Origin of the sequence: Ruegeria atlantica, from assembly GCF_001458195.1 — a bacterium.
In the GTDB taxonomy this organism is placed as follows: domain Bacteria; phylum Pseudomonadota; class Alphaproteobacteria; order Rhodobacterales; family Rhodobacteraceae; genus Ruegeria; species Ruegeria atlantica.
This window is the reverse complement of sequence record NZ_CYPU01000039.1, coordinates 1-114,183: the sequence shown is the minus strand read 5'-3', so window position 1 is coordinate 114,183 and position 114,183 is coordinate 1. Positions and strand designations below refer to the sequence as shown.

The following is a 114,183-nucleotide window of genomic DNA, read 5'->3' as shown; positions in this document are numbered from 1 at the left end:
AACAACAGGCCAAATACAGGTGCCCGACGAAAATCAGCCCAGGCACGGCGCAATGCCTCTCCCAGCATACCGGTATCCACAGGTCCCATTTCCGGAACCCCAAAGGGTTTTTCCATGCTCTGTCTCTCCTCCTGTTTCCGGCGCTCTCCTCAAGCCGGTCGGTTTTGTGGCCACCCGGTCGCGTCGTGATACGCGGCCCCGATGGACAATATATCTGCATCCGCGCCGCGCGGGCCAAAGACCTGCATGCCCATCGGCAACCCGCCTGCCCCAAACCCCACCGGCACCGACAGACACGGCAAGCCAATCAAGCTGACTGGAATCATGACCTGCATCCAGCGGTGATAGGTATCCATGCTTTTACCGGCAATCTCGGTGGGATACGGGAGCTCAAGTTCAAACGGCCAGACTTGAGTAGACGGCAGGATCAACGCATCAAATCCTTCGAACAGTTCAGCCGCGCGCCGGAACCAATCCGATCGTACAACACTCGCCTGATGCACCTGCATCGCCGTCAGGGCTTGCCCCTGGTCAAGCTCCCATTGCGCCGTATCCTTCAACTGCGCCCGCTGTTCAGACTGCGGGGCCAGACTTGCCGCCACGCTCCAGGATCGTAAGGTCGACCAGCTTTCGAATATGCGTTCCGCATCAAAGGGCGGCGCAACAGCTTCAACCTGCGCCCCCAGCTGTACGAAAACGGACAGCGCATCCCGGCACAGGTCCAAAATACCATCCTCAAACGGGAACGCCCCGCCCCAGTCGCCCAGCCAGCCAATCCGCATACCGGCCAGATCGGCCGCCTGAACTGGGGACACTGCAGCATTGTGCGGGGTTGCAGGATGCCGTGGGTCCGGCCCTGAAATCACGTCCAACAACACACCCAGATCTTCCGGAGCTCGTGCCATTGGGCCAAGCGTGGACAGTTGGTGAAGGAATACGTCGCCGACAGGTTCCGGCGGCACACGTCCCCAACTTGGGCGAAACCCATAGACATTGTTCCAGGCCGCCGGATTACGCAGACTGCCCATCATGTCAGAGCCATCCGCCAGCGCCACCATCCCGGTGGCCAGCGCAACGGCTGCCCCACCCGATGATCCACCACATGTCTTAGAGCGATCATATGGGTTACGTGTGGCGCCATAAACGGGATTGAACGTGTGCGAGCCCAAGCCGAACTCTGGCGTATTTGTTTTACCGATCAGGATTGCGCCGGCCGCCCGCATCCGTGCGGCTATCAGATCGTCCTGTTCGGGTACATGATCGCGATACAGCGGTGATCCCTGCGACGACACCACCCCGGCGACATTCACCAGATCTTTGACCGCAATTGGCAACCCATGCAACGGGCCCGTCACTGACCCCGCATCCAGCGCACGCGCCTCGGCCATCAGCGCCTCTTCATCGCGCAGCGCAACAATCGCATTCAGAGGCGGGTTGACCGCGGCAATGCGATCCAAGGTTTCACGCATCAGATCAGCGGCTAAGAGACGCCGGGCCGAAAGCGCCGCCAACAAGGCAGTTGCGGTTGTCTGACTTAAATCCATCCGGGACCCATCGCATTCAGTGTTACCAAGTCGCGATCAGCCTAGCGAGGCCGCAACCCCATTTAAACCCGTGTTTTACATATATCTTTTACCACGCACACCGCAGTGCACGGATCAGCTACATCTGGCCAAAAACATCCCGGGGGAGTCTCCGCTTGCGGAGACGGGGGCAGCGCCACCTTGCGGCGTCTTAGCCGTCGCCTTGCGCCTCGGAGCGGCTCTTGCCCGCCACATCCATCGCAAGGGTGGCAGCCATGAACCCATCCAGATCGCCATCCAGAACACCCTTGGTGTCCGAAGTCTCATGGTTGGTGCGCAGATCCTTGACCATCTGATAGGGCTGCAAAACATAGGACCGGATCTGGTTGCCCCAGCCCGCATCACCTTTGGCCTCATGTGCCGCGTTAATGTCCGCGTTGCGACGGTCCAATTCCTGCTGATACAGGCGCGATTTCAGGGCCTTCATGGCAATATCGCGGTTCTGGTGTTGCGACTTTTCAGAACTGGTCACGACGATCCCTGTCGGAATGTGCGTAATTCGAACCGCCGAGTCCGTGGTGTTCACGTGCTGACCACCCGCGCCCGAAGACCGATATGTGTCGATGCGAATTTCGGACGGGTTCACCTCAATCTCGATATTGTCGTCGACCACCGGATAGACCCAGACCGAGCTGAACGAAGTGTGCCGCTTGGCTGCCGAGTCAAATGGCGAAATACGCACCAGACGATGCACGCCGCTTTCGGATTTCAGCCAGCCATAGGCGTTGTGACCCGAAATCTTGTAGGCGGCGGATTTGATGCCCGCCTCTTCGCCCGCAGTCTCGGACTGCAGCTCGACAGTGTACCCCTTCTTCTCAGCCCAGCGGACATACATCCGCGCCAGCATCGAGGCCCAGTCACAGCTTTCGGTGCCACCGGCGCCCGAGTTGATTTCAAGGAAAGTGTCATTGCCGTCGGCCTCGCCATCCAGCAGCGCCTCAAGCTCTTTCTTGGCGGCCTTCGCCCCCAATTTCTGGATGGCGTCTTCGGCGTCGGTGACGACCTCTTCGTCCTCTTCCATCTCACCAAGTTCGATCAGCTCGATGTTGTCACTCAGATCGGTCTTGATCGACTCATAGGTTTCAATGGCATCGACCAGCATCTGACGCTCGCGCATCAGTTTTTGCGCGTTTTCGGGGTTGTCCCACAGGTTGGGATCTTCGACGCGCGCATTGAATTCCTCAAGACGATGAGGGGCGGTCTCATAGTCCATGCGCTGCGCCAGCAGCTCCAGTGACTTTTCGATTTCCGCCACGGTGTTCTGGGTTTCGGCGCGCATGGTCTTGTCCCAACTTGCTCAATCAGGTCTGCGTGATAGCAAGAGGCGCGGGCCACCACAAGACAGGCAAGACGGAATGCAAAACGCACTGAACGAGTTTCTGAGCAGATGGGATTTGGAAGACCCTCAGCTCGTTGCGGATACCGGGCATGCACATGTGTGGAAGGTCCGAACTTTGGACAACACGCTTGCCGCACTCAAGATCTATCGCCGCTCAAACCGTGGCAATGAAACAGCTGGTCCGCACCTGATGCATCTGTGGCGTGACCGGGGTGCTGTGCACATACTGGCCGAGGCGCCCAACGCCGTTTTGACGGAATGGCTTGAAGGGCCATCGCTTGGGGACATCGCGCGGTCTGGCCGCCCGGATGATGCGGTACGCGGTCTGGCGACGGCAGCGGATCAACTGCACCAAAGTCCGACCATCAACACGACCGGGCTGAAACCGCTTCAGGAAGTCTTCGCGCCAATTTTAGATTGCCAATTCTCAGACGATTGTCCGACCCGGCTACGGCACGACATGATGCAAGCGATCAGCATTGGCCGTCACCTTCTGGACACGCAGGATACGGTTGTTCCGCTGCACGGGGATCTGCATCATGACAACGTGATCGCAACACCCGCCGGGCCTAGGGTTTTTGACGCCAAGGGGTACATCGGTGATCCGGCTTTTGAGCTGGCCAACGCCCTACGCCACCCAAAAGGCATGCCAGAGTTGGTTCGGCGCCCTGAACAGATTGAAACTGGCCTGGCGCTATACGCGACCGCCATGCGGGTTAACGAAAGACGACTTGCCCAATGGGCTGCCGCGAAATGTGCTCTGTCGATCTTCTGGTGCGCAGATGGCACCGTCACAAATGACCCGGAAGAAGACCTGTTGAACCTACTCCTGCAGGTAGCGGATCAGTAAAGACCGCCGCCCTGCAGATCACCCTGGCTGGCGTTGGGGCCAACAGTGATTGTGTTGCCAGTCGACGTGGTAACCTGACGGCCCGAGTTGGCCTCTTCGAACAGAGGCAGGTCGGAGCCCATCGCAAAGCCGCCGTCATAGACACGGTCGATAAAGCCGTCGACGCCATCGCGGAAATATTCAGCCACAACATAGTCACCGGAAGCATCGGCAGGCAGGCGCGCGCCACTGAAGCGGTCGATCTTGATGAAGTGACCACCTTCGGGCACATCAAACGGCCCGCCACCGTATTTCTCGACCGCTTTCTCCATGAAGCTTTGGAACACTGGTCCGCACAACGTACCCCCATAGGCCCCTCGCCCCATCGGACGCGGGCGGTCATAACCGATATAGCAACCAGCAACGATGTTTGAGGTGAAGCCAATGAACCACGCATCCTTGGATTCGTTCGTCGTACCCGTTTTACCCGCAGTCGGCACCGGCAGATTGACAACACTGGACGCGGTCCCACGATCCACCACACCTTTCATCATCGACGTCAACTGATATGCGGTGATCGCATCCATGACCTGAGAGCGGTTCGTCTCGATAGTGGGCGACTCGTCCGGCTCAAGCCAGGCCGAGTTACAATCCAGACATTGCCGGTCATCATGGCGGTAGATCGTCTTACCGAACCGATCCTGAATACGGTCAACCAGAGTGGGCTCCACCCGCTCACCGCCGTTGGCGAACATCGCGTAGGCGGCGACCATCTTGTACAGCGTGGTTTCTTCCGACCCCAGCGAGTTCGCCAGGAACGCGCCCATACGGTCATAGACACCAAACCGTTCCGCGTAGCCAGCGACAACCGGCATGGTCACCTCTTGCGCCAGACGAATGGTCATCAGGTTCCGTGACTGTTCGATCCCAGTACGCAGCGGCGTTGGGCCGTAGAATTTGTTCGACGAGTTCTTGGGCCGCCACAGACCTTGGGGGGTGTTCACCTCAATCGGGGCATCCACAACGATGGTTGCGGGGCTATAACCACTGTCCAGTGCGGCGGCATAGACGAAAGGCTTAAAGCTGGAACCCGGTTGGCGCTGCGCCTGCGTGGCGCGGTTGAACACCGAATCCTGATACGAGAACCCACCCTGCATCGCCAGAACACGGCCCGAGTTCACGTCCATCGCAACAAAGCCACCCTGCACTTCAGGCACCTGACGGGCGGACCACTGGCCTTCTTCCCCGGCCATAACCAGAATGACGTCGCCACGTTTGAAGTTCGCTGCGAAATCACCTTGCATCCATTTGATATCGGAACGTGGGATGATGCCGTCGGCCGGGCCGTCCTCGATCCCCACGATCAATTGCTGTTCACCCACGTTCATCACAACTGCCGGATACCACTGCGTCGGAAGCACAACGTCCCGGGGGATTTCTATGATGGCCAGCGCTTCGCGCCACTGAGTTTCGTCGGTCAGTTTTTCTTCCGCAATAACCTCGCCTGTGCCGCGCCATTTCCCGCGCGAGCGGTCGTATTTTTGCAGTGCGGTGCGCAGGGCCTTGGCGGCCTCAAGCTGCATTTCCTCGTCGACCGAGGCGCGGACAGCAAAGCCGCCGGTAAAGAACTCACCCTCGCCGAAATCGTCGCTCAGCTGGCGGCGAATTTCGTCGGTGAAATAGTCGCGCGGCGGCAGCGCGGTGCGGAAACTCTCGAAATCGCCATTCTGGACCGAGCGGAGGGGCATTTCGACTTCGACCTCATAGGTCGCCTGATCGATATACCCGTTCTGGTTCATCTCGCGCAAAACATAGTCCCGACGTGCAAGCAGACGCTCTTTTTGCCGAACCGGATGATAGTCCGACGGCGCCTTCGGCATCGCGGCCAATGTCGCGGCCTCGTGCGGCTCCAGCTCTTGCAGGGTCTTGTTGAAATAAGTCTGTGCGGCGGCGGTCACACCATAAGAGTTCTGACCCAGAAAGATCTCGTTCATGTAAAGTTCGAGGATCTGTTCCTTGTCCAGCGTATCCTCAAGCCGGGTCGCGAGGATGATTTCCTTGATTTTCCGCTCGGCGCGGCGGTCGCCGGACAGCAGGAAATTCTTCATCACCTGCTGTGTAATGGTCGATGCACCGCGAACGGTTTCACCCTTGGACTTCACCGCCTCAACACCAGCGGCAATGATACCGCGCGGATCGTAACCCTGATGGGTGTAGAAATTCTTGTCCTCTGCCGAGATAAACGCCTGCTTCACCAGATCGGGAATCTCTTCGGACGGTGTGAACAGGCGACGTTCCTGCGCGAACTCGTCGATCAACTGGCCTTCGCCCGAATAGATTCGGCTGATCGTGGGCGGTTTGTACTGCGCCAACGATTCATGGCTGGGCAGGTCGCGCCCATACATCCAGAAGATCGCGCCGACGACCAGCGCGGCCATGAAGATACCCAATGTCACGAGGCTGAAGATCGCCCCGAAAATCGAAAGAATGAAACGGATCACGTTACTGCCTTTTACTCGCGGTGACGCCTATATAGTGATGGCCCGGCGCAGGGTCAAAACACGATGGCCAATAATAGCCGGTTTACGTCGCAGGGTCACTGACCAATCAGGGATCTTTTGATCAGGTCGTCCTGCCGCCATTTCTTAAGACCATCGACAATGCCCTGCGCCATTCCAACGCGCCATTCCGGGTTTCTGATATTCTGCAGGTCCCGTGGGCTGGAGAGAAATCCAAGCTCGACCAGAACCGAAGGGATGTCCGCCGCTTTAAGAACCGAGAATGAGGCCGTGCGGATCGGCCTGCTGTTCATCGGGCCGCCCTGTTGTGTCATGCCATCTGCCAACGCACGGGCCAGCGCATCAGTTCGGGGCTTGGTTTCCTGCCGCGCGATATCCAGCAGAATATCGGCCACCTGGTCATCCGCACCGCTTAGATCGATCCCCGAGATCAGGTCACCCCGGTCATGACGTTCGGCCAGCTTGTCACTGGCCACATCTGATGCTTCGTCCGACAAAGTATATACTGCGGCACCATGCGCCCGCCCTTCGGACAGGATATCTGCATGCAGTGAGATAAACACATCGGCACCGGCCCGATGCGCCAGCGCGATGCGCCGTTCGAGCGAGACGAATTGGTCATCAACCCGCGTCATCACCACTTCGAACCCTCCGGTCCGCAATAAATGCTCGCGAAGCTCGCGCGCGAAGGTCAGCATCAGGGTCTTTTCGTCCAACCCGTCGGCCTCGGCCCCCGGGTCAATACCGCCATGGCCGGGGTCAAGCATGACCCGCAACGCGCCTGCCCCGCCCTGGCGCGACTGAGTCGCTGTCACCGCGGGTTCGGGCAAATCCCAACCTTGTTGACGGGGTGCGCCTGCGCCGGCGGCGAATGAATCGAAATCGGTTCCTTGCAGAAGCAGCGACAGTTGCGCGCCTCCAGCCGTTTGATCAATTTTCATTTCGGCGCGGTCGACGGCCAAAGGCGCGCCAAGCTCCAAAACCATCCGAGACCACCCGGGAACATACGCGCCGAACTGAACACCGCTGATACGATCGGTTTGCAGAAGCGCTTCTCGGTCAAGCCCAGTCCAGTCAACCTCTTGAAAATCAAGTACCATGCGATAGGGATCTTGCAATGTGAATACGCGGTAAGGAACGCCCTGGCTGAGGCCCAGATCGACCCTCACCCCTGCGCGACCTTCGTCCACAATGCGACTGTCATCCGGCAAGACGCGCGCAAGCGCGCTGAAGTCATGCGCGACTGCGGCAGTCGACAGCGCCCAAAACAGCGCAATGGCGTAAATGATCCTGCTCATGGCCTCAAGTTTTCCCGAGATCGTTTGTCTGGCACTCTATCGCATCCGGGGCCCGTTGTGAACGGCTCAGGCCTGTTCCGTGATCGCACCGCGATCCGCCATAAAGCGGTGCAGGCGCTGCAGACCCTCTTCGATGTCCGCCGTCGATCGCGCGTATGAAAACCGAAGCGTCGTATGACCGCGCAGCGGGTCGAAATCCAGCCCCGGCGTGACGGCTACCCCGGCCTTTTCTAACACCTCGGCCGCAAAGGCCCGGCTGTCGTCGGTCAGGTCCGAGACGTCGGCGTAGACATAAAACGCCCCATCTGGCGGCGCGATATTGGTGAAACCGGCCTTGGGCAGCACGTCCAGCATCAATTGGCGGTTGCGGCGATAAACATCCAGATTGGTCTGCAAGTCATCGTTGCAATCCATTGCCGCCAGCGCGGCCACTTGGCTGGCGTGCGGCGCACAGATGAACATGTTCTGGGCGATCCGTTCGACCACCCTCACCTGATCTTCGGGAACCACCATCCAGCCAACGCGCCAGCCGGTCATCGAGAAATACTTGGAAAACGAGTTGATCACATAGCAGTCATCAGTCAGTTCCAACGCGGTGACGGCTTTGGCCTCATATTCCAGCCCATGGTAAATCTCATCACTGATGAACGAAGCGCCCTGCCCCTGCGCGGCGTCTATCAGCGCGCCCATCGCTTTGTGATCCAACATCGTGCCGGTGGGGTTCGCAGGCGAGGCAACCATCAGGCCTTGCAGGTCGAGCCCTGCGAAATCGGATGGCACGGGTTGCAGCCGGTTCTCAGGTGCAGTGGGCAGATCGACAGGGACCAGACCTAGCGCTTTCAGAATCTGCCGGTAAGACGGATAGCCCGGCGCGCCGATACCAACGCGGTCGCCGCTATCGAACAGGGCAGTGAATGCCAGCAGAAACCCGCCGGACGATCCCGGTGTAACCACGACGCGGTCGGGGTTGAGATCGACGTTGTACCACTCACCGTACAGGCTTGCGATCCGTTGCCGCAGCGCGGGCAGACCCAAAGCCACGGTATAGCCCAGCGGACCTTGATCCATTTCTTTGGCCAAGGCCTGAACGGCCCCCTTGGGCGCGCCCGTTCCCGGCTGGCCGACCTCCATATGGATGATGTGCCGTCCGGCCTCTTCGGCGCGGCGTGCGGCCTCCATCACGTCCATCACGATGAAGGGATCGACCCCGGATCGGGTTGAGTTTCTCATGCCCATCTCCCATGTTGCAGCCATGGCTTTTGAACGCTTATCCAGGCTGGCGTCAATCCCGGCCCTGTTGCTGATTGCAGTGACATGGATGAGCAGTGCGTTTCAGTCCAGCGCTCAAAGCCTGATCCGCGACCCCGATATCGAGCACGGGTTGCGCGAACTGGCCTTTCCCATTCTGCGGGCCGCCGGGCTAAACACCAATCGGGTGAAAATTCTGGTCGTCAATGACAGCACATTCAACGCATTTGTCATTGATTACAACGCGATATACGTAAATTACGGGCTAATCCTGACCGTCGAAAGCCCTGAGATGCTGCAAGCCGTGATCGCCCATGAAGCGGCTCATATCGCCAACGGCCATCTGGCCAGACGGGTTGAAAATATGCGCGCAGCGCAGCGCAAAGCCCAGCTGGGCACTGCGCTGGCCCTGATCGCCGCAGCCGCAGGTGGTGGCGAGGCCGCAGCGGGAATCGCCGCTGGCACATCCGCGTCTGCCCTGCGCAGTTTCCTGGGGCACACACGGGCAGAAGAGGCATCAGCCGACCGCAGTTCGGCCAGTTACCTGCGCGCGGCGGGGATCTCACCCAACGGGATGGTCGCTCTGCACCAAAAGTTTGCCGGTCAGGAGTTGTTGAACACTGCCAACCAAGACCCCTATATGCGATCCCACCCCACCAGCCGCGAACGGCTGCGCGCCGCTGAGGCGTTTGTGGGCGAGTTCAGCGATCATGCTTCACCAAACCCCAACGCCGACTACTGGTTCGCGCGGGTCAAGGGCAAGCTATCGGCCTTCCTACGCTCGCCGGGCTGGACCTTGCGCCGGTTGAAAGAGGAAAGCGCGCAGGACATCCGCCTGATGCGCGAAGCCGCCGCACATCATCAAAACCGCGATCTGGCCCGCGCAAGGGCAGCGATCGACGGCGCGCTGGAAATCCGGCCCGATGATCCGTTCTTTTATGAGCTAAAAGGGCAAATTCTGCTGGAAAACAGAAAGTTGCCAGACGCAATTAAAGCTTATGGACAGGCAGTTGAGATGTCGCCAAATGATCCATTGCTTCTGGCGGGGTACGGGCGCGCCTTGCTGGCAGATGGGCAGACGACCGACGCCCTGAAGGTGCTTGAAAAGGCCCGCGCGCGGGACTATCGCAATGCACGGCTGATGCAGGATCTTGGAATGGCTTATGCCAAGGTCGGAAATAACGGCATGGCCTCGGCTGTGACCGCAGAACGCTATGCCCTGCAAGGCCGCCTGGTCGATGCAGGCATTCACGCAAAACGCGCCGTCGGGCAATTGCCCGAAGGTTCACCTGGTTGGCAACGGGCACAGGATGTGTTGATTGCCTCGGAACGAGCGAAGAAAAAGAAAAGGAACCGGAAATGATCCTCAGACATGCTGCACCCGCCCTTCTGGGGCTTTCCCTGATCACCGGCCCCGCGCAGGCCCTGGACCTGAGCACCATGAGCGATGCCGAACGCGAACAGTTCGGTGTGCAGGTGCGCGAGTACCTTCTGGAAAACCCCGAAGTGATCATCGAAGCAATCAACATTCTTGAACAGCGTAACGCTGTGGCCGAAGCTTCCGCTGACAAGGAACTGGTCGCCGCCAATGCGGACGAGCTGTTCAACGACGGCTATAGCTGGGTTGGCGGCAACCCGGAAGGCGACATCACTCTGGTCGAATTCATGGATTACCGCTGCGGCTACTGTCGCCGCGCCGTGCCCGAAGTCGCGAGCCTGTTGGCCGAAGATGGCAACATCCGCCTTGTGATCAAGGAATTCCCGATCTTGGGCGACGCCTCGGTCCTGTCTTCGCGCTTTGCGGTCGCAACCAAACATGTGGCTGGCGCTGACGCCTACAAACAGGTCCATGACGCACTGATGGAATTCGGTGGAGAGCCTTCCGAAGTCTCCCTGCGCCGGATTTCGGATGGCCTCGGCCTGGACAGCGATGCGATCATTGCGGCCATGGACAGCGAGCAGGTTACGGATGAAATCGGTCAGACCCGTGCGCTGGCGCAGCGTATGCAGATTTCGGGAACACCTTCATTTGTTCTGGGCACAGAGATGCTGCGTGGGTTCCTGCCAGCGGATCAGATGAAGCAGATTGCGGACGGTGTGCGCGCAGAACAGGGCTGATGAACAAAGAGCACCTCTCGCTGAGGTGCTCTTCACCCAACAGCCTATTGGGGTTTTCACAATGAAGCGTAGGGAAGTTCTGCTGTCCGGTGGGGCGATTGGGTTAATGAGTGTCACACAGCAACCTTTTGCCCAAGCTGGTTTGGGCTATTTTGTTCCCGCGGAAGAAACACGACACCAACGCACTTTCATGCAGTGGCCGGTAAGCAGCAATGTGTATCCAGATGCCCACTTGCGTGATCTGGTGCAGCAAACGATCGCCGATATTGCCAATGCGATATCGCCATTTGAACCGGTGACGATGCTGGCTGCCGCCGAACAGCATTCGGCAGCGCGTGAAAAACTTTCAACGGAAGTTGAATTGTGGGACGTCCCAACCGAAGACCTTTGGTGCCGGGATTCCGGACCGATCTTTTTGATCTCAGACGGCGGTGACATGGCGATCCGCAAAATCCAGTTCAATGGCTGGGGTGAGAAGCAAGCACACAAACAGGACGCTCGTGTCGCTGGTCGCGTTGCTGAACGACTGGGCCTGCCGCTCCTTCCCTCCGGCCTGAACGGTGAAGGTGGAGGTGTTGAGCAAGACGGGCACGGCCTGCTCATTGCGCATGAAAGCTCATGGCTGAATGACAATCGCAACCCTGGCCAGTCTCGTAACGAGATCGAAGCCAAACTTTTGGCCGCCTACGGAGCAAACCGCATGATTTGGTCCGAGGGTGTTTGGGGCGAAGACATTACCGACTACCATATCGACAGTCTGGCACGCCTTACCGGACCGGGTCGTGTTCTGGTCAACCTTCCAGACGAGCCTGATTTTCAGGACCCCTTCCATCTTGCGGCATTGGACACGCATGACCGATTGGTTGCGGAAGGTTTACAAGTAGAGGTTATTCCGGAACCAGTCAGAAGGCGGGTCAAAGATCCAGAGTGCGTGGCGTCCTATGCAAACTACTATGTTTGCAATGGCGCGGTCATCATGGCCCAATTCGGTGACAAAGAAACCGACACCATCGCGCGCGACGCCCTGTCCCGACATTACCCGGGGCGCGAAGTTGTGGCACTGAACGTCGATATTTTAGGCGAATTTGGTGGCGGTATTCACTGCGCAACGCAACAAATGCCCGCCGTCTAACAAGACCCGAGGGTCAGTGATATCAACTATTCAGCCGCCTCAGCCACGGCGTCCAGTTCCGCCGCCTTCTTTTCGACCTCTTCGACGATGTGATCAATCATCTGGTCGTTGGACATCTTGTGGCTGGCCTTGCCCGCCAGATAAACCATGCCCGATCCAGCCCCGCCGCCGGTGAAACCGACATCGGTCATCAGCGCCTCACCCGGCCCGTTCACCACGCAGCCGATGATCGACAGGCTCATCGGCGTTTTGATGTGTTCCAGCCGCTGTTCCAGCGCCTCGACCGTTTTGATCACGTCGAACCCCTGCCGCGCGCAGGAGGGGCACGAGATGATGTTCACGCCGCGATGGCGCAGGCCCAGAGATTTCAGGATCTCAAAGCCCACTTTTACTTCTTCGACCGGGTCAGCGGACAAGCTGACACGGATCGTGTCGCCAATACCCATCCACAGCAAATTGCCCAGCCCGACGGCCGATTTGATGGTGCCAGACACCAACCCGCCAGCTTCGGTGATGCCAAGGTGGATCGGCGCGTCCGTGGCCTCGGCAATGCCCTGATAGGCTGCGGCCGACAGGAAGACGTCGCTGGCCTTCACGCTTATCTTGAACTCGTGAAAGTCGTTGTCCTGTAGGATCCGAATATGCTCCAAACCGCTCTCGACCATCGCCTCGGGGCATGGTTCGCCATATTTCTCAAGCAGGTGCTTTTCCAGACTACCGGCGTTCACCCCGATGCGGATCGAGCAATTATGGTCCTGCGCGGCCTTGATAACCTCCTTCACACGCTTTTCATCGCCGATATTGCCCGGGTTGATGCGCAGGCATGCGGCACCCGCTTCGGCAGCTTCGATACCGCGCCGATAGTGAAAGTGGATGTCGGCCACGATAGGAACCGGGCTTTCGCGCACGATCTCTTTTAGTGCTTTCGATGACGCCTCATCAGGGACGGAAATCCGCACGATATCGGCACCCGCCTCTGCTGCGGCCTGAACCTGCGCAATGGTCCCGGCAACATCCGTTGTCAGGGTGTTTGTCATCGTCTGGACAGCAATGGGTGCGTCGCCTCCGACCGGAACATTTCCAACCATGATCTGGCGGGATTTGCGGCGGTAGATATTGCGCCACGGGCGGACGTGATTAAGGGACATGAGGACGGGTCCAAAGCTGCCTGAGTTGCGTCTTTAAATAGTCCGCCTACCCGGCCACCGCAATGGCCAGATCACTCAGTCGGCGTTTGAGGTACTTCCGCCTGAAGTTCGGCCACCAATTGTTTGAGGGCGCTGTTCTGTTCGGATTCCAGATCGGCGATCTCATAGCGTTCGGCAACCGCGTCCTTAGACAGCAGAACCCCTTTAGTCACTGTGCCCGGCGCGCCAACGGGCCCAAAATGTTCACCATTCATCGAGAAATAAACGGAACCCGAAGCCCCTGCGCGCAGTTGCGGAGGTTCTTCGGTCAGCGGAATCTCGAATGTATTGCCCTGCTCGACCGTGCCCAATGTGCCTTCAAACAGAACGCTTCCATCGGCGGCGCGAATACGCATCCACGATGGGGCAACGGCCACGATCTTCAGTGAGGTATCAACCTGTTCAACAACCTGCGGCAATGCGAGACGTTCAACAGTGTGCACCTCGGCCACTTCGATCCGGGGCGCCTCTGGCGGGCGGAACGTTCCGACAGTGCGAGGGTCCAATGTGGCAATCGGCGCGTCACGTGCCACAAGAACCGGAACATCCAACGCCTGTGGGCGATAAAGACGATCCAGCGCCTCGGGGGTCGGTGCTGTGGATTCTGCTGCTTCGGCAAGTTCTACCGGAGCGCGGGCTGCATCCAACGGGTCGAGATCGGACAGAACCACCGGGGCCTGTTCAACCGGGCTCACCTGAACCTGTTGGATTTTGTTCAATACAGCCCAACCGCCATAGCCAATGCCACCAATCATAGCTAGCAGGACCAGAGACGACCCAATAGCGCGGGGCTCAATCTGGCTGACCAGAGATTCCCTGCCCGGGATGTAAGGTGTATTCGGCGAGATGAACGGATCGCGCCCCATCGGGCCCCGTGCGGGCACCCCCCCGGATGGTTTGCGAACAACCGAAGCCTCGGCTGACATACCATGGGCCACTTCGAACCCGCTTTCGGCGCAGAACGTGGCAAAGGTATCATCCGGGTTCATGCCCAGATAGCGTGCATAAGAACGCACATACCCGGCGATGAAGCCGGGTGTGTCAAACGCATCGGGATCAGCGTCTTCGATTGCAGCTATGTAGTTGGCTTTGATCCGCAGTTCGCGTTGAACATCCAAAAGAGACTTACCCATGGTCGCGCGTTCGCCGCGCATCCTGTCGCCAAGCCGTACCTCATAGTCGTCAAAGCCCTTCGGCCTGACGTCCGTGTTTTCTTCGGAATCGCGCTGTGATTTGCGCCCAATCATCCCTGCTGCCCCATTCTGCCTTGCGCGTGTTACACGCCAACGGCGAATCGCCTACGTAACGATTCGCGCGTCTCTTTTGTTAGCGTAAGCTTAACACGCGACAAACGCATTGCACACTTTGGCGTGAGGTTATCCTGCAAGTTCGGCGCGATTTAGCGCACAATGTGACCAAAGTTCGTCCATCGCATGGATCAGCCGGTTCATTTCACCCGGTCCGTGGATCGGTGACGGGGTAAAGCGCAGGCGTTCCGTACCGCGCGGCACGGTCGGGAAGTTGATCGGCTGGACGTAAATTCCATGGTCATCCAGCAGTCTGTCACTCAGGATTTTGGTGTGCACCGGGTTGCCGACGATCACAGGTACGATGTGGCTGCCATGATCGATTAACGGCAGGCCCATCCCTTTCAGGCGTAGCTTAAGCACCTTGGCCTGTGTCTGATGCTGCTCTCGCAACTCTGACGCACCTTTCAGATAGGCCACCGAAGCGGCAGCACCGGCGGCAACGGCCGGCGGAAGCGATGTCGTGAAGATGAAGCCCGGCGCGTAAGAACGCACAGCGTCACACATTTTTTCACTGGCGGCGATATAGCCCCCCATCACGCCATAGGCCTTGGCAAGTGTTCCGTTGATGATGTCGATGCGATGCGCCAAACGATCGCGTTCGGTCACGCCACCACCGCGCGGACCGTACATGCCAACCGCGTGAACCTCGTCGATGTAGGTCAGCGCGCCAAATTCATCTGCCAGGTCGCAGATCTCTTCGATCGGGCCGAAATCGCCGTCCATCGAATAGACCGACTCGAAAGCGATCAGTTTGGGTGTCGCAGGATCGTCGGCCTCAAGCAGCTCGCGCAGATGCGCGACGTCGTTGTGACGGAAGATTCGCTTGTCGCCTCCATTGCGGCGCACGCCTTCGATCATTGAAGCATGGTTCAGTGCATCGGAATAAATGATCAGACCGGGGAATAGTTTCGGCAAAGTGCTGAGCGTCGCGTCATTCGCGATATAGGCGCTGGTGAACAGCAACGCTGCCTCTTTGCCGTGCAGATCGGCCAGCTCAGCCTCAAGCTGCTTGTGATAGACCGTGGTGCCCGAGATGTTACGCGTTCCGCCCGAACCCGCACCAGCAGCATCAACCGCATCATGCATTGCATTCAGAACAACCGGATTCTGGCCCATACCCAAATAGTCGTTTCCACACCACACGGTGATATTCTGCTGCGAGCCGTCCGGACGCGTCCGTACAGCATGCGGGAAATGACCCTTCTGGCGTTCGATATCAATAAAGGTCCGATAACGGCCTTCGTCATGCAGCCTGGCAATCGCTGAATCGAGCTGAGCAGTATAGTCCACCAGTTTCTCCTTCTGTGCCCGACATAGACGTGCTGTTTGTCGAACCCGTTATTTCCCCGAATGACGGATCAAGCCGTCCCCGCGGTTTGCTTCCCCTTGAGTACCTTGCCTAGTGGCATTACAGGAGTCGCAGCATTGATCTGTATCAATTATCCCTGTTCACGCCCCCCGACAAGTAAAGTTACGGCCATAAGACGCGAGGAAACGACGCAGGCGATAACCCTGCCACACATTCTGTTTCCGACAGTATACTGCAAATCCTGCCGATACGCACTGGACGGCGCCGCCGGTGCTGATAGGTTCCGCAGCAGTTCACGCCATTCAGGAGAAGCTCATGTCGCTAGACGCTGTTCTGAGCAAGATCGATTCCGATTTGACCACTTCCATCGACCGTTTGATGGAGTTTCTGCGCATCCCGTCGATCTCGACCGACCCCGCATACAAAGAGCAGGTCGACCAGGCCGCTGACTGGCTGGTCGCCGACCTGCAAAGCATTGGCATTGCAGCCGAAAAGCGCGAGACCCCGGGTCACCCGATGGTCGTTGGCCATGTGGGCGAAGACGGCGACGGTCCTCATGTTCTTTTTTATGGCCACTACGACGTCCAACCCGTTGACCCGCTGGAACTTTGGAACCGAGACCCCTTTGATCCCGCTCTGGAAGACACCGAAAATGGTCAGGTCATCCGTGGCCGAGGTTCTTCAGATGATAAGGGTCAGTTGATGACCTTCGTCGAGGCTTGCCGCGCATGGAAAGCCATCCACGGCACTCTGCCCTACCGCATCACGTTTTTCTTCGAAGGCGAAGAAGAATCCGGCTCGCCCTCGCTGGTTCCGTTCCTGGAAGCCAACAAGGAAGAGTTGAAAGCCGATCTAGCACTGGTCTGCGACACCTCGATGGTCTCGCGTGGCGTGCCCTCCATCGCCTCGCAATTGCGCGGTATGCTCAAGGATGAATTCACCATCATTGGTCCCCGCATCGATCTGCATTCCGGTCACTACGGCGGCCCGGGCCTGAACCCGCTGCGTGAGTTGTCGAAGATCGTCGCCTCGTTCTACGACGACGAAACCGGTCGCGTGGCCGTTGACGGGTTTTACGAAGGTGTACACGAAGTGCCCGTAGAGCAGCTCCGCCAATGGGAAAATTGCGGTTTTGATGAGGCGGAATACCTGAGTTCTGTCGGTTACTCGCAACCGCATGGAGAAAAGGGCTATTCCACACTGGAACAGCAATGGGCACGTCCAACGCTGGAAGTGAACGGCTTGTGGGGCGGCTATAACGGTGCAGGATCGAAAACCGTGATCCCGTCCGAAGCGCACTGCAAGATCACCTGCCGGCTGGTCGGCGACATGGACCCCGATGCCCTGCGCGACAAAATCCGCAAACATGTCGAAGATCGCCTGTCGCCCGACGCGAAAGTTGTCTGGGACAACGATCTCGAAGGGGCTCCGGCATCGGTGATGAACCTAGATCGCCCCGAATTCGAGGCCGCGCGCGGCGCGTTATCAGATGAGTGGAACCGCGAAGCTGTCTTTACCGGCATGGGCGGTTCGATCCCGGTGGTTGGCTATTTTGATTCGGTTCTCGGACTGGACTCGATGCTCGTCGGCTACGCCAATGACGACGATGCCATCCACTCACCGAACGAAAAGTATGACGTGAAAAGTTTCCACAAGGGCATTCGTTCGTGGGCGCGCACACTGGACGCATTGAATAAATAAGATACTTGCGAGGCTCTGCCTCGTGCTCCGTGATATTTTTAGCCAGATGAAGGAAGGATCCTTCATTCATCTGGCCTTTAAATATCCCGGGGGAGACGCCCGGCACGGGCGGTGGGGGCAAAGCCCCCATTCTTACATGTGGATCACACGCCCGTAGGCATCCAACACGCTTTCGTGCATCATTTCCGACAGAGTCGGGTGTGGGAAGACAGTGTTCATCAGGTCTTCCTCGGTGGTCTCCAATTGCCGTCCCACTACGTAGCCTTGAATCAACTCAGTAACTTCCGCGCCGATCATATGTGCCCCTAGCAATTCACCTGTCTTGGCGTCGAAAATCGTTTTGATCAGGCCCTCGGGTTCACCCAACGCAATGGCTTTGCCGTTGCCGATGAACGGGAACTTGCCGACCTTGATGTCATAGCCAAGCTCTTTCGCCTTGGCTTCGGTGTACCCCACCGATGCGACCTGAGGCTGACAATAGGTGCAGCCGGCGATGCTTTCGGGTTTCACCGGATGAGCGTGTTTACCGGCGATCAATTCTGCAACCATAACACCTTCATGGCTGGCTTTGTGCGCCAGCCAGGGGGCGCCTGCGATATCACCAATTGCGTAAAGTCCGTCGACACCTGTGCGGCAGAATTCATCCGTGACGACATGGGTACGGTCAATCTTGACGCCCAAGGCCTCGAGCCCAAGGTTTTCGACATTGCCGACAATCCCTACTGCCGAGATCACGGTGTCAAAATCGTGCTTTTCGACCTTGCCCTTAACCTCAATATGCGCCGTGACCTTACCCTTGGCGCGGTCCAGTTGCTTGACCATCGCCTTTTCCATGATGGTCATGCCTTGTTTGGTAAAGGCCTTCTTGGCCAGCGCGCTGATTTCTGCGTCCTCGACCGGCAGGACCCGGTCCATAACCTCGACCACGGTCGTGTCTGCGCCCAACGTATTATAGAAGCTGGCGAATTCGATTCCGATTGCGCCAGACCCGATCACCAACAGCTTTTTTGGCATCCGCGGCGGCTGGAGTGCGTGCTTGTAGGTCCAAACCAGATCGCCATCCGCTTCCAATCCGGGCAGTTCCCGCGCCCGCGCACCGGTGGCCAGAACGATGTTCTTGGCGGTCAGTTCCTCGGTACCCTTGTCGGTTTTGACAGTGACCTTGCCTTTTGCAGGGATCGTTGCCGCGCCCATGACCACGGTAACTTTGTTCTTTTTCAACAAATGACCGATGCCGCCCGACAACTGCGCCGCAACGCCGCGTGAACGCTTGACGACCGCATCCAGATCAAAGCCAATCTTGTCAGCGCTCAGGCCGAAATCCTTGGCCCGCTCCATCAGATGGAACACTTCGGACGTTCGCAGCAGCGCCTTGGTCGGGATACAGCCCCAGTTCAGACAGATACCGCCCAAATGCTCGCGTTCGACCACGGCGGTCTTCAAGCCCAGCTGAGCCGCACGGATAGCGGCCACGTAGCCACCGGGACCGGCGCCAATTACGATCAGATCAAAAGATTGTGCTGCCATGTTTCCCTCTCGGCGCAGGTCGATTCAGAAATTAGTTTACCATTAAACTAATCCCCTGAATGCATCAACATATTGCTCCCGCGACAAAACAGACGCAGGATAAACTGGCGCGGTATGCGCTGTTTTCAGCCTATACCGCGCGTGAACCTATGGCTAGAAGATACGCACCGGGCCTGTCCGGACTTTGTGAAACCCAAGTCATTCGAAAGGCTTACCATGGCCAAAACGCTCAAAGATCTGTTGCTCGCCGTGCTGAATGCAACGCTTATCCTGATTGCACTATGCCTGTTTCTGGGGTGGAAGCTGGCTTCTACAGTCGACGACATTACCGTCAAGTTTGCGGAGAAGGTCCAGATCGTAGCGCCCCTGAAGGAAGACGTTCAAGGGATACGCGGTGAACTGACGGCATTGCGCAGCGACCTGTCATCCCTTCAGTTTAGCGGAACAGCAGCCGATAGTGCCACCGCCCAAAAACTGTCTGAAGCTTTGGAAAAGCTGAATGATTTAGAGAATAACCTGCAAGCTGCGCAGGCGAGAATAGCCGAGTTGACCGAAGCCCCGGACCAGTTAATTAACACTGCAATTGAAAATTCGGCCGACATTTTTGCCGACCGGATCATTGCAATCCGAGGCTGCGAGCCGGCGTCCTAGCCGGCTGTCTGCAGCTCGCGCACGGTCGCGCCATATCCGCCCATGTCGACATAGGCGGCCTCGTGCTCGGTCATTGGGCGCGAGAGAGCGTCGTTGCGGTATGGGAACCGACCGAACTTGCGGATCACTTCGCGATGCGCCCTTGCGTGCAACAGGTTGCCGTCGTCGCCATCGGTCATGTTTTGACACATCAGGCGCACACAGCGTTCCTGGTCACACAGGTTTTCCGAATGCATCAATGGAAGATAAAAGAACTGGCGGGCCGGTTCGTCGATCTTCATATCCCACCCTTTGTCCACCGCACATTTCGCTGCTGACAACGCCGCGCGGTCTGAGGCGAAGGCCTCAGCGCTTCCTCGGAACATGTTGCGTGGAAACTGATCCATCAGGATGATGTACGCCAATGCACCGCTGGGATAGGTCAGCCAGAGAGAGAACTTGCCTTCACTCGCAACCTCCCATGTGGTCAGGAACCTTTCGCGGATTTCTGCATCCAATGCGTCATCCTGCAGATACCAACCCTTGGGACCAACCTCATCTAACCAAAAACTCAATACATCTTCAGGACTTGCCATGCCCTTAACTCCGTCGTGTTTCCCCCCCGAGGGACTTAAATTCATTTAAGTGTGTTTTACAGAATTGTAACAGTAAATTATTGCAACACTTGCGACATAAATTCGTGTTCTAGGCAACATCTTGCGTTTCCTGCTCGGCTTCTGCGGCCTCAATGGCCACCTCCTGCGCCAATTCCATCACAACCGGAGACGCCGTTGGATAGAGCGGCGACATGGTGCCTGTTTCGTCGACCGGGATCGCCGCGCGCTGGGTCATACGGTATAGCGCATAGCCAGCCATAACGACCAGCAGTATTGCGATGAAAAGGAAAAAGCCCGGAGGTCCAAAGACCGCATCCCCCATGAGCCAACCGGTGATCAACGGGCCCGCAATGGCCCCCATGCCGTTGATGAACAAAAGACCCCCTGACGCTGCGGCCATGTCTTCGTGTTCCAGAAAGTCATTAGCGTGCGCAATCAGCAGTGAATACAGAGGATTCGACATACCGCCGATCACAAAGGCCGCGCCCAGCAGGATTGGAAACGTCACACCGAACACCAAGCCCACAACTGCTGCGCAGCTGCCAACCCCTGCAACAAGCATAATCAGGAAACGGCGATCCATGCGGTCGGACATCCATCCCAATGGATACTGCAAGACCAGAGCACCGATATAGAATGCGGCAATAAAAGTCGAAATCTCGACCAGCGTCAGACCCGCGCGGGCACCGTATACCGACGCCATCCCGAACTGTGCAGAGAACACGCCACCCAAAAGAAACATGCCAACACAGCCCAAGGGCGAATATCCGAACAATTCGCGCAAAGTCATCGGTTTGGTTGTGTCAAACGCAGGTGTCGGTGAGATCGACAAGAGAATTGGCGCAAAAGAGACCGAAACCAGAATGGAGGCGATTACAAAGGTATCGAACCCGGCCGGATCGCCCAAAAGAACCAAACCTTGTGCGCTGATGATGCCTGTCATCTGGAAGATCATGTAAAGAGACAGCGCCTGCCCACGGTTCTCGTTGCTGGCTGCATTGTTGAGCCAGCTTTCCGCAGTGACGTACACTCCGGAGAAACAGAACCCGATCACGACACGGCCCAGAATCCAGATAACCGGGTCGGTCATCAACGGATACATGATCATCACGGCAGAAATGAACGATGCCAGAGCGGCGAAGACCCGCACATGACCAACCCGACGGATCATTTCAGGCGCAAGGCGTGATCCACCCAGGAAACCGACGAAATAGGCCGACATCACGAATGACATCTGAAGGGTCGAAAACCCCTCGATCTCGCCCCGGACACCCAGAATTGTCCCCTGAAGGCCGTTTCCGACCATCAACAGGCCCATACCAAGCAATAGTGCCCATGCGCTGGAAAGGACCTGAATCATTGGGGCCTCCGAAAAATTCCGACCAAGACTGTGACACCGTTTTGCAATCAAAAACGGCTTTGGTCATGCTTGTCTACGACATTGAAAAGATTCGATCCCGACAACACGTCCCTTACGGGATCAAAAGCGACGCATCCCCGTAAGAGAAGAACCGGTATTTCTGTTCAATCGCATGCGCGTAAACCTTCCGCATTCGCTCCTGCCCCATCAGGGCCGACACCAGCATCAACAAGGTGGATTTCGGCAGGTGGAAATTGGTCATCAAGGCGTCGGTCACATGAAATTCGAAACCGGGATATATGAAGATATCGGTCTCACCTTCCCATGGCTCGATCTGGCCCGACCGGCTGGCGCTTTCGATCAGACGCAGTGCGGTGGTGCCCACCGGGATGACCCTGCCACCTGCGGCTTTGGTCTCGCGGATCTCTTGAGTGGCGGCGGCGCTGACACTGCCCCATTCGGCGTGCATCTTGTGGGTCGTCACGTCCTCAACCTTGACCGGCAGAAACGTTCCCGCGCCCACATGCAGCGTGACATGAGTGACTGCGACGCCGCGCGCGCCCAGCGCCTGCATCAACGCCTCATCAAAATGCAGCGACGCCGTCGGGGCGGCAACTGCACCGGAATTGCGGGCCCAGATTGTCTGGTAATCCGTCTTGTCCTGCTCATCCGCAGGCCGCTTGGCGGCGATGTAGGGCGGCAGAGGCATTGCACCGGCCTGTTCCAGCGCAGCATCAAAATCGTCGCCTGACAGATTGAACCGCAGATAGGCTTGCCCGTCCTCAACCCGCTCCAGCGTGGCGCTCAGCTGATCCGAGAACTGAATGTCTTCGCCCAGCTTCACTTTCTTCAGCGGTTTGATCAGGGCCGCCCATGTGCCATCAGCCTGCGGGTCCAGCAAAGTCGCCTCGATTGCGGCAGACACCGGTCCTTGTGCACTGTTGCGATGGCGCCGTCCGTTCAGACGCGCGGGGATGACGCGCGTGTCGTTTAGCACCAATCTGTCACCCGGCTGCAACCAGTCGGTTAGATCAAAAACATGCGCATCCGAGATCGCGTCACCTTCGGCCACCAACAGGCGCGCGGATGAGCGCGGGCTGGCGGGACGTGTGGCAATCCGGTCTTCGGGCAGATGGAAGTCAAAATCGCTGAGTTTCATAGCCGCGCCATACAATTCTGCATCGGAATCAGCAACAGCCTATCCGGGTCAATTGTCCCGTGGTGGAGAGCCAAAGGTCTTTTTGGGCTCATCCGGCTTTCTCGGCAGCGCATTTGGGCCATCTGATACAGTCGGGGCCGGTGCGCGCAGCAAATTTCGTAGGAACAGGGGCGCAAGGCCAGACAGCGGATTTACGGAAACCTTTGGCTTCGTAAGCGGCCCGGTCAGGCTGTAGTTAAACCCGATGACCCCTTCGCCCTTTTTTGTGAAAACACTTCCGATTGCATTCACCAGATAGATCGGAGAGATCGCGCCACGCAGGTTTAGCATGCCCGCAACCGTATCGATCGTGCCGTCAAAGGACAAGCCGATGGACGGGCCAACGGCACTGCCGCTGAGGACTTTGATTTCGGTCGGGGTGATCCGCATGCGGCTATCGATAGTCGAGAAAAAGATCCCCTGCCCGGTCATCTCGTCCAAAAGTCCAACAAGACTGATCGCGTCCAATAGCGCAGCCATTGCCGGTGCGTCGGTAATGCGTGTGTTTAATATCTTGAGGATCACATCATAATTCCCCGGCGCGCTGACCGGTTCCAACTGCAAGTCCAAACTGCCGCCACGCGCCTGGGTGATCACACCAGCTGACCGCAGGACGGCCCCCGCGTCCTTCGACTTTATGTTCACGGCGCTACCGCTGTCGCGCGGGCTCACCTGACCGCTGACCGCCGTGCCGCCGTTTACATTTGCCGTAAAGGTGCCGTTCACCCCGCCTGTGGTTTGAAACGCGCCCCGGAACCCGGTCAGTGCAATGTCTTCGGTCACCTGCAGGCGGTCCAACAGAACATCGATCCTTGGACCTGGGCCTGACTCTCCTCCGCCACCGCCCTCGCCGAAGGTTGCGCGACCCAGATTCATGACACCGCCCTGAACGATGATATTGGGGACAGGTCCGCCGGTGTTGATCAATTCGGCTGGCACCGCCAGCCAGTTGCCCAGATCAAACGAACTGAACCGTATCCGGTCAAAGGCACCCCCGTCCCGGAAGAAGATCGAGGCTTTAGTGCGCAGCCCCGCGACATCAATCGTCAGATCATCCACTTTGGGCTTTTCACCCAGCGTGGCGTCCAGTGTCATCTTTCCGGTCGCCCCAGTCCCTTTGCGCCAGCCAAGTTCAGGAATCGCCATTCCGACCCCGGCGAGGTCCGAGGTCGCAGAGAGTGTGACCGGTTCATCCGCGCCGATTCCAACGGTGATATCCGCTGTGCCTTTTCCAGTCAGCATGCCCGGCGGCAGCGGCACCTTCAGCTCGTTCATCAGCAACGGCGACAGTTCAATCTGGCCCTTTAGTTCGCTGCGTTGAGGCCCGTCTCCGCCAATGGGCTGACGCCACGCGACCTGCATCGGCACTTGGCCGAATAATCCGTAGCCGTCGATCTTCACCTCGGTCTGATTGCCGGACAGGTTCAAAAGGTCAGCGCTGACGGAATAGTCAGGCACAAGTTTGTCGCTTTGCACATTGTCGATTTCACCGGTGTAGTGGAATTCGGTGTCGTGAAACTTCAGCCCCTTTTTCAGCGGCAATGACAAAGTGCCTGACAAGCTTACGTCACCAGCCGCCAGATCGACCGGCAAGTTGGCTTTAGACATCAGGCTAAGTGGTGGTCGGTCCAGCAGCGACAAGGCGGCCTCGACGCTGCCGCTCGCCTCGATCCGAGCAATCGCCGGTGTTCCGCCCTTGGCAGTTGTATCCGGGATGATGAACGAGGTTCCCGAGGCATCCACCGCGCCACCCTGATCGGCGATGACAACCCCTTTTTCAGCCGTGACGGTAAAGCGATCTTTCAGCAGGCTAAGCCGGCCCCGCCCGTCCTGGATCAGCGGCAAGGTCTTGGCAAACCTGATCTTGGCCTCATCGAACCCAAGGCCCAAATAGAGGTCCGGCTTACTGCCCGGATGCAAGCGTAGTGAAAACTCCACATCCGAAAACTGACCTTCGAACAGGTTTTCCGACACCCATTTCCGCGGGTTCGGCGCCAGTCTTTCGGGCCAGTATCGCAACAGGTTCTCGGACCCCATCTTGTCCAGTTGCGCATCAAACGCGGCATCCCAACCGTCGGGCTGACCGATCAACCTGCCCGTTGCGTGCAATTCGTGCAGCGCATCGGTGATGGTTAACTGCCCCAGCTGCAGCTCGAACGGCGCAAGCTTGAGTTGAAAATCCACATCCGCCCGCGCCGTTTCCAGCGATTCCGGGAACAGACCACCGGGGTAGATATCGATACTGTTCAGGGTCAGCTGTGACGTCAGGCTTTCAAGAACACCGTTTTCGACCCCGTTCAAATAGGCTTTGCCTTCGGCCTGCACGGCCCCCACATCGGACACGACAGAGGCCTCGTTGAATTCCAGAACATGGCGCGCGGGGTCATAGGTGAAATAGGCGCGCGCGGATTCGAACCCGATCGGGCGCGTCTCGGGTCTGGGCTGCAGGACACCCTCGCCCAGATTCAACGTCGCGAAAAGCGGACCCAGCGCGGCCTGCCCATCGACGCTGCCGCGCAACGCGCCGGAAATCGGAGCATTGAGCACCTGCAACCACGCCAGTGCAACGCTTTGGGTGGCGATGTCTTCCGAGGGAAGATCGGTGATCGAAACCCCAAAACTCGCCTGAGGTGTACCAAGCACACTGGTATAGTTCGCCTCGATCGTGCTGGCATAGTCGCGCCCGGTCAGCACCGAAAACCCGGTCGCCAGTCGCATTTCATCCCCGTCCCGGATGATCGAGATATGCCCGCCGTCAAACACCCAGGCCCGCCCCAGTCGCAGATCCTGATAATCCAGCGTCAGCGATTCCAGATCGACCGCCCGCAATCCTGACAGAAACGGGGACAGAAACACATCATCCGATTCCTCGATAAGCTGTGCCAGCGTCGGGGCCTTTTGCACCGGAGCACTACCCGACCCAACTGTCAGCGAAAGCGCACCGTCCTCACCACGGGTCAAAGCAATCTGCGCACCCAGCATAGTGATCCGCCGCGGTCTGATCTTGCCGCGCAGCAATTCACGCATCGACAGGCGTGTCCGCAAATCCGATATCTGAGCGATCTGACGCCCCGCCGCATCGCTGATGGTCACATCCGTCAATCGGATACGCGGGCGCCACTTTTCGTTTACGATAAAGCTGGCGTCCCCAAAGGTGAATTTCAGACCGCCAAGGCTGCGTTCCAGACGCGCTTCTACTTTCTGTGTGACCCATTCCGGCGCGTGCAGCTGTTTTCCGATCAAAAAGAACCAGCCCGCTCCGACCAGCAGGCACATTAAAAACAAGGTTCCGATGCTCCAGCGCGCGGCAATACGACGGCGTGACCGGCGGCGGACAGGCGTCTCGGGCCGGTCGCCACTTGCGTCTTCGTGCTGAGCCAATTTTTTATCCAAGTCTTTCAACCCGCTCGCGTCGCCCTATTATGCCGGGCAGCACTTAAAATCCTTTAGCGGAGTTTCCAATGCCCGACGTAACAGACATCGCCCCTGATTTCACATTACCCCGCGACGGCGGCGGCGAAGTGACCCTATCGGACCTGCGCGGCGGTGCCGTCGTTCTGTTTTTCTACCCCCGCGATGATACGCCGGGCTGCACCAAGGAATCCATCGGTTTCTCGGAACAACTTCAGGCCTTTGGTGATGCGGGGGCTCAAGTTTTTGGCATCTCGCGGGATAGTGTTGCCAAGCACGACAAGTTTGTTGCCAAACACAGCCTGACGACTCCGCTTTTGTCGGATGAAGGATCTTCGGTCTGCGAGGACTATGGCGTCTGGGTTGAAAAGAACATGTACGGCAAGAAATCCATGGGGATTCAACGCTCGACCTTTTTGATCGATGGCGAGGGCAAGATCGCCAGGGTCTGGCGCAAGGTCAAAGTCCCCGGCCATGTGGACGAGGTGCTTGAGGCTGCGCGCGCCCTGTAATCCTCTCGACCATGGCTGCCATCCGGTTTAAGAGCCGTCCACCTCAATCAGCGGAGACAACGCGGTGTCCAAAACACTGACTCAGATGGCGACCGAAGTCCTGACAACAGCGGATGGTCGTGAAAAGACCACCCTGTCCAAGCGCCATGCCGCAGCCTGGTTCGCTTCGCGCAAGGGCGACGCGCCTGAGATTGAGGTGGGAACCGCAACTCCGCCGCTGAGCCCTGCCCGCCCGGAAAAGCCCGAGCTGCTGTCGCCGCGTGAGGTTCCAAAGCGCAAGCCCGGGACCGAGGCTGGGCGTATTGCCCTGCTTCACGCAGTTGCGCATATCGAGTTGAACGCCGTTGACTTGCATTGGGATATCATCGCGCGATTTGGCCACGTGCCGATGCCGATCGGGTTCTACGATGACTGGGTCAAATGTGCCGAGGAAGAATCGCGGCATTTTGAGATGGTCTGTGACTGTCTGGAAAGCATGGGCAGCCACTATGGCGCCATGCCCGCGCATGCTGGAATGTGGCGCGCGGCCGAAGACACCGCCGAAGACCTGATGGGACGGCTGGCGGTTGTCCCCATGGTGCTTGAGGCGCGTGGGTTGGACGTGACACCCGGCATGATCGACATATTCCGCAAGTCCAAAGCCGAACAGGCCATCGCCGCGCTCGAGGTCATCTATGCCGAAGAAGTGGGCCACGTGGCTTATGGTTCAAAATGGTTCCATTTCCTGTGTGGGCGTGAAAACACAGATCCCAAGGATATGTTTCATCAATTGGTGCGCGAGTATTTCCATGGCGTCCTGAAGCCCCCGTTTAACGAAGAAAAACGGGCCGAGGCCGGGCTGCCGCCGGATTTCTATTGGCCTCTGACGGAGGACTTGGCATTGCCGGGACAGACGCAATAACGGGCTTTAGTTGACGATGTCGGCAATTTCTCGCCTAGAATCGGCGGCAAAATCCAGTAACGCAGGGTCGGTAAGTTAACAAACTTGCCCAAAACAAAATGCCGCTTTATGCACTTTGCCCAAGGGACGGCTATCACTCACGACCGATCCCGATCTTGGGGATGGAGAGGTGAGACGCGTGAGAACACGTCTGGCGATAAAATTACATTCATTGTTCGAGCGGCATTTTCCCGAACGCCGTGTCTTTCTGAAATCAGATAGTGATACGCGATTCATTCGGCTAAGCTCGGAAACGCAAGTTGTCGCTGTCGCTGGTGTGGCACTGTTCGTGGGTTGGACAGCCGTTGCGACCGCGATCCTTCTGATGGACAGCATCGGATCGGGTAACTTCCGGGAACAGGCTAAGCGCGATCAGGCAACCTATCAGGAACGTCTGAACATCATGTCCGTAGAGCGGGACATGCGTGCGCACGAAGCTCTGGCAGCACAGGACCGGTTCAACGCCGCGCTCAAGCAGATTTCGGCCATGCAGTCGGAACTGCTGGCGTCGGAAAACCGCCGCCGCGAGCTTGAGACCGGGATTGAGGTTATCCAGACCACGCTGCGCGCCACCATGAAACAGCGCGAAGAAGCACGTACTGAACTGGTCACGCTTCAGCAGGAAGCGGGCGAAGGCGACATGTACATGGCCGCCGTTGCCAACCCCGAACAGATGAATTTTATGACCGAAGCCCTGTCCCGCACCGCCGAGGAACGCGACCAGATTGCCGCCAATGCCAAGGACGCGCTGGAACAGCGTGACGATCTTGAGCTGGAAATCCGGCTGATGCAGGAACGCAGCGACGAGATTTTCCGCCAGTTGGAAGAGGCGATGGTGATCTCGGTCGAACCACTAGACAAGATGTTCCGCCAGGCCGGCATGCCCACCGACCGCATCATCGAAGAAGTCCGCCGCGGCTATAGCGGCATAGGCGGCCCCCTAACCCCTATTTCTTTCAGCACGCGCGGTGAGGAACTGACCCCCGACGAGATCCGCGCAAATACTCTGTTGCGACAGATGGATCAGTTGAACCTGTATCGAATTGCCGCAGCGAAAGCGCCGTTTGCAAGCCCCGTCAATTCCGTCGTGCGGTTCACGAGCGGTTACGGGAAGCGCCGCGACCCCAAGACAGGTGGTCGCCGCATGCATAACGGCGCCGATTTCGCCGGTGCCCATGGCACCGACATTTTTGCTACCGCCGACGGTGTGGTCACCCATGCCGGCTGGCAGTCCGGGTTTGGACGGCTGGTAAAAATCAAGCACGCGTTTGGAATTGAGACACTTTATGCCCATAACACGAAGATACGCGTGAAGGTTGGTCAAAGGGTCTCGCGCGGCGATCATATTGCTGATATGGGTAGCACCGGACGGTCGACCGGCACGCACCTGCACTATGAAGTTCGCGTGAATGGAAAACCTGTTAACCCAATGACTTACATCAAGGCTGCGAGAAATGTTTTCTAAGAGCAAAATCAACGAGCCCTCGTCCACTGCACCCGAGGCGGTAAAACCCGCTGCACCGGCGACACCGGCGGCCCCTGCACCGGCAGAAAACAAGGCCAGCACCGCGCCCAAGCCCAAGCCACCGGCATCGGTTCTGTCTTCGGACCTGCACATCACGGGCAACCTGAAGACCTCGGGCGATATCCAGGTCGAAGGCACTGTCGAAGGCGACATCCGTGCGCATCTGCTGACAATCGGTGAGACCGCCACCATCAAAGGTGAAGTCACTGCCGATGACGTCGTTATCAACGGCCGCATCGTGGGCCGTGTCCGCGGCTTGAAAGTTCGCCTGACCTCGTCCGCACGTGTCGAAGGCGACATCATCCACAAGACCATCGCGATCGAAAGCGGTGCGCATTTCGAAGGATCGGTTCAGCGTCAGGACGACCCCCTGAACCCGGGCCGCAGCGGCAAGGCGGGCGCGAACCCGGCAGCCGAGGTCAAGCAGTAACGCGGACCAGTTTCCAAGTTTCGAACGCCGCGGGGAAACCTGCGGCGTTTTTCATTTGACGGGGACGATTGAGTTTTCCGGTTCCAACCGCCCGGCGCGTCCTTATAGTGACTGTTATGTTGTTCTTTTTCACCGCCTTGGCGCTTATCGCCGGTTTCGTACTGTATCGCTACTGGTCCAAGTCCCGGGCGCGCCAACAGCTTTTGTCCACGCCCCTGACAGACCACCAACGCATCCTCATCGAACAGCAAGTGCCTCTGATCCGCCGCCTGCCCCTTGACCTGCGTGTCAAACTGGACGGCAAGGTAAATCTGTTTCTGGATCAGGTTCGTTTCTTTGGTTGCGACGGGCTGGACGTAACCGAGGAGATGGAACTGGCCATCGCCGCGCAGGCCTGTCTGCTTATTGTAAACAGCGATCTTTGGTATGAAAACCTGACAACGATCCTGATCTACCCGAACGCTTTTAAGTCTCGGCAGCGCCGACAAGAAGGATACGTCGTCAGCGAGAAAGAGATCGTGCGCACCGGTGAAAGCTGGGACCGGGGACCGGTTATTCTCTCCTGGACCCACAGCAAACTTGGCGCGCTGAATGACCATGACGGGCAGAACGTCGTACTGCATGAGTTCGCCCACCAGATAGACGATCTGTCCGGTGGCACCAACGGTGTCCCGATCCTGAGCGACGGGCAAAGCTTTGCTGAATGGGAGCGTGTCTTTCTGACCGCTTACGATACCCTTGTCCGCGCCGTCGAAAGCGGGCGACGCACCGTCATCGATGCGTACGGCGCGACCGGGCATGAAGAGTTCTTTGCCGTTTCCGTCGAGGTATTCTTGGAAAAACCCCGCGACCTCAAATCCGAAGCACCGGAAGTCTATGACCAACTTGCCAAACTGTTCCGACTGGACCCGGTTACCTGGGGTTAAGCGCGCTTAGGGTCCCACCGCCTCACTCCTGACCACTGCCAGTGAAATTTCCCCTTATCCAAACATTTCACAAAACATCATTTTCGAATTAGTCTTAAATTAGTGTTTTCAGGAGGATTTTTCATGTCATCAAAACTCATGGCCGAGTTCTTCGGTACGTTCTGGTTGGTTTTGGGCGGTTGCGGCAGCGCCGTTCTGGCCGCCGGGGTCGCCGATGTGGGCATCGGCTGGCTGGGCGTTGCCTTTGCCTTCGGCCTCACCGTTCTAACAATGGCCTATGCCGTCGGGCATATCTCGGGCGGCCATTTCAACCCTGCAGTTAGCCTTGGGCTGATGATCGGGGGACGGTTTCCGGCAAAGGACCTTATCCCCTATTGGATCGCTCAGGTTATCGGCGCAATTGCTGCGGCTGCCGTCCTGTATCTGATTGTCAGCGGCGCGCCCGGCTTTGAAGGCGTGGGTGGGTTTGCCTCGAACGGCTATGGTGAAGCATCACCCGAGGGCTATTCAATGATGTCCGCTCTGGTGATCGAGATCGTCATGACCGCGTTCTTCATCATCATCATCCTGGGGGCCACTTCCAGCGGCGCTCCTGCCGGGTTTGGCCCCATCGCAATCGGGCTTGGATTGACGTTGATCCACCTGATCTCGATCCCGGTGACCAACACATCGGTCAACCCGGCCCGGTCCACAGGGGTTGCTTTGTTCGCGGACGCGCCTGCCCTTGGGCAGCTCTGGCTGTTCTGGGTTGCACCCCTGATCGGTGGCGCAATCGGCGCGCTGATCTGGAAGGCGATGACAACAGACGACTAAAGGCCAAGCGGGGGATTATTTCCCCCGCTTTCTTCTTCCTAAGCTATCATCCCTGACAAGACGACGCAAAACCAGGGAGGTAGACATGCTTCGAACACTGATGGTCACTGCGATAACCTTGACCGCGACAGCGGGACTGGCACAGGATGCCTGGCTGACAATCCCCGAAACGCCCGCCATGCCCCAGGCCGCGTCCAGTGGTACCGCCAGCGTGAATGGCATGGACATGTATTACGCCACCTATGGATCGGCAGAGGGCACGCCCGTGCTGCTGATCCATGGCGGTCTGGCGCATGGCGATATCTGGGCAGCGCAAGTTGCTGATTTGGCCAGCGACCACAGTGTGATCGTGGCGGACACGCGGGGGCATGGCCGGTCCACCAATGACGGCAGCACCTACAGCTATGAATTGCTGGCGCAGGACTATCTGGCGCTGCTGGATCATCTGAATGTCGAACAGGTGCATCTGGTCGGATGGTCGGACGGTGCCAACATTGGCTACACGATCTCGACCACGGCGCCGGATCGTCTTGCCAGCCATTTTGCCCATGCGGGCAACGTTACTTTGGATGGGATTGACCCTTCAGTCGAAACCAACGAAGTCTTTGGGGCTTACGTAGGGATGATGGCTGAGGACTATGCCGCCATGTCCCCCACTCCGGACGGGTTCGAAGCGTTTCTGGGCGGTGTCGCAGCCATGTGGGCGACGGAAAAGCCCGGAGGGCTTGAGGGGCTGCAATCCGTAACCGCGCCCACTCTGGTCGTGCAGAGCGAACATGACGAAGCAATTCTGACCGAACACTCACAGGCGATTGCCGAGGCGATCCCGGGCGCTGAACTATTGATTTTGAAAGACGTCAGTCACTTTGCGTCATTTCAGGATCCGAATACATACACGCAAGCGATCCGAAACTTCATCGACCAATGACGAGAAACCCGGCGCTGGGGTAAGCGCCGGGTTCAAAGATCATTCGGTAACGGTGACTTTTTTCATCACGTCCGGCTGGCCGATCACCGCGCCATTCTGTCCCTCACCGCGTTTGATCGCATCTACCACGTCCATCCCGCCGGTCACCTGACCGACTACCGTGTACTGGCCGTTCAGGAACGGGCCCGGCTCGAACATGATGAAGAATTGCGAGTTGGCGCTGTTGGGGTTTTGCGCCCGCGCCATGCCGACAACTCCCCGGTCGAATTCGAAATCCGAAAATTCGGCCGGAAGGTCCGCACGGTCAGAACCGCCGGTACCGGCGCGACGCAAGTCGCCGCCCAGACGGCCATGCTCAACATCGCCGGTCTGAGCCATGAAGCCGTCGATCACGCGGTGAAACACCACGCCATCGTATTTCCCTTCGTTGGCCAGGGCAGCGATTTGCTCGACATGTTTCGGGGCCAGATCATCGAACAGGTCGATAGTGACGGTGCCATTGGCCCCCTCACCTTCGATCTCGACCTCAAGGCCCGTGGCCAGCGCCGGGCTGGCCAACAAGGCAAAAGCAGCAGCCAGCTTATACATCGGCTGCCACCTTGACGCTGATCATGCGGTCAGGGCTCATAGGCGGCTCGCCACGAACGATGGCGTCCACATGCTCCATCCCGTCGATGACGCGACCGTAAACGGTGTACTGACCGTTCAGGAAATGATTGTCGCCGAAGTTGATGAAGAACTGCGAGTTCGCCGAATCCGGGTTCTGCGAGCGGGCCGCACCCAAAGTGCCACGATCATGGGGCAGCTTCGAGAACTCGGCCGGAACGTTCGGCAGAGACGACCCACCGGTGCCCGCCATGCGCAGGTTGAATCCGTCTTCCATGTCGCCATGTTGCACGTCGCCGGTTTGCGCCATGAACCCGTCGATCACACGGTGGAAGGCCACGTTGTCATATTCGCCATTGCGCGCCAATTCCTTCATGCGGGCGCTGTGCTGCGGTGCCACGTCAGGCAGCAGCTCAATGACGACATTGCCGCCTTTGAGTTCGACGATGATTGTGTTTTCGGGATCCTTGATCTCGGCCATGAGGCCCTCCTGTCGTTTTATCTTGCGCAAATACCTATGCGCAGGGCGCGCGAATGCCAAGTGACGCATTGACCTGAGGGCAAAATGCAGGAAAAGAACCGCCTAAGTCACTTTCACATTTGTCGAGGATTGCGCGATGGGCTGGAAAACACTGGACGACATGGACCTGAACGGCAAACGCGTGCTGGTGCGCGTGGATATCAACGTGCCAGTGGTCGACGGGGTCGTGACCGACGCCACCCGTATTGAGCGCATCGTGCCGACCGTTAAGGACATATTGGCCGCTGGCGGCAAGCCCATCCTTCTGGCGCATTTCGGACGTCCGGGCGGAGAGCGCCGCCAGAACCTGTCGCTAAAGCAGCTTGTTCCGACGCTGGAGACGGCCTTTGGCACCAAGGTTCGGTTTGGCGATGACTGCGTGGGGATCGAGGCAGAAACCGCTGCGGCAAACCTGGGCGCTGGCGAGGTGCTTTTACTAGAAAACACGCGCTTTCACGCCGCGGAAACAAAGAACAGCCCTGATCTGGCCGCCGGCATGGCAAAGATGGGCGACGTGTACTGCAACGATGCTTTTTCGGCGGCGCACCGCGCGCATAGCTCGACTGAGGCGTTGGCCCGGTTGCTGCCCGCCTGTGCAGGCCGTCTGATGCAGCAAGAGTTGAGCGCGCTGGAAGCAGCTTTGGGAGCCCCAAAGCGCCCTGTCACAGCCGTCGTTGGCGGTGCCAAGGTTTCGACCAAGCTGGACCTGTTGGGCAACTTGATCGAAAAGGTAGATTACCTGATTATTGGCGGGGGCATGGCGAACACCTTCCTCGTCGCGCAAGGCGTGAATGTCGGCAAATCGCTGGCAGAAACGGCGATGAAAGACACAGCTGCCGAGATTCTGACCAAGGCCGAAACAACCGGCTGTCAGATTGTCCTGCCCCGCGATGTCGTGGTTGCCGAAAAGTTCGAGGCCCACGCCCCCAATCAGGTTCTACCAGCAGATCAATGTCCCGAAGACAGCATGATCCTTGACGCTGGTCCGGAAACCGTTGCGGAAATCACTGCGATTTTCGACAAGAGCCAAACGCTTATCTGGAACGGCCCGCTGGGTGCATTCGAGATTGAACCATTCGATGTTGCCACCAACTCAGCAGCCCTGAAAGCGGCTGAGCTGACACGGTCCGGACAGCTTGTGTCGGTCGCAGGCGGTGGTGACACGGTCGCTGCGCTGAATGCGTCCGGTGCTGCCAAGGACTTTTCATACATCTCGACTGCAGGGGGTGCCTTCCTGGAATGGATGGAAGGCAAAACGCTGCCCGGTGTTGCGGCACTGGATCAGTAACCCCTATCTGTCTGGCAATCGGCATTCATGGTACTCTCTTCGTCAAACCGGGAGATGCACCATGAAAGCTGTTGCCGTCCTTGCCACCACCCTGCTGCCCGTCACGACATATGCGCAATCCCACTGCAACGGGCACACACAGCTCGATCTCAATTTTTGCGCCAAAGAGAAATGGGAAGTGGCAGATCAGGATCTGAACAGCCTTTGGTCAGAGATCAAACCCTTATCGGACACGCGTGGTGATGGCCAAGCCCTGCTGACCGAGCAACGCGCCTGGCTGAAACGTCGTGACGCGACCTGTGACCCCGAGCTGGAAAGCGACGGTAGCGCGGCCCCCATGTTCTATTGGGCCTGCATGGAAGAACAAACCCTGCAGCGCAATCAAGCGCTTGAAGCCTGGCGATAACCACTTTTCAACCCAGCCAAATTTATGGGGCGAACATGTTTTTTCTGCTGATCATGAAAAATTGCGAATCGAGGGATTCACAAGCCGAATCACCTGTGACATAGTGCAGACAGATGTCCGAAAAGGGCACGTTTTTGAGGCAGATTTCATACGGCGGTAAACAGAGTGTCCCGTTCCCATCGGCCCGGTTTGGGCGCAGTTGCATTTTTCATGGTGGCTTTCACGTTAGGTGTTTATTTCACCTTTGCCGCCGTGCAAGGCGACTATGGCCTGTTCCGACGGGTCGAGATTGCAGCGGAACGGGACGCCCTGTCGCGCGACCTTGCCAAACTTGATGCCGAGATCACGGAAATGGAAAACCTGACGCGCCGCCTGTCAGACAATTATCTGGATCTGGATCTTCTGGATCAGCAGGCGCGGTCCGTGCTGGGCATGATCCGCTCGGATGAGATCGTCATCCGCTAAACCGATTTAGCGATGGTTCTTTGACCAAAGCACCCGACGGCCCGGAATGAAATGGCTCACGCGGAACTTGGCCTGACGCTTTCTTTAGTCGGAAATTCATACCCGAATTCGGATATCTCGGCGGCAAAGACATTCGCCACGATATCGACGTTCGCATTATCGAAATTCTTGCCGTAGAAAACACCGATATCATATTCTTTTCGGATACCAGAGTTCCAACGCCGATCACCCAGCGAGACATCTGTGGTCCCCCTCTCAGCCATTCTCTCAGCCATTAGGGTGTTAAAATCTGATTGCAAACTCTCGTAGCGCAGAACGCGGTCGACCGCCAATTGCCCATTCTCAGAATACAGTTGAAAGTCTGAAAAGAATCGCAGCTGCAAATTGCAGAACCGATGAAACGATTCCCCAACATCAACAATCTTGTACCCGCGCTGGTGCATCCAGAAAAAAAAGCAGAAACCGCCTTATCCTACAGGTTGCGTTCGACGCTGAAGCTGAAACATCCGTCGCAAAGGTCCACGAGATAAGTTCGCGCCACTGCGATTCCGTTGTGGGGATTGCGCGCCCGTAAGTGGTCTGCCGACCTTTCCCTTAGCAAACGCAACGAGCCGCGTACAATGAACTGCTTGCCCGCGCGCTGCTCTTCCTCCTCCTTGGTGAAGGGCGTCGCAAAATCGCCCTGTGCAAGGTGCTTACTAAGTGCAATTTAAATAGAAGTCCCAGCAGTCTTTTTTGTTTTGATAAACATAAGCTTATCTTGTCGCAGGATCATCATTCGGAAAGAACTCCACAGTTCGGGCGCGAGCATCTATAGCCCAACGTAACTTGTCAAAAAAGCGTAGCGCCGGTCAATCGGAGATAACATCCGGGAAATGGAACTGACGCAAAAGTGGCCTGAGTTTTGAAGCCGGACGGCTCGCCCTACGCTGCGTCACATTTCTGCTCGCCAGAAAGCAGGAAATGCTTTATGAAATAGTTTAACGCTAAACTATCTTGCCGAGAGGGGGAGATCGCCAACATGGCTGCGCGAAAAACCACAAAGAAACCAAACGTTTCTGCGGAAGAACTTACCGAATATTACCGTGAAATGCTGCTGATCCGCCGATTCGAAGAAAAGGCCGGTCAGCTCTATGGCATGGGTCTGATTGGCGGTTTCTGCCACCTCTATATTGGCCAAGAGGCCGTTGTCGTCGGCCTTGAGGCTGCGACTGAAGAAGGTGACAAGCGGATTACCTCTTACCGCGACCACGGTCACATGCTGGCTTGCGGCATGGATCCGGGTGGCGTGATGGCCGAGCTGACCGGTCGCATTGGCGGTCTGTCCAAAGGCAAGGGCGGCTCGATGCACATGTTCTCGAAAGAGAAGCATTTCTATGGCGGCCACGGCATTGTTGGCGCGCAGGTTCCGCTGGGTGCGGGTCTGGCATTTGCCGACAAATACAAAGGCAACGGTCGCGTGACCTTTACCTATTTCGGTGACGGTGCAGCGAACCAGGGCCAGGTTTATGAGACATTCAACATGGCCGCCCTTTGGGACCTGCCGGTAGTGTTCGTGATCGAGAACAACCAATACGCCATGGGTACAGCGCAGGCGCGTTCGACCTCGACCAAGGATATCTACCACCGCGGCGAAGCGTTCGGCATCCCCGGTGAGATCGTCAATGGCATGGATGTACTTGCAGTCAAAGCCGCAGGGGAAAAGGCTGTCGCGCACTGCCGTGCGGGTAAAGGCCCCTATATCCTCGAGATCAAGACCTACCGCTACCGCGGCCATTCGATGTCCGACCCGGCCAAGTACCGCACCCGCGAAGAAGTTCAGAAAGTTCGCGAGCAAAGCGACCCGATCGAACATGTGCGCGAGCTGCTGCTGACCGGCAAACACGCGACCGAGGATGATCTGAAGGCGATCGACAAAGAGATCAAAGAGATCGTCAATCAAGCCGCCGAATTCTCGAAAGAAAGCCCCGAGCCTTCCGTCGAAGAGCTCTGGACCGACATTTACGCCTGAGAGGACGACTAAGACATGGCAACCGAAATTCTCATGCCCGCCCTTTCGCCCACAATGGAAGAGGGCACATTGGCCAAGTGGCTGATCAAGGAAGGCGACACCGTATCCAGCGGCGACATCATGGCCGAGATCGAAACCGACAAGGCGACAATGGAGTTCGAAGCCGTCGATGAAGGCATCGTCGGCAAGATCCTGATCGCCGAAGGCACCGAAGGGGTAAAAGTGAACACTCCTATCGCGGTGCTGGTTGAAGAAGGCGAAGACGCCTCCGCCATTCCCGCAACTGCACCTGCGGCGGTGGCCGAGGCGGCCCCTGCGGCAGCGGAGACCGCTGCCCCTGCTGCAACCGCACCTGCCGCGCCTAAGGTGGATCTTTCCCCGGACTGGCCAGCAGATGCGCCGATGGAACAGCAGACCGTGCGTGAAGCTTTGCGCGATGCGATGGCCGAAGAAATGCGTGGTGACGAGGACGTCTACCTGATGGGCGAAGAAGTCGCCGAGTATCAAGGCGCCTACAAAATCAGCCAGGGCATGCTGGACGAGTTCGGCAGCAAGCGCGTGATCGACACCCCGATTACCGAACACGGGTTTGCCGGCATCGCCGTCGGATCCGCCATGGCCGGACTGAAACCGATTGTCGAGTTCATGACCTTCAACTTCGCCATGCAGGCGGTTGACCAGATCATCAACTCGGCGGCCAAGACGCTCTACATGTCCGGTGGTCAGATGGGTTGTCCTATCGTGTTCCGTGGCCCCAACGGTGCCGCTGCTCGCGTCGGCGCGCAGCACAGCCAGGATTACGCAGCGTGGTATATGCAAATACCGGGCCTGAAAGTGGTGATGCCCTATTCCGCAGCCGATGCAAAAGGTCTGTTGAAGTCGGCGATCCGCGATCCGAACCCGGTTGTGTTCTTAGAAAACGAAATCCTTTACGGTCGTTCTTTCGACATGCCGCAGGTGGACGATCTGACCGTCCCGCTGGGCAAGGCGCGTATCTGGCGCGAAGGCACGGATGTGACCATCGTCAGCTTTGGCATCGGCATGCAATATGCGCTTGAGGCCGCCGACAAGCTGGCCGAGGACGGTATCAGTGCCGAGGTGATCGACCTGCGCACCATCCGCCCAATGGACACAGGCGCGATTATCAACTCGGTGATGAAGACCAACCGTCTGGTGACCGTCGAAGAAGGCTGGCCGCAGGGCTCAGTCGGCGGCTACATCTCGTCCGTCGTGATGCAAGAGGCCTTCGACTATCTGGATGCGCCGGTCATCAACTGCACCGGCAAAGATGTCCCGATGCCTTATGCCGCAAATCTGGAAAAACTGGCCCTGATCACAACCGAAGAAGTGATCGCCGCCGTCAAACAAGTGACCTACCGGTAAGGAGCGACAGACAGATGCCTACAGAAATTCTGATGCCCGCCCTGTCGCCGACCATGGAGGAAGGCACCCTTGCTAAATGGCTGGTCAAGGAAGGCGACACCGTCTCGTCCGGCGACCTGCTGGCGGAGATTGAAACCGACAAAGCCACGATGGAATTCGAGGCCGTCGACGAAGGCACAATCGGCAAGATCCTGATCCCCGAAGGCACCGAAGGGGTCAAAGTAAACACCGCGATCGCGGTGCTGCTGGAAGACGGCGAAAGCGCGGATGACATTGCCGCAGCCCCTGCCGCTGCGCCGGCGGCTGCTCCTGCTGCTGCCGCGAGCAACGAGGCTGCCGCGCCAGCGGCACCCGAGGCGCCCGCCCCTGCTCCGGCTGCTCCGGCCAAGGCGGATGGCGGTCGGATCTTCGCATCTCCGCTGGCCCGCCGTATCGCGGCCCAGAAAGGTCTGGATCTGGCGCAGATCGCTGGTTCTGGCCCACATGGGCGGATCGTGAAAGCAGATGTCAAAGGCGCAACTGCAACTGCCCCGGCTCCGGCTGCCGCATCCGCACCCGCCGCTGCTGCACCGGCAGCCGCTGCAGCTCCGGCCGGTCCGTCCGCGGATGCTGTTGCCCGGATGTACGAAGGTCGCGACTACGAAGAGATCAAGCTTGACGGGATGCGCAAGACCATCGCTGCCCGCCTGTCCGAGGCCAAGCAGACGATCCCGCATTTCTACCTGCGCCGCGATATCAAGCTGGACGCGCTGCTCAAGTTCCGCAGCCAGCTGAACAAGCAGTTGGACGGCCGCGGCGTAAAGTTGAGCGTCAACGACTTCATCATCAAGGCCGTCGCCAACGCGCTGCAACAGGTTCCCGCCTGCAACGCTGTCTGGGCCGGTGACCGGGTTCTGCAATTGAAACCCTCGGACGTAGCGGTCGCGGTTGCGATCGAAGGCGGTCTGTTCACACCGGTCCTGCAGGACGCCGACACCAAGTCGCTGTCCGCGCTCTCGGCTGAGATGAAGGACCTTGCCGGTCGCGCGCGTGAGCGCAAGCTGGCCCCGCATGAATATCAGGGGGGCACCTTCGCGGTCTCGAACCTCGGCATGTTCGGCATCGACAATTTCGATGCCATCGTGAACCCGCCGCACGCGGGCATCTTGGCAGTGGGAACCGGGCTGAAAAAACCGGTTGTCGGCGATGACGGTGAACTGACAGTAGCTACTGTTATGTCGGTCACAATGTCCGTCGATCACCGTGTCATTGACGGTGCGCTTGGTGCCCAGTTGCTGCAAGCCATTGTGGACAACCTGGAAAACCCGATGGTCATGCTGGCCTAAGGAAAAATTAGGGTCGCGCCAATACCAGACCGTCGCGGCCCAACCAGATCACAACTGTCATGTGAGCGCTTGTGATCACCGCGCGTGTTGCGCCGGTACCTACCCTCAACCACCTTGTCTGAATGAAAATCACGGACACAGGTGCCCTATGACTTCTACCTTTTCTGTAAACTGTTTGCTGGTTGCAGCCCTTGTGTTTGGTATGCCGACGGTTGCGGCGGCTAAGCCCAATACCTATCCGGGCGAACATTCCGCCTTCAGTTCTGATCCAGCCGAAACGGCTAAACGTGAAGCTGAACGCGCGAAAAGGAAAGAAGAACGAAAAAAGCGGCGTGAAGAACAGCGGCGCAAACGGTCGATCAAAAAGAACGACCGCTTGAACTGACTTGAGTTACTGGTCTTTGCCCAGCATGTGATCCATCGAGATCGAAGGTTGATCGCACCCGGCCTCTCCGACGATCTTCGCCGGTATTCCAGCCACGGTTTTGCACGCAGGCACTTCCTGCAGCACCACCGAGCCTGCAGCAATACGACTGCAATGCCCAACTACGATATTGCCCAGAACCTTGGCACCTGCCCCGATCAGCACGCCATCGCCAATTGTGGGGTGGCGCTGTTCTTCTTCCTTACCGGTCCCGCCAAGGGTCACCGAATGCAACATCGACACGTTGTCGCCGACGATCGCCGTTTCACCAATCACGATCGAATGCGCGTGGTCGATCATGATACCTTTGCCGATCTTTGCCGCAGGGTGGATATCAATCCCGAAGATCTCGGACGAGCGCATCTGAAAGAAATACGCCAGATCATAACGCCCCTTGCGCCACAACCAGTGCCCCACACGATAGGCTTGCATCGCCTGATACCCTTTGAAGTAAAGGATTGGTTGCAACAGGCGGTGGCAGGCCGGGTCGCGTTCGTAGACGGCCATCAAATCCGCGCGCGCAGCTTCGAGCAGTGCGGGGTCGTCGGCGTAGGCTTCGTCCACGATCTCGCGCAGCACCATCATCGACATTTCGTTCGAGCACAGCTTGGCCGCAATCCGGTAGGACAGCGCCCGTTCCAGGCTGCGGTGGTGCAAGATACAGGCGTGAACCAGCCCACCCATCAAAGGCTCAATCTCAACTGCCGACTGAGCTTCGGCGGTGATGCGATCCCAAACAGGGTCGACGGGGGTCACGTGGCTGCGCGTTTCGAACATGGCTTTTCATCCTTTGCTGCGCCTAGAATGCCATTTAGTTGTAAAATCACCAAACGCAAACCCGTGATCTGCAGGGCAACGAAAATGAATGAAACCCAGTTGGAGGATTTCGAAGCCCGTATCCGCGCGCGATTGGACGAATTGGCCGCGCATTCTGCGCTTGGAACCGAGGCACAGGCAATTGTTGAACTGGACCAACAGGCAGTCGGGCGGCTCAGCCGGATGGACGCCCTGCAAAATCAGGCCATGGCCAAGGCTCAGCAAGCGAATCGGGATATCGAAACACACCGATTGTCAGTGGCCCTGACCCGGATCAAAGATGGTGAATTCGGGTATTGCGAGGATTGCGGCGAAGAGATTCCGGTTGGTCGTCTGAACCTTGATCCAGCGGCCAGCAAGTGCGTCAGCTGCGCATCCGGGTAACGCGGAATTGAACCAGGCATCGCAGAACCATCTCAAAACACTGGCAATATTTCAAATCGTCAAAGCTTGGCTCGTTGGCCAATGGCCGGGTTCGGGCCACTGTCATCAATGAGCCATTACCAAACAGCGGGTGTAGCCGGCCTGTATGGCCGACATAGATGTCGGCCAGTTCAGCTTCGTTGATCATTCTGGTGCACAGGCGTTCCCGGTCGGAAGGCGGCGCGTTTAGCAACACCCGCGCCGCGGCACTTACATCGCCGTGCAAAACAGGACGCATACGTGCCTTACCCAACCAGAAGACGTGCGGCGGGACCCGGCCCGTAGCTGGCTGAGATCTGTGCCACATCAACCTCGTAAGTGCCGGTTACGCCATCGGCGGCTTTCATCGTTGATGGGTATGTCCAGCGCGGCTCTGACGTAACCTGTTCGCGTATTGCTGACCCGTTGATCCTGATTTTCACCAGATAGGATTCAGTCTCTTCCCCCAACGGCACGTCAAATCCATCCCAGCCATCGCCGTCCAGCCGGGTTCGACGTATCCACGAAATTTCGTCACCCGCTCCGATTTTTGCCAATTTGACATGCACCGGAGCATATGGCCGAAGTCCGTTGCCGTCGAAGGCGTGAACCTGGTGGAGGAAAGAAGGATCGTCGTAGGCACGCGTTCCCGGCCCAATGCGATAATGTTTCGCCACGCGCCGTTCAGACCGCAGCAACCCGGTTTGGAAAACTCTTTCATCCAGCAAGACAAAAGTTGAACCTTCAGGCCAGGTGTCGGGCATGACACTGTCCGTCCCCAATTGCCCGCGCAGGCGCCCTGAAAGGGCGTAGGTCCCCTGACCCACAAGTTCGGCGCTGGCGAACTGGAACAGTTCCCAGTTGCCGGGCGTTCCGTCCCCTATTGCGGCCAAATTGGCACCATTCAACAAAGCGTCGCGCGGGCGCGATTCCAACAAACCATCGACCAGCCTGACGCGCAGCGGCGCACCATCGTCCCAAACTCCGACGCCGGCCCGCCGCAGGGGTGTTTGGGTAAACCCGATGACGGCCTGCGCCGAGATCACCTCTTGCAAGGTATAATCCTCATCATTCACGGCCGAAAATACTACGGCGCTTCCTGGCCAGGGGTCGGCGGACACAGCCAGGTAAGGCGCATGCGGCACCTCTGAGCCGGTAATCAGCGGTAGATCCATGAACACCGGCAGAACCGGAACCGGGGCGACAAAGGGCTTGGTCGAGACTAGGTCATCAGGCAGGTCAGACGGCGCGTATATTCCCGGTTCGATCCGAACGGCATCCGCCAGTTGCATCTCGGCTTGCTCCAGTCGATCGATCCTGAAACGCGCACCCTGTCCGCCCTCATCCAGGCTGACGACATCCCCCGCGCCGATGTGCCCCAACGAAGGCGGCAGCGCAAAGCGCACGGTTTCGCGGGACACCCGCGCCTCGCTTAGCCACCGTTCCGCGGTCTGGCGACCTTCGGCACGTGTCATGGACAGGGGCATCTCGTTGACAGACACCGAATGGGTCCGCGTGTCGGGCAGAACGGCCTCTTCCGCGACGATGTCATGATCCCCATCCGATTGGACAAACCGCAGGCGCACCCGGCCAGTCATTTCAGCCTCGGCTTCGCGGCGATGTTCGATACCGGCCTCAATATCAGAGCTGAGCGCCAGATGTTTCTGATCCAGCGTGATGGCGCGTTGCCCATTGCGCATCTGAAACCGCAATACGCCATCCCGCTCGATTGCGTCGAAACCATAGCGCAGCATCAGCGGCTGCAAAGCTGATCGCGCGTCCGAGACCTGTTCGATAGCATAGCCCCGCACCACACCATAAAGGCGCGACGTGTCGATGTCGGTCACACCAGCCCCGTGACAAATCTCGGTCACTACCGATGCCAGCGTGCGCGACCCCGACCGCCCGTTCAACCAATGCCCTCGCGCGTAATTCTCGCTATCACTCCACTGGCTTTGCAGGTTCGGGAAGGTTGGATATGGTCTCGCATCCCAGGCCCAGACATAGGCGTTGGACAGATCAATCATGCGGCCGCCGTAAGTATTGGAAACCGGGTTGTTTTTTGCCTCGGACCAATAGCCCAAAATCGCCTTGAGATATTGCACCTGAATGAAATCATCCCGCAGACCGTTGGAATAGCGTGGCAACTTGGATTCCGAGGATTTCGGGTCCAGAAACCTGTTCGGCTGATTGGTGCCTTTGTCGATGGCCGCACAACCCAATTCCGTGAACCAGATCGGCTTGGACCCAGGCACCCATGCGGTCCGATTGGCTTGACGCACGCCTCCGATCCGTTCGTGATGTGGTTGCGACCACCAGTTGCGTATATCCTTGTATCGCCAGATCCAGGCCTCATCATGCGCCTGATCTTCGATCACAGACCGAATTTGCGCTTTGGATTCCTCGGTCGAGGCGTAGTACCAGTCGTACCCTTCCCCACCTTCAACATTGCCGCGCAGGTAGTCCAGATCATAGATCGCATCTACGCCCGCTTTGGCGTCGACGTGATCCTCTCTGTCCCGCCAATCGGACAGCGGCATGTAATTGTCGATACCGACAAAGTCGATATTGTCATCGGCCCAAAGCGGATCCAGATGAAAGTACCGGTCGCTGCCAGCATCGACTGGTTTGTAACCGAAATACTCGCTCCAGTCGGCCGCATAGCCGATTTTGGTGTCCGGCCCGAGGATTTTGCGCACTTCCGCCGCGAGGATTTGCATCTGCGTCACTGCCGGAAACCCGGTCGCGCCCCTGATCTGCGTCAGGCCGCGCATCTCGGATGCGATGCAGAACGACGCCACTCCACCGGCTGCCTTGCAGAGCGCCGCATAGTGCAAAATAAACCGGAACAAACCCCATTCCTGCGCGCCGGTATAGGTGACGATGCCATCGCCGACGACAAAGTCACCTGCGCGGGCCTGGCCAAAGAATTGCGCAACCTGCGCATCGGCCCCGGCTGTCTTATCTGGGGACCCGTTGCGGCCTGGTGCTTCGCTCAGCGTGATCCGTCCTCGCCATGGCAGGTGCGGTTGATCGGTGGCATCGGACCACGGATCCGGCAGGCCATTGCCGCGCAACTGGTCCATCAGGATGAAGGGATAGAACATCACCCGCTTGCCGGATGTGTTCAGATGCCGGATCGCCTCGACCACGGACGAATCCGCAGGTGTCGCCCCATATACAGGTCGATCGTTTTCAATCTGAACAATCTGGGCAGCCGCCCGGGATACGCCTGATACCCTCCACGGCATGTTTTCGCCATCAAACTCTTTGTGCAGGACTTTTGGCTGCACCTTGCACTGACCGCACCGCAGATCGTCGCCAAACCACGACACGACGAGCGATACCGCATCGCAGGCGGGCAATTCGGCATTCAGCGCGTGGGTCGAGGTAACCAGATCAGAAACGCCCGAAGCCGAATGCACGTTCGCAGCCCAGCTTTGCCCCTGCCCTTTGGAATAATTTACCTGCCTGCTGGCCAGAGAATATTCACCCGTACCCGGGATCATCGCAACGCCGCGCACGATTCGGGACACGGCACCGGGCGTGTCTGGCAGCCCCGGCTGTTCTTGTCGGACAACCTCAAAGGAAAACTGCGGGACGCGGTTGCCGAACGCGGCAAGCTGAAAGTCCTCGATCACCACATAAGCCGTGCCCCGGTACGCAGGGACCTGCCCGGTGCCCTCAACCGCCTCGATCAACGGGTCAGGCAATTGATTGTCCGTGCCCTTGTACAGGCGCATATTCAGCCCGGCGCGCTCAAGCTCTTCACCATCGGCCCAGATACGCGAGATGTCAGAGATCTGCCCAGCGCCCAAGGCAATCGCCAGCGAGACCGAATAGCTGTAGGTATGTGTGGTCGTGGTTGTTGTGGCCGAGCTTGGCCGCCGCGACCCTTTTCCACCCCGCGTGGATTGGGTTGTCGTGCTGGTGCTGCGGGTTTCCAGAAAGTCCGATGCCCAGATAATCTGCCCACCGACACGCATACGGCCGAACACGGTAGTGACCGAAGCGCCTTCACCAGTTTCGGTCAGGCGGAAACGATCCAGACGCCCGGTTTCGACAACTTCGCTGCCGCCACCCATCACAGATTGACTCATCAACCGCTGGTCGATGACCCGCCCCAAAGTCGCGCCGACGGCCCGGCCAATGATTGCCGTGGAAAGACCCGCGACAGTGCCACAAGAATACGGTCCAAATCTGGTACATTCTCAACTCGCGCCGCGTGCCCGCTTAGCGCGCGCGTACCTCTTCCAGAAACGAATCCGCCAGATTGGCCCGGTTCGCCTCAGTCGGCGCATAGGTTTGCACGGTGGAGGGCGACGCCAGCAATTCCCTCAAAACCTTCACATTCCCAGGCGTGGTCGTCACACAGACCCGAGGCCGCTCCCCCAAGCGCAGCGCAAGTTGCAGCATATCCCAGGTCTCGCCAGCCTTCTTCCACTTGGCCAACTCATCCACCTAGGCTGCATCGAACTGAGGCCCGCGCAACCTTTCGGGATCATGCGCTGAAAACGCTTGCACCTCTGCTCCGTTTGGCCAGATCAGTTTCCGTTCCGACGCCTTCCAGACAGGTCGCCGATCCGGCGGAGAACACTGCAGAATCCCGCTATCGCCAAAGATCATCACATCGCGCACCTGATCGAAGGTCTCACCCACCAACGCCACACGACGCGCCTCGCCGCGATCCAGCGGCAAAGACCCCTCGACTACCTGTCGCACCCATTCGGCTCCGGCCCGCGTCTTACCCGCCCCACGCCCGCCCATGATGCCCAGGACCGCCAGTAGCCTTCGGACGGCAACTGATGCGGCAGCGCCCAGAACTCGAACAGGAAAGGGAGGGCGCACAGCCCCCACTCCCCGATCTCACTCAGAAATCTGTCCCGAACCGCAGCAGGCGCGGAGGCGAGCCAGCCTGCACCCAATCTGAAATCGAGCGTGCTCAAGGTCGAGCGCATACCCCCCTTGGGCAATTCCGGCTTGTTTATGATGTTGTTCGACAAAGCTTGTCTCCACTTTCTGACAACTTCGGATCAGCCCCTCTAACTGCCCGAATTGCTTGGCTGAACCAGCAAGATCTGCATCTTCCCCGGCACCGATCTGTTTGCGCAGTTCTTCCGCTGCTTGGCGCAGATCGCGAATGGATCTCTCAAGCGACTGCAACAAATCAGCCGTCTGGGACATCCGCTCTTCCAGGGTAATCAAAGTCATGTGTGCCTGTGACCTCATGCGTGAGTGATCTCCGCACGAGAGAAACGAAAAACGGCCACCGGGTCGCCCCGCGGCCGTCGCTCACATCTTTTAGCATGACACAACTTATACGCGAGAAAGTCCACAAAGTCAATGCTTTGCGCAACAGCGGCGCAGAGGGTGACGTGCGCTGATAGTTAAGAGACCTTTACTGATAGGGCCATGTGGGAGACGGTCGTCAGTGGTTGAGCTCCGTGATTACAACGTTACGTATCGCCGAGAAAAAGAAATGGCTCGGAAGGTTCAAAGCTGGCCAAAACTTCGCCCGCAAGGATGGGCTTTTCACCAAGTTCCAATTTCAGGGTAGAAGCCCCAGAAGTAACTCGGGTTCTTCTATTTGAACAATCCGATCCCTGACGGCCGCGGCAGGTACATGTTCCCACTTCACAGTTCATGCCTTGACAATTGTTAGCAAAACTAGCATGTGCCACCTTAAGACAGCGCTGACGCGTGAGCATTGACGGTCGTAGCAGACCCCACAGCGCATCACTACATCTCCTAGTTCCCATTCACGCAGGGTTCTTGACGCGACGCCAGATGGCGCAGGGTTCGCCTGCACGTCCCGAGGTTTAGCGGAAACCCTGCCGGTCACGCGCTGCGTGGCCAGACACGTCTTGTCCGCGCGGCTATCGCCTTGCGGATTACAAAGGATAGTTATTTGTTCGACTTCGACATGCTGGGCCTTGCACCAGCCCTCAACGATGCACTGAAACGTGCCAATTTCTCACAACCGACCCCTATTCAGAATCAGGCCATCCCGCTGGCGCTGAACGGTCACGACATCCTGGGCCTGGCGCAGACCGGCACCGGTAAGACGCTGGCCTTCGGTCTGCCGCTGATCGACCACTTGCTGGCGCAGCCCGGCAAACCCGCGCCCAAAACCGCCAAGGCGCTGATCCTTGCCCCCACCCGCGAGCTGGTCAACCAGATCGCGGATAGCCTGCGCAACCTGACCGACAAGACCAAGCTGCGCGTGGCCACCGTGGTCGGTGGCCAGTCGATCGGCAGACAGATCTCGTTCCTGTCGCGCGGCACCGACATTCTGGTCGCCACGCCTGGGCGTTTGATAGACCTAATGGAACGCGGTGCTGTTGACCTCGGCTCGGTGCGACATCTTGTATTGGACGAGGCCGACCAGATGCTGGATATGGGCTTCATCCACGCCCTGCGCAAAATCGCACCCAAGCTGGGCACGCCGCGCCAAACCATGCTGTTTTCGGCCACGATGCCGAAGCAGATGGAAGAACTCAGCCAATCCTATCTGACCAACCCGCAGCGGGTGCAGGTCTCGCCTCCAGGTAAAGCGGCTGACAAGATCACGCAGTCTGTGCATTTCGTAGACAGGGCCGGCAAACCGCGGAAACTCCGCGAAATTCTGTCCGCTGACATGGAAGCTCTGACCTTGGTATTTTCCCGTACCAAACATGGTGCCGAGAAACTGATGAAAGGCCTTGTGGCCGATGGTTTCAATGCGGCCTCGATTCACGGTAACAAAAGCCAGGGACAGCGCGACCGCGCGATCAAGGCGTTCCGGGCTGGAGAGATCAACGTATTGGTCGCGACCGACGTGGCCGCGCGTGGCATCGACATTCCCGGTGTTGCCTATGTGATCAACTATGACCTGCCCGAAGTGCCCGACAACTATGTCCACCGCATCGGTCGCACAGCCCGTGCTGGTCGCGAAGGTGAGGCTATCGCCTTCTGCTCACCGGACGAAGTGGATCAGCTGCGCCAGATTCAGAAGCTGATGAAGATCGAAATTCCGGTGGCCAGCGGCACCATGCCAGAATTTTCCGAGCCCAAGAAAACCCGCAATCGCGGAGGCTTCCGGGGGAGTAGACCGCAGGGGGCAAATTCGACATCGAAGCCCGCGTCTTCGAAACGTCGTCGTCCACGCGGACGTCCCGCTGCGTGAAAAAAAGAAAAGGCCGCGTTTTCGACGCGGCCTTTTTTCTTAGTTGCTTGAGCTGTTTCTTTCAGCCTCAATCTCTCGCCACTTGGCGACGTTCCGATTGTGCTCCTGCAAGGTTTCCGCAAACGCGTGCCCCCCGGTGCCATCCGCAACAAAGAAGACAAAGTTGGTCTCTTCCGGTGCGACAGCAGCCTCAAGGCTGGCCAACCCCGGGTTGGCAATGGGTGTCGGCGGCAAACCGTCTATCACATAAGTATTCCAAGGTGTTGCACGGCGCAGCTCACTGCGACGCAGCCCGCGCCCCAGCGTGCCTTGACCCTTGGTGACGCCATAGATGACTGTCGGGTCTGTCTGCAGCTTCATGCCTTGCTCAAGCCGGTTCACAAAGACGCTTGCAACCTGCCCGCGCTCATTGGGAACACCGGTTTCCTTTTCGATGATCGACGCGAGGATCAGCATTTCCTCTGGGCTGCTGATGGGAAGGTCGCCTTGGCGGTTCTCCCACACTGCGTTGATGCGCAATTGTTGCTTGTCTTGCATCGCTTGCAGAACGGCCGTTCGGTCATCGCCCGGTGCCAAATCATAGCTGTCAGGCGCCAACATCCCTTCGGCCGGGATCTCGGCAATCTCACCTGTCAACGGTTCAATCGCCTGCAAGCCTTGCGCCACCTGCCAAGAGGTCACGCCTTCGGCAACAGACACACGGTACCGGGTGTCGGCTTCTTCACGCTTTTGACCGTATTCGGCAGGGATTTCCTCGTCGGTCACATCAAACGATGCGATCTCGACAAATTCCAGCGTTGCCGGGTCCAACTCGCGTACCCGGGTTTGGATGCGCGTGACACCGATACGGTATTCAATCTCAGACCCGCAGGTGCTGGCACCGCTGCTTGTGATCTCGTCGATGATCTGCTCCATCGACGCGCCTTCGCGCACCAGAAAGCTACCGGCCTTCAGCTGCTGCGATTTATCTGTGTAGTCCGCAGCCATGCGAAAGATCATGGCGCTGCTGATGGCTCCGTCATCTTCAAGCTCTTGGCTGACACGGGTCATATTCGACCCGCTTCTGACTTGCAGGCACATGGCGGATTCCAGCGGACCCTCGGCCTTGTATTGCGACTGCCCCCACACAACCAGCCCGCCCATCAGGAACAAGCCTACAATCAGCAGAGTCAGCGCGTTCGAAGCAAGAGCCCGCAACATTTAGCTGACCTTTCCAAAGATCACGCTGGCATTGGTGCCGCCAAAGCCGAACGAATTCGACAGCGCCACGTTGATCTCACGCTCACGCTTGGCGTTGGGTGCCAGATCAATCGGAGTTTCAACGGCGGGGTTATCCAAATTGATCGTCGGCGGGGCCACTTGATCCCGGATCGCCAGGATCGAAAAGATCGCCTCAATCGCGCCAGCCGCACCCAAAAGGTGACCGGTGGCCGATTTGGTCGAAGTCATGGTGGCCTTGCTGGCGTGATCACCTAACAGGCGCTCTACCGCGCCCAGTTCGATCGTATCCGCCATGGTCGATGTGCCGTGCGCGTTGATATAGTCCAGATCCGAAGGCTCCAAACCGGCGCTGCGTAATGCGGCCTTCATGGAACGCTCAGCGCCATCACCATCCTCGGACGGTGCAGTTATGTGATAAGCGTCGCCGGACATGCCGTAACCTAGCACTTCGGCATAGATCTTCGCACCGCGCGCCTTGGCGTGCTCGTATTCTTCCAGAACCACAATGCCTGCGCCCTCGCCCATGACAAAGCCGTCACGGTCCACATCATATGGTCGGCTGGCTTTCTTCGGATCGTCGGCATATTTGGTCGACAGCGCCTTGCACGCATTAAAGCCAGCGATACCGATCTCGCAGATACAGCCTTCGCCGCCGCCAGCAACCATGACATCTGCGTCACCCGCACGAATGATGCGGCTGGCATCACCGATTGCATGCGCACCTGTCGAACAAGCCGTCACGACCGAGTGGTTGGGGCCCTTGAACCCGTGGCGGATCGAAACCTGACCGGACGCCAGATTAATCAGTGCGCCTGGGATAAAGAACGGCGATACACGGCGCGGACCTTTGTCGCGGATCAGGTTCGCTGTTTCAGCGATAGAGCCCAAACCGCCGATACCCGATCCGATCAGGACACCTGTTCGCAGGCGGTCCTCTTCATCCTCGGGCAGCCAGTTTGCATCCTGACAAGCCATGTCAGCGGCAGCGATCGAATACAGGATAAAGTCTTCGATCTTGCGTTGCTCTTTTGGCGGCAACCAATCGTTGGGATTGAATGTCCCATCAGTTCCATCGCCGCGCGGAACTTCGCAGGCATAGATCGTGGTGACACCGCTTGCTTCGGCATCAAATTTCGTGATCGGGCCCGCGCCGGATTCCCCATCCAGCAGCCGTGACCAAGATTTCTCGACCCCGCTGGCCAAAGGAGTGACCAATCCCAGACCGGTTACAACGACTCTGCGCATGAAATGCCTCTTGCCTGCTTCCTATTTGAGAACCGCTCATACCCCGGCCCGGGGTCCGGGGGCAAGAGCAACGGCACATTCCCACCCGGCACCATTTAGCCGGACGGTCCGTCTGTGCGGCTTGTATCAAAACAAATTGCCCCGGCCCTTTCACGGAATTGAAAGGCCGGGGCAATGACGTGCAAGTCAGGATTACTGGAATTCAGCGACGGGCTCGTGGGCCTGCTCGGCCACGTTAAGCGCGTCTGCCAAGTCAATCGTTTTGCGGAACAAAGCCCGACCAACCAATGCGCCCGAGATGTTGTGCACATAGGCCAGACGCGAGATGTCATCTGATGTCCGAACGACACCGCTGGCAATAACCGGCGTGCGTGACAGCTGTGCAAGACCCGAGATCAGACCCAGCTGCGCATCGACGTCTTCGATGTCGCTGTCGATATCGGTCACCAGAATCGCCGCGAACGGCGTGCCCTCGAAGGCCTGAATAAACGCTTCGGGCGTAAACGCACTCTGACTACGCCAACCTTCGGTCATAACCTGACCCTGCCAGACATCCATGGCCAAAACGATCTGGTCCGGGTACAGTTTGGCCAATTCCTTGACCAGACTCGGGTCCCAGGCTGCAAGCGTACCAATCACCACCCGTCCCGCGCCTTTGTCGATCCAGTATTCGACCTGTTCCCGCGTCCGCATACCGCCGGCCAGTTGCACAGACATCTCGGACGTGCGGATAATTTCTTCGACCAATTCGGCGTTGGTATCGCGGCCTTCGATCGCATCGAAATCCGTCAGGTGCATCCACATGGCACCGGCTGCAGACCAGCTGCGTGCCGTGTCCGCCGGACTCACATGCCAGATCATCGCGTCGTCCAGACGGCCTTTGTCCAGTGTGACACACCGGCCGTTCTGCAATTCCATCGTGGGGTAGATCCTCATGAGCATTCTCCTCAGCTCAATCGCTCTGCAATTCCAGAGTACCATACACGCGGAAGATCGGTCCGTTATTACCAGGATCGGCAAACTACGGCCGGTTTGCGGCATTCGGGAAGTCTCAAATTGTCAGTGGCACGGCGGCGGTCCGTTGCGGCGCATAAGCGTGACGTCGCTGCCGTTGAACGCACATTTGCGCATCGGGGTATAGCCCAGCTTGCCCGCCAGATTGCGCGAGGCCAAGTTCGCCGAATTCACCATCGCGACCAACGGACCGGGCATGATCCGGTCAAACCAATCATGTGCGGCTTGTGCCGCCTCCAGCCCCAATCCCTGTCCCTGCGCCTCGGGGACCAGAATCCATCCGGCCTCGGGAAAACTGTCGAAATCCTCGCCAATCGAACGGTTACCGTAAAAGAACCCCGCCTGACCGACCATCTGGCGATTCGACTGCTGGACCACGGCCCATTGCCCGAAACCGGCCATTTGCCAGTGCCCGGCATTTCGAAGGAATGAATCCCACGCCTCTCCGCGCGACCGCGGCTTGCCGCCGATATGTTGCACGATGCATGGATTGCGCCAAATCTCGGCGAACCGGTTGAAATCTTCTGGCCGCATGGCGCACAGCGTCAAACGGGCCGTATTGATCATAGGGGTGGATCGTATCATGCCCTGCCCGCTTTGAATTATGTGCCTCGGGCAAAAGGTTGCAAACGAATACGGCACCTTGCAAGGCAGAATTGAACAAGGCACAAAAAAACGGCGCCTCCGTTGCCCGGAAGCGCCGCTTTTTTATTATTTCGAAGCTTTAGGAAGCTTCCGAGATGAATTTGACGGCGTCGCCAAATGTCTGGATGGTCTCGGCTGCGTCATCGGGGATTTCGATGCCGAACTCTTCTTCGAAGGCCATAACCAACTCAACAGTGTCCAGGCTGTCTGCGCCCAGATCGTCGATGAAGGACGCGTTTTCGGTCACTTTGTCTTCTTCAACACCCAGGTGCTCAACAACGATCTTTTTAACGCGATCTGCGACGTCGCTCATGTCTATTCCTCATTCCGTTTTCAGGGCCTAGTGCCCGGTTCTGCCCTTGCCCGCTCAGGCTGGCTTTGATTTGCCCGGTGCGGGCGGTTGGGTCCCGGATGACCGGGAAAGTAGAAGGCCGACCATTTGGTCGACCCCAGCATTTATGCGCCGCCTATAGCATAGACAACGCGCGAGGCAAACGCTTTCGCACCTGCCCCTGTCCGCGCTCACAACATGGCCATACCGCCGTTAACATGCAAGGTGGTTCCGGTAACATATCCAGCTTCGGGGCTGGCAAGATACAGAACAGCCGCTGCAATTTCCGATGCATCCCCCATGCGACCGGCGGGAACCTGCCCCAAAATACCCGATTTCTGATCGTCGGTTAGCTTGTCGGTCATGGCCGTGGTGATAAAGCCCGGAGCAACCGCATTTGCCGTGATCCCGCGGCTGGCAACCTCATAGGCCAGGGATTTGGTCATGCCGACCATACCTGCCTTGGACGCTGCATAGTTTGCCTGACCGGGGTTCCCAGTGGCACCGACGACGGATGAAATGTTGATGATCCGACCCCAGCGCGCTTTCATCATACCCCGCAGCACGCCTTTGCACAGCTTGGCGGTCGAGGTCATGTTCACGTCGATCACGCTCTGCCATTCGTCATCCGACATACGCATGAACAGGTTGTCCCGGGTAATCCCAGCGTTGTTGACCAAGATATCAACCGACCCCATCGCCTCAGCCGCTTGCTTTGGAAGTGCGGAAACAGCCTCGCCGTCGCTCAGGTTGCATGGCAGAACATGCGCCCGCTCGCCCAGTTCGGCGGCCAATGCCTCCAGCGGTTCGACACGTGTGCCGGACAGCGCAACCGTGGCCCCCGCACCGTGCAGCACGCGCGCAATCTCGCCACCAATCCCGCCGGACGCACCGGTGATCAACGCATTCTTACCTGTCAAATCAAACATTCGATCTTCCCTTTGCAGCGCAACTTGCGTCGCACGTTGTTCTTATGATTCGCTCTTAACCATATTCTGCACGTCATCCGGCGTGCCTACAGCCTTGCCAGCAATCGCGCGGTCGATCTTGCGGATCATCCCCGAAAGCGCTTTGCCTGCACCGATCTCCCATGTCTCGGTCACGCCTTGCGCCGCCATGTACAGCACGCTTTCACGCCAGCGCACAGAACCGGTTATCTGCTCGACCAGCAACTGACGGATCAGGTCCGGGTCGCTGACAGCCTCAGCCCGCACATTGGCGATCAGCGGAACCGCCGGAGCCTTGATTTCCACCGCTGCCAGCGCCTCTGCCATCACATCGGCAGCAGGCTGCATCAGCGCACAATGGAACGGAGCACTAACAGGAAGCATTACAGCGCGCTTTGCGCCTTTTTCCTTGGCAATCTCGGCTGCACGTTCCACGGCTTCCTTTGCGCCTGAAACAACGACCTGAGTAGGATCGTTGTCGTTCGCGGCCTGACAGACCGAGCCCTGCGCAGCCTCTTCTGCGACGGCACGAACCGCCTCAAGGTCCAGCCCCAGAATTGCGGCCATTGCGCCTTCACCAACCGGAACGGCGCTTTGCATCGCCTGACCACGTGTCCGCAACAAACGCGCCGTATCCGCAATCGACAGCGCGCCAGCTGCCGCAAGCGCTGAATATTCTCCCAGCGAATGCCCAGCTACAAATGCAGCGTTCGTGACGGCAACTCCTTCAGCTTCCAAAGCGCGCATCGCCGCCATCGAGGTTGCCATCAACGCCGGCTGCGCGTTCTGCGTCAGGGTCAGGTCTGCAATATCACCTTCCCAAATCAGGTCGCTCAGCTTTTCACCAAGCGCTTCATCGACCTCGTCGAAAACTGCCTGTGCAGCCGGATAGGCCTCGGTCAGTGCTCTGCCCATACCGATGGTTTGGGCGCCCTGCCCCGGAAAAACGAACGCGCGTGTCATTGCAGCCTCTTGGATGACGTAAGGTTGCGATGGGGTGTAAACCGAGTGAACGAGCGGCACAAGCTCTGCATCCTGACACGCATTCTGTGCGTCAGAAGCTATTGTCTCGGCCTCCGCTGCATTTAGGGTGGTCGCAGCAAACAGATCGGAGTCGTGAACCAATGCCCATTGCCAACACCACCCAAAGCTACGGGGGCGTTTCAAAAACCTTCCACTGGCTGACGGCCTTGCTCATTCTGACGGCCCTTCCGATTGGGTGGTTTGCAAACCAACTGGCGCACGCGATTGAAGACCCGGCCATTCCAACGACACCGGAAGACCTGCAACAGGCCGCGCAGCTGTTCTCGCTGCACAAAACTATCGGTGTCACGGTCTTTTTCGTGGCGCTTGCCCGTATCTTGTGGGCGATCGGCCAACCCAAGCCTGGGTTGCTCAATGCTGAAAACAAGCCCGAGGCATTTGCTGCGGAAACTGTCCACTGGCTTTTGTATGGCTCGCTGGTTCTGGTTCCCCTGACAGGCTGGATTCACCATGCGGCCACCGAAGGGTTTGCACCGATCCTCTGGCCGTTCGGGCAGAACCTGCCGTTTGTGCCCAAATCCCCCGCATTGGCCGAAGCAAGCGGCGGGTTACACTTCATCCTGATGCTGGTGCTGGTGGGTGCACTGGTTTTGCATATCGTTGGCGCGCTCAAGCACCACGTAATTGACAAAGACAGCACATTGCGCCGCATGCTGCCCGGACGGGTGGATTTGCCGGAACCACCAACGCAATGGCACTCACCTGCCCCCGTCGTCGCAGCAGTCGTGATCTGGGCTGTTGCTCTTAGCATCGGGTGGTTCGGCGGAGCCTACTCGGCACATCCGACCGGTGACAATGCATCTGCCGAGCTTGAAGCCGTCCAATCCGACTGGCAGGTGCAGGAAGGCACTTTGGCAATCACGATCACCCAATTGGGCAGCCCCGTCAGCGGCGCGTTTTCCGACTGGACCGCGGCAATCACATTCGACGAACCAACAGAACCGGGACCGGCCGGGGCTGTTGATGTGACAATTGCCATAGGCTCATTGACCATCGGCACCGTGACACAACAGGCCCTTGGTGCGGACTTTTTTGACAGCGCTCAATTCCCGACCGCGAATTTCACTGCAGATCTGTTCAAGACCGATCTGGCCTATGAGGCACGCGGCACTTTGACCATTCGCGATAAAACCATGGACGTAGTCCTGCCGTTCGAACTGGACTTGCAGGACGGCACCGCCAAGATGCAGGGAGAGTTGGATCTGAACCGAATGGACTACGACGTCGGTACGAAACAACCAACCGAGGACTCGCTGGCCTTTGCCGTCAAAGTCGCCGTTGAACTGACAGCCACCCAAGCCGAATAAAGAAAAAACCGCCGAGACCTGACGGGTCCCGGCGGTTTCTTTTTGCATATAAGGCGGGCTTACTCGGCCTTTTGCGCTTCTACCGAAATTCGAACCTCAACCTCGTCGCTTACAAACGGTGCGAACTGGCCCAGGTCGAACTCGCTGCGGACCAGTGTGGTGGTGGCATCAAATCCGGCCCAGGGCTTGCCGGCCATCGGATGCTCGCCAACCTGGTTCAGCTTAGCGTCCAGAACGACCGACTTGGTCACACCGTTCATGGTCAGATCACCGGTGATGTTCGCGGTGTTGTCGCCGGTGACTTCGATACCGGTCGAGGTGAACGAAATCAGGTCACCCTCGGCGACGCCAAAGAAGTCTTCGGTCATGAAGTGATCTTCGCGCGGCTTCCAACCGGTGATCATTTCGACCACTGGCATCGACACGCTCACGCTGGAATCTGCCGGGTTTTCCTGATCGAACATGATCTCGCCCTCAAAGCCAGAGAACATGCCAGTCGTGGTGGAAAAACCAAGGTGGTTATAGTTGAAGACAACCTGGCTGTGGCTGGGGTCCAAAACGTATTTCTCGGCGCTTGCAAACGCCGAGGTCGCCGATACGGCCAGTGCAGCAGCAAGAAGGGTGGATTTCATGACTATCTCCAAAAATGTTGTGAGTGCAAACCAGTTGGAATGCTCAACAACAAAAATGTGCCGCCCAACGGCGGCACACAAGACTTATTCTCTAACAATTTCTGTTCCTAAATGAACAGAAGTGAAAATCAGGCGAAGATCGTTACACTTCCACTCAATTGGCCCTTCAGCGCTCGGCCAACATCCGCTGATTGCAGCGGCAACTTCATCAGCAGGCTGCCGTCCACGTCATAGAGTTCGACCTGATCATCATCGAACCGTGCACCACCCAAGGTGTCATAGCTGCGGCGCAGTACTGTCTGAGGACGCCCGTTTTCATTCTTTTGCAGCACGCGTACTTCGCGGCGGATCGGATCAAAATAGGCATCGGGGCGCGCATCGAGCACCTGAATAGTCAGCAGGCTGACACCGATCAGTAGAAACGTCAGCGACGCGGCCAGCTTGATCGGCCAAACCTCGGTTGCCATCACCGCGCCCGATATCAGCCACATGGAAAACGCGACAATGATCAAAAACGCCCCTGCGACCCGCGCAAGAATGGTTCTGGCCCTCCAGTTCGGCGCAAATGCGATAAGAACTGGAACCGATTGATCATAAGTCGTGCTGGTCGCAGACTTCTCGAAGGTATTCGTGTTCATCGCGGTCATTTCTCTGTACCCTAGTTCACGTTGCCGTCTTTGGTTCGGTCTGTCCGGTTAGTTCCCGGTATGCAAAACAACTTTGAGCCGAAAAGCGTCAGGAATTGGGCACCGCAAAGGAAATAGCGCGACTTCACCAAGGCATGTGTGACGGCCCTTGCCCCCCGACGCGAATGGTGTATACGGGGCCATCCTTCGCAAGAGTTATGAATCGCGCAGCCTCTCGTGGCAGGGTCGCGAAGGACGAACCGGCCCCGCCTTTGAAATGCGCCTTGATAGAAACAGGAGTGCACATGCCACTGTATGAGCATGTAATGATCGCGCGTCAGGACCTGTCCAACGCGCAGGCAGAAAGCCTCGTCGAACATTTCGGCACCGTTCTGGCTGACAACGGCGGCAACGTCGTCGAAAGCGAGTACTGGGGCGTCAAGACGATGGCCTACAAGATCAACAAGAACCGCAAGGGTCACTATTCCTTCCTGAAGACCGACGCCCCAGCTGGCGCTGTTCAGGAAATGGAGCGCCTGATGCGCCTGCATGACGACGTTATGCGCGTTCTGACCATCAAGGTCGACGAGCACAACGAGGGCCCTTCGGTCCAGATGCAGAAGCGCGACGAGCGCGAAGGCCGCCGCGAGCGCCGCTGATCAACGCCTGACGAAAGGACATATACCATGGCCGCAAAACCATTTTTCCGCCGCCGCAAGGTCTGCCCGTTCTCGGGCGACAACGCGCCGAAGATCGATTACAAAGACACACGTCTGCTGCAGCGCTACATCTCTGAGCGTGGCAAGATCGTTCCTTCGCGCATCACCGCCGTTTCGGCGAAAAAGCAGCGTGAACTGGCCCGTGCTATCAAGCGCGCCCGCTTCCTCGCCCTGCTGCCCTACGCTGTGAAGTAAGGAGAGACTGATATGCAAGTTATCCTGCTGGAACGCGTTGCGAAACTGGGTCAGATGGGCGACGTCGTTGACGTCAAGCCTGGCTACGCCCGCAACTTTCTGCTGCCCCAAGGCAAAGCGCTGAGCGCTTCGAACGCCAACATTGCGTCGTTCGAATCCCAAAAAGCGCAGCTTGAGGCGCGCAACCTGGAAACCAAGAAAGAAGCTGAATCTCTGGCTGAAAAGCTGGACGGTCAGCAGTTCATCGTGATCCGCTCGGCATCGGATGCTGGTGCTCTGTACGGTTCGGTCACCCCGCGTGACGCCGCAGATGCCGCAACCGAAGCTGGTTTCACCGTCGACAAAAAGCAGATTGCTCTGATCGCTCCGATCAAAGAGCTTGGCCTGCACTCGCTGGCGGTCAAGCTGCACCCCGAGGTCGAAGTCAAGATCCAAATGAACGTTGCCCGTTCGCAAGAAGAAGCCGAACTGCAGGCTTCGGGCAAGTCGATCCAGGAACTGGCTGCCGAAGAAGAGGCCGCCGCAGAATTCGAAATCGCCGAACTGTTCGACGATATCGGTTCCGCAGCTTCCGACGATGACGATTTGGTTGCGGAAGAGGCCCCGGCTGAGGAAGACGAAGCCAAAGCCTGATCTGGCTGCTTTTGAACAAATGAAAGGCCGCGCCGAAGGGCGCGGCCTTTTTTTGTGTTCGAACCCCAGGCCGTGACAAAGAGTGACGTCAGGCACGGCCAGGAATTTGGATGGAAATTATGCTATCCTACGGTCACGCGGCCCCTGCCGCCCCAGCCGCATTTTTTTGAAGTTCATTTTATCAGCAATTTGCGTGATCGCACATCTGGGCGGATCGCGATCCGACAGGAGAAACCACTATGGCATCCTTGTGCAACTACATCGTCGTGAATGATGGCTCTTTTTCTTTAAACCCCAGTGAAAGCCAGACCTTCAGCGACCCGATCCCTTCCAACCTGATCATCGGAACCAACCGCGCGAAGCCTATCCTTGCCTTTAAAGCTTGGGCAACGCCGTCCGGAGGGGCTTTTCAGATCGAAATTAACGACACCTTCGTTTATGGCCCGTCCATATCGGGCGGCGACATTCGGGGATTATGGGAGGCCTTTCCCGGAACCGTCCTGAACCCGGGGATCAACAACACCGTTCAGTTTCGCGCGACAGAGAACAAGATCTGGTTTGCCGATATCATTCTGTGGTTCCAGGTCGAAATTTAACGACGCGCCTATCCGACCTGATAATTACGGAACACTCTGGTACCAAGTTATGACGCAACGAGACCCGGCATAAATCAGCGCGCGGACTGTGTGTCTGCTTGCGGTTGCATTCGACGGGACTATCATGCGGCCAAACCCCATCCGGAGACTACACATGCCCCAATACACGCGCCGCGCTTTACTTGTTGCATTACTCGGCGCACCTGCCCTGGCTGCCTGCGGCGGCCTGGACGGCAAGCAGAGCTCTCGCAATGCCCCTTTTGATCCTCCGCTATACCCCAATGAGACCCCTGAATTGCGTGCATCAATCAACAAGTGGGCTGACCATTATGAACTGCCGCGCGAGCTGTTGCACAAGCTCGCCATAAGGGAAAGCACGCACCGGCCATGGGCCGTCAACAGGCCATATTACGGGTTGCTGCAGATCCTGCCCGCGACAGCGCGATCCATGGGGTACAAAGGCAACGCTCAGGGTTTGTTGGATGCAGACACCAATCTAGAGTTTGCCGGAAAATACCTGCGTGGGGCGTGGCTCTTGTCAGACGGCGACCAGAAGCGGGCTATCTTCCTTTACGCCAAAGGTTACTATCCCGAGGCGAAGGCCGCCGGGATGCTGGTTGAAACTGGCCTAAGGTCAGAGTGACGTTGGGTAAGGATATAGCTTGTCATTAGCGTAAAGGTTGCAATAATGACTTATGTAATCGCTAAGGTATTCTGTTGCCATAACCACGCATTATGCCTAAGCGATATACATAATTAGGTTGCGTCAGGCACCACAGTTGACGCAACGTATTCGGTGAAATGGACAGATTTGGCATGTCTTTGGGGAAAGATTTGCCGCCGCAAGGGTTGGACAGGTGAAACTTATAGACTTGGCCGCGATCGACCACGAGGAAAAGTCGGCAGCCGACATAATTAATGCTGTCTGCGATGAATTGGGGTTCGACTACGCGTCTTATGCCACTTTTAACCCTGTAAAGGGTGACGTTCAGGGGTATGCCAACTACCCGGACGAATGGAAGATTCACTATGGCAGCCAAGGCTTCCACCATTTCGACCCGACCTTGTATCAATCTGCGCTCAGCATCGCTCCGGTAGACTGGGGCAGATTTAATCACGACGAAAAGTTCCATTCGGTTTTTCGGGATGCGCATGATTTTGGCATTACTTCCCGTGGCTTAACCGTTCCGGTGCGTGGCCCGTACGGGGAATGTGGCCTGCTGAATGTGACCCGAAATTGCTCGGATTCCGAGTGGGCAAAGCTGAAGAAACATGTGATGGGGGACCTGCAGATGGCCGCAGTTACAGCGCATGATACCGTGATGCAGTCTGGCCTGCTGGCCAAAGCACTGTATTTACCAGCCCTTTCGACGCGAGAGAAAGAGATCCTGCAGTGGGTTGCGGACGGAAAATCACAGCAAGACATCGGTGATATCCTGTCGATTTCCCACCGAACCGTCGAAGTTCATATGCGATCCGGGCGTGAAAAAATGGGCGCGTTGACAACACCGCAAGCCATTGGAAGAGCTATTGGATTGGGCCTAATTGCCCCAGGATAATCAAAAAAGATCAAAAAATACGGGAAACCCCCAATAGTCTTAGCTCAAATCTTAGTTAACGTCATCCTTACGGTAACCAGACTGTAGGGGGATGGAAATGATCATCGTAATTGATGGTATCAACCAGAATAAGTTTAAGCATGTCTTGGACGAGATGTACAAACTGCGCGCGCGCGTTTTTGGCGACCGCCTTGGTTGGGATGTAAATATCGTTGATGGACGCGAACGCGACCATTTTGACGACCTTCATCCAGCACATGTAGTTAGCATCGACGGCGAGGGGGACGTTGTTGGGTGCATGAGACTACTTCAAACGACCGGGCCACACATGTTGTCCGACGTTTTTCATTCAATCCTGGACGGTGAACCGCCGATCCGCAGCACGCAGGTCTGGGAAGCAACCCGGTTTTGCGTCGACACCAAAAAGCTTGGGCGCGGACGCGGGGAAAACTCGGTATCCTATGTCACCAGTGAGATCATGATCGGCTCGTTCGAATATGCCAAGATGGCCGGCGTATTGGACTCGATTGCCGTGATTGACCCTGTGATGAACCGCGTCCTGCAACGATCTGGCAACGCGCCTTACGACTATCTTGGAACTGCAAAACCAATGGGCAAGGTTGTGGCCATGGCCGCCCTTATGGACTGTTCGGATGAACGGATCTCAGGCGTTCGGGATTATGCGGGCATTGAACATGATGTCTTCCTGACGGAAGAACAGGCGCTGGACCTGTTTGAAGGCACAAAGGCCAAGCAAAGTGTCGCAAACTACGATCACCGGCCGCTGACTCAGTTGGAAAAGTATTTTGTCGAACAGGTGAGTTCGGCAACATCGAAAACCGAAGTCGAGTCTGTCCTGAATCTGATCGAGGCGCTTTCAGACCGCTTTACGCCAGAGCAGAAAACCGCTCTGTTAAGAACCCCCCGTGCTTTTGCTCATGAGGCCTGACCCCCTCACCTCATAAGTTTAAGCCACCCTAGCGGAGCCGTCTTTTTTCAGACGGCTCCGTATTTGTTTTCGCCCATGGGGATGGGCGGACGAGGATTACTCCTCGTCCAGTGCCTCAACGGCATTCTGTAGATCGTCTTTGCTGACTTCTTTGTCGGCGACCTGAGCCAGCTCAAAGACATAGTCGACGACTTTGTCTTCGAAGATCGGCGCGCGCAGCTGTTGCTGCATCTGAGCGTTCTGCTGCACGAACTCAAAGAACTGACGTTCCTGACCAGGGTACTGACGTGCCTGGTTCATGATCGCCTGGGTCATCTCGGAGTCGGTGACCTCAACCTCGGCCTTCTGGCCCAGTTCAGCCAACAGCAGGCCCAGACGCACGCGGCGTTCAGCCAGCTTGTTGTGCTCGTCTGTGGGCTCGATCTCGGCGTGGTCGTGGCCTTCCACTTCCGGGTTTTCCTCGTGCCACAGCTGATGTGCGATCTGCTTGGCTTCGGCTTCAACCAGCGACGGAGGCAGGTCGAACGAGACCTTCTCGTCCAGCGCATCCAGCAGGCCACGCTTCATTACAGCGCGCGATGCACCGGAATATTCCGCTTCCAAACGCTCGGCGATTTGACCTTTCAGCGCGGCCAGATCTTCAGCGCCGAACTTGGTCGCCAGCTCGTCGTTTACTTCTGCAGCAACAGGTTCCTTCACCTCTTTGATAGTGCAGGTGAATACGGCGTCTTTACCGGCCAGATGCTCTGCGCCGTATTCCTCGGGGAAGGAAACGTTGACGTCTTTGACTTCTTCGGCCTTCACGCCAACCAGCTGCTCTTCGAAGCCGGGGATGAAGCTGTTGGAACCCAGAACCAGCGGATAGTCTTCAGCCGAACCGCCTTCGAACTCTTCGCCGTCAACCTTGCCGACAAAGTCGATCACAACTTGATCGCCGTCCTTGGCTTTCGAACCCTTGCGGCGCGCTTTGAAGTCCTGCGCGGTTTCGGCCAGGCTGTTCAGCGCTTCTTCGATGGCTGCGTCGTCCGCTTTGACAACCAACTTTTCCAGCTCGACCGATTTCAGGTCAACATCGGGGATCGCAGGCAGTGCCTCATAGGACATTGCGACCTCAACGTCGTCGCCTTCTTTCCAGTCTTCGTTGGTCATTTTGACCTCGGGCTGAAGCGCAGGGCGCTCGCCGCTGTCTTCAAAATGCTGGTTCATCGCACCATCGATGCTTTCCTGCATCGCTTCGCCCAACAGGCGCTGACCGAACTGCTTTTTTAGCAGTGCCATCGGCACTTTGCCTTTGCGGAAACCCTTCATCTCGACTTCCGGCTGCGCTTCGACCAGCTTCTCGTTAACTTTGTCGTCCAGCTCGGCTGCGGATACGATGATATTGTAGCCGCGTTTCAGACCTTCGTTCAGCGTCTCGGTAACCTGCATTATGGTAGTCCCCATAGGATTCGGGGCGCGCAAAACGGCGCGCCGGGCAAATTTGACGCCTTCTATTTGCCCAGCCGCTTACGTGCAAGAGGCAATGGCCAGATCAGCCTTGTTTTGCCGCCGATTTGAACAAAAAAACGCCCCAGTCAGACCGGGGCGCCGTTAGTTTACGGGGAAACGTTGTCAGAACTTCCAGAGCGCACCCAGCACCCAGGCTTCGTTCTTGTCAAAGTCAACCGTGTCGTCGAAATCGTGGTTGCGGTATTTCAGGTAGGCGTCTGTGTTGATCGCATCGATCCGCTGAACAACGGCAATACCCCAGGACTTGGTGCTGGACCCCTGATTTTGGAAATCGGAACCGTCGAAATAGTCGATACCAACGCCGGTTTTTCCCCAGGACACCCAATCCCCTTCATAAGCAAGTTTAGTGTACCAATAGTCCGGGTCGCTGGCGCCGGTAGAGGTATCGTCCCGCGTGCCGAGGGCTGCAGTAAAGCTGAACCCACTGGGCAACAGGACCGACGCGGACCCAATGGTATCCTTGCGTTCGCCGGGTTGGCCGTCGAAATCCCTTACTGCGTAGGCAATGCTCGCTGCGAACTCGACACCGTTGGTGAAGGTGTTCCGGTACTTGACTGCGAGATCGTAATAATCGTCGTCATCGCTGCTAGACAGGATGTTCTGACCATAAGCAATCGCCGCTGAGAAGCCGTTGAAATCGGGCGTGTCATACCGGACCCTGCCCCGACGCGCGCCATCAAAATTGCTGGCCGAGTCGCCAACGGTGATGCCACTCAGGACACCGTCTGCTCCCCGATAGAAAAACGCGCCGTTTTCATCGTTCGTAAAAGAATACAAAGCCGTCCCGACGTAGGACAAGTCAGTCTCGGCGGCCCCGTCCGAGGCCATACTGCCCTGACCGGCAGAGAACTTGCCGTATCCACCTTTGAGCGAGAAATCGACGTGGCGGATATCTTCACGGCTCCAACCGTTGGTGTTGGTACCATCCTGGTTGGCTGTCCCGGTACTTGGCAGACCCAGACCGGTTTCGAACCGGAACATGAACTCATTGCTGCCATAAGGTTGCATGACGCGCAAACCCACGCGGCTGTTGGACAGGTCATTGTCCAGCAACCGGGTCTCGGTCTCCTGACCGTCATCGACCGATACGATCACTGGATCGAGCTGACCGTACAGCACCACATAACCGCCGCTGTTATTTTCGTACTTTAGTTCAGCAGCGGCAGGGATCGCCGTGGTCATCGCCAGAACAGCGGCAACCGAGGGAAGTTTCAAATTCACTGTCATTTTATTCACCTTGAACGTTTCGTTTGTGGGAACCGCCAAAAGAAAAACCGATGTGACGGACCACTCCGCAAGGAACCGAGTTAGTCGCGTTTAGTATTTCTGCCTTACGGCTCAAATCGGCAGAAAGTAAATTTTAATCATATCAAAGATTTGGCTACCAAGGCTTCGTAGGCAGGAAAATCTGGGTACAAGTCTGCCACTCTGTCTGATGTCTTTCAAAAGGAATGACATGCACTGATGCGTATACGTGCGGCTATTTCTTGCCGAACGCTGAAAAAAGCGGCTAATTTCCGCCCATGCGTCATTTAGCCAAACTCTGAAAAACCGCAGGTAATTGCTCGGGTAAGTCCTCGGCAATCAACCCGGGGCCGAAATGGCGCGCACATTCCACATGCAGCCAGGCCGCCGTTTCCGCAGCCTGCATCGGAGCGAACCCACGCGCCAGCAACCCGGTGATAAACCCGGCAAGCACATCGCCAGAGCCAGCCGTCGCCAACCACGGTGCCGAACGCTCATAATGGGCCGAATTGATCGCGCAGCGCCCATCCGGCGCGGCAATCACCGTGTCCGACCCCTTGAACAGAACGACGCACCCTGCCCGCTTGGCCGCCTCACGCGTTGCGTCGACCTTGGAATAGGCCGGGCCTTTGGTTGGAACCGCCCTGAGCTTTTCAGATATGTCAGGGAACAGCCGTGCGAACTCTCCACCATGCGGTGTGAGAGCGCAATTATCGTGCAATTGGTCAAACAGAGCCGCAGGGTCGTCCGCAAACGCGGTCAAAGCGTCGGCATCCAAAACCGTTGCCCGATTTGCCGCCAGAGCAACCGGCACCAGATCCCGCGCACGCTCCAATCCCAGACCAGGGCCAAAGCAAAGGGCATTCAGCCGTTCATCGTCGAGAACATCGGACAACTCGTCGCCACCCTCAACCCGTTGCAACATGATGGCCGTAACCTGTGCCGCAACCTCTGTCTGCGCCGCCGGCGGAACCCCCAATGTCACCAACCCGGCCCCAATCCGCAAAGCGCCGCGCGCCGCCAATCGCGTCGCGCCGGTCTTGCCCGGACCGCCCGATAGGATGAAGGCGTGGCCATGGGAATACTTGTGTTGCTGTTTGAATTTGGGCAAGCGATAGAGCGGCAAACCACCCCATGTTCGCTCGTCCGTAACGCGGCCAGGTGCCTCGGCAAGGGTTAGAAAAGCAGGTCGGTTCGCACCGCGAAAAGGCTTTGGTCCTAACGTGAACGCATCGTCATATGGTTCACCGTTAAAGCGGCAACGCTGCTTGGAAATACCGATGTCTTTCACAGCAAGCTTGCCACACAAATCCGGCCCTTGCGCCAGAAAATACCCAGGCTTTGGGCTGTCGAAACACACTGTCAACCAAGCAAAACGGTCATGCAAAGCGCGCGCGCCGCCCGCAGTAGCAACCTTGTTTCGCATCTCTGCGGGCACACCGTCCAGAAATTCGCGAGGCCATAGGCTCAATGGCTCTTGATGCAACACCCGCCCGCTGTCCAAACACAAGCCGGATGGGGCATCTATGCTGACTAGGCGGTCGGTGTAATCGTCCCCATCCATACCAGAAAGATGCCGAACGACCTTGAACAGTTCACCGTCCAAGCCGCGTTTCAGTCCCGTCCCAAACAGAGCGTCAACGTAAAGATCGGCAAAACCACCCTTGCGCATGTCCTTTTCAGTCAGCGGTACAACATCCCCCAACTCCTGCCACCGGTCATAGTTCACTTGCGCATCTGCTGGCAGCTTGTCGGCGTCCCCATACAGAAAAACTTCGACTTCCCAGCCCCACTCTTTCAACAGGCGCGCAACGACGAACCCATCACCACCATTGTTGCCGGGGCCACACAAAACCACAGCACGCCCCGAAGTTTTCGCCAACTCCGGCCATTCCTCAAAAATCGCCTCGACAACCCCGCGACCGGCGCGCTCCATCAGTTCCAGACCGGTCACCTGACCGGACTCAATCGCCGCTGTTTCAATTGCTCGCATCTGTGCCGCTGTCAGCAATTCCGTCATCTCAAATCCTCTGGCGATTCAGTTTCGCTTACTTTTTGTGCAAGTTGATCAAAAATTGACCCGACGCCCATTTTCTCAGCGCCCAGCTCGGGCCGGTATCGCAATCACATTGCCGCCCGAATTTAGACGTGGTCAGTGCCAAACTGACAAGAGTTAACAGGAGCCCGGAATGAAGAAGATCGAAGCGATCATCAAGCCGTTCAAACTCGATGAGGTTAAAGAGGCGCTGCAGGATGTCGGCGTCCAGGGTCTCAGCGTGATCGAGGTTAAGGGCTTTGGCCGTCAAAAGGGCCACACCGAACTGTATCGCGGCGCGGAATACGTCGTCGATTTCCTGCCCAAGGTGAAGGTCGAGGTTGTGCTGGACGACGATCAGGTCGACGCAGCCATCGACGCCATCGTTGCGGCAGCCAAAACTGACAAAATCGGCGATGGCAAGATCTTTGTCTCGCCCGTTGAACAAGCCATTCGCATCCGGACCGGGGAAACCGGCCCGGAAGCGCTGTAACAAACTCAAAGCAGAGGAATATTAAGTTATGAGCAAGGACGCAGTTCTTCAGCTGATCAAAGACGAGGACGCCGAGTACGTCGACGTTCGCTTCACTGATCCCCGCGGCAAGCTTCAGCACGTCACGCTGATGGCCGATCAGGTTGACGAAGACTTCCTGGAAGAAGGCTTCATGTTCGACGGTTCGTCCATCGCGGGCTGGAAGTCGATCGAAGCATCCGACATGAAACTGATGGTCGACACCAACAGCGCATATGTCGATCCGTTCTACGCGGAAAAAACCATCTGTGTGCACTGCTCGGTTGTTGAGCCCGACACCGGCGAAGCCTATGAGCGTGACCCGCGCGGCACCGCTCAGAAAGCCGAAGCCTATCTGAAAGCATCGGGTATCGGTGATGTGGCCTATATGGGCCCTGAAGCGGAATTCTTCTTGTTCGACGACGTCCGTTTCTCCAACAGCATCAATAAGGTATCTTATGAAGTTGATGCGACCGACGCGTCGTGGAACACTGACACCGAATACGAGATGGGCAACATGGGCCATCGTCCGGGCGTCAAGGGCGGCTACTTCCCGGTGAACCCGATCGACGAAGCGCAGGACCTGCGTTCGGAAATGCTGTCGACCATGAAGCGTCTGGGCATGAAGGTCGACAAGCACCACCACGAAGTGGCGTCGTGTCAGCACGAGTTGGGTCTGATCTTTGACAGCCTGACCAAACAGGCCGACGAGTTGCAGAAGTATAAGTACATCATCCACAACGTCGCGCACGCCTATGGTAAATCGGCCACGTTCATGCCGAAACCGATCGCAGGTGACAACGGCACCGGCATGCACGTGAACATGTCGATCTGGAAAGACGGCAAGCCACTGTTCGCAGGCGACAAATATGCCGATCTGTCGGATGAAGCACTGTACTTCATCGGTGGCATCCTGAAGCACGCCAAAACGCTGAACGCCTTCACCAACCCGGCGACCAACAGCTACAAGCGCCTAATCCCGGGCTTTGAGGCCCCAGTTCTGCGCGCCTATTCGGCCCGTAACCGTTCGGGTTGCGTCCGTATTCCATGGACCGAAAGCCCGAAAGCCAAGCGCGTTGAGGCTCGTTTCCCCGATCCAGCGGCGAACCCCTACTTGGCATTTGCCGCTCTGCTGATGGCCGGTCTGGACGGCATCAAGAACAAGATCGATCCGGGCGAAGCCATGGACAAGAACCTGTACGATCTGCCTGCCGAAGAACTGGCCGATATCCCGACCGTCTGCGGCAGCTTGCGCGAAGCTCTGGAAGCTCTGGCATCGGATCACGACTTCCTGCTGCAGGGCGACGTGTTCACCAAGGACCAGATCGACGGCTACATCGCACTTAAGATGGAAGAAGTCGAAACCTACGAGCACACCCCGCACCCGGTTGAATACGGCATGTACTACAGCTGCTGATCCGATTTGCGGTTTAAAATTCAAGGGCGTCCACTCGGGCGCCCTTGTTTCGTTTGGTACGATCTCTCAAACTCGACCCACCCGGTTAGGAGAGATCGCATGTCATCAGACGCCCCCTTTTCTCAATTCACTGACTTCGTGACTTCGAGCGATGAACTGGAGCGCATAACCGGAGCGCCCCTGCCCCAGATCATCGCCAAAGAGCTGTCCGGGCTGGACCAGATGTGCCGCGACTTTATTGCTAAATCCACATTCTGCCTGATTGCGTCGGCCAATCCAAGTGGCTATCTGGACATCTCGCCCCGATGTGATCCAGAAGGGTTCGTAAATGTGTTATCCGACACACTGATCGCAATCCCTGATCGACCCGGCAACAAGCGCGTGGATACGTTCCACAATATTTTGCTGGACCCACGTGTCAGCCTGATATTCTTCGTGCCGGGCAAGATGGAAACTCTGCGCCTTCGTGGCACTGCCCGTTTATGCAAAGACAGCGACTTGCTGGATAGCATGGCAATAAACAACCGCTCGCCGAAACTGGCCTTGGTCATTCACGTCGAAACAGTGTTCGCACACTGCCCCAAATGTGTGATCCGCGCGAACCTGTGGCGGCCGGAGGAATGGCCGAATTCCTCGGACCTACCCAATATGAACGCGATGATGGTCAAACACGCCAAAATCGACAAAACACCAGATGAGTGGTTTGAAAGTTTGAAAGGTACCGGAGAGCTGGACCTGTACTAACGTCTTTTCGGACAGAGAAATGCAGCGTACTCTTTTCCTGACAATGCAATTTTCCAAGTTTCCCTGATGCTTCGCTTCGCTCTCCTGTTCGCTCTATCCCTTCCCGCCCTAGCTTCTGCGGCACCTTGCGGCAACACCAGTAGCGGCTTTGAGACATGGAAGAAGGACTTTGCCAAACAGGCTAAACGCGCGGGCGTCAAAAAGAAAGGATTGCAGGCACTGGCCCAATCCCAATACGCCACGCGAACCATAGCCGCGGACCGCAATCAAAAGAGCTTTAAATACTCGTTAGACAAGTTCATGCGCGTCCGAGGGGCAGACACCATCGTGGCGCAAGGGCGCAAACGCAGAGCGCGCAACCCACAATTCTATGCGGCGCTCGAACGTCAATACGGCGTACCGGCCGGGGTACTGATCGCCATTCACGGCATGGAAACCGGGTTCGGAAATTTCATGGGGGACAGTCAGGTTGTTTCCGCAATCACAACACTGGCCTATGATTGCCGCAGGTCCGAATTTTTCATTCCTCACGCGATCGGGGCGCTGAAGTTGGTCGATCAGGGCAGCATTACGACAGCGACAAAAGGGGCAAAACATGGCGAACTTGGGCACACCCAGTTCCTACCAGGCAATGCCATGCAATACGGGGTTGATGCCACCGGCGACGGTCAGGTCGACTTTTACAATATGACCGATGCATTGGCCTCAACTGCCAATTTTCTGCGTAAGAAGGGCTGGAAACCCGGTCGGGGCTATCAACAGGGTCAGCCAAACTTTGCAGTCATTCAACAGTGGAATGCCGCCTCGGTTTACCAACAATCCATTGCAATAATGGCTGCCCGAATCGATGGTTGAAGCTGGCTTGGGATTCCGGCAGTTACACCCGATTTCGGCCACATTGTCGCCACAGACGTCAAAAAGCCCTTAAAATGCCTAGGTTTCCATAGCGTAATCAATCTGCCCGATTTCTCATTTTTTTCCATTTTTGCCCAAATCTGCCCCAGATCACTTGCTAGATTGTTTCCAAACACAGGATGCGACAAAGGACAGTGCAGTGACTCCGAAGCACAGCTATCACGGTGGTCTGCAATTCGACGGTAAGACCGAGGACGCGATCGAGCAGTTCAGCGACATCGTTGCCAAGACCCTTGCGGACTATGGTCACCTGGTCGAGCGCAAGTCTCTGCAGAACAGCACCGAAGCCAGCATTGTGTCCAGTCAGTATCTGGTGCGCCTGACGCTGGATACTAAGGTTGCCGAAACCGAAGACCGGTTCGAGCGCCTCAACCGCGCCGCAGGTCTGAAGACAATCCAGAGACCCATCGTCACCCTGCCGAATAACCGGCTGACGATCACTGTGACCCCGGTTTCCCCCCTATTGGATGACAGCGAAGTTTCCGAGCTGATGCTGGTCGTGATCCTTTACAGAATGGTTGACGTCTGCGCGACCCAGCGGGTCGAATGGCTGTCGCCCAACACCGTTCTGACCATCGAACAATTCATGAGCGCATTTGACACGCTGGCCCCAAGCAGGCCGCGTGACAGAAAACAGATTTTCGAGGCAGTGACAGGCCCGTTTGCCGAACTGAATGTTACTGACGCAGAAGACCTGGATGAGCCAGAAAAAAAAGCGCTGACCCCAGTAGCCCGGCCAATCCAGCTGTCAGATGAGCAGTTGCTCAGCATCGCTTTTCGGACAGAACCTACCGAGCAGCCTACCGATCGGGACGACACGCCCCCCCTCGTCCACGAGCAACCCAGCGATATCCTCCGACTGACCAGTTGGGGATTGACGGGTGCCGTGGCAAGCGTGTCCGTCCCGATTGCGGCCTCTTTGGCCGCTGTGAACCTGATAAGGGGCGAAGACTTCCGCCTGAACACTCAGGTGCTGGTGTATTCGATCGCGATCTCCGCTCTCAGCACAAGCGGGGCACTTGCGGGCGCTGCCAGCGCGCTGGGCATGTAGCCTGGTATGAAATGACCCTCCTTGGAGGCCCCGCCATCAGGCGGGGTTTTCCATTTTTGGCACCTGCTCTGCCGCCAGAACATATGTATGGATCGAAAAAACCACGGCCTGTGTCTTAGGTAGGCGCAGCAACGTCTGCCGCTCACTCCGCAGGAACCGGGCGTGTCCTGGCTCCTGTGGGGCCCGTCGGTCGTATGCACTGCGAGGTTGATGCAGCTCGGCGTCCTCATACCACAGCGCATTGAATCGCCGCAGAGGGCGCCCTGGCTGTATCCCGTCAAACAACCGCTGAACCCGCCGGGCGATGTCGGCGTTGTAGCTGTCAACAGGCAGATGGATGTCGATCAGGGGCCGCATGAATTTCTCGGACAAACGCCAACTGGCAGGAAAACACAGGATTGCTCCGGTCAGAACATGTTCATCCCCCTGCTTTTGCAGGATGCAGAAATCTTCCTGCACCAATCGGCACAGCGTATCCAATGGCTGATCCAGATCGATCGTAACACTTGCCCCGTCCGGGCGAGCGACGTGATCTGTGCACTCGGGATAGACTTGGTTCAGGACAATATCCAACAACTCCTGCGCAGCGGGTTTAGCACCTGCATCCATCGCCAGAACATCCGAACGATGACTGACCAACAGGTCCTCGCGTCTTTGCATCTGGGCGGCAAACGCATCATCGTGGTGCAACCAGTTGTCCATGCTTGCTGGCTGAATGCCTGGCAATGGGCGCTTGTCCAGCGGGTCATACGGAATTGAAGTCTGAAGAATGGTCGTCATGAATTTGACGTATCATCAGAATGTCCGCTTGTCGGTCAAAAAGCGACGAACGCACCGTCGCAAACCTTCAAGACGGCGGGAGATTGATTCTTCACGCTCAAAGTACAGACAGGGAGACCCACCATGAACCGACACTACCGCGACAGCCGCAAGATCGACCCGACCAAAGGTGCGACCCTTGGTGATGGTACCCCGAATGAAAACGACCGGATTGAGATTGGCCCGACGCAGCTTGCATTTTCAGAATGGGAAAAGGCCGGCCTTGCCCTGCCCGATCTGGCCCGGATGCGCGAACACCGTTGGAAACGACTGACGCAAGCCATTGTCGAACGCGGCTATGGCGGGCTGCTGATGTTCGACCCGCTGAACATTCGTTATGCCACCGACAGCACCAACATGCAGTTGTGGAACACGCACAATCCGTTTCGCGCGGTTCTGCTGTGCGCCGACGGCTACATGGTGATTTGGGACTATAAGAACTCTCCGTTCCTTTCCACGTTCAACCCGCTGGTGCGCGAGCAACGATCCGGCGCCGACCTGTTCTACTTTGACCGCGGTGACAAAGTCGACGTGGCCGCGGACGTGTTTTCAAACGAGGTGCGCGTTCTGATCGACGAACATGGTGGCGGCAACAAGCGTCTCGGCGTGGACAAGATCATGCTGCACGGCCTGCGTGCGCTTGAGGCGCAAGGGTTCGAAATCATGGAGGGCGAAGAGGCGACGGAAAAGACCCGCGCCATCAAAGGCCCGGACGAAATCCTTGCCATGCGCTGTGCCAATCACGCCTGCGAAACCGCTGTGGCGGAAATGGAGAAATTCGCGCGCGCCAATGTAGGTGACGGAAAGACATCCGAAGATGATATCTGGGCGGTGCTGCATGCCGAAAACATCAGGCGCGGCGGCGAATGGATCGAAACCCGTCTGCTGGCTTCGGGTCAGCGCACCAATCCTTGGTTTCAGGAATGCGGTCCCCGGATCACCCAACAGAATGAGATCATCGCCTTTGATACCGACCTGATCGGATCCTACGGCATCTGCATCGACATCTCGCGCACATGGTGGATCGGCGACGAAAAACCGCGGCCCGACATGGTGTACGCCATGCAGCACGCGCATGAGCATATCATGACCAACATGGAGATGCTGAAGCCCGGGGTGATGATTCCGGAACTGACAGCCAATGCTCACACGTTGGACGACAAGTTTCTGGCGCAGAAATACGGCTGCCTGATGCACGGCGTCGGCTTGTGCGATGAGTGGCCTCTGGTTGCTTATCCGGACAAGGCAGTGGCGGGCTCTTACGACTACGCGCTCGAACCCGGCATGGTCCTGTGTGTCGAGGCTGCCGTTGGAGAGGTTGGCGGAGATTTCTCGATCAAGCTGGAGGATCAGGTTCTGATCACCGAAGACGGATATGAGAACCTGACCACCTATCCCTTTGATTCACAGCTCATGGGCCTAAGCTAACGTTTCAGTTCGACCAATGTGACCGGCTGACATTTCCGTGCCAGTCTTCGGACACGGGATCAGCAACCTGCGCCTCAGTAGATGCCACCGGCGGCAGGGTTTGACCAACCGCAAATCCGATCACCCCAGTCAGGGCAATCACGGCCAGTATATCCGGGCGTAGAACCACGCCCCTTGGATCCATTGCAGTATGTGCCATTTGAACCTCCTAGGCTGCAAGTTTGCGATGGTCGTAAGATGGGGAGGTGGTATAAATTAGTAAAACGAATATTTTTGGGATTATACTTCACGAAACTTGATGTTTTAGGTTCACAGCAAAGACAAAGGATTGCGCTCAATCTGCTCGCTTCACTCACCTTCCCGTGACGCTTCTTACATTGGGGTTGAGCGGCCAGTAGGAAGCACACACTATTGGTCATCCCGACGAACAAGGAACTATCATGCCCACCGAACGCATTACCTTTGCCGGTCACGACGGCAACCAATTGGCCGCGCGCCTGGATTTGCCGGACGGGCCGGTCCTGGCCACGGCGCTATTTGCGCATTGTTTCACCTGTTCCAAAGACATCCCTGCCGCGCGCAGGATCGCGGCCCGACTGGCGGCAATGGGCATCGCCGTTCTGCGATTTGATTTCACCGGGCTGGGTCATTCCGGCGGGGAGTTTGCCAACACAACCTTCACCTCCAATGTCGAAGACCTGATCGCAGCCTCGCATTATCTAGCTGACCGCAACATGGCTCCAGCATTGCTCATCGGCCATTCGCTGGGTGGTGCCGCTGTGTTGCGCGCCCGTGCTGGCATTCCCAGCGTCAAGGCCGTGGTCACTTTGGGTGCACCCGCAGATCCGGGCCATGTAGCGCATCAATTCGAAGATGCGCTGCCTGAGATCACGCAGGCTGGATCGGCGGACGTGATGTTGGGCGGGCGTCCTTTCCGCATCGGCAAAGCCTTTGTGGATGATATTTCCGAAGCGGCCCTGATACCGGCCATCGCAGACCTGAAGGCCGCTTTGCTGATCTTGCATGCACCTCGGGACGAGACCGTAAGCATCGACAATGCCAGCACAATCTTCCTGGCGGCCAAACATCCCAAGAGCTTTGTGACCCTCGACGATGCCGATCACCTGATTACCCGCGCATCCGACGCTGAATACGCGGCGGACGTGATCACCGCTTGGGTTACGCGCTACGTCAAGCTCTGCCCGCCGGCCCCACCACCTGGCGCACCCGAAGGTGTTGTTCGCGTGACCGAAGCTGATCCGGAAGGGTTCCTGCAGGATATCCAATCCGGTCCCCGGCACCACGCTGTCGCGGACGAGCCCGCCTCATACGGCGGCACCGACCGCGGCATGTCGCCCTACGGGTTCGTGTCATCTGGATTGGGTGCTTGCACATCGATGACCATCCGCATGTACGCGCGGCGCAAGCGGTGGCCGCTGAAAACCGTTTCAGTCGATGTGTGCCACAATAAGGTGCATGCGCAGGATGCGGGGCTGGCCAACGAAGGAAAAGTCGATCAGTTCCGCCGCAAGATCCGCCTTGAAGGTCCGCTGACAGCCGAGCAACGCGCGCGATTGCTGGAAATCGCGGACAAATGCCCGGTCCACAGAACCTTGGAAGGGTCAGCCCAGATCACAACTGAATTACTGGACTGACTCGTCAGCTCACCGCCGCCCTGCGGGGCGGTGAATGGGTGGCCGGGCCGCCGGGGGTCGTGCGGCCGGTGGCCGTGGCCTGTTCGGCGGTCGCGACACCGGTGGTCTGTTCGGTGGCTTGGCGATAGGTGGAACAGGACGCGCCGGTGGGCGACCATCTGGCGGTCTGGGGCGATCCGGCCGGTCGATGTCAATGTCCACGTCTACGTCATGATAATAGTCATTCCACAGCATCGAGTCGTAGAACGGGTCATACCCGTAACCTACCCCGACGGTTACACCATCACATGCCGAAAGCGTCAGGCTTGCTGCCCCCAATCCAAGGGCAAGGGCTGCGCGTTTGATCAGTTTGCGGGTCATGTGCGCCTCCTCACTGCAGGGACCGGAACGACGCGAACACGGCGTTCAGATCGTCCACATAAGCTGGATCGGCGCCGTCCCGCAGGATCGCAACGGCGATGGCCACGCGCCCCTTTGGCAAGTCGATTACTGAAACAGTGAAGTTCACGCCGCGCCCTTCGCGACTGCCGGTCCCGCGAATAACACGCGCGGGCAACCCGCCAATGCGCGTCGTGGTTGTCTCGGACACTGTTGGATCTTTGACTAGAAACCTGTCGATATCCTCAAGGTACCGAAGACCGCCCTCGATCGAGGCCACACCTGCAGGCGACACAAAGCCCATCCAGACATTATCGTCCGTGACTGGCCGCATCCCCATGACCCGAGCAACGGCACGTGAATCGCCCAGTTCGGTATCCGCAATTTCGCGCGGACCGCCGGTGCGCAACGCCCAGAAGTCGGGTACAGAAAAGCCGAACAGCGCGCGCCTGTTGTCTGTATACGTGACCGGAGTATCAGCTGATGCCGTCCCACCGCTCAGCAAAAGCGAAGCGCAAACAGCGAGTGTCGAAGCTAATTGAATATGCATATATCAATAACCTGATGATTTCATTGAATGCAGATTGGCCCGCAGTGGCCCCTTTTGTCCAGCATCCCAATGTGAGGGCACAAAAAAACCGCGCCGGGATATCTCCGGGCGCGGCTTCGTCAGGCTTAAATCGGCCGAACCTTACGAACGAGCGTCGCCAACCATTTTCCACAGGCCAGGGATCAGCAGTGCAGCCAGCACCAGCTTGATCGCGTCGCCCACCAAGAAGGGTGTCAGACCCCACTGCAGGATCGGCTGGTCCCATCCGTACAGCTGACCCAGCCACAGCAGACCGGGCACGTAGATCACGACATTTGCCAGAACCAGAGCCAACGCCATCTTGCCGAACGAACGGTCCCAGCCTCGCGCGGCCAGTGCGCCCAACAGAACGGTTGCCAGCAGGTACCCGACCAGATAGCCGCCGGTACCGCCCATCATGTAAGTCAGACCAAATTTCTCGGCCGAGGAACCTGCGAACACATCGAAGCCCAACGCACCGATCAGCAGGTAACCCAGCATGGTGACCAACCCCAGACGCGTGCCATAGGCGGTGCCGATAGTCAGCACGGCAAAGGTGCCCATTGTGATCGGGACAGGCCACATCGGAACCTTGATCTTGGCAGCAATTGCCAGCGCAAGAATACCTAGTGCCACCAGCACAACTTGCTTGACGCGCAGCGCGGTGCCTTCGTGCGGGCCAATCGCATTGGCCAGTACATTCGCATTCATTCTTATGTCTCCACCTATTTTCAACTGCAGAAATGCCCGCTTAGAGCTTTGGCTGCAACATGATTACGCTATCTTAACCGATATTCGGTGCTCATTTCATAAGATTTTCTGGGTCCCGAGACGATCCAGCGCACTGACCAGACTGGCCAGGCCGAAAAGTCGTAGACAGCATAATAGCTGTCGGGCGGGCAATCGTGGTGGTCAGACGCATGTGCCTGGCCCAAGGCCAGCCGGTGAAAATAGCGGCCGTCGTCAAAATTTATGGCAATCGCCTCACCCGCCGCGTGCCACAGGTACCTGCGCGTGCCTTTCATCTCGGCTTGCCGCGGCACACGCAGCGTGACTTCTTCGTCGTATATCAAGCCGTCCTCGGTCGGGCTCAGGACCGTGTGACCATCGGCCTGCACCACCTGCCCCGCCTGCATATCCAGAATGGTCCGGGTCAGGCTCCAATGGCCTTCGAAATCCGACAGTCTCCGCGGCAGGCTCATTCGGCGAGTGTCCCGTCGGTTGTGGCACCGTTATCATCAACGAACCGGATCACTTTGCCACTTTGCTGGACATCATAGCAGGCCCAAAAATCGGAAGGCGGCCGGACCGAGCAATAACGATCCTCGCGCACTGCCCACCGCCCTGCGCTGGGCCCGCCCGTGAAATACTGCGTTAGCATCGTGTCATCGAAGGTCTGCCAGATACCTTCCCCGTAATCGAGCTTCTGTCCGGTCAATACCGACAGAATTTCATCCCCCGTCAGCGTTTTGAACTCCTCTGCCACCAGAAAACCGGGCCAAAGGGCCAAAATCAGGGCAAACCGTCTCATATTCGCACTCGCGCCTTGTTCCTTTGTCTGTGCGGGTTTAAACCCCGCCGCAACGCCTCCTGCCAAATCACAATAAGGTGCCGCTGCCAATGATTCCACGCTATTCCCGCCCCGATATGGTCGCCATCTGGTCGCCCGAATCCAAGTTCCGCATCTGGTACGAGATCGAGGCACATGCCTGCGACGCCATGGCTGATTTGGGCGTGATCCCGCGCGAAAATGCCGAGGCTGTCTGGAAGGCCAAGGATGTGGAATTCGACGTGGCTCGCATCGACGAAATCGAAGCGGTTACCAAACACGACGTCATCGCCTTCCTGACCCATTTGTCCGAACATGTCGGCAGTGAAGAGGCGCGTTTTGTCCACCAAGGCATGACCAGCTCGGACGTACTCGACACTTGTTTCAACGTGCAACTGACCCGCGCCGCCGACCTGCTGATCGCAGATCTAGAAGGTCTGCTGGCTGCCCTGAAACGCCGCGCGATTGAACACAAGGATACCGTCCGTATCGGTCGCAGCCACGGCATCCACGCAGAGCCAACCACCATGGGCCTGACTTTCGCGCGTTTTTACGCCGAGATGGACCGCAACCTGTCCCGCATGCGCGACGCCCGCGCTGAAATTGCCACTGGCGCGATCAGCGGCGCGGTCGGTACCTTCGCCAATGTTGACCCGCGTGTGGAAGAGCATGTCTGCGACCAGTTGGGTCTGGTGCCCGAGCCGATTAGCACTCAGGTCATCCCGCGCGACCGTCATGCTGCGTTCTTTGCCACGCTGGGGGTTATCGCCAGCAGCATCGAGAACGTCGCCATCGAAATCCGCCACATGCAGCGCACCGAGGTGCTGGAGGGGGCCGAGTTCTTCTCGATGGGTCAGAAAGGCTCCTCGGCCATGCCACACAAGAAAAACCCGGTGCTGACCGAGAACCTGACCGGGTTGGCCCGCATGGTGCGCGCGGCAGTGATCCCGGCGATGGAAAACGTGGCACTCTGGCATGAGCGCGATATCTCGCATTCCTCGGTCGAACGCATGATCGGGCCGGATGCCACGATCACGTTGGATTTTGCACTGGCGCGACTGACAGGCGTGATCGACAAGATGTTGATCTTCCCCGAGAACATGATCGAAAACATGAACAAGTTCCCCGGTCTTGTGATGAGCCAGAGGGTTCTGCTGGCGCTGACACAAGCAGGTGTCAGCCGCGAAGATGCCTATGCCATGGTTCAGCGCAACGCGCTGAAAGTCTGGGAACACCGCACCGATTTCAAAGAAGAACTGCTGGCAGACGCGGACGTCACCGCCGCGCTGAGTCCGGAAGAAATCGAAGAGAAATTCGATCTCGGCTATCACACAAAACACGTTGATACGATCTTCGCCCGCGTGTTCGGCGAATAAACCGCGATTGATCAAATGCTTCGCAGGGCCCGGTTCGCGTGACGCGATCCGGGCCCTGCTCTTTTGCCAGACAGGCCAAAACAGGCTATGATGCCCGTGTATGTCCGGACAGGAGAAACACGATGATCCGCACTTTGATTTGCGCTGTGGCCCTTAGTTGTTCAGCCTCCGTTGCCTTGGCTTGTAGTGGCCATTCCAAGCAAACCCAGTCCTGCGCGCCGGGTACGTATTGGGATGCAGAAGCCCAAACCTGCGCCAAAATTGTGAGTAGCTGAGAAAAAAATTCCTTATTCGTGAATAAACGCGAGCCTTCGGTTGTTAGCTTTTGAGAGAAACGCACTATGCTTTCTGTAAGTAGCCCAGACAACGGAGTAGGAAAATGCGCCTAGTACTCGCTTCAGCCATCGCCCTTCAGGCCTTTGCATTCGCGCCGGTCGCGATCGCCGCTGGCGGTGACAGCAGCCCGCCAAAACCGACCAACACGACCAAGAAGTGTTTCTTCGGTCGCGTCTATGACAAAGACGCCGGACGGTGCGTGAAGCCGGACAAGACCAACTTTACTGAAGAAGAGCTGTATGACGCCGTGCGCGAACTGGCCTATGATGGACAGATCGAAAATGCACAGGACATCCTGCGCATCATGGATCAGGATGATGATCGCGTGTTGACCTACTGGGGTTTCACCTACCGCAAAATGGGTGAGCTTGATTTGGCGAATGCCTTCTATTCGAACGCCATTGAGGCGAATCCCGACAACATACTGGCGCGCAGCTATATGGGGCAGGGCTTTGTCACCGAAGGAAAAACCGATCTTGCCATCGCACAGTGGCGCGAGATCAAGGCGCGCGGCGGTGAAGGCACTTGGGCCGAGGCATCCTTGCGCGAGGCGATCCGCACAGGGCTGACATACAACTATTAAACTTCAGCCTTTCTTTACCCGACTCTCTGTAATCTGCCTGTGGAACAGAAACTTGGCACCACAGGCAGATGCAGGACACAAACTCTTTGGTTCAACTGGCACCGGGGACATCAACACCCACAGCCGACGCCCAGAACGACGCGCCCCGCGTCGTTCCCAAGGCGCTGAGCAGCCGACAAAAAGCCGCCGTCGTTGTGCGCCTTTTGTTGAATGAGGGCGCAGATATCCCCCTGGAAGAGCTTCCCGACGATTTGCAGGAAAAGCTGACGCACCAGTTGGGTCAGATGGGCCTTGAGGATCGCATCACGCTGGCATCCGTCGCACAAGAGTTTGCCGAAGCTCTGGACAGTGTCGGCCTGTCCTTTCCGCATGGGCTGGCCGGTGCTTTGGATGCGGTCAGCGACAAGATTACGCCGGCAACAGCGGCTAGGTTGCGGAAGGAAGCCGGGGTGCGCCAGATCGGCGATCCGTGGCAACGGCTGCGCGAAATCCCGACAGGAGATTTGGCCACCATCGCTCTGGCCGAAAGCACTGAAATTGCAGCGGTCATCTTGTCCAAGCTGGAAACTGCGAATGCCGCGCAACTTCTGGGTCACCTGCCCGGCCCGGTCGCGCGGCGCATCACCTATGCCGTGTCCAAAACGGCCAACATCACACCCGAGGCGGTTGAACGGATTGGCTGGTCGCTAGCGGCGCAACTTGATCGACGCCCCGCAACGGCCTTTTCGGATGGCCCCGGAGCGCGGGTCGGCGCGATTCTGAACCAATCAGCCGCAGCGACGCGCGACGGGCTTTTGACGGCCCTGGATGAAGAAGACACCGACTTTGCAGCTTTGGTGCGCCAATCGATATTCACCTTCGCCCATATCCCGGCCCGCATCTTGCCCCGGGACGTGCCTGCGATTCTGCGTGGATTGGATCAGGCTGATCTCGTCACCGCCTTGGCTGGCGCCACGGCCGAGAATGACAAAGCCGCGGTCGATTTCCTGCTATCCAACATGTCGACGCGTATGGCGGATAACCTGCGCGAGGAAATCACCGAACGCGGCAAGGTGAAGCTGGCAGAAGCCGAAGAAGCGATGACACTTGTCATCGGCTCAATTCGAACACTGGTCGACGAAGGCGCAATAGCGTTGATCGAAGAGGATAACGAAGAGTGACGGGCAAGTCCGATCCGGCAGGACAAAGCATGGCTTTGGTTTGCAACGCTTGTGGTTGCGGTTTCCCCCTTGTATGTCTTGCCCGGCAAATCGCAACAGCCGGTGAGACCTATTCATGCCCGTCGAAAAGTCGGAACTAAGCCGCACAGAGCTTAGAAAATACTACATCACTGGATTGTTCATGAAGGGCGTGATCGGGACCTTGAGGTTGTTGCCCTATGAAACACGCCTGGCCACCATGGGCGCAATCGCACGTGGGCTTTCACCGTTGATCGGCTTTACCAAACGCGTGCGCAGCAACTTGAAATTGACCTGCCCTGACCTGTCAGAGGCCGAGGTCAACAGAATTTGCAGCGCCGTTCCAGACAATGCTGGTCGCGCGATTATGGAGCATTTTTCGCCGGAAGGGTTCACCGAACGTCAGCGCACGGCAAAGGTAAGCGGCTCGGGTGTTGCCGCATTTGACACTGCCGTCGCCGAAGGGCGACCGATCATGATGATCACCGCGCATTTTGGTCACTATTTGGCGGCACGCATCGCTCTGCAGGAACGCAGCGGCCAACCAATTGGGTGCCTCTATCGCCGCATGGCGAACCCTTATTTCAACGACATGTATGTCGAGGCGTTCCATAAGACCGGCTCGCCGATGTTTGAACAGGGCCGTCGCGGAATGGTCGAGATGGTGCGTTCGCTCAAAAAAAATGGGATCATCGCGATCGTATCCGATCTGCACGCCCATGGCGGTGAAGAGCTGACATTCTTTGGCAAGCCCGCCGTGACCTCAGTCCTGAATGCAGAACTGGCAATGAGATACAACGCCGTCCTGATCCCGTGTTATGCGGTGCGGCAACCAAACGGCGTGGATTTTGAAATCGTGCTACACGACCCGGTGCCGCATACAGATCCGAAGACCATGACCCAGTTCACCAATGACGATCTTGAGGCCATGGTGAGACAGCATATGGGTCAGTGGTTTTGGATCCACCGGCGCTGGAAAGCCTGGAACGGATTGGGCGTGCAGCCCGAGGACATGCCCTGATTATTTGACTCGCGCGGCTGCCACGATCGGGCCGTGCCCTGCCCTTTGCACCAGCACAACTGCGGGATAATCTGTGTCGACGGTTACCGAATACGCCTGAGGCGCGACGCCGTCCCATTGACCTGCCATATGCCAGGCCTCGACAACATTGGCATAGTCCAGATCGTGGCCAGCCAACTCTCCACGTCGGATCGAGGCATGGCGCACCGGTGAATACTGAATGACCCTGATGTCATAGGTTTCCCCGGCCGGCAGTTCGACCGGCGTCACATCCACCGTCACATCATCACCTGAGCGCGCGGCCGTCACGGACGCTTGCGGGGCGGCCTTGAGATGCGCATTGATCAAACGATCCAGTTCCCGCGATTGCGCTCCGACAACATCCTGCTGCCCATTCACCACCATCTGAGGCGTATAGATCATCGACCGCCCACCTTCTCGCGCATAAGTGCGCTGGCGCAGAGTGTGATCCGGATCGGCATATTCGTCCTTCCAGCCGATGTAGTCCCAGTAATCCACATGCAGTGCTAGGCCGATCACATCGTCGCGTTTGGCCAAATCATGCATGATCCGGTCGGCAGGCGGACAGGACGAACAGCCCTGAGATGTGAACAACTCAACCACAACCGGGTCGCCCTCGGCCAAGGCTGCTGTGGAGAGAAACAAGGAAACTAGCGTTGTCGCGCGAATGGATCTGAACATTACGGGTCTCGGGCCTTTGGCTGGGTGTACTGCCCGGTTTAAACGCAAGCCTGTTCAACCTCCAATCAACGTTTCTTGAGACATGCGACCATCCAGATCCTTAAATTTTGTGTGCAATGGTATACATAACTCAACGAGCTCACCACCTTGGTCCTTGAACCAAAGGCGTTGGTGATGCAGATAAAGATTAGCGAATCCCGGGATCTAAGTCATTTCAGAGGGAGGCCACAGATGCCCATCAAAGTCGGACAAGATACCGCCAAAACACGCCGCAACCTTAGCGTGAATGGCAAATCCATTTCATATTATTCTATCCCCGCCGCGCAAGAGGCCGGTCTGGGTGACTTTTCCAAGCTTCCCGCCGCGCTCAAAGTGGTGCTCGAGAACATGCTGCGGTTCGAGGACGATGGCTTTTCCGTCGCGGTCGACGATATCAAAGCCTTTGGCGAATGGGCACGTAATGGCGGCAAGAACCCGCGCGAGATTGCGTATCGCCCTGCCCGCGTGTTGATGCAGGACTTTACCGGCGTTCCGGCTGTTGTTGATCTGGCAGCGATGCGCGATGGCATCAAGGGACTGGGCGGCGATGCGCAGAAGATCAACCCGCTGAACCCGGTTGATCTGGTCATCGACCACTCGGTCATGATCGATGAATTCGGCAACCCGCGCGCGTTCCAGATGAACGTTGATCGCGAATATGAACGCAACATGGAGCGTTACCAGTTCCTGAAATGGGGGCAGTCGGCCTTTAACAACTTCCGTGTTGTTCCCCCCGGAACCGGCATCTGCCATCAGGTGAACCTGGAATATCTGGCCCAGACCGTCTGGACCGACACCGACCAGAACGGCGACGAAGTCGCCTACCCCGACACGCTGGTTGGCACCGACAGCCACACCACCATGGTCAATGGCATGGCCGTTCTGGGCTGGGGTGTCGGCGGGATCGAGGCCGAGGCCGCGATGCTGGGCCAGCCGATATCGATGCTGATCCCTGAGGTTGTAGGTTTTGAGCTGACCGGCGCGATGCTCGAAGGCACCACAGGCACTGACCTTGTTCTGAAAGTCGTCGAGATGCTGCGCGCGCAAGGCGTGGTTGGCAAATTCGTCGAGTTCTACGGGAGCGGTCTGGGCCGTTTGCCGCTGGCTGACCGCGCAACCATTGCTAATATGGCACCTGAATACGGCGCGACCTGCGGCTTCTTCCCGATTGATGGTGAGACCCTGCGCTATATGCGTAACACCGGTCGGGATGAAGATCGCCTGGCACTGGTCGAAGCTTATGCCAAGGAAAACGGCCTTTGGCGTGATGAGAACTACGCGCCCATCTACACCGACACTCTGACGCTGGACATGGGCACGATCGTTCCCGCTATCTCCGGCCCGAAACGCCCTCAGGACTATGTCGCGCTGACCGACGCCAAAGCGGCATTTACCAAAGAAATGGCGGATACCTTCAAGCGCCCGATAGGTAAGCAGATCGAAGTCAAAGGTGAAGAATACGGCATGGAATCGGGCAAGGTCGTGATCGCCTCGATCACATCCTGCACCAACACTTCGAACCCTTACGTGATGATCGGGGCCGGTCTGGTTGCAAAAAAGGCGCATGAGCTGGGCCTGAACCGTCGGCCTTGGGTAAAAACATCGCTGGCCCCCGGCTCGCAGGTTGTGTCTGAATACCTTGAGGCGGCTGGCCTGCAGCAACATCTGGATGCCATCGGGTTCAACCTGGTTGGTTATGGCTGCACCACATGCATCGGCAACTCTGGCCCGATTCAGAGGGAGATCAGTGAAGCAATTGCCGAGGGTGATCTGGTCGCCACGTCCGTTCTGTCCGGCAACCGCAACTTTGAAGGCCGGATTTCGCCGGACGTGCGGGCCAACTACCTCGCCTCGCCACCGCTGGTTGTAGTCTATGCGTTGGCTGGCACCATGGATATCGACCTGACATCCGAGCCGATTGGGCGGGACAAGGACGGCAATGACGTCTTCATGAAGGACATCTGGCCGACCCAAAGCGAAATTGCCGAGCTGGTGCAGGAAACTGTCACCCGGGAAGCGTTCCAGTCGAAATATGCGGATGTCTTCAAAGGCGATGAGAAATGGCAAAGCGTCGAGGTTCCGCAACAGGAAACCTATGACTGGCCGCCGGCTTCAACCTATATCCAGAACCCTCCCTATTTTCAGGGAATGGGTGCCGAGCCGGGCACGATCTCAAATATCGAAGGGGCCAAGGTGTTGGCGGTTCTTGGGGACATGGTCACGACCGACCACATCTCACCCGCAGGGTCTTTTGCAAGCACCTCGCCTGCCGGTCAGTACCTGATCGAACGTCAGGTGCAACCGCGTGAGTTCAACTCCTATGGTTCCCGCCGCGGCAACCACGAGGTCATGATGCGTGGCACATTCGCCAATATCCGCATCAAGAATGAGATACTGGACGGCGTCGAAGGCGGCTATACCAAAGGTCCTGACGGCGAACAGGCTTCGATCTACGAAGCATCAATGGCCTACCAGGAACTAGGCCTTCCGCTGGTCGTCTTTGGTGGCGAGCAATACGGCGCCGGCTCATCCCGGGACTGGGCTGCCAAGGGCACGGCCTTGCTGGGCGTCAAAGCCGTGATCGCCGAAAGCTTTGAGCGTATCCACAGGTCCAACTTGGTTGGAATGGGCGTAATCCCGTTCGAGTTCACCGGCGGCGACACCCGCAAGACACTGGGCCTGACAGGCGACGAAACCGTCTCGATCCATGGCTTGGATTCGGTCGAGCCGCTGCAAGAAGTGCCCTGCACCATCATCTTCGGCGACGGAACCGAGAAAACAATCACGCTGAAATGCCGGATCGATACCGCGCCCGAGATCGAATACATTGAAAACGGCGGCGTGCTGCAATATGTGCTGCGGAACCTTGCCAAGGAAGATTAAAGCAACAAAGCCCCGGCCAATGCGCCGGGGCTTTTTCTTGGGTGTCAGCCCAACTAGCAGAAATAAGAAATAGAGCGCGTGCAGCAGGCACGCTCCGCATGGCAACGGATCAGATCACTGGCTGGCTTTTTCCAATGCCGGGCGTATCCTGCTTTCGATGACGCGCTGCGTGATCGGACCTGCAAAGCGCAGAATGATCGTGCCCTCTCCGTCGATCACATAAGTTTCCGGAACACCGTAAAGACCCCAGTCCAGCGCCATGCGCCCTTGTTCATCCCGTCCGATGGCCTCATATGGGTCGCCCAGTTCGGTCAGAAAACCTTCGGCATTGGCCAACTGATCCTTGTAGTTGATGCCATATACCGAGATGCCCTCTTCGGACAGCGCCTCAAGGTTGGGGTGCTCAGCCCGGCAGGGCGCACACCAACTGGCCCAATAGTTGACCAGCTTGACCTCACCATCACGCAGGGTGTCATCGTCGAACAACGTTTTGCCCGGAAACTCGGTCAGAACGACAGGTGGGGCGGGCTGCCCTTCGCGTGCAGATGGCAAGGCATCGGGGTCATCCCGGAACATGCCAATGCCGGCCAAAACGGCAAAAGCGCCGAAGATCAACGGCGGCGCAATCATCAAGGGTGAGATTTTAGCCATTGCGTGACATCCTGTGTTCGAGCTTTTCCATTTCCGCCCGGACTTTGCGCCCACGCATTACGCTGAGAGCGACCAGTGCAATCAGCAACCCCAGCGAGGCTGCATAGGACCACAGGACCGCGTCGGCATACTTTCCAAGATCAGGGATCATCCCTTTAGCCTTTCTCGCGCCAGCAACGCTTTAATCCGTCGCGCCCGGATTTCCGTTCCTGTGCGATACAGAACCAACGCAATGAACAGCAGCACAAATCCGATGATACATACCAGCAGCGGATAGAAATAAATGTTGCTGACTTTTTCTTCGGTATCCGCGCCGGTGACGGCTGCGGCGCGCATCACGGATGCCCCCTGATGCAGGCCTTGGTTCCAGAAGTTCACCGCATAGCGGCTGAGCAAGGCAAAAACCGACCCTACCAGACACAGGACCGAGGTCAGATCAGCGGCTGTATCGGAATCCTCGATCGCTTCCCACAGGGCTACGTAGCCAAGGTAAAAAAGAAACAGGATCAGGAAAGCCGTCAGGCGTGGATCCCAGGCCCACCACGTGCCCCACATCGGTTGCCCCCAGATCGCGCCGGTTACCAACGCGATCAGGGTCATCACGATACCGATGGGAGCTGCCGCTCGCGCAGCGAGTGCACTGACATGGTGGCGGCGCACCAGCCAGACCAAAGATGTGGCCAGCATCATCAGCCAGCAATTGATCGCCATCAGCGCCGCAGGCACATGCAGGTAGATGATCTTGACGGTCGAGCCCTGTTTGTAGTCATCTGGCGTGAAGAAAAAGCCCCAGATCAGTCCGACGACCAGACACACAAAAGAAGTCATCCAGAAGAACGGCAGGACCCGCTCGCTGGTCGCGAGGAATTTGCGCGGGTTGGCGTACTCCCAGAGGGTATTGGCTTTGGCTGCGAAAGACATGGGCTCTATTTAGTCCGACTCGTGTTTGTTCTCAATTGACATCAGTCAAACTGCGACCGTGTCACCGAAGGTTGATCCGCAGCACGGCTGCGCTGGCAAAAGGCAACAGAGCAATCGTGGCCGCCGTGATCCCTGCCAGCATCAACAGCGGTGTCTGCGTCTCCATCCCCGTGGCGCCGCGGCGTGCGACTTCGGCCCCGAAGATCAGCGTGGGAACATACAGCGGCAGAACAAGCAATGACAACAATAGCCCGCCGCGTTTCAGGCCGACAGTCAGAGCTGCGCCAAAGGTCCCGATCACACTCATGGCCGGGGTGCCGACCAAAAGTGAGATCACCAGCCAGAAAAAGCCTGGCACCGGCAAGTTCAGTAGCACACCCAGAAACGGCGCGGCCAGAACCAGTGGCAAACCCGTTGTTATCCAGTGGGCCAGCGCCTTGATCGACACAACCGCCTCAAGTGGCAAGGGCGCGGTGGCCAACAGGTCAAGCGACCCGTCTTCCCAATCCAACGCAAGCAAACGATCAAGCGATAACAGGCAGGCCAAAAGCGCGCCCAGCCAAAGCACACCCGGGGCAATGGTCGACAACAGCGAAGATTGCGGGCCGACCGAGAACGGCACCAGAACGGTCACAATCAAAAAGAACGCCAGACCAAGGCCAAAACCCCCGCCCGCGCGGAACGCCAGTTTCAGGTCGCGCAGCAGCAGGGCGATCACAGGAAGCCTCCGTCAAAGTCGTCGATGGGTTTTGGTTTGGCTTTGTTGGGACCCACATCCAGCACCGCACCGTCCAGACCAAGGTCGATATGGGTGGCGATCAGGGCGGAACCGCCCTGCCCTAGATGGGCACGAACGGTATCGGCAAACATCTGGACGGCGCTTTTGTCCAGTGACACCGTCGGTTCGTCCAGCATCCAGATCGGCCGCCCGGTGACCAGCATCCGGGCCAGTCCAAGGCGACGTTTCTGCCCGGCGGACAGGTTTCCCGCATGGCGGTCCGACAGCTCGTTCAAGGCAAAGGCATCCAATGCCGGTTGGACGTCATCTGTCCCAAAGACCGAGGCCCAGAAGGTCAGGTTTTCCACAACCGTCAACGTTGGCTTCAACCCGTCGGAATGCGAGGCGTAGGCAATTTGATCCTCGGCCCCGTCAATGGTTCCGCTCAACGCCGGCTGCAACCCCGCAAGTGTACGCAGCAAAGTTGTTTTGCCGATCCCGTTTGGCCCACGCAGGATCAGTGCTTGCCCGGATTGAAGCGAGAAGTTGAGCCCCTCGAGCACGGGGATACACCCGCGGGTGATGGCAAGATCGGTTACGGTCAGTGTCATACGTTCCCGCTTATCTTATTGCGCATAGGGGCAAAAGGCGGGATTTGCCGCAGGGCAATGCCCGAGCCGCTGCCGGATAAGCATGAAAATGAGGGGCCAGCCCTTCGCGCTCCTGGGATATTTTTGGCCAGATGAAACGGATCCCGTCAGGTGGGAAGCAAAGCCAGCGCGATGCGGCGGCCTTCGGAGAGCAGTACATTGTAGGTACGGCAGGCTGCAGGAGAGTTCATGATCTCAACGCCTATGCTGGCCTGCTCAAGCGCCGCTCGAAGGTCTGAGGGGATATGGGCCAGATCAGCGCCCGTTCCGATCAACAGGACATCCACATGCCCAGCCAGTGTAAGCAAAGAGGATTGATCGTCGTATCCGCCCCAACCGGTGGTGCCCGATGGACCGGTCAGAACCGCCCCTTCGTGGACCTGGCCACCAATACGGAAAAAGCCGGGCCCGTAGCCATCGACCGGTGTTGCGTTGTTATATGTGATCTCATTCAACCGCATGGATATCTTCTATGCCCCAAAGCGGCAGGCCCGACAAGGCGGCCAGCGCGATGACAACGTAGGCGGCGGTGCGGTAGAGCTTTCCCTTTTCCGGGTTGAACAGCCAGCCGCCCAGCCAATTGCCCAAAAGGTTCGGAACCGACAAAGCCAGCCCCAGAACAACACTGTCGAAAGTCACTCGCCCCATAGCAGACAGAAAGCCAAAAATAAGAAAGTCGAAGCCGAAAAGGAACAGCAGGATCGTAGCCCGAATGACTTCTACCGGCAGCGGACGGGACATGTAGAACAGGATCACCGCCGGTCCAGGCAACCCAGCGACGCCGCCGAGAAACCCCGCAGCGCCACCGATGGCTGTCACCATCGCGCGTCGCACGCGGCCTTGGTAGCGTAATCCAAGGATCAGGATTGCGAGCATGAACAAGGCCAGTAAGCTGACCGCGTATCGGAACACCTCGGGCTCGACCTGCGTGAGGACCCACAAGCCAACAGGCAGGATCAAAGCGCAGCCAAGCACCAACCGTGCCAGGTCTCCGCGGTCTACGGCGCGCCACGCCCGCCGCAGGTTGGGGAGTGGCCCAAAAATATCCATGATCGTCAGTCCGATCAGCGCCCCAAACGGGCCGAGGAACGGAGTGGCCAGAGGCAGAAAAATCAGCGCGGTGCCAAAGCCGGAAAACCCGCGTACGATGCCGCCTAGTGTCGCTGCAAAAAAGATAACGGCCAGCCCCGTTGGGGACTGGCCGAGAAGATCAGGCATCCACATTTGCGAACTGGTTGCCCGCGTTGTTGGATGGCTTCGACCAGTCGCGCTTGACGCCCAGCCACAGCAGGATGGTCGAGGCCACAAAGACCGAGGAATACGTCCCTACGATCACGCCCCAGATCATCGCGAAAACAAAGCCGCGGATCACGTCCCCGCCCAGCACATAAAGCGAGATCAGCGCTAACAGGGTGGTAACCGAGGTCATCACCGTCCGGCTGAGCGTTTCGTTGATCGAGATGTTCAGAACCTCTTTCAGGTCCTTTTTCTTGTATTTCCGCAGGTTCTCGCGAACACGGTCAAAGACGACCACGGTGTCGTTCAGCGAATACCCCACGATGGTCAGCAATGCCGCGATGATGGCCAGATCGAACCGGATTTGCAGTTCAGAGAAGATGCCGATGGTGAGGATTACGTCGTGAACCAATGCGGCCACCGCGCCCAAGGCGAACTGCCATTCGAAACGCAGCCAGATATATACCAGCACCGCCCCGATCGCCAACACCACCGCGATAACCGCAGTTTGGATCAGCTCACCCGAGACTTTAGGACCGACGGATTCAACGCTTTCAAATGGCAATTTGAGGCCCGGATCAGCAGCAGCAAGCACCTCGCCGACCTGAGTGATCACGTCGGATGTAACCGCCTCGGCGTCTTCTTGAGCCTGGATACGGATCATCGCTACATTCTCATCCGGTCCAAAGTTTGGATCAAAGATCTCTGTGATTGTCACATCCCCCAATTCCAACGGGGCAAGGGCGTCACGATAGACTCCGACATCAATCTCTTGGGTGCTTTGCGTCCGGATCGTTGTGCCACCGCGGAAGTCGATGCCGAAGTTCAGCCCCTGAAGCATGAAGGACGTGAACGCCACGATCATCATCAAGGCCGAGATACCCAGCCAGATTTTCCATCGGCTGAAGAAATCGAACGAGGTATTCTGGGGTACGAGTTTCAGTCTCATGTCAAACCTCGATCGTTTTCGGGCGGCGGCGTTCAAACCAGATCACGATCATCAGGCGCGTCACGAAGATCGCGGTGAAGACCGAGGTCAGAATGCCCAGACCCAGCGTGATTGCAAAACCGCGCACCGGACCGCTGCCCATCGCAAACAGGATAACAGCGGTGATGAATGTGGTCACGTTCGCGTCCAGAATGGCCGACAACGCCTTTTCATAACCCAGTTCGATTGCGCGCGCCGGGCCTCTGGCTGATTTCAGTTCTTCGCGGATACGCTCAAAGATCAGCACGTTGGCATCCACCGCCATACCGACCGTCAGTACGATACCGGCGATACCGGGCAGTGTCAGAGTGGCTCCGATCAGGGACAACAGACCAAACAGCAGGCCGACGTTGATGATCAGGGCGATGTTGGCAAAGAGACCAAACAATCCATAGCTGAGCGCCATAAAGGCTAGCACCGCGACAAAGGCCACAATAGTTGCGACCTTACCGGCGTCGATACTGTCCTGCCCCAGTTCGGGGCCGATGGTACGCTCTTCGAGGAATTCCAGCCCGGCAGGCAACGCGCCTGCGCGCAACAGAACAGCTAGATTAGTGCTTTCCTCAACGGTGAAATTACCAGTGATGATGCCCGAGCCGCCGGGAATGTGGCTTTGAATGACAGGGGCCGAGATGACTTCATCATCAAGAATGATTGCGAAAGGCTGGCCGATATTTTCCAGCGTATAGTCGCCGAACTTGCGCGCCCCAGATGTGTTGAACCGGAAGCTGACTGCAGGGCGACCGTTTTGGTCGAAGGCTGGCTGCGCGTCTACCAGCTCTTCACCGGTGACGACTGGGGCCGACTCGACTGTGTAAAACAAACCAGTTTCGTCGATGGAGGGGAGGACCTGTTCGCCAATCCCCGGCACTGCGTCCGGGTTGGTGCCCCGCCCCACAACGGGATTGAATGTCAGCTGAGCGGTGGTACCGATGATCTCTTTCAGTTCACCAGCACTGCCGATACCCGGCACCTGAATAAGAATACGATCCGCACCCTGGCGTTGGATCGTGGGTTCACGTGTTCCGACCTCGTCAATACGGCGGCGCACAATCTCAAGCGATTGGCGCACAGTGCGGTCGTCTGTGGCAAGTTTTTCGGCCTCGGACAGTTGAACGACGATTGTATCGCCCTCAGACCGTGCCTCGATATCAGTTGCACCTACACCGGTCAGGGTTTGCACCTGACGGGCCAGGCCGCGCACAACTTCAAGCGCGCGGGACATGCCCTCGGGCTGGCTGATGCGCACCCGAATCTCGTCCGGGGCCGACTCTTGCTTGCGGATGGTGCCTACAGTGGCGCGCTCATCCCGCAGCGCATCGCGAATTTCGGGCCACATGGCCTCCATCCGGGATTCGTACACATCGCCGACCTGAACTTCGGCCAACAGATGCGCACCACCGCGCAGATCGAGGCCCAGATTGACCAGCGACGACGGCAGCCAGTTCGGCCATTGCGCCGCCTCGGCCTGCATTTCGGGAGTGTCGATGCCAAGCTCAATTGCCGCCTTGGCATCGTTGGATTGCTCGACGCGCGTATAAAACGCATTCGGCAGGGCAAGGATCAGACCGATCACGCAGACCAGCCAGATCAGAACCCGCTTCCAGGTATCAATTTGCAGCATTACCCTGCCTTTTCAAGGAATTGTGGCGCGAAATTACTTCGCGGGCTCAGTCTTGTTCAGAACCTGCGCAATGGTCGACTTGACCACACGAACCTTCACACCCTCGGCGATTTCAACTTCGATCTCGTTGTCGCCTTCCTTGACCTTGGACACCTTGCCGATCATTCCACCCTGGGTTACGACTTGATCGCCGCGACGCACGGCTTCGACCATGGCCTGATGTTGCTTCATCTTTTTTTGCTGCGGACGGATCAGCAGAAAATACATGATCGCGAAGATCAGGATCAGCGGGAGAAACTGGGCGATTGCGCCACCTTCCATGGGATATTCCTTTGTTTTGGTGCTGCGGAAATGCTCCGCAAATTTGGCGGGAACCTATGCTCTGAATTGCGCCTTTGCAAGCGATGGCAACGCTGTTCGCCGCCCTGACCCGGCCTCAGTGCACAAAGAACAAGCCAGGCGTTGCAGATATGTCCTAGGCACCTCGCTGAAACCGGGTATAGTTCGGGTTAAGGGGGACATATGGCAAGGCAATTCAAGCCCTTCCTTTTGCTGGTTTATTTTCTGACAGCCCTGGCGTCCAGCCTGTGGTTTTCGGACGTCGTACTGGCACAGGAAACACCGACAGAGCCCCCTGCTTCTGACGGGGCGGACTCGGACAGTTTCGTGGCGCCGGTCATCGTGGACGGGGACGTATTGTTCCAGGTCCGGGGATCCAGTGCCCTGCCCGCGCCAGAGCGGGCGGAAGACGTTCAGGACAAGATCATCGAAATCGCCGAGGCCTCGGACGCGCCCACGGTTGAGGTGACATACGAAGAGACCGAGTTCGGCATTTGGACTCTGGCCGACGGCGAGAGAGTCTCGATCGTCACCGAAGCCGATGCCGAGTTGGATCAGATGGAGCTTAGCGTTCTAAGCGTTTTGCACGGGAACGCGATCAAACAATCCATCGAAGACTACCGCGCCAACCGCACCGATCGGGCGCGCGTGTCCGGTGCAATTGAGGCAGTGGCATGGACCTTTGGTTTTGTGGCGTTTGTGGTGGCAATCCTGTGGGTGCACCGTCGGATTCGACGGAAGACATTAAAATTTGTCTCACTTCACCTCAAGGACGTGGAAACTGCCACAGCCAAAAGCGTTCAGGCCGAAGCGATCGCTGCGCTGGTACGATATGGGCTGAACTTCGTTCTGCTTATCATCTTCTTTCTCGGCTTTTATTACTACCTTTCGTTTGTTCTGCTGGCTTTCGCCGAAACCCGCTATTTTGCGCAGCTGTTGCTGACCTATCTGACCGAGCCGGTACTGCTGATCTTCAAAGGCATTATCAGTTACATCCCCAATTTGATCATGCTGGGCCTGATTTCTTGGGTGGCGCTGTACATCATCAAGGGGATGCGGGTGTTCTTCGACGCGGTCGAAGCGGGTTCCTTCGACATGGGCGATTTTGAAAAGCACTGGGTCAGCCCAACCTTCAACATTGCCCGTGTTGTGGTGATCATGATCGCCTTGGTCTTTGCCGTTCCCTACATCCCCGGATCGGATTCGGCGGCGTTCCAGGGGTTGACGATCCTGGTGGGTGCCATGCTGTCGCTGGGTGCAAATTCTGTCGTCTCAAACATGCTGGCTGGTCTGTTCGTGATCTATCGTCGCTCGACCTCGATCGGGGACCGCATTAAGATCGGGGATCACATCGGCGATGTGGTTCAGATCAAACTGATGGAGACACATCTGAAATCCATCAAGAACGAACTGATCTCGATCCCCAATGCGCAACTGATGAATTCGGATGTGGTGAACTTCTCGAAGAAAACAGACGGCAGCGGACTGCTGCTGCACACAACGGTTGGCATTGGCTATGAAGAGCCGCCCGAGAAGGTCGAGGCGATGCTGATTGAGGCCGCCAACCGAACCAAAGGCATCAAGGCCAAGCCTGAACCCTTTGTTTTGTGGACCGCATTGGCGGATTACGCGATCAACTATCAGATCAACGGCTATACGACCCGTGGCAGCATCATTCCGAAAATCCGGTCAGACCTGCATCGCAATATCGTGGCCGTGTTCAATGAAAACGGTGTGCAGATCATGACACCCTCTTATATGGCTGATCCGCCTGATCCCAAGATCCCAACCGAACATTGGGATGGCCATCTGGCGCATGAAAAACACGAGGATGCCGATAAGTCGTAACCGGCGCTACACCCTGCCTTTCAGATGGTGCATAAGCGGTTTCAGTGATTCACGCATTTAAGGATCTGAACCATGCACGACATCCGCGCCATTCGCGAAAACCCCGCCGCCTTCGACGCCGCACTTGCGCGCCGTGGGGACGCGCCGGTGTCGTCAGATTTGCTAAGGCTGGACGAAAGTCGCCGGGCCAAGATTCAGGCCGCAGAAACGGCACAAGCCGAACAGAACAAGGCCAGCAAAGAAGTCGGTGCCGCCAAGGGGCGCGGCGACGAGGCTGAATTTCAACGCCTGCGCGCGCTGGTCGCTGAGAAAAAGGCCGAAATCGCCCAGATGCAGACCGAGGCCAAGGATCTGGACGCACTGTTGACTGATCAACTGATCCGCATCCCGAACCTGCCCGCCGAGGACGCGCCAGAAGGTGCGGACGAGAACGACAATGTCGAGGTCAACCGCTGGGGCACTCCGCGTGAGTTGGATTTTGCACCGAAAGAGCATTTTGAAATCGAGGCCGTTCAGAACGGCATGGATTTTGAAACGGCGGCAAAGCTGTCCGGCTCGCGCTTTGTCCTGTTGTCCGGCGGTGTTGCCCGCATTCACCGTGCGCTGGCGCAGTTCATGCTGGACACGCACATCAACGAAAACGAACTGACCGAGGTGAACGGCCCGGTTCTGGTTTTGTCCGAGATGATGCAGGGCACAGGCCAATTGCCGAAGTTTGGCGAAGACAGCTATCAGACCCGTGAAGGCTGGTGGCTGATCCCGACGTCCGAGGTGTCGCTGACCAATATCGTCAACGACACGATGATCGAAGAAAGCTATTTGCCCCGCCGCTACACAGCGCATTCCCTGTGCTTCCGGTCCGAGGCCGGATCGGCCGGCAGGGACACGCGCGGCATGTTGCGCCAGCACCAGTTCGAAAAGGTCGAAATGGTCTCGGTCACGCATCCTGACAAGTCGGATGATGAGCAGAAACGCATGCTGCGCTGTGCCGAGGGTATTCTGGAAAAGCTGGGCATCCCCTATCGCACAGTGATCCTGTGCACAGGCGACATGGGCTTTGGCGCGCGTCGGACCTTTGACATCGAGGCCTGGCTGCCGGGTCAGGACACGTATCGCGAGATCAGCTCGGTCTCGACCTGTGGCGATTTTCAGGCGCGCCGCATGAACGCGCGCTTCCGTCCCGAAGCTGGCGGCAAACCGGAATATGTTCACACGCTGAACGGATCGGGCCTGGCTGTTGGGCGATGCCTGATCGCAGTGCTGGAAAATGGCCAGAACGCAGACGGTACCGTCACCCTGCCCGAGGTTCTGGCCCCCTATCTGGGTGGCAAGCTGACACTGCAGCTGGACGGCACGCTGGCATAAGAAAACCGGCGACCAACAGGGCACCGGTTCAAGAGGATTAAGGGCGGAGAAGGCTTACTTCTTCGCCTTTTTCTTATCCTTCTTCTTGTCTTTTTTCTTATCTTTCTTCTTGTCCGTCTTGTCGGCCTTTTTCTTTTTGTCTTTCTTTTTATCTTTCTTTGCCTTGGCCTTCACCTTGTCCTTGGCTTTCGAGAAGACGGCTTCCATCTCCTGAAGCTTTTTAGCGGCCTTTTCAGCCTTGGCTTTGGCCTTGGCCTTCTTCTTTGCCTTGGCTTCTGCCAATTCGGCTGCGGCCTTTTCCTCAGCCGCTTTGCGCGCAGCCTCTTCCGCCCGCTTCTCGGCAGCGGCGGCAGCGATCGTTTTGCGGGGCGCTGTTCGGCGAGCTACAGGCTTTTTGGCAGGCGCGCGGCGCGTACTTGTTTTCGCCGCAGGGCGTTTGGCGGCTGGTTTCGCCGCGGCGGGTTTGGCGACTGGCGGTTTCTCTGCAATCGCCTCTTTCGCGGCGGCAATCAGGACGGCTGCGCGGGCTTTGCCGATACGAGGAACTTTGACCAGTGCAGCGGGGCTTGCCTTGGCAACGGCTTCAGCGGTTTTGAAACCGTTGGCTGTAAGTGACTTTCCTAGCCCCTCTCCAACGCCTTTTATTGCGGTCACTGCGGTCATTCTTTGTCCTTTCCGATTTTCCCTGCGTTATCTTATGTCTACCAGATACACGTTCTCACAAGCCAGTGCCCAGGGATGCAGGTCATTTGTGTCAGCTACTGTGTGCGAGGTTACCGGATTGATCCTTTCCGGGAAACGGAACAAGCCGCTTGGCGTCTTCGTCCCACAGTTTCAGGTTTAAAGCGGCAACAGCCTCGGGGAATTTGATCCGGCGGGGCGTGAATTCGGGTGGTAGGTTGTAGTGGCATGCACGCAGCCGATAAGACGGAATGCGCGCATTGAAATGATGGATGTCGTGCAGCGTGATGCAGGCAACCGCATTGTCGAACCACCACCCGAAATCCAGCGCCGATGATCCCTGTAGCGCCGCTAGTTGCGGGTCCAGATCCGGACGGCGATCCCAATACGTGTCTTCGAAGTTGTGCTGAAGGTAGACAAGAAAAACACCTAGCATCCCGCCCAAAAGCGAAAACACCAACCAGACCAGAATACCCGTGATGCCAGCTATCAGGTAAAGAAGGCCAAGAAAGACGATGATCGACAAGTTGTGCAGCAATACACCTTTAATGCCAAACCGAACCGTGTTCTTGGGCCACCGATAGCGGATGAAATACGTGAACAGCGCCCCGGCCGGAACCAGGATGAAGGGATTTCGGTAGAGCCTGTAAAACAGGCGCGCTTTCCAATCCGCCTTGTTCCATTCCCGCACGGTCATCGTATGGATTTCGCCCGTCTCGCGGTGCTCGAGATTGCCGATACCGGCGTGGTGCAGGTTGTGATTCTGTTTCATCACCTCGAACGGAGCGAAAGTGAATGGCGAGAGCCCGTGCCCGGCCCATTCATTTTGCGCGCGCGTCTCAAACAGCGAGTGATGCCCACAATCGTGCTGAAGCACGTAAAGACGCACTGCCGAAAAGGCAAAGACGACCCCGGCGGGAATCATAACAAACCAGCGATCCACATAGGTAATCGCCAGTGCCAGCGATGTGAAATACACCGCGAAGGTTCCAAAATAGCTCAGCGCGGCCAATCTGTTGTCCTGAACCGCGTATTGCCTTGTGTATTCCCTTAGATCCATCCAGCCGCTCCTCACGTTGGTTAGGTCCAATGGTTATCAAAAACTGGTGCGGAAGCTCCGCGTGAAATTACGCGCACACAAAACAGATGCCCGCCAGTGAATGCTAGCGTGGGGAATTGGGGCTGTCACGCCCCTCAGCCGAAAATGCTGAAAATTGGCGCAGTTACGCGCGACCCTTGAGATGCTTGGCCAAGGCGCCCGCGTTTTTCTTACGGCGTCCCTTGTACGGGTTCTTGTCCCCCTGTCCGCGCAAAGTCAGGCGGATCGGAGTACCGGGCATATCAAAAGATTCGCGCAAACCGTTGACCAGATACCGCGTGTAACTGGCTGGCATCTTGTCAGGGTGCGAACACATAACAACAAAGCCCGGCGGGCGGGTTTTGGCCTGAGTCATGTACCGTAGCTTGATCCGACGCCCCTGCGGGGCTGGCGGCGGGTGCTGCTCCAACATAGCTGTAAGCCAGCGGTTCAGCGCGGCCGTCGGCACACGGCGGTTCCAGATGTCATGGGCCCGCAGAATCGCGGCGCGCAGGCGCTCTAGCCCCCGGCCCGTTTTTGCCGAGACCGTCACCAGCGGTGCGCCACGCAATTGCGGCAGCAAACGTTCGAACGACTCTTTCAGATCCCGCAGCTTTTCCTGTTTATCTTCTTCGATGTCCCATTTGTTGATGGCGACAACAACGGCGCGACCCTCACGCTCGGCCAGATCGGCAATCCGCAGGTCCTGCTGTTCGAAGGGGATGGCAGCGTCCAGCAGAACCACCACCACTTCGGCGAATTTTACGGCGCGCAGGCCATCCGATACTGAAAGCTTTTCAAGCTTTTCCTGCACCTTGGCTTTTTTACGCATACCGGCCGTATCAAAGATACGCATTGGCGTGCTGTCCCCATCCGGGTCGGCCCAGTCGATCCGCAGACTGATGGCATCGCGCGTAATACCAGCCTCTGGCCCGGTCAGCAGGCGGTCTTCCCCAATGATCTTGTTGATCAATGTGGATTTACCGGCATTCGGGCGGCCAACAACTGCCACCTGCAACGGCTTTTCAGCGGTGATCGGGGGCGTCTCGCCCTCGCCGTCTTCATCCAGTTCAATATCGGTTTCCGGTGCATCCTCGACCGCCTGTTCTTCGGCGGCATCGGCCAATGGCATAAGCTGGGAATAAAGATCAGTCATCCCCTCGCCATGTTCGCCCGACAAGCGCACCGGCTCACCCAGACCAAGGTTATAGGCTTCAAGCACACCCGCATCCGCTGCGTTTCCTTCGGCTTTGTTGGCCGCAAGGATCACGTGTTTGGAACGTTTGCGCAGAATCTCGGCAAACAATTCGTCGGTCGGCGTGACCCCGACGCGCGCGTCAATCATGAACAGACAGACATCTGCCATGTCCACCGCACGCTCAGTCAGGCGGCGCATGCGGCCTTCAAGGCTGTCGTCGGTTGCGTCCTCAAGCCCCGCAGTGTCGATCACGGTAAAGCGCAGATCCCCCAGACGCCCTTGTCCTTCGCGCAGGTCGCGCGTCACGCCGGGCTGGTCGTCGACCAAAGCCAGACGTTTGCCCACAAGGCGATTGAACAGGGTGGATTTGCCCACATTCGGGCGCCCCACGATGGCGAGGGTCAACGACATGATACTCAACTTTCAAGACTCAGAAGCGCCCCTTAGCGCATCTTGTGGTCAACGGAAAGCGTGCAAATCACCTTTGGTCGACACGACGTACAGTGTTTGGCCCGCCACAACCGGTGCCGTGGTCGCGCCACCTGGCACTTCGACACGGTTCACCAGTGCTCCGTCAACAGGGCTGAAGAACCGAACATAGCCATCGTTCGAGGCGATGACGATGCGCCCACCCGCGATGATCGGACCATAATGCGCGTAGACCGCCCCACGGCGTCCCGGCTTATCCTTGACAAAACCCGGCAGGTCCTGCGCCCAGACAATCGCTCCGGTCGCAGCGTCCAGCCGCACCAGTTGGCTGCGGTCGCTGATCAGGAAAATACTGTTTCCAGCGGCCCAGACCGTATCGACGGCCCCCTCGTCTGCGGTCCATATCCGTTCGCCGGAATTGGCGTCAAACGCGACTGTGCGCCCAGAATGGTTGCCGATATAGATCTTATCGCCCGCAACCATTGGTCCACCGGTTACATCGACGATCTGCGCCGCCGCACGTCCGCGACGTCCCCCGGCTACTGACGCGTTCCAGCGGCGAATACCCCCCCGACGGAACGTCGCTGCGACATCACCCGAACCAAAGGCGAACACGGAAAAATCGGATGCAATGACTGGCGCCGGCGCACCCAGAACGTTTCCAACGCTTGGGGTGCCCTGAATTTGCCATGCAATGCGGCCGTCCTTGGTGTTGACCGCCCAACCGGTTTCGTCACCCGCCACCAGATACAGCAGCCCGTTACTGACCAAAGGCGCGCCGCTTCCGGTCGCGTTCAACCTTTTTTGCCAACGAACTGCACCGGTCTTGGCATTCAATGCTGTCAGGCGGCCATAACCGGAAGACACATAAAGCACACCGTTGTCATAGGCCATGCCACCACCCGTGGCATCCGAGTCGCCATCACTTGGCGGAATAAGATCGGTGTTCCAAACGACCTGCCCTTGCGGCGACACGGCAGACACCGTTGCGCCGGCATCAAGCGTGTAGATCAACCCGCCCGCAACAACGGGATCAGCCGTGATCCGCTGCTTGCGCGAGTCACCCTGACCGATTGAAGCGGACCAAATGCGCTGCGGCGTTGCCCGCAACTGTGCATTGGTCGTCCGGAACGCAGCCGTACCCGGGCTTTGCGGCCAACTCGCGTTGGCTCTTTGCGCCGGAAGGCTGATCGGTTTTGAGCCGCGGGTTTCCACCGTTTCGGTATCGGCAGCAGGTCGGATATCTTCTCGCGGTCCAGGCAAGATAACCTCGGGTTCCCGACAGGCGGCGACCAAGGTCAATGAAAGGGCTGCCATTGGCAATCCAATACGGGAGAATAGACTTGCTACCATGATGTTCCGAACTCGCCTGTAAGTTTTCCTGCCGCCACCGGATCAGCCCTGTTGGGCGATCAGCGGCTCTGGTTCGCCACCCAGCGCTACAATCAACTGAGCCGCACGCTGTTGCAGATCCACGCCAACTTCTGCGTCCTGGCGCAAGGCCTGAAGCCGCGTGATGCCCGCGTCAACATTGCCCTCGGACACATCAATCAGGGCCAATTGTTCTTCGGCAAGTAACCGCAGCGGAGCGCCCGGCGCGGCCAGCGCTTCGAACTGAAGACGACGATCGGCTGCGGGCAGAGTGTCGCTCTGCAGCAGCAGCGCCTTAAAAGCCGCGATCGCGCGATAGATTTCCGGCAGATCCCCTTGGGACGCAATGGCATTCAGGCTGGCAACCGCATCCAGCTCCGATCCAGCCTCAACCTGAGAGGCCGACAACAGCATGTTAAGAACCGCATCCCCACCCGGCGATTGCGTTTCGACAGCGGCTAGGCTGGCTGCACGGTCTTCCGACTGATTCTGTGCCAGCGCCGCCAGGATTGAATCACCCAGTTCCTGCGCCTGACTGGTTGCGCGCGACTTGCGGACTTCATTAAACGCAGCACCGCCCACGATCAGGACAACCACAAGCACACCGACCCAACCCCATCTGCGCAATAGCAAGAACAGGCGGTCCCGGCGCACCTCTTCGGTCACCTCATCAATAAAACTGTCGACGTCGCTCATCCCTGCCCTCCGGGGCTGCATCCTTGGTGTATGGCGCCATGTCATACCCCGGCGCAATCGCCAAGCCAAGAGCCCGATTTTTTACAATCCCGCCGGTGGCCTGCCCTCTTGTAGAAAAAAATAAACCGAACTATTCAGTTTAGTGTGGAAACGATACATAATCGTCCCCACTTTCTAGCATGACCGCAAAAAATATGTGGCGCAGAATTCTGGGAGTAGTCCTGCATGCGATTGATTTCATTAGTAAACGCCGCTTTGGTTATTGTTGTTTTGTTTTTTTTGGTTTTCGAACGGGACAGCCTGTTCTCCTTCGCCGGGCGCGCGGAAGCCGAGGCCAACCCTGAGGTTGCCAGCGAATCTGGCGAAGTCGCGGACGTGGATCAGGCGACGATTGGCGTCGTTGCCCTTAGGTCAACCGCACGCGAAATTGACAGCGCCGTGTTGTTGCGGGGCCAAACCAAGGCCAATCGTCAGGTCGAAGTTCTGGCTGAAACCACTTCGACCGTCATCTCAGAGCCTAAGCGCAAAGGCACGTTCGTCGAAGCCGGCGATCTTCTGTGCGAGCTTGACCCGGGCACCCGCCCCGCCAGTTTGGCCGAAGCGAAGGCTGCTAAGTTAGAAGCCCAAAGCCGCATTCCAGAAGCCGAAGCCCGCCTGGAAGAAGCACATGCGCGTGTTGCCGAGGCCGAGATCAACCTGACGGCTGCGAACAAACTGTCTGACTCTGGGTTTGGATCTGAAACACGCAGAATCTCAAGCGAGGCGGCGATGAGAACCGCCGAGGCTGGCATCAAAACCGCCGAAGCCGGTCTTGAGGCCACCCGCGCTGGAATCGAAGCCGCAATCGCCGAGGTCAAAGCCGCGGAACGCGAAATCGATCGCCAGACGATCAAAGCGCCCTTCAAAGGGTTGTTGGAAAGCGATACCGCCGAATTGGGCAGCTTGATGCAGCCCGGCTCGCTATGCGCGACCGTTATCCAACTGGATCCGATCAAGCTGGTGGGTTTTGTGCCGGAAACCGAGGTGAACCGCATCATTGTCGGAACCGAAGCCACGGCGCAGTTGGTCACTGGCCTCCAGGTATCTGGTCGTGTGACATTCCTGAGCCGCTCGGCCGATGAAACAACCCGTACGTTTGAGGTCGAAATCACTGTTCCGAACCCGGAATTGGCCATTCGGGACGGCCAAACCGCCGACATCCGCATTTCGGCCGCCGGGGCCAAAGCGCATTTCCTGCCGCAATCGGCACTGACCCTGAGTAATAACGGTCAACTCGGTGTCCGCACCATTGGCCAGAGCAACGTGGTCGATTTCCAGCCCGTCGTTCTTCTGCGTGATACCGCCGAAGGCGTTTGGGTCGGTGGCCTGCCGGAAACTGTGGACATCATCGTCATCGGGCAAGAGTTCGTAACCCGCGGCGTCACAGTTGAACCCACATATCGGGAAGCTTCGAAATGACCGGAATCGTCAGTTGGGCCGCCGGCCGGGCCAGAATGGTTCTGGCCTTCATCGCCATCTCATTGGTGGTTGGTGGCTTTGCCTATGTCAGCTTGCCGAAAGAAGGCGAGCCCGACATTGAAATCCCTGCCCTTTTTGTCTCAGTTCAGTTTCCGGGCATCTCAGCCGAGGATTCGGAAAACCTGTTGGTCAAACCAATGGAGACCGAACTTGCGGACCTTGATGGGCTGAAAGAGATGACCTCGACCGCCGCCGAAGGGTATGCGGGCGTGGCGCTGGAGTTTGATTTCGGCTGGGACAAGACCGCAATCATGGCTGATGTGCGCGACGCTATGAACAGCGCGCAAGCCGAATTCCCCGACGGAGCCGAGCAATACTCGCTGACTGAGATCAATTTCTCAGAATTCCCCATCGTTATCGTCAACCTGACGGGTGCAGTCCCCGAGCGCACTATGGCGCGGGTTGCCAAGGCTTTACAGGACGACCTTGAGGCGATGGATTCGGTGCTCGAAGCCGGTATCGCGGGCAACCGCGACGAATTGCTTGAGGTCATCATCGACCCTCTTCGGCTTGAGGCCTACAATGTCACCGCCGCCGAACTTATCGATGTAGTGCGCAACAACAATCAGCTGATCGCAGCCGGTGAGGTCGAAACCGCACAGGGCACATTCTCGGTCAAGATCCCCTCTTCCTTCAAAACCGCGCAGGATGTTTATGGCCTGCCGGTCAAAGTGAACGGCGACCGGGTCGTCACCCTGGGGGAATTGGCGCAGATTAACTATACCTTTGAGGACCGCGAAGGCACCGCCCGTTTCAACGGCGAACAAACCGTCGCGCTGCAGGTGGTCAAGCGCAAGGGCTACAACCTGATCGACACAGTCGAGGGTGTGAAACAAACCATTGCCGCTGCGCAGGCAAAATGGCCGCCCGAGATGCAGGCCGCAATCCAGCTGGGCACCTCGAACGACCAAAGCCGCATCGTCGGCTCGATGGTCAGCCAGTTGGAAGGCTCGGTTCTGACGGCCATCGCACTGGTGATGATCGTTGTTCTGGCCTCTTTGGGCACACGCGCGGCATTGCTGGTGGGTTTTGCGATCCCGACCTCATTCCTACTGTGTTTTGCGTTCCTGGCAGGCATGGGCATCAGCATCTCGAACATCGTGATGTTCGGCCTGATCCTTGCAGTGGGTATGCTCGTCGACGGGGCCATTGTTGTCGTGGAATACGCTGACCGGCGCATTAAAGAGGGCGTCGGCCCGATGCACGCCTATGTCAAAGCTGCGCAGCGTATGTTCTGGCCTATTGTGTCATCCACAGCCACAACCCTATGTGCCTTCCTGCCGATGCTGTTTTGGCCGGGTGTCCCGGGTGAGTTTATGGGGATGCTGCCCGTCACGCTGATCTTCGTTCTGTCCGCCTCGTTGATCGTTGCGCTGATCTATCTGCCTGTCATGGGCGGTGTTTCGGGACGTCTGAGCCGGGTTTTTGACCGCACATCCGACTGGCTACGCGCGCGCACCCGGTGGTGGGTTCGTGCGGTTATGGTGCCGCCATCGCTGTACCTGATCTTCCTTGGTGCGATGCAACTGCTGAATCCGACCTATCTGTTGCCCGAAGGCGCATTCGGAGCAGTCCTGCTTGGTGCCTTCCTGTTCATTTTTGGAGCATTTGCTGGTTCTGTTACGTTGAGTGCCGCCAAAATAGAACGCGCGCCCGATCAGCATGTGCATACAGCGCGTGAACACACACCCTTTGGCTATGTCATCAAGTTCCTCGTCGGCAACCCGATCATGCCGATTGTTTCGATTGTCGTCATTGGCTTCGCTGTGATGTCAGTCATGACCGCATTTGGGAACAATAATCGGGGCGTAGAGTTCTTCGTCGAAAGCGAACCCGAGCAAGCCACGGCCTATGTTCGTGCACGTGGCAACATATCACTGGTCGAAAAGGACCAGATGGTACTGGCGGCCGAAGAAATTATCAGCGCGCATCCCGCAGTCGTGAACGTGTTTTCCTTTGCAGGAGAAGGCGGGCTGAACCAGAACAATGGAGGTGCGCAAGCACCGGCAGACACTGTCGGTCGCGTCCAGTTCGAAATCATCCCGTGGGAAGACCGACCCAACGTGTCCGAACCGATCTTCGGCGGGTTGATCGACCGTGAAACGGTTGCCCCGGAATATGACGGTGACTTCGTGCTGGATCAGTTGAACGCCGAACTTGCGAAGATTCCAGGCTTCATCGTCGAAATCCTACCGCTGGAACAAGGCCCTGCCTCGGCCAAGCCCGTTCATCTGCGTATCAAGGCGGACGGCTGGGAAGAACTGAACTCAGCCACTGTTGCGGGCCGTAAGATGTTCGATGAAACACCCGGCCTGATCAAGATCGAAGACACCCTGCCCTTGCCCGGCATCGACTGGCAGATCGACGTGGATGTTGCCAAAGCGGGTCGTTTCGGCGCGGATGTGGCAACCGTCGGCGCGATGGTGCAACTGGTCACGCGCGGGCTGCTGCTGGGCGAAATGCGCCCCGACAGCGTGGACGAGGAAATCGAAATCCGCGTTCGCCTGCCCGATGAAGACCGGGTTTTGTCGACACTGGATACGCTCAAGGTGCGTACGCCGGATGGGCTGGTGCCTTTGTCGAACTTTGTCACGCGCAAGCCAGTGGCCAAACTGGCCGAGATCAACCGGATCAACCAGCAGCGTTACTATGACGTGAAGGCCGACGTTGAACCGGGCCTGAGCAAAGTTGTGATAGATAACGCGGATGGCACGGAACAGCGGCTGGCAGTTGTGCGCGGCGTCGTGGAAGGTTCAGAACCCACAGGCGCGATCATCACTGGACCGACCGGCAACAAATTCGAGCTTGTCATGTTGACGGGTGCGGAAGATGTCGATGCAGTGCGCGCCGATCTGGAATCTGGAAACGCCCGGATTAGCCTGATCAATCCCAACGAACGCATTGCAGTGCTTACCGAGTGGCTTGAAACCAATCCCTTCGGCAGCACCGTCAGTTGGGAATGGACCGGCGATCAGGAAGATCAGGCAGAAAGCCAGGCTTTCCTGTCCAGCGCTTTCTTGGCTGCTTTAGGCCTGATGTTTGTGATCCTGCTGGCGCAGTTCAACTCGTTCTACAACTCGGTGCTGGTTCTGCTGGCCGTTGTGCTTTCGACCACCGGCGTTCTAATCGGGATGATGGTCATGCAGCAACCGTTCTCGATCATCATGACCGGTACAGGGATTGTGGCCTTGGCAGGGATTGTGGTGAACAACAACATTGTTCTGATCGATACATATCAGGAATATAGCCGATATATGCCCCGGATCGAGGCGATCATCCGCACGGCTGAGGCGCGTATCCGCCCGGTTCTGCTGACCACCCTGACCACGATGGCCGGTCTGACACCGATGATGTTCGGATTGTCGCTGGACTTCATCAATGGCGGCTATTCTATCGACAGCCCAACTGCGCTGTGGTGGAAACAGCTGGCTACGGCAGTTGTGTTTGGGCTGGGTATTGCAACGGTTCTGACGCTGATCGTGACGCCATCGTTCCTGGCGTTGCGGGTGTGGGTCACCACCTATGCGGTATGGCTGGCCAAGGCGCTGGCACGGGCCACTGCAGGTCGTTCCAGCCAAATCGCTCAGGATATGGCGGTTGGTCACGCTGCCCGTCAGGTACAGGCCACCGAGGTTGTCTGGGGGGATGAGACGCCGACTGCGCCCGCACCGGATGCAGACAAGGATGAGCGTCCCGATCACCCGCCAACGTCACCCCTAAAGGCGGCCGAGTAATGCAAATGGCGAACCGCAAGGTTCGCCATTTTTCTTCTCCAGGACCTAGTTTCTAAGACCTAGTCGGTGAATACATATTCACCCAAATCACACAGGTTCAGACCGAAGTCTTCAGCCAACGAACCATCGTCGAACGCCCCCCGAACATCGTAGACACATGTGGTCAGACCATCCGCGATGACAACATCGATTTCGTAATCGGGCGCGACATAGCCACCGCGCAGCAGGTTCCCCTCCCAGCTACCGGAAGACGCAGGCGAGACATTGAACTCGACCAGATCCGCGCTGGATTCATTCAAAACCAGAAATTCAAGATCCTCGGCAAATGCCGAAGTCGCCATAAGAACAGTTGCGGCCAAGGCTGCTGCTGCACGCATTTTCATTAGATATTCCTTTGATTAAGGTCCGGCCAAAGAACCTGGCACCATGACTTTAGGTGATTTTTCACCAAGAAAAATGAACGTCAAATTAAACTTGGAGGACTGAACGCATTTTTGCAGTGCTGTTCTATCTGGTCCCTGGAATTACACAGGTGACCGGATCAGGCCGCGTCCGCTTGCTGGCGACTCCAGAGCTGTGCGTAACGGCCCTCGCGCTTCAAAAGCTGGTCATGGGTGCCTTGTTCAAGGATTTCACCGCGTTCCAGAACGACAATGCGGTCCGCTTCGGCAATCGTGCTAAGGCGGTGCGCGATCGTCAACACGGTCCGCCCCTCGCCCGCCCGCGCCAAGGCATCCTTGATGTCCTGCTCGGTATCTGTGTCCAGCGCCGAGGTCGCCTCATCCAACAGCAGGATCGGCGGGTTCTTCAGAAGGGTACGCGCAATGCCCACCCGTTGTTTCTCACCACCCGACAACTTCAGCCCCCGTTCGCCTACCTTGGTGTCATAGCCTTCTGGCAACGTCACGATAAAATCATGGATCTGCGCAGCTTTGGCAGCAGCTTCGACATCTTCCTGAGTGGCCCCGTCCCGGCCATAAGCGATGTTGTAGCGGATGGTATCATTAAACAGCACCGTGTCCTGCGGCACGACGCCGATGGCTGCGTGCAGGCTGTTCAGGGTCACGTCGCGCACGTCCTGCCCGTCGATCTTCAACGCGCCCCCGGTGACATCGTAGAACCGGAACAGCAAGCGGCCTATCGTTGACTTACCCGAACCTGTGGCACCGACAATTGCAACAGTCTGACCAGCAGGTACCGTCAGCGACACACCTTTGAGGATCTCGCGGTCCGCATCATAGCCAAAGCGCACATTGTCCAATGTCACCTCACCACCACTGACCACCAGATCTGGCGCGCCGGGTTTGTCCTGCACCTCGGTCGGTTGTTCCAACAGGTCGAACATCTGCCCCATATCCACCAGCGATTGGCGGATTTCCCGGTAGACGGTGCCCAGAAAGTTCAGCGGCACAGTAATCTGGATCATATAGGCGTTGACCATGACGAAATCGCCGACGGTCAGCGTACCCTGCTGCACCCCCATGGCCGCCAGAACCATCACGCCGATTAGCCCGCAAGTGATCAGAAGGGACTGACCGAAATTCAGGAAGGCCAGCGAATACGCCGTCTTAAGCGCAGCCCCGGCATAGGCCTTCATCGACACGTCGTACCGAGCCGCCTCGCGCGATTCAGCATTGAAATACTTGACGGTTTCGAAATTCAGCAGGCTGTCGATGGCACGTTGATTGGCCTCAGTATCCTGATCGTTCATTTCGCGCCGCAACTTCACGCGCCATTCGGTCACCGCAAAGGTGAACCAGATGTACAGCGCGATGGTGACAGCAACGACAACCAGATACCAGACGTCGAACAGCCACATCAGAATGATCGCGACCAACAGCAGTTCCAGGATCAATGGACCGATGGAAAACAGCAAAAAGCGCAGCAGGAATTCCACGCCTTTCACACCACGCTCGATGATCCGGCTCAGCCCCCCGGTGCGGCGCGTCACGTGATAACGCATGGACAGCTGGTGGATGTGCTGGAAGGTCTCCAACGCCAGTGCGCGCAAGGCCCTCTGCCCTACCGGGGCAAAGGCCGCATCGCGTAACTGCTGGAAACCAACTGTCATCATGCGTGCGACGCCGTACGCCACGGTCAGGCCAACAGCGCCCAAGGCCAGTGGCGGAACACCCTCGCCCGCCAGCCCATCGACGGCGCCCTTATAAAGGATAGGGGTATAGACGGCGATCAGCTTTGCCAGCACCAGCATACCCATGGCTAGAACGACGCGACGTTTTACCCAAGGCTCGTCCTCGGGCCACATATAAGGCGCAACCTTCCGGATCGTGCGCCAACCAGAGCGGCGTTCGTCGGACGTGGGCGTATCGGCTGAGGTCATTGGCGCTGCTCGTCTCATCACGTACCTGATCTGCGGTCAGAGATAGACCGCTGGCCCACCAAGGGCCAGCAGCAATAGTTCATTCCGGGATGGTGAATATCTGACCGGGATATATCAAATCAGGATCGCGGATCGCGTCGCGGTTAGCCTCGAACAATTTCACGTAAAGGATACCATCGCCGAACCGATCACGCGATATGGCCCAAAGCGTGTCGCCTTCCTGCACGGTGACCGCGCGGATCGGGGGGGTATCTGTTTCCCCCCCGGGCTGGTCACCACCCTCTGCGGCGCGCAGAACTTCCAGTGGTTCGCGCTTGAACGGCGTTTCAAGGCGACTGACCACGGTGCCATCCGTGGCGATTTCATCCACACGCAGGGTGTAGATCCCGGGGTCAATCCCTTCCAACTCGCTGCGCCATTTACCATCATCAACCAGCGGCAGGTCGGCGACAAGCTGGTTGTCCAGATACAGCCGCACCGCAGACCCGTCCGGCACCCGGCCTGTCAGCTCAACGTCGCCAACGTTAGAATACCCAATCGTGTCCAACGCCACCTCATCCGAAGTATCGGATTCGGTTGTTGGAGATTGAACCAGTTCAACCCCGTCTTCACCTGAACGCAAAACAGCAACTTGTTGACTTTCGTTGCTTTCTTCAGCGACTTGTTGTGCAGTTTCCCGGGGTTGATCCTCTGGTTGATCTGCGGCTGCCACCGCCGTTTCGACGTCACCGGTTGTCGATTTTTCATCGGTCGACGCAGGTGTCGACGTGTCTTGCGTTCCTGCAGTTTGATCACTGGCGGCGTCACCTGTTTCCACGGCAGCTATCTGCTCAATTACCGGTTCCGGTTCAGGCAAAGCTGCAATCAAATAATCGTCCGAACGGACAGGTTGATCCTCACCCGCAGTTTCCAGCGTTAACCCGCGTGCATCATCTGAGAATGGGATCGACAGAAACTCGGCAAACTGACCGGAGTCGTCGACGGTAAAGCTGTGTACCTGCTCACCATCCAGCAAAACACGAATGTCCGCACCCGGTTCTGCGTTGCCCGAGAGAACAGTATTTCCGTCAGGTTCTACGAAAATCTGGTCCAGAGTCGGTGGTGCGGCAACCGGCTCGACCTCGGCGGTATCAGTCGCTGGTGCAGAAGTGTCATCAGTCTGATCAACGGCTTCCTGTTCCTGAATTGCCGTGCTCTGATCCTCAGAGGCGGTGGAATTCGTACTGGCCGCTTCCGTGGTCTGGACTGCGGTGTCTTGTTGCGGCACAGCGTCCTGAGGACCAGCACCAAAGATACCGGACAGGTACAACCCGCCGACTCCCACCAATGCAACGACGCCGGCAATCACCCCCCAGGTGAAAGTTCCGGAACTTTCGCTTCCCGAATTGGAATTCATTCTTTTCCCTTCGCTCCGCAGCGCAAGTGCTTTGAGTATAACACATTCTGCCTGACGGTTGAGCCAATCTATCAATCCCGCTATCACGGGTCAAAACACCATATACAAGCCCGGAGAAGCCATCCCATGTCTCAGAAATCTGTCTGTGTGTATTGCGGGTCACGAAATGGCGCGAATCCGGCCTATTCCGAAGCGGCGCAGCACTTTGGAACCCTTTTGGCCGAAGAAGGCTGGCGACTGGTCTACGGTGCCGGAGATGTCGGACTGATGGGCGAGGTTGCACGTGCCGCGCAATCCGCTGGTGGCGACACGTTCGGCGTCATCCCCGTGCATCTTCTGCAACGCGAAGTCGGCAAAACGGACCTGACCCGTTTCGTGGTCACCGAGACTATGCACGAACGTAAGAAGGTCATGATCATGAACGCCGATGCAGTCATCGTCCTGCCCGGCGGCCCGGGGTCGCTGGACGAGTTGTTCGAGGCGCTCACTTGGCGTCAGTTGGGCCTGCACGACAAGCCCATTCTAGTCATGAATGTGGATGGGTATTGGGATACGCTGCACGAGTTGTTGCAACAGGTCATCGGCCAAGGCTTTGCCGATGCGTCGCTGTCAGACTTCATCACATGGGTCGACGGCCCCAACGCCGCAATGTCAGTTCTCAGGAAAGTTCTGAACTAACGCGGCTGGCAAAACGGGCGGTCAGAACCGCCCGTTTAGTTTCACCGAATTCAAGTCGCAGGGGCAAGGCGCTGTCGCAACACTTGTTCAACCTTGTGCAGCGGGTGATTGGTCAGGGTTTTATCAACCTCGGCAACCACTTTTCCCAGCACTTCGCTGTGCAACCGCCGACGCAGCAGCCCCAGAACATGCGGGCTGGCCACCAGGACCAAACGTTTATAGGCCCCTTTCAAACCCTTACGGTTCAACAGGTCGGCGACATCCTGCACGAACAGGGATTTCGCGTGGGTTTTCCAGTTGCTCTCTTCCACGGCCGATTTCTGATGTGGCGCCGTGTCAAAACGACGACCGGCCCGGTCCGAAGACTTGGTCCTTGGTCCATCGCTTTCTTCTACGGATACGACAACCAGATTGGGATCTTCAGCGTCGGTGATATTCTCCATGAACAGCGCCTTTTCCCCGTTGGCAATGACAACCCATGTTCCCTGTGCAAGTTCGACCATTGTATTCTCCTGTAATGGCGTTTTTTGGCCATCCCTCATGCGTCAGGCACAGCTTACCCTAGACGCACCGAAGTCATTCGGCGCGTTGCCTGACCGTTTTCTTAGTGGTTTGCGGCTCCCTCCCTCCGCATACTTTAGCTAGGTATTTCGGGACGGCGTACAATAGGTCTCAATTCGAAAGTTGACGTATAGGCAGGTTTTCTCCTGCGGCGGAATTGCAGGGTCACGCCGGCGCAGTCGAATAGCTTTTCGGTTAACGTCAGCTTTGCGGGGCGGACTCAACGGATCGCCGCAACACTTCACTTTGGAAGCAAGGATGGAGTGTTGGTATGGCTTATCGTCGTCGGATTTATTTTACGGAGAAACAGAAGGCAGAGATTTGGGATCGCTGGCAGCGCGGAGAGTCGATGAGCTCGATCGGTCGGTTGTTTGATCGAGGCTCGTCGTCGATCTATCCCCTGCTTGCGAGAACGGGTGGTATACGGCCACCAGAGCGGCGGCGATCACGGTGGGCGTTGACAACGGCAGAGCGCGAAGAAATCTCACGCGGGCTTGGAGCCGAGTTGTCCGTTCGTACAATTGCGCGTCAGCTGCGCCGATCTCCATCGACGATCAGCCGGGAGGTGCGGCGCAACGGGGGGCGTCAGCATTACCGGGCCACCCAGTCCGATCAGGCAGCCTGGGAGCGTGCACGGCGTCCGAAGCCCTGCAAGCTGGCGGAGAGGCCGGCGCTCTGTCACACAATAGCTCAGAAGCTCGAACGCAAGTGGTCGCCGCAGCAAATCGCGGGTTGGCTGAAGCGCGAGCATCCCGACGACGAGGGCGAGCGTGTGTCTCACGAAACGATCTACAGAAGCCTGTTTATCCAGGCCCGTGGCGTTCTGAAGAAGGAGTTGCTTGCACATTTGCGCGCGACACGTGCCATCCGCCGGTCTCGCCATGCTAGCCTGAAGCGGGATGGGCTCGGTCAAATCAAGGATGCGATCTCGATCCGGGAACGCCCGGCCGCTGTCGAAGACCGCGCCATTCCCGGCCACTGGGAAGGTGACCTGATCGCCGGCTCGAAGAACAGCTTCATCGCGACGCTGGTGGAGCGGCGCACGCGCTATGTCATGCTCGTGAAGGTGGGCGGGAAAGAAACGCAGACTGTCGTGGCTGCGCTGACCGCACAAATCCAACATCTGCCGAGAGAGCTTCGCCAGACGCTGACCTGGGACCGCGGCAAAGAGCTTGCCGATCACAAGAACCTGGCACTGGCCACCGATCTCGACATCTACTTTTGCGACCCGCACAGCCCGTGGCAACGCGGCACCAACGAGAATNCCAACCGTCTCCTGCGCCAGTACTTCCCAAAGGGCACCGACCTCTCAGTGCACAGCCAGGAACATCTCGACGCAGTTGCTCGTGAACTCAA

At 57.7% G+C, this 114,183-nt stretch carries 107 protein-coding genes and 2 pseudogenes (1 of these 109 only partly in view); 48 read left to right on the top strand and 61 right to left on the bottom strand.

From position 1 onward, the window contains the following. The 3 genes from RUA4292_RS10475 to prfB form a co-directional block, all read right to left on the bottom strand. Positions 1-116 carry the 5' end (the start) of a DUF2189 domain-containing protein gene (locus RUA4292_RS10475; RefSeq protein ID WP_058277541.1) on the bottom strand. Its footprint begins 667 nt before the window's first position, so only the first 116 of its 783 coding nucleotides appear in the window; the start codon lies at positions 114-116; its stop codon lies beyond the left edge, outside the window. A gap of 33 nt (positions 117-149) precedes the next feature. After that, on the bottom strand, positions 150-1,544 hold the full coding sequence (locus RUA4292_RS10470; protein ID WP_058277540.1) for an amidase: 1,395 nt from the start codon (positions 1,542-1,544) through the stop codon (positions 150-152). Positions 1,545-1,734: 190 nt separating this feature from the next. After that, complete coding sequence (gene prfB / locus RUA4292_RS10465) at positions 1,735-2,862, bottom strand: peptide chain release factor 2 (RefSeq protein WP_058277539.1); 1,128 nt, start codon at positions 2,860-2,862, stop codon at positions 1,735-1,737. A 76-nt stretch (positions 2,863-2,938) separates the two neighbouring features. On the opposite strand from prfB, the gene RUA4292_RS10460 reads away from it, so the two are divergent. Further along, the gene (locus tag RUA4292_RS10460) at positions 2,939-3,772 is read left to right on the top strand and encodes an aminoglycoside phosphotransferase family protein (protein ID WP_158507008.1); all 834 of its coding nucleotides are present in this window, start codon (positions 2,939-2,941) and stop codon (positions 3,770-3,772) included. Here RUA4292_RS10460 and RUA4292_RS10455 read toward each other — a convergent pair. The 3 genes from RUA4292_RS10455 to RUA4292_RS10445 all read right to left on the bottom strand — a co-directional run bounded on the left by RUA4292_RS10455 (position 3,766) and on the right by RUA4292_RS10445 (position 8,798). Continuing rightward, positions 3,766-6,252: a penicillin-binding protein 1A gene (locus RUA4292_RS10455; RefSeq protein ID WP_058277537.1), complete on the bottom strand. Its 2,487-nt coding sequence runs from the start codon at positions 6,250-6,252 to the stop codon at positions 3,766-3,768. The genes RUA4292_RS10460 and RUA4292_RS10455 overlap by 7 nt on opposite strands. Positions 6,253-6,347: 95 nt before the next feature. After that, positions 6,348-7,568, bottom strand: coding sequence for an N-acetylmuramoyl-L-alanine amidase (locus RUA4292_RS10450; RefSeq protein WP_058277536.1), 1,221 nt, complete (start codon positions 7,566-7,568; stop codon positions 6,348-6,350). Between the two features lie 66 nt (positions 7,569-7,634). Continuing rightward, entirely contained in the window at positions 7,635-8,798 is a 1,164-nt protein-coding gene (locus tag RUA4292_RS10445; protein WP_058277535.1) for a pyridoxal phosphate-dependent aminotransferase, read from the bottom strand. Between RUA4292_RS10445 and RUA4292_RS10440 the strand changes: the two genes are divergently transcribed. The 3 genes from RUA4292_RS10440 (at position 8,797) to RUA4292_RS10430 (ending at position 12,066) form a co-directional block, all read left to right on the top strand. Further along, complete coding sequence (locus tag RUA4292_RS10440) at positions 8,797-10,179, top strand: M48 family metalloprotease (RefSeq protein WP_058277534.1); 1,383 nt, start codon at positions 8,797-8,799, stop codon at positions 10,177-10,179. The two genes, RUA4292_RS10445 and RUA4292_RS10440, sit on opposite strands and share 2 nt — an antisense overlap. After that, complete coding sequence (locus RUA4292_RS10435) at positions 10,176-10,934, top strand: DsbA family protein (protein ID WP_058277533.1); 759 nt, start codon at positions 10,176-10,178, stop codon at positions 10,932-10,934. The genes RUA4292_RS10440 and RUA4292_RS10435 overlap by 4 nt, the downstream gene beginning before the upstream one ends. Positions 10,935-10,995: 61 nt before the next feature. Beyond that, entirely contained in the window at positions 10,996-12,066 is a 1,071-nt protein-coding gene (locus RUA4292_RS10430; RefSeq protein ID WP_058277532.1) for an agmatine deiminase family protein, read from the top strand. Positions 12,067-12,092: 26 nt separating this feature from the next. Here RUA4292_RS10430 and ispG read toward each other — a convergent pair whose 3' ends face one another. The 3 genes from ispG to hemA form a co-directional block, all read right to left on the bottom strand. Continuing rightward, positions 12,093-13,214, bottom strand: a complete 1,122-nt coding sequence (gene ispG / locus RUA4292_RS10425) for a flavodoxin-dependent (E)-4-hydroxy-3-methylbut-2-enyl-diphosphate synthase (RefSeq protein WP_058277531.1) — start codon at positions 13,212-13,214, stop codon at positions 12,093-12,095. 71 nt (positions 13,215-13,285) lie between these two features. Beyond that, a complete protein-coding gene (locus RUA4292_RS10420; RefSeq protein WP_058277530.1) occupies positions 13,286-14,500 on the bottom strand; it encodes a helix-turn-helix domain-containing protein in 1,215 nt (404 codons plus the stop codon). A 129-nt stretch (positions 14,501-14,629) separates the two neighbouring features. After that, the gene (gene hemA, locus RUA4292_RS10415) at positions 14,630-15,853 is read right to left on the bottom strand and encodes a 5-aminolevulinate synthase (RefSeq protein WP_058273980.1); all 1,224 of its coding nucleotides are present in this window, start codon (positions 15,851-15,853) and stop codon (positions 14,630-14,632) included. 334 nt (positions 15,854-16,187) lie between these two features. Between hemA and RUA4292_RS10410 the strand changes: the two genes are divergently transcribed. Beyond that, the gene (locus RUA4292_RS10410; protein ID WP_058277529.1) at positions 16,188-17,573 is read left to right on the top strand and encodes a dipeptidase; all 1,386 of its coding nucleotides are present in this window, start codon (positions 16,188-16,190) and stop codon (positions 17,571-17,573) included. Positions 17,574-17,705: 132 nt separating this feature from the next. On the opposite strand, the gene lpdA is transcribed toward RUA4292_RS10410, so the two are convergent. Then, positions 17,706-19,100 (bottom strand): dihydrolipoyl dehydrogenase, encoded by a 1,395-nt coding sequence (gene lpdA, locus RUA4292_RS10405; protein ID WP_058273982.1) that lies wholly within the window; start codon positions 19,098-19,100, stop codon positions 17,706-17,708. Positions 19,101-19,316: 216 nt separating this feature from the next. Here lpdA and RUA4292_RS10400 point away from each other — a divergent pair, with 216 nt between their 5' ends. Then, positions 19,317-19,751 (top strand): hypothetical protein, encoded by a 435-nt coding sequence (locus RUA4292_RS10400; RefSeq protein ID WP_058277528.1) that lies wholly within the window; start codon positions 19,317-19,319, stop codon positions 19,749-19,751. Here the strand turns inward: RUA4292_RS10400 and RUA4292_RS10395 are convergent. The 4 genes from RUA4292_RS10395 to RUA4292_RS10380 form a co-directional block, all read right to left on the bottom strand. After that, positions 19,748-20,326: a DUF924 family protein gene (locus RUA4292_RS10395; protein ID WP_058278145.1), complete on the bottom strand. Its 579-nt coding sequence runs from the start codon at positions 20,324-20,326 to the stop codon at positions 19,748-19,750. The genes RUA4292_RS10400 and RUA4292_RS10395 overlap by 4 nt on opposite strands. 109 nt (positions 20,327-20,435) lie before the next feature. Beyond that, positions 20,436-21,707 carry an MFS transporter gene (locus tag RUA4292_RS10390; RefSeq protein ID WP_058273985.1) on the bottom strand — a complete coding sequence of 424 codons (1,272 nt, stop codon included), beginning with the start codon at positions 21,705-21,707 and terminating at the stop codon, positions 20,436-20,438. 112 nt (positions 21,708-21,819) lie between these two features. After that, entirely contained in the window at positions 21,820-22,866 is a 1,047-nt protein-coding gene (gene queA / locus RUA4292_RS10385; protein WP_058277527.1) for a tRNA preQ1(34) S-adenosylmethionine ribosyltransferase-isomerase QueA, read from the bottom strand. A 48-nt stretch (positions 22,867-22,914) separates the two neighbouring features. Beyond that, complete coding sequence (locus tag RUA4292_RS10380; RefSeq protein WP_233493414.1) at positions 22,915-26,298, bottom strand: YhdP family protein; 3,384 nt, start codon at positions 26,296-26,298, stop codon at positions 22,915-22,917. 68 nt (positions 26,299-26,366) lie between these two features. On the opposite strand from RUA4292_RS10380, the gene RUA4292_RS10375 reads away from it, so the two are divergent. The 7 genes from RUA4292_RS10375 to RUA4292_RS10345 all read left to right on the top strand — a co-directional run bounded on the left by RUA4292_RS10375 (position 26,367) and on the right by RUA4292_RS10345 (position 32,390). Beyond that, a complete protein-coding gene (locus RUA4292_RS10375; protein ID WP_058277525.1) occupies positions 26,367-26,828 on the top strand; it encodes a peroxiredoxin in 462 nt (153 codons plus the stop codon). 85 nt (positions 26,829-26,913) lie between these two features. Further along, positions 26,914-27,729: a ferritin-like domain-containing protein gene (locus RUA4292_RS10370; protein WP_058277524.1), complete on the top strand. Its 816-nt coding sequence runs from the start codon at positions 26,914-26,916 to the stop codon at positions 27,727-27,729. A gap of 178 nt (positions 27,730-27,907) precedes the next feature. Continuing rightward, positions 27,908-29,233 (top strand): M23 family metallopeptidase, encoded by a 1,326-nt coding sequence (locus RUA4292_RS10365; RefSeq protein WP_058277523.1) that lies wholly within the window; start codon positions 27,908-27,910, stop codon positions 29,231-29,233. Then, on the top strand, positions 29,223-29,723 hold the full coding sequence (locus RUA4292_RS10360) for a bactofilin family protein (protein ID WP_058277522.1): 501 nt from the start codon (positions 29,223-29,225) through the stop codon (positions 29,721-29,723). Before RUA4292_RS10365 ends, RUA4292_RS10360 begins: the two co-directional genes overlap by 11 nt. A gap of 116 nt (positions 29,724-29,839) precedes the next feature. Further along, complete coding sequence (locus RUA4292_RS10355) at positions 29,840-30,649, top strand: M90 family metallopeptidase (protein ID WP_058277521.1); 810 nt, start codon at positions 29,840-29,842, stop codon at positions 30,647-30,649. A gap of 123 nt (positions 30,650-30,772) precedes the next feature. Beyond that, positions 30,773-31,462, top strand: coding sequence for an aquaporin Z (gene aqpZ, locus RUA4292_RS10350; RefSeq protein ID WP_058277520.1), 690 nt, complete (start codon positions 30,773-30,775; stop codon positions 31,460-31,462). Positions 31,463-31,547: 85 nt separating this feature from the next. After that, positions 31,548-32,390, top strand: coding sequence for an alpha/beta fold hydrolase (locus tag RUA4292_RS10345; protein WP_058277519.1), 843 nt, complete (start codon positions 31,548-31,550; stop codon positions 32,388-32,390). Between the two features lie 39 nt (positions 32,391-32,429). On the opposite strand, the gene RUA4292_RS10340 is transcribed toward RUA4292_RS10345, so the two are convergent. Next, entirely contained in the window at positions 32,430-32,978 is a 549-nt protein-coding gene (locus RUA4292_RS10340) for a peptidylprolyl isomerase (RefSeq protein WP_058277518.1), read from the bottom strand. Next, positions 32,971-33,477 carry a peptidylprolyl isomerase gene (locus tag RUA4292_RS10335; protein WP_058278144.1) on the bottom strand — a complete coding sequence of 169 codons (507 nt, stop codon included), beginning with the start codon at positions 33,475-33,477 and terminating at the stop codon, positions 32,971-32,973. The genes RUA4292_RS10340 and RUA4292_RS10335 overlap by 8 nt, the downstream gene beginning before the upstream one ends. Before the next feature lie 136 nt (positions 33,478-33,613). On the opposite strand from RUA4292_RS10335, the gene RUA4292_RS10330 reads away from it, so the two are divergent. From RUA4292_RS10330 to RUA4292_RS10320, 3 genes are all read left to right on the top strand, one after another. Further along, positions 33,614-34,804 carry a phosphoglycerate kinase gene (locus RUA4292_RS10330; RefSeq protein ID WP_058277517.1) on the top strand — a complete coding sequence of 397 codons (1,191 nt, stop codon included), beginning with the start codon at positions 33,614-33,616 and terminating at the stop codon, positions 34,802-34,804. Positions 34,805-34,865: 61 nt separating this feature from the next. Next, the gene (locus RUA4292_RS10325) at positions 34,866-35,210 is read left to right on the top strand and encodes a lysozyme inhibitor LprI family protein (protein WP_058277516.1); all 345 of its coding nucleotides are present in this window, start codon (positions 34,866-34,868) and stop codon (positions 35,208-35,210) included. A 165-nt stretch (positions 35,211-35,375) separates the two neighbouring features. Then, positions 35,376-35,675, top strand: a complete 300-nt coding sequence (locus RUA4292_RS10320) for an FtsB family cell division protein (RefSeq protein ID WP_058273997.1) — start codon at positions 35,376-35,378, stop codon at positions 35,673-35,675. A gap of 56 nt (positions 35,676-35,731) precedes the next feature. On the opposite strand, the gene RUA4292_RS24470 is transcribed toward RUA4292_RS10320, so the two are convergent. After that, positions 35,732-35,938 (bottom strand): hypothetical protein, encoded by a 207-nt coding sequence (locus RUA4292_RS24470; RefSeq protein WP_145974938.1) that lies wholly within the window; start codon positions 35,936-35,938, stop codon positions 35,732-35,734. 758 nt (positions 35,939-36,696) lie between these two features. Here RUA4292_RS24470 and pdhA point away from each other — a divergent pair. The 4 genes from pdhA (at position 36,697) to RUA4292_RS10295 (ending at position 40,779) form a co-directional block, all read left to right on the top strand. After that, positions 36,697-37,686, top strand: coding sequence for a pyruvate dehydrogenase (acetyl-transferring) E1 component subunit alpha (gene pdhA / locus RUA4292_RS10310; RefSeq protein WP_058273998.1), 990 nt, complete (start codon positions 36,697-36,699; stop codon positions 37,684-37,686). A 15-nt stretch (positions 37,687-37,701) separates the two neighbouring features. Beyond that, positions 37,702-39,069 (top strand): pyruvate dehydrogenase complex E1 component subunit beta, encoded by a 1,368-nt coding sequence (locus RUA4292_RS10305; RefSeq protein ID WP_058277514.1) that lies wholly within the window; start codon positions 37,702-37,704, stop codon positions 39,067-39,069. Positions 39,070-39,083: 14 nt separating this feature from the next. Further along, a complete protein-coding gene (locus RUA4292_RS10300) occupies positions 39,084-40,394 on the top strand; it encodes a pyruvate dehydrogenase complex dihydrolipoamide acetyltransferase (protein WP_058277513.1) in 1,311 nt (436 codons plus the stop codon). Positions 40,395-40,542: 148 nt separating this feature from the next. Further along, positions 40,543-40,779, top strand: a complete 237-nt coding sequence (locus tag RUA4292_RS10295) for a hypothetical protein (RefSeq protein ID WP_058277512.1) — start codon at positions 40,543-40,545, stop codon at positions 40,777-40,779. Positions 40,780-40,785: 6 nt separating this feature from the next. Here RUA4292_RS10295 and cysE read toward each other — a convergent pair whose 3' ends face one another. Next, positions 40,786-41,595, bottom strand: a complete 810-nt coding sequence (cysE, locus tag RUA4292_RS10290; protein WP_058277511.1) for a serine O-acetyltransferase — start codon at positions 41,593-41,595, stop codon at positions 40,786-40,788. 84 nt (positions 41,596-41,679) lie between these two features. Between cysE and RUA4292_RS10285 the strand changes: the two genes are divergently transcribed. Then, positions 41,680-42,018, top strand: a complete 339-nt coding sequence (locus RUA4292_RS10285) for a TraR/DksA family transcriptional regulator (protein ID WP_058278143.1) — start codon at positions 41,680-41,682, stop codon at positions 42,016-42,018. Here the strand turns inward: RUA4292_RS10285 and RUA4292_RS10280 are convergent. The 4 genes and pseudogenes from RUA4292_RS10280 to RUA4292_RS10265 form a co-directional block, all read right to left on the bottom strand. Further along, positions 41,999-42,295, bottom strand: a complete 297-nt coding sequence (locus tag RUA4292_RS10280; RefSeq protein WP_058277510.1) for a DUF7742 family protein — start codon at positions 42,293-42,295, stop codon at positions 41,999-42,001. The genes RUA4292_RS10285 and RUA4292_RS10280 overlap by 20 nt on opposite strands. A 7-nt stretch (positions 42,296-42,302) precedes the next feature. After that, positions 42,303-46,217, bottom strand: a pseudogene (locus RUA4292_RS10275) (baseplate multidomain protein megatron); the annotation flags it as partial. 55 nt (positions 46,218-46,272) lie between these two features. Beyond that, positions 46,273-46,994, bottom strand: a pseudogene (locus RUA4292_RS10270) (terminase large subunit domain-containing protein); the annotation flags it as partial. After that, positions 46,903-47,247, bottom strand: coding sequence for a hypothetical protein (locus tag RUA4292_RS10265; protein ID WP_058278142.1), 345 nt, complete (start codon positions 47,245-47,247; stop codon positions 46,903-46,905). The gene RUA4292_RS10265 and the pseudogene RUA4292_RS10270, both read right to left, overlap by 92 nt. Before the next feature lie 697 nt (positions 47,248-47,944). On the opposite strand from RUA4292_RS10265, the gene RUA4292_RS10260 reads away from it, so the two are divergent. After that, the gene (locus RUA4292_RS10260) at positions 47,945-49,201 is read left to right on the top strand and encodes a DEAD/DEAH box helicase (RefSeq protein ID WP_058277509.1); all 1,257 of its coding nucleotides are present in this window, start codon (positions 47,945-47,947) and stop codon (positions 49,199-49,201) included. A 39-nt stretch (positions 49,202-49,240) separates the two neighbouring features. Here RUA4292_RS10260 and mltG read toward each other — a convergent pair whose 3' ends face one another. The 7 genes from mltG to fabD form a co-directional block, all read right to left on the bottom strand. Beyond that, positions 49,241-50,401: an endolytic transglycosylase MltG gene (gene mltG / locus RUA4292_RS10255; RefSeq protein WP_058277508.1), complete on the bottom strand. Its 1,161-nt coding sequence runs from the start codon at positions 50,399-50,401 to the stop codon at positions 49,241-49,243. Beyond that, positions 50,402-51,667, bottom strand: a complete 1,266-nt coding sequence (fabF, locus tag RUA4292_RS10250) for a beta-ketoacyl-ACP synthase II (RefSeq protein WP_058277507.1) — start codon at positions 51,665-51,667, stop codon at positions 50,402-50,404. It lies immediately after the preceding gene. A 192-nt stretch (positions 51,668-51,859) separates the two neighbouring features. Next, the gene (locus RUA4292_RS10245; RefSeq protein ID WP_058277506.1) at positions 51,860-52,603 is read right to left on the bottom strand and encodes a 1-(5-phosphoribosyl)-5-[(5-phosphoribosylamino)methylideneamino]imidazole-4-carboxamide isomerase; all 744 of its coding nucleotides are present in this window, start codon (positions 52,601-52,603) and stop codon (positions 51,860-51,862) included. A gap of 123 nt (positions 52,604-52,726) precedes the next feature. Continuing rightward, complete coding sequence (locus RUA4292_RS10240) at positions 52,727-53,266, bottom strand: GNAT family N-acetyltransferase (protein ID WP_058277505.1); 540 nt, start codon at positions 53,264-53,266, stop codon at positions 52,727-52,729. Between the two features lie 139 nt (positions 53,267-53,405). Beyond that, positions 53,406-53,639 carry an acyl carrier protein gene (locus RUA4292_RS10235; RefSeq protein ID WP_005982462.1) on the bottom strand — a complete coding sequence of 78 codons (234 nt, stop codon included), beginning with the start codon at positions 53,637-53,639 and terminating at the stop codon, positions 53,406-53,408. A 209-nt stretch (positions 53,640-53,848) separates the two neighbouring features. Then, a complete protein-coding gene (gene fabG, locus RUA4292_RS10230; protein ID WP_058274008.1) occupies positions 53,849-54,586 on the bottom strand; it encodes a 3-oxoacyl-[acyl-carrier-protein] reductase in 738 nt (245 codons plus the stop codon). A 42-nt stretch (positions 54,587-54,628) separates the two neighbouring features. Then, complete coding sequence (gene fabD, locus RUA4292_RS10225; protein WP_058278141.1) at positions 54,629-55,567, bottom strand: ACP S-malonyltransferase; 939 nt, start codon at positions 55,565-55,567, stop codon at positions 54,629-54,631. A 161-nt stretch (positions 55,568-55,728) separates the two neighbouring features. Here fabD and RUA4292_RS10220 point away from each other — a divergent pair, with 161 nt between their 5' ends. After that, complete coding sequence (locus tag RUA4292_RS10220; protein ID WP_058277504.1) at positions 55,729-56,955, top strand: cytochrome b/b6 domain-containing protein; 1,227 nt, start codon at positions 55,729-55,731, stop codon at positions 56,953-56,955. A gap of 59 nt (positions 56,956-57,014) precedes the next feature. Here RUA4292_RS10220 and RUA4292_RS10215 read toward each other — a convergent pair whose 3' ends face one another. Together RUA4292_RS10215 and RUA4292_RS10210 are read right to left on the bottom strand one after the other, a co-directional pair. Further along, on the bottom strand, positions 57,015-57,587 hold the full coding sequence (locus tag RUA4292_RS10215) for a YceI family protein (RefSeq protein WP_058278140.1): 573 nt from the start codon (positions 57,585-57,587) through the stop codon (positions 57,015-57,017). A 128-nt stretch (positions 57,588-57,715) separates the two neighbouring features. After that, complete coding sequence (locus tag RUA4292_RS10210; RefSeq protein WP_058277503.1) at positions 57,716-58,234, bottom strand: hypothetical protein; 519 nt, start codon at positions 58,232-58,234, stop codon at positions 57,716-57,718. Between the two features lie 284 nt (positions 58,235-58,518). Between RUA4292_RS10210 and rpsF the strand changes: the two genes are divergently transcribed. The 7 genes from rpsF to RUA4292_RS10175 all read left to right on the top strand — a co-directional run bounded on the left by rpsF (position 58,519) and on the right by RUA4292_RS10175 (position 62,864). Then, positions 58,519-58,872 (top strand): 30S ribosomal protein S6, encoded by a 354-nt coding sequence (rpsF, locus tag RUA4292_RS10205; protein ID WP_082637099.1) that lies wholly within the window; start codon positions 58,519-58,521, stop codon positions 58,870-58,872. Positions 58,873-58,899: 27 nt separating this feature from the next. Then, positions 58,900-59,127: a 30S ribosomal protein S18 gene (gene rpsR / locus RUA4292_RS10200; protein ID WP_005982441.1), complete on the top strand. Its 228-nt coding sequence runs from the start codon at positions 58,900-58,902 to the stop codon at positions 59,125-59,127. Positions 59,128-59,139: 12 nt separating this feature from the next. Continuing rightward, a complete protein-coding gene (rplI, locus tag RUA4292_RS10195; protein WP_058277502.1) occupies positions 59,140-59,760 on the top strand; it encodes a 50S ribosomal protein L9 in 621 nt (206 codons plus the stop codon). A gap of 239 nt (positions 59,761-59,999) precedes the next feature. Beyond that, entirely contained in the window at positions 60,000-60,356 is a 357-nt protein-coding gene (locus RUA4292_RS10190) for a hypothetical protein (RefSeq protein WP_058277501.1), read from the top strand. A gap of 154 nt (positions 60,357-60,510) precedes the next feature. After that, positions 60,511-60,999, top strand: coding sequence for a lytic transglycosylase domain-containing protein (locus RUA4292_RS10185; RefSeq protein WP_058278139.1), 489 nt, complete (start codon positions 60,511-60,513; stop codon positions 60,997-60,999). Positions 61,000-61,213: 214 nt separating this feature from the next. Further along, on the top strand, positions 61,214-61,915 hold the full coding sequence (locus RUA4292_RS10180; RefSeq protein ID WP_058274014.1) for a LuxR family transcriptional regulator: 702 nt from the start codon (positions 61,214-61,216) through the stop codon (positions 61,913-61,915). 97 nt (positions 61,916-62,012) lie between these two features. Continuing rightward, positions 62,013-62,864: an acyl-homoserine-lactone synthase gene (locus RUA4292_RS10175; RefSeq protein WP_058278138.1), complete on the top strand. Its 852-nt coding sequence runs from the start codon at positions 62,013-62,015 to the stop codon at positions 62,862-62,864. A gap of 96 nt (positions 62,865-62,960) precedes the next feature. On the opposite strand, the gene tig is transcribed toward RUA4292_RS10175, so the two are convergent. The 3 genes from tig to RUA4292_RS10160 all read right to left on the bottom strand — a co-directional run bounded on the left by tig (position 62,961) and on the right by RUA4292_RS10160 (position 67,638). Beyond that, on the bottom strand, positions 62,961-64,292 hold the full coding sequence (tig, locus tag RUA4292_RS10170) for a trigger factor (RefSeq protein WP_058277500.1): 1,332 nt from the start codon (positions 64,290-64,292) through the stop codon (positions 62,961-62,963). Between the two features lie 183 nt (positions 64,293-64,475). Then, positions 64,476-65,600 (bottom strand): porin, encoded by a 1,125-nt coding sequence (locus RUA4292_RS10165; protein ID WP_058278137.1) that lies wholly within the window; start codon positions 65,598-65,600, stop codon positions 64,476-64,478. Between the two features lie 301 nt (positions 65,601-65,901). After that, complete coding sequence (locus RUA4292_RS10160) at positions 65,902-67,638, bottom strand: bifunctional ADP-dependent NAD(P)H-hydrate dehydratase/NAD(P)H-hydrate epimerase (protein ID WP_058277499.1); 1,737 nt, start codon at positions 67,636-67,638, stop codon at positions 65,902-65,904. Positions 67,639-67,807: 169 nt separating this feature from the next. On the opposite strand from RUA4292_RS10160, the gene RUA4292_RS10155 reads away from it, so the two are divergent. The 5 genes from RUA4292_RS10155 (at position 67,808) to RUA4292_RS10135 (ending at position 72,291) form a co-directional block, all read left to right on the top strand. Next, positions 67,808-68,146, top strand: coding sequence for a P-II family nitrogen regulator (locus tag RUA4292_RS10155; protein ID WP_058274017.1), 339 nt, complete (start codon positions 67,808-67,810; stop codon positions 68,144-68,146). A 28-nt stretch (positions 68,147-68,174) separates the two neighbouring features. After that, positions 68,175-69,581: a type I glutamate--ammonia ligase gene (gene glnA, locus RUA4292_RS10150; protein WP_058277498.1), complete on the top strand. Its 1,407-nt coding sequence runs from the start codon at positions 68,175-68,177 to the stop codon at positions 69,579-69,581. Positions 69,582-69,680: 99 nt separating this feature from the next. Beyond that, the gene (locus RUA4292_RS10145) at positions 69,681-70,325 is read left to right on the top strand and encodes an MSMEG_1061 family FMN-dependent PPOX-type flavoprotein (RefSeq protein ID WP_058277497.1); all 645 of its coding nucleotides are present in this window, start codon (positions 69,681-69,683) and stop codon (positions 70,323-70,325) included. 66 nt (positions 70,326-70,391) lie between these two features. Continuing rightward, complete coding sequence (locus RUA4292_RS10140; RefSeq protein WP_058277496.1) at positions 70,392-71,180, top strand: lytic murein transglycosylase; 789 nt, start codon at positions 70,392-70,394, stop codon at positions 71,178-71,180. 199 nt (positions 71,181-71,379) lie between these two features. Beyond that, entirely contained in the window at positions 71,380-72,291 is a 912-nt protein-coding gene (locus RUA4292_RS10135) for a hypothetical protein (RefSeq protein ID WP_233493413.1), read from the top strand. 36 nt (positions 72,292-72,327) lie between these two features. Here the strand turns inward: RUA4292_RS10135 and RUA4292_RS10130 are convergent, their stop codons facing one another. After that, positions 72,328-73,071, bottom strand: coding sequence for a heme-dependent oxidative N-demethylase family protein (locus tag RUA4292_RS10130; protein ID WP_058277494.1), 744 nt, complete (start codon positions 73,069-73,071; stop codon positions 72,328-72,330). A gap of 123 nt (positions 73,072-73,194) precedes the next feature. Here RUA4292_RS10130 and dddP point away from each other — a divergent pair, with 123 nt between their 5' ends. Further along, positions 73,195-74,538 carry a dimethylsulfonioproprionate lyase DddP gene (dddP, locus tag RUA4292_RS10125; protein WP_058277493.1) on the top strand — a complete coding sequence of 448 codons (1,344 nt, stop codon included), beginning with the start codon at positions 73,195-73,197 and terminating at the stop codon, positions 74,536-74,538. A 4-nt stretch (positions 74,539-74,542) separates the two neighbouring features. Here the strand turns inward: dddP and RUA4292_RS10120 are convergent, their stop codons facing one another. Further along, complete coding sequence (locus tag RUA4292_RS10120) at positions 74,543-74,737, bottom strand: hypothetical protein (RefSeq protein WP_058277492.1); 195 nt, start codon at positions 74,735-74,737, stop codon at positions 74,543-74,545. A gap of 241 nt (positions 74,738-74,978) precedes the next feature. On the opposite strand from RUA4292_RS10120, the gene RUA4292_RS10115 reads away from it, so the two are divergent. Further along, the gene (locus RUA4292_RS10115) at positions 74,979-76,193 is read left to right on the top strand and encodes a bifunctional alpha/beta hydrolase/OsmC family protein (protein WP_058277491.1); all 1,215 of its coding nucleotides are present in this window, start codon (positions 74,979-74,981) and stop codon (positions 76,191-76,193) included. A gap of 9 nt (positions 76,194-76,202) precedes the next feature. Here RUA4292_RS10115 and RUA4292_RS24025 read toward each other — a convergent pair whose 3' ends face one another. From RUA4292_RS24025 to RUA4292_RS10090, 5 genes are all read right to left on the bottom strand, one after another. Next, a complete protein-coding gene (locus RUA4292_RS24025; RefSeq protein WP_082637071.1) occupies positions 76,203-76,553 on the bottom strand; it encodes a hypothetical protein in 351 nt (116 codons plus the stop codon). A gap of 10 nt (positions 76,554-76,563) precedes the next feature. Then, positions 76,564-77,121 carry a hypothetical protein gene (locus tag RUA4292_RS10105; RefSeq protein ID WP_058277489.1) on the bottom strand — a complete coding sequence of 186 codons (558 nt, stop codon included), beginning with the start codon at positions 77,119-77,121 and terminating at the stop codon, positions 76,564-76,566. A gap of 141 nt (positions 77,122-77,262) precedes the next feature. Continuing rightward, on the bottom strand, positions 77,263-77,850 hold the full coding sequence (locus tag RUA4292_RS10100; RefSeq protein ID WP_058277488.1) for a biotin transporter BioY: 588 nt from the start codon (positions 77,848-77,850) through the stop codon (positions 77,263-77,265). 68 nt (positions 77,851-77,918) lie between these two features. After that, positions 77,919-78,341 carry a DUF6314 family protein gene (locus tag RUA4292_RS10095; RefSeq protein WP_058277487.1) on the bottom strand — a complete coding sequence of 141 codons (423 nt, stop codon included), beginning with the start codon at positions 78,339-78,341 and terminating at the stop codon, positions 77,919-77,921. Then, positions 78,338-78,670, bottom strand: a complete 333-nt coding sequence (locus RUA4292_RS10090) for a hypothetical protein (protein WP_145974937.1) — start codon at positions 78,668-78,670, stop codon at positions 78,338-78,340. The genes RUA4292_RS10095 and RUA4292_RS10090 overlap by 4 nt, the downstream gene beginning before the upstream one ends. 89 nt (positions 78,671-78,759) lie before the next feature. On the opposite strand from RUA4292_RS10090, the gene purB reads away from it, so the two are divergent. The 4 genes from purB (at position 78,760) to RUA4292_RS10070 (ending at position 83,182) form a co-directional block, all read left to right on the top strand. Further along, positions 78,760-80,064: an adenylosuccinate lyase gene (gene purB / locus RUA4292_RS10085; protein ID WP_058277485.1), complete on the top strand. Its 1,305-nt coding sequence runs from the start codon at positions 78,760-78,762 to the stop codon at positions 80,062-80,064. A gap of 379 nt (positions 80,065-80,443) precedes the next feature. Then, complete coding sequence (locus tag RUA4292_RS10080) at positions 80,444-80,983, top strand: tetratricopeptide repeat protein (protein ID WP_058277484.1); 540 nt, start codon at positions 80,444-80,446, stop codon at positions 80,981-80,983. A gap of 68 nt (positions 80,984-81,051) precedes the next feature. Then, entirely contained in the window at positions 81,052-82,143 is a 1,092-nt protein-coding gene (locus RUA4292_RS10075; RefSeq protein ID WP_058277483.1) for a flagellar motor switch protein FliG, read from the top strand. Positions 82,144-82,258: 115 nt separating this feature from the next. Continuing rightward, complete coding sequence (locus tag RUA4292_RS10070) at positions 82,259-83,182, top strand: lysophospholipid acyltransferase family protein (protein ID WP_058277482.1); 924 nt, start codon at positions 82,259-82,261, stop codon at positions 83,180-83,182. Here RUA4292_RS10070 and RUA4292_RS10065 read toward each other — a convergent pair whose 3' ends face one another. After that, positions 83,183-83,884, bottom strand: a complete 702-nt coding sequence (locus RUA4292_RS10065) for a DUF1223 domain-containing protein (RefSeq protein ID WP_058277481.1) — start codon at positions 83,882-83,884, stop codon at positions 83,183-83,185. It abuts the gene before it with no gap. A gap of 231 nt (positions 83,885-84,115) precedes the next feature. Between RUA4292_RS10065 and acnA the strand changes: the two genes are divergently transcribed. Beyond that, the gene (gene acnA, locus RUA4292_RS10060; RefSeq protein ID WP_058277480.1) at positions 84,116-86,806 is read left to right on the top strand and encodes an aconitate hydratase AcnA; all 2,691 of its coding nucleotides are present in this window, start codon (positions 84,116-84,118) and stop codon (positions 86,804-86,806) included. A 114-nt stretch (positions 86,807-86,920) separates the two neighbouring features. Here acnA and RUA4292_RS10055 read toward each other — a convergent pair whose 3' ends face one another. The 10 genes from RUA4292_RS10055 to yajC all read right to left on the bottom strand — a co-directional run bounded on the left by RUA4292_RS10055 (position 86,921) and on the right by yajC (position 93,915). Next, positions 86,921-87,457 carry a DsbE family thiol:disulfide interchange protein gene (locus RUA4292_RS10055; protein ID WP_058277479.1) on the bottom strand — a complete coding sequence of 179 codons (537 nt, stop codon included), beginning with the start codon at positions 87,455-87,457 and terminating at the stop codon, positions 86,921-86,923. Then, positions 87,450-87,608: a heme exporter protein CcmD gene (gene ccmD, locus RUA4292_RS10050; RefSeq protein WP_199520000.1), complete on the bottom strand. Its 159-nt coding sequence runs from the start codon at positions 87,606-87,608 to the stop codon at positions 87,450-87,452. Before ccmD ends, RUA4292_RS10055 begins: the two co-directional genes overlap by 8 nt. Continuing rightward, positions 87,605-88,378 (bottom strand): heme ABC transporter permease, encoded by a 774-nt coding sequence (locus RUA4292_RS10045; RefSeq protein ID WP_058277478.1) that lies wholly within the window; start codon positions 88,376-88,378, stop codon positions 87,605-87,607. The genes ccmD and RUA4292_RS10045 overlap by 4 nt, the downstream gene beginning before the upstream one ends. Before the next feature lie 61 nt (positions 88,379-88,439). After that, entirely contained in the window at positions 88,440-89,096 is a 657-nt protein-coding gene (ccmB, locus tag RUA4292_RS10040) for a heme exporter protein CcmB (RefSeq protein ID WP_058274038.1), read from the bottom strand. Further along, entirely contained in the window at positions 89,093-89,707 is a 615-nt protein-coding gene (ccmA, locus tag RUA4292_RS10035; protein ID WP_058277477.1) for a heme ABC exporter ATP-binding protein CcmA, read from the bottom strand. Before ccmA ends, ccmB begins: the two co-directional genes overlap by 4 nt. A gap of 146 nt (positions 89,708-89,853) precedes the next feature. Beyond that, positions 89,854-90,207: an Mth938-like domain-containing protein gene (locus tag RUA4292_RS10030; RefSeq protein ID WP_058278135.1), complete on the bottom strand. Its 354-nt coding sequence runs from the start codon at positions 90,205-90,207 to the stop codon at positions 89,854-89,856. Beyond that, positions 90,194-90,964, bottom strand: a complete 771-nt coding sequence (locus tag RUA4292_RS10025; protein WP_058277476.1) for a sulfite exporter TauE/SafE family protein — start codon at positions 90,962-90,964, stop codon at positions 90,194-90,196. The genes RUA4292_RS10030 and RUA4292_RS10025 overlap by 14 nt, the downstream gene beginning before the upstream one ends. Beyond that, positions 90,957-91,931, bottom strand: coding sequence for a protein translocase subunit SecF (gene secF / locus RUA4292_RS10020; RefSeq protein ID WP_058277475.1), 975 nt, complete (start codon positions 91,929-91,931; stop codon positions 90,957-90,959). The genes RUA4292_RS10025 and secF overlap by 8 nt, the downstream gene beginning before the upstream one ends. A gap of 1 nt (position 91,932) precedes the next feature. After that, positions 91,933-93,594: a protein translocase subunit SecD gene (secD, locus tag RUA4292_RS10015; RefSeq protein ID WP_058277474.1), complete on the bottom strand. Its 1,662-nt coding sequence runs from the start codon at positions 93,592-93,594 to the stop codon at positions 91,933-91,935. A gap of 33 nt (positions 93,595-93,627) precedes the next feature. After that, positions 93,628-93,915, bottom strand: a complete 288-nt coding sequence (yajC, locus tag RUA4292_RS10010; RefSeq protein ID WP_058274044.1) for a preprotein translocase subunit YajC — start codon at positions 93,913-93,915, stop codon at positions 93,628-93,630. Between the two features lie 201 nt (positions 93,916-94,116). Here yajC and RUA4292_RS10005 point away from each other — a divergent pair, with 201 nt between their 5' ends. After that, positions 94,117-95,781, top strand: coding sequence for a mechanosensitive ion channel family protein (locus RUA4292_RS10005; RefSeq protein ID WP_058277473.1), 1,665 nt, complete (start codon positions 94,117-94,119; stop codon positions 95,779-95,781). A 72-nt stretch (positions 95,782-95,853) separates the two neighbouring features. After that, on the top strand, positions 95,854-97,146 hold the full coding sequence (gene serS / locus RUA4292_RS10000) for a serine--tRNA ligase (RefSeq protein ID WP_058277472.1): 1,293 nt from the start codon (positions 95,854-95,856) through the stop codon (positions 97,144-97,146). 54 nt (positions 97,147-97,200) lie between these two features. Here the strand turns inward: serS and RUA4292_RS09995 are convergent, their stop codons facing one another. The 5 genes from RUA4292_RS09995 to RUA4292_RS09975 all read right to left on the bottom strand — a co-directional run bounded on the left by RUA4292_RS09995 (position 97,201) and on the right by RUA4292_RS09975 (position 102,599). After that, a complete protein-coding gene (locus tag RUA4292_RS09995) occupies positions 97,201-97,809 on the bottom strand; it encodes a helix-hairpin-helix domain-containing protein (RefSeq protein ID WP_058277471.1) in 609 nt (202 codons plus the stop codon). Between the two features lie 91 nt (positions 97,810-97,900). Then, on the bottom strand, positions 97,901-98,887 hold the full coding sequence (locus RUA4292_RS09990; RefSeq protein WP_058277470.1) for a fatty acid desaturase: 987 nt from the start codon (positions 98,885-98,887) through the stop codon (positions 97,901-97,903). A gap of 163 nt (positions 98,888-99,050) precedes the next feature. Next, a complete protein-coding gene (gene der, locus RUA4292_RS09985) occupies positions 99,051-100,514 on the bottom strand; it encodes a ribosome biogenesis GTPase Der (protein WP_058277469.1) in 1,464 nt (487 codons plus the stop codon). Positions 100,515-100,562: 48 nt separating this feature from the next. Continuing rightward, positions 100,563-101,885 carry an outer membrane protein assembly factor BamB family protein gene (locus RUA4292_RS09980; RefSeq protein WP_058277468.1) on the bottom strand — a complete coding sequence of 441 codons (1,323 nt, stop codon included), beginning with the start codon at positions 101,883-101,885 and terminating at the stop codon, positions 100,563-100,565. A gap of 42 nt (positions 101,886-101,927) precedes the next feature. Next, on the bottom strand, positions 101,928-102,599 hold the full coding sequence (locus RUA4292_RS09975; RefSeq protein ID WP_058277467.1) for a tetratricopeptide repeat protein: 672 nt from the start codon (positions 102,597-102,599) through the stop codon (positions 101,928-101,930). A gap of 225 nt (positions 102,600-102,824) precedes the next feature. Between RUA4292_RS09975 and RUA4292_RS09970 the strand changes: the two genes are divergently transcribed. Further along, positions 102,825-104,057, top strand: a complete 1,233-nt coding sequence (locus RUA4292_RS09970) for an efflux RND transporter periplasmic adaptor subunit (protein WP_058277466.1) — start codon at positions 102,825-102,827, stop codon at positions 104,055-104,057. Continuing rightward, positions 104,054-107,851, top strand: coding sequence for an efflux RND transporter permease subunit (locus tag RUA4292_RS09965; protein ID WP_058277465.1), 3,798 nt, complete (start codon positions 104,054-104,056; stop codon positions 107,849-107,851). Before RUA4292_RS09970 ends, RUA4292_RS09965 begins: the two co-directional genes overlap by 4 nt. A 59-nt stretch (positions 107,852-107,910) precedes the next feature. Here RUA4292_RS09965 and RUA4292_RS09960 read toward each other — a convergent pair whose 3' ends face one another. The 3 genes from RUA4292_RS09960 to RUA4292_RS09950 form a co-directional block, all read right to left on the bottom strand. Further along, positions 107,911-108,228, bottom strand: coding sequence for a hypothetical protein (locus tag RUA4292_RS09960; protein WP_233493412.1), 318 nt, complete (start codon positions 108,226-108,228; stop codon positions 107,911-107,913). Positions 108,229-108,392: 164 nt separating this feature from the next. Next, positions 108,393-110,192 carry an ABCB family ABC transporter ATP-binding protein/permease gene (locus RUA4292_RS09955; protein ID WP_058277463.1) on the bottom strand — a complete coding sequence of 600 codons (1,800 nt, stop codon included), beginning with the start codon at positions 110,190-110,192 and terminating at the stop codon, positions 108,393-108,395. 79 nt (positions 110,193-110,271) lie between these two features. Then, the gene (locus RUA4292_RS09950) at positions 110,272-111,588 is read right to left on the bottom strand and encodes a LysM peptidoglycan-binding domain-containing protein (protein WP_058277462.1); all 1,317 of its coding nucleotides are present in this window, start codon (positions 111,586-111,588) and stop codon (positions 110,272-110,274) included. Positions 111,589-111,714: 126 nt separating this feature from the next. On the opposite strand from RUA4292_RS09950, the gene RUA4292_RS09945 reads away from it, so the two are divergent. After that, the gene (locus RUA4292_RS09945) at positions 111,715-112,266 is read left to right on the top strand and encodes an LOG family protein (protein WP_058277461.1); all 552 of its coding nucleotides are present in this window, start codon (positions 111,715-111,717) and stop codon (positions 112,264-112,266) included. Positions 112,267-112,316: 50 nt separating this feature from the next. Here the strand turns inward: RUA4292_RS09945 and RUA4292_RS09940 are convergent, their stop codons facing one another. Further along, complete coding sequence (locus RUA4292_RS09940; protein WP_058277460.1) at positions 112,317-112,769, bottom strand: baeRF12 domain-containing protein; 453 nt, start codon at positions 112,767-112,769, stop codon at positions 112,317-112,319. 329 nt (positions 112,770-113,098) lie between these two features. Between RUA4292_RS09940 and RUA4292_RS09935 the strand changes: the two genes are divergently transcribed. Continuing rightward, a partial coding sequence (locus RUA4292_RS09935) for an IS30 family transposase (RefSeq protein ID WP_058278134.1) occupies positions 113,099-114,183 on the top strand: 1,085 nt, incomplete at its 3' end.

What these genes read in the sequence shown, in the direction of transcription:
- der (WP_058277469.1), bottom strand. Translation starts at nt 100,514, where the DNA reads ATGTCGTTGACCCTCGCCATCGTGGGGCGCCCGAATGTGGGCAAATCC.
- RUA4292_RS10025 (WP_058277476.1), bottom strand. Translation starts at nt 90,964, where the DNA reads ATGCCTGATCTTCTCGGCCAGTCCCCAACGGGGCTGGCCGTTATCTTT.
- glnA (WP_058277498.1), top strand. Translation starts at nt 68,175, where the DNA reads ATGAGCAAGGACGCAGTTCTTCAGCTGATCAAAGACGAGGACGCCGAG.
- RUA4292_RS10185 (WP_058278139.1), top strand. Translation starts at nt 60,511, where the DNA reads ATGCCCCAATACACGCGCCGCGCTTTACTTGTTGCATTACTCGGCGCA.
- RUA4292_RS10120 (WP_058277492.1), bottom strand. Translation starts at nt 74,737, where the DNA reads ATGGCACATACTGCAATGGATCCAAGGGGCGTGGTTCTACGCCCGGAT.
- RUA4292_RS10235 (WP_005982462.1), bottom strand. Translation starts at nt 53,639, where the DNA reads ATGAGCGACGTCGCAGATCGCGTTAAAAAGATCGTTGTTGAGCACCTG.
- RUA4292_RS09995 (WP_058277471.1), bottom strand. Translation starts at nt 97,809, where the DNA reads ATGACCGCAGTGACCGCAATAAAAGGCGTTGGAGAGGGGCTAGGAAAG.
- yajC (WP_058274044.1), bottom strand. Translation starts at nt 93,915, where the DNA reads ATGGAAGGTGGCGCAATCGCCCAGTTTCTCCCGCTGATCCTGATCTTC.
- fabD (WP_058278141.1), bottom strand. Translation starts at nt 55,567, where the DNA reads ATGACACGCGCGTTCGTTTTTCCGGGGCAGGGCGCCCAAACCATCGGT.
- RUA4292_RS10115 (WP_058277491.1), top strand. Translation starts at nt 74,979, where the DNA reads ATGCCCACCGAACGCATTACCTTTGCCGGTCACGACGGCAACCAATTG.
- RUA4292_RS10215 (WP_058278140.1), bottom strand. Translation starts at nt 57,587, where the DNA reads ATGAAATCCACCCTTCTTGCTGCTGCACTGGCCGTATCGGCGACCTCG.
- RUA4292_RS09975 (WP_058277467.1), bottom strand. Translation starts at nt 102,599, where the DNA reads ATGAGCGACGTCGACAGTTTTATTGATGAGGTGACCGAAGAGGTGCGC.
- cysE (WP_058277511.1), bottom strand. Translation starts at nt 41,595, where the DNA reads ATGTTCGAAACGCGCAGCCACGTGACCCCCGTCGACCCTGTTTGGGAT.
- RUA4292_RS10245 (WP_058277506.1), bottom strand. Translation starts at nt 52,603, where the DNA reads ATGAGGATCTACCCCACGATGGAATTGCAGAACGGCCGGTGTGTCACA.
- secF (WP_058277475.1), bottom strand. Translation starts at nt 91,931, where the DNA reads ATGAGACTGAAACTCGTACCCCAGAATACCTCGTTCGATTTCTTCAGC.
- tig (WP_058277500.1), bottom strand. Translation starts at nt 64,292, where the DNA reads ATGCAGGTTACCGAGACGCTGAACGAAGGTCTGAAACGCGGCTACAAT.
- RUA4292_RS10030 (WP_058278135.1), bottom strand. Translation starts at nt 90,207, where the DNA reads ATGCGGTTGAATGAGATCACATATAACAACGCAACACCGGTCGATGGC.
- RUA4292_RS09960 (WP_233493412.1), bottom strand. Translation starts at nt 108,228, where the DNA reads ATGCGTGCAGCAGCAGCCTTGGCCGCAACTGTTCTTATGGCGACTTCG.
- lpdA (WP_058273982.1), bottom strand. Translation starts at nt 19,100, where the DNA reads ATGGCAGCACAATCTTTTGATCTGATCGTAATTGGCGCCGGTCCCGGT.
- RUA4292_RS10005 (WP_058277473.1), top strand. Translation starts at nt 94,117, where the DNA reads ATGGCAAGGCAATTCAAGCCCTTCCTTTTGCTGGTTTATTTTCTGACA.
- RUA4292_RS10420 (WP_058277530.1), bottom strand. Translation starts at nt 14,500, where the DNA reads ATGATTGGGCGCAAATCACAGCGCGATTCCGAAGAAAACACGGACGTC.
- aqpZ (WP_058277520.1), top strand. Translation starts at nt 30,773, where the DNA reads ATGTCATCAAAACTCATGGCCGAGTTCTTCGGTACGTTCTGGTTGGTT.
- RUA4292_RS10265 (WP_058278142.1), bottom strand. Translation starts at nt 47,247, where the DNA reads ATGACTTTGATTACCCTGGAAGAGCGGATGTCCCAGACGGCTGATTTG.
- RUA4292_RS10445 (WP_058277535.1), bottom strand. Translation starts at nt 8,798, where the DNA reads ATGAGAAACTCAACCCGATCCGGGGTCGATCCCTTCATCGTGATGGAC.
- RUA4292_RS10140 (WP_058277496.1), top strand. Translation starts at nt 70,392, where the DNA reads ATGCTTCGCTTCGCTCTCCTGTTCGCTCTATCCCTTCCCGCCCTAGCT.
- RUA4292_RS10410 (WP_058277529.1), top strand. Translation starts at nt 16,188, where the DNA reads ATGTCGCTAGACGCTGTTCTGAGCAAGATCGATTCCGATTTGACCACT.
- RUA4292_RS10305 (WP_058277514.1), top strand. Translation starts at nt 37,702, where the DNA reads ATGGCAACCGAAATTCTCATGCCCGCCCTTTCGCCCACAATGGAAGAG.
- RUA4292_RS10335 (WP_058278144.1), bottom strand. Translation starts at nt 33,477, where the DNA reads ATGGCCGAGATCAAGGATCCCGAAAACACAATCATCGTCGAACTCAAA.
- RUA4292_RS10345 (WP_058277519.1), top strand. Translation starts at nt 31,548, where the DNA reads ATGCTTCGAACACTGATGGTCACTGCGATAACCTTGACCGCGACAGCG.
- RUA4292_RS10075 (WP_058277483.1), top strand. Translation starts at nt 81,052, where the DNA reads ATGCAGGACACAAACTCTTTGGTTCAACTGGCACCGGGGACATCAACA.
- mltG (WP_058277508.1), bottom strand. Translation starts at nt 50,401, where the DNA reads ATGTTGCGGGCTCTTGCTTCGAACGCGCTGACTCTGCTGATTGTAGGC.
- RUA4292_RS09940 (WP_058277460.1), bottom strand. Translation starts at nt 112,769, where the DNA reads ATGGTCGAACTTGCACAGGGAACATGGGTTGTCATTGCCAACGGGGAA.
- RUA4292_RS10390 (WP_058273985.1), bottom strand. Translation starts at nt 21,707, where the DNA reads ATGATTCAGGTCCTTTCCAGCGCATGGGCACTATTGCTTGGTATGGGC.
- RUA4292_RS10130 (WP_058277494.1), bottom strand. Translation starts at nt 73,071, where the DNA reads ATGACGACCATTCTTCAGACTTCAATTCCGTATGACCCGCTGGACAAG.
- ccmD (WP_199520000.1), bottom strand. Translation starts at nt 87,608, where the DNA reads ATGATCCCTGATCTTGGAAAGTATGCCGACGCGGTCCTGTGGTCCTAT.
- RUA4292_RS10210 (WP_058277503.1), bottom strand. Translation starts at nt 58,234, where the DNA reads ATGACCGCGATGAACACGAATACCTTCGAGAAGTCTGCGACCAGCACG.
- prfB (WP_058277539.1), bottom strand. Translation starts at nt 2,862, where the DNA reads ATGCGCGCCGAAACCCAGAACACCGTGGCGGAAATCGAAAAGTCACTG.
- RUA4292_RS10435 (WP_058277533.1), top strand. Translation starts at nt 10,176, where the DNA reads ATGATCCTCAGACATGCTGCACCCGCCCTTCTGGGGCTTTCCCTGATC.
- RUA4292_RS10095 (WP_058277487.1), bottom strand. Translation starts at nt 78,341, where the DNA reads ATGAGCCTGCCGCGGAGACTGTCGGATTTCGAAGGCCATTGGAGCCTG.
- RUA4292_RS10065 (WP_058277481.1), bottom strand. Translation starts at nt 83,884, where the DNA reads ATGTTCAGATCCATTCGCGCGACAACGCTAGTTTCCTTGTTTCTCTCC.
- RUA4292_RS10100 (WP_058277488.1), bottom strand. Translation starts at nt 77,850, where the DNA reads ATGAATGCGAATGTACTGGCCAATGCGATTGGCCCGCACGAAGGCACC.
- rpsF (WP_082637099.1), top strand. Translation starts at nt 58,519, where the DNA reads ATGCCACTGTATGAGCATGTAATGATCGCGCGTCAGGACCTGTCCAAC.
- RUA4292_RS10355 (WP_058277521.1), top strand. Translation starts at nt 29,840, where the DNA reads ATGTTGTTCTTTTTCACCGCCTTGGCGCTTATCGCCGGTTTCGTACTG.
- rplI (WP_058277502.1), top strand. Translation starts at nt 59,140, where the DNA reads ATGCAAGTTATCCTGCTGGAACGCGTTGCGAAACTGGGTCAGATGGGC.
- ccmA (WP_058277477.1), bottom strand. Translation starts at nt 89,707, where the DNA reads ATGACACTGACCGTAACCGATCTTGCCATCACCCGCGGGTGTATCCCC.
- RUA4292_RS10045 (WP_058277478.1), bottom strand. Translation starts at nt 88,378, where the DNA reads ATGTCTTTCGCAGCCAAAGCCAATACCCTCTGGGAGTACGCCAACCCG.
- fabF (WP_058277507.1), bottom strand. Translation starts at nt 51,667, where the DNA reads ATGCGCAGAGTCGTTGTAACCGGTCTGGGATTGGTCACTCCTTTGGCC.
- rpsR (WP_005982441.1), top strand. Translation starts at nt 58,900, where the DNA reads ATGGCCGCAAAACCATTTTTCCGCCGCCGCAAGGTCTGCCCGTTCTCG.
- ispG (WP_058277531.1), bottom strand. Translation starts at nt 13,214, where the DNA reads ATGTCCCTTAATCACGTCCGCCCGTGGCGCAATATCTACCGCCGCAAA.
- RUA4292_RS10240 (WP_058277505.1), bottom strand. Translation starts at nt 53,266, where the DNA reads ATGATACGATCCACCCCTATGATCAATACGGCCCGTTTGACGCTGTGC.
- RUA4292_RS10300 (WP_058277513.1), top strand. Translation starts at nt 39,084, where the DNA reads ATGCCTACAGAAATTCTGATGCCCGCCCTGTCGCCGACCATGGAGGAA.
- RUA4292_RS10340 (WP_058277518.1), bottom strand. Translation starts at nt 32,978, where the DNA reads ATGTATAAGCTGGCTGCTGCTTTTGCCTTGTTGGCCAGCCCGGCGCTG.
- RUA4292_RS10360 (WP_058277522.1), top strand. Translation starts at nt 29,223, where the DNA reads ATGTTTTCTAAGAGCAAAATCAACGAGCCCTCGTCCACTGCACCCGAG.
- RUA4292_RS10400 (WP_058277528.1), top strand. Translation starts at nt 19,317, where the DNA reads ATGGCCAAAACGCTCAAAGATCTGTTGCTCGCCGTGCTGAATGCAACG.
- RUA4292_RS10190 (WP_058277501.1), top strand. Translation starts at nt 60,000, where the DNA reads ATGGCATCCTTGTGCAACTACATCGTCGTGAATGATGGCTCTTTTTCT.
- RUA4292_RS10080 (WP_058277484.1), top strand. Translation starts at nt 80,444, where the DNA reads ATGCGCCTAGTACTCGCTTCAGCCATCGCCCTTCAGGCCTTTGCATTC.
- acnA (WP_058277480.1), top strand. Translation starts at nt 84,116, where the DNA reads ATGCCCATCAAAGTCGGACAAGATACCGCCAAAACACGCCGCAACCTT.
- queA (WP_058277527.1), bottom strand. Translation starts at nt 22,866, where the DNA reads ATGAAACTCAGCGATTTTGACTTCCATCTGCCCGAAGACCGGATTGCC.
- RUA4292_RS10145 (WP_058277497.1), top strand. Translation starts at nt 69,681, where the DNA reads ATGTCATCAGACGCCCCCTTTTCTCAATTCACTGACTTCGTGACTTCG.
- RUA4292_RS09990 (WP_058277470.1), bottom strand. Translation starts at nt 98,887, where the DNA reads ATGGATCTAAGGGAATACACAAGGCAATACGCGGTTCAGGACAACAGA.
- RUA4292_RS09955 (WP_058277463.1), bottom strand. Translation starts at nt 110,192, where the DNA reads ATGACCTCAGCCGATACGCCCACGTCCGACGAACGCCGCTCTGGTTGG.
- RUA4292_RS10470 (WP_058277540.1), bottom strand. Translation starts at nt 1,544, where the DNA reads ATGGATTTAAGTCAGACAACCGCAACTGCCTTGTTGGCGGCGCTTTCG.
- RUA4292_RS10280 (WP_058277510.1), bottom strand. Translation starts at nt 42,295, where the DNA reads ATGCGTCCTGTTTTGCACGGCGATGTAAGTGCCGCGGCGCGGGTGTTG.
- RUA4292_RS09980 (WP_058277468.1), bottom strand. Translation starts at nt 101,885, where the DNA reads ATGGTAGCAAGTCTATTCTCCCGTATTGGATTGCCAATGGCAGCCCTT.
- RUA4292_RS10175 (WP_058278138.1), top strand. Translation starts at nt 62,013, where the DNA reads ATGATCATCGTAATTGATGGTATCAACCAGAATAAGTTTAAGCATGTC.
- pdhA (WP_058273998.1), top strand. Translation starts at nt 36,697, where the DNA reads ATGGCTGCGCGAAAAACCACAAAGAAACCAAACGTTTCTGCGGAAGAA.
- RUA4292_RS10155 (WP_058274017.1), top strand. Translation starts at nt 67,808, where the DNA reads ATGAAGAAGATCGAAGCGATCATCAAGCCGTTCAAACTCGATGAGGTT.
- purB (WP_058277485.1), top strand. Translation starts at nt 78,760, where the DNA reads ATGATTCCACGCTATTCCCGCCCCGATATGGTCGCCATCTGGTCGCCC.
- RUA4292_RS10070 (WP_058277482.1), top strand. Translation starts at nt 82,259, where the DNA reads ATGCCCGTCGAAAAGTCGGAACTAAGCCGCACAGAGCTTAGAAAATAC.
- RUA4292_RS10325 (WP_058277516.1), top strand. Translation starts at nt 34,866, where the DNA reads ATGAAAGCTGTTGCCGTCCTTGCCACCACCCTGCTGCCCGTCACGACA.
- RUA4292_RS10430 (WP_058277532.1), top strand. Translation starts at nt 10,996, where the DNA reads ATGAAGCGTAGGGAAGTTCTGCTGTCCGGTGGGGCGATTGGGTTAATG.
- RUA4292_RS24470 (WP_145974938.1), bottom strand. Translation starts at nt 35,938, where the DNA reads ATGGCTGAGAGGGGGACCACAGATGTCTCGCTGGGTGATCGGCGTTGG.
- RUA4292_RS24025 (WP_082637071.1), bottom strand. Translation starts at nt 76,553, where the DNA reads ATGACCCGCAAACTGATCAAACGCGCAGCCCTTGCCCTTGGATTGGGG.
- RUA4292_RS10220 (WP_058277504.1), top strand. Translation starts at nt 55,729, where the DNA reads ATGCCCATTGCCAACACCACCCAAAGCTACGGGGGCGTTTCAAAAACC.
- RUA4292_RS10330 (WP_058277517.1), top strand. Translation starts at nt 33,614, where the DNA reads ATGGGCTGGAAAACACTGGACGACATGGACCTGAACGGCAAACGCGTG.
- secD (WP_058277474.1), bottom strand. Translation starts at nt 93,594, where the DNA reads ATGCTGCAAATTGATACCTGGAAGCGGGTTCTGATCTGGCTGGTCTGC.
- RUA4292_RS10460 (WP_158507008.1), top strand. Translation starts at nt 2,939, where the DNA reads ATGCAAAACGCACTGAACGAGTTTCTGAGCAGATGGGATTTGGAAGAC.
- RUA4292_RS10395 (WP_058278145.1), bottom strand. Translation starts at nt 20,326, where the DNA reads ATGGCAAGTCCTGAAGATGTATTGAGTTTTTGGTTAGATGAGGTTGGT.
- RUA4292_RS10450 (WP_058277536.1), bottom strand. Translation starts at nt 7,568, where the DNA reads ATGAGCAGGATCATTTACGCCATTGCGCTGTTTTGGGCGCTGTCGACT.
- RUA4292_RS09970 (WP_058277466.1), top strand. Translation starts at nt 102,825, where the DNA reads ATGCGATTGATTTCATTAGTAAACGCCGCTTTGGTTATTGTTGTTTTG.
- RUA4292_RS10160 (WP_058277499.1), bottom strand. Translation starts at nt 67,638, where the DNA reads ATGACGGAATTGCTGACAGCGGCACAGATGCGAGCAATTGAAACAGCG.
- RUA4292_RS10165 (WP_058278137.1), bottom strand. Translation starts at nt 65,600, where the DNA reads ATGACAGTGAATTTGAAACTTCCCTCGGTTGCCGCTGTTCTGGCGATG.
- fabG (WP_058274008.1), bottom strand. Translation starts at nt 54,586, where the DNA reads ATGTTTGATTTGACAGGTAAGAATGCGTTGATCACCGGTGCGTCCGGC.
- RUA4292_RS10105 (WP_058277489.1), bottom strand. Translation starts at nt 77,121, where the DNA reads ATGCATATTCAATTAGCTTCGACACTCGCTGTTTGCGCTTCGCTTTTG.
- RUA4292_RS09945 (WP_058277461.1), top strand. Translation starts at nt 111,715, where the DNA reads ATGTCTCAGAAATCTGTCTGTGTGTATTGCGGGTCACGAAATGGCGCG.
- RUA4292_RS10090 (WP_145974937.1), bottom strand. Translation starts at nt 78,670, where the DNA reads ATGAGACGGTTTGCCCTGATTTTGGCCCTTTGGCCCGGTTTTCTGGTG.
- serS (WP_058277472.1), top strand. Translation starts at nt 95,854, where the DNA reads ATGCACGACATCCGCGCCATTCGCGAAAACCCCGCCGCCTTCGACGCC.
- RUA4292_RS10285 (WP_058278143.1), top strand. Translation starts at nt 41,680, where the DNA reads ATGAATGAAACCCAGTTGGAGGATTTCGAAGCCCGTATCCGCGCGCGA.
- RUA4292_RS10375 (WP_058277525.1), top strand. Translation starts at nt 26,367, where the DNA reads ATGCCCGACGTAACAGACATCGCCCCTGATTTCACATTACCCCGCGAC.
- dddP (WP_058277493.1), top strand. Translation starts at nt 73,195, where the DNA reads ATGAACCGACACTACCGCGACAGCCGCAAGATCGACCCGACCAAAGGT.
- RUA4292_RS10440 (WP_058277534.1), top strand. Translation starts at nt 8,797, where the DNA reads ATGCCCATCTCCCATGTTGCAGCCATGGCTTTTGAACGCTTATCCAGG.
- RUA4292_RS10055 (WP_058277479.1), bottom strand. Translation starts at nt 87,457, where the DNA reads ATGGCTAAAATCTCACCCTTGATGATTGCGCCGCCGTTGATCTTCGGC.
- RUA4292_RS10295 (WP_058277512.1), top strand. Translation starts at nt 40,543, where the DNA reads ATGACTTCTACCTTTTCTGTAAACTGTTTGCTGGTTGCAGCCCTTGTG.
- RUA4292_RS09965 (WP_058277465.1), top strand. Translation starts at nt 104,054, where the DNA reads ATGACCGGAATCGTCAGTTGGGCCGCCGGCCGGGCCAGAATGGTTCTG.
- RUA4292_RS10370 (WP_058277524.1), top strand. Translation starts at nt 26,914, where the DNA reads ATGGCGACCGAAGTCCTGACAACAGCGGATGGTCGTGAAAAGACCACC.
- RUA4292_RS09950 (WP_058277462.1), bottom strand. Translation starts at nt 111,588, where the DNA reads ATGAATTCCAATTCGGGAAGCGAAAGTTCCGGAACTTTCACCTGGGGG.